The sequence below is a fragment of the Pseudomonas sp. UBA6315 genome (assembly GCF_002438125.1).
Lineage (GTDB): Bacteria > Pseudomonadota > Gammaproteobacteria > Pseudomonadales > Pseudomonadaceae > Aquipseudomonas > Aquipseudomonas faucium.
This window is the reverse complement of record NZ_DJTF01000166.1, coordinates 1-115,343: the sequence shown is the minus strand read 5'-3', so window position 1 is coordinate 115,343 and position 115,343 is coordinate 1. Positions and strand designations below refer to the sequence as shown.

88 protein-coding genes (1 of these 88 running past the window's edge) are annotated in these 115,343 nt (G+C 64.9%); 36 read left to right on the top strand and 52 right to left on the bottom strand.

Annotated elements, in window-relative coordinates; genetic code table 11:
• A protein-coding gene (locus tag B3E94_RS19660; protein ID WP_286914810.1) for a tRNA (adenine(22)-N(1))-methyltransferase crosses the window boundary here: on the top strand, window positions 1-164 show its 3' portion. It extends 535 nt beyond the left edge of the window; 164 of the gene's 699 nt are visible here — the last part of the coding sequence; its start codon lies beyond the left edge, outside the window; the stop codon is at window positions 162-164.
• Between the two features lies 1 nt (window position 165).
• Here the strand turns inward: B3E94_RS19660 and B3E94_RS19655 are convergent, their stop codons facing one another.
• Window positions 166-438, bottom strand: a complete 273-nt coding sequence (locus tag B3E94_RS19655) for a DUF2790 domain-containing protein (RefSeq protein ID WP_286914809.1) — start codon at window positions 436-438, stop codon at window positions 166-168.
• Window positions 439-561: 123 nt separating this feature from the next.
• Here B3E94_RS19655 and B3E94_RS19650 point away from each other — a divergent pair, with 123 nt between their 5' ends.
• Window positions 562-1,494, top strand: coding sequence for a LysR family transcriptional regulator (locus B3E94_RS19650; protein WP_286914808.1), 933 nt, complete (start codon window positions 562-564; stop codon window positions 1,492-1,494).
• A 44-nt stretch (window positions 1,495-1,538) separates the two neighbouring features.
• Here the strand turns inward: B3E94_RS19650 and B3E94_RS19645 are convergent, their stop codons facing one another.
• Together B3E94_RS19645 and B3E94_RS19640 are read right to left on the bottom strand one after the other, a co-directional pair.
• Window positions 1,539-1,856 carry a hypothetical protein gene (locus B3E94_RS19645; RefSeq protein WP_176510955.1) on the bottom strand — a complete coding sequence of 106 codons (318 nt, stop codon included), beginning with the start codon at window positions 1,854-1,856 and terminating at the stop codon, window positions 1,539-1,541.
• Window positions 1,857-2,045: 189 nt separating this feature from the next.
• Window positions 2,046-3,323: an MFS transporter gene (locus B3E94_RS19640; protein ID WP_176514135.1), complete on the bottom strand. Its 1,278-nt coding sequence runs from the start codon at window positions 3,321-3,323 to the stop codon at window positions 2,046-2,048.
• A gap of 155 nt (window positions 3,324-3,478) precedes the next feature.
• Here B3E94_RS19640 and B3E94_RS19635 point away from each other — a divergent pair, with 155 nt between their 5' ends.
• The gene (locus tag B3E94_RS19635; RefSeq protein ID WP_176514133.1) at window positions 3,479-4,354 is read left to right on the top strand and encodes an AEC family transporter; all 876 of its coding nucleotides are present in this window, start codon (window positions 3,479-3,481) and stop codon (window positions 4,352-4,354) included.
• 68 nt (window positions 4,355-4,422) lie between these two features.
• Here B3E94_RS19635 and B3E94_RS19630 read toward each other — a convergent pair whose 3' ends face one another.
• The 28 genes from B3E94_RS19630 to B3E94_RS19495 form a co-directional block, all read right to left on the bottom strand.
• Window positions 4,423-5,055 carry a hypothetical protein gene (locus tag B3E94_RS19630; RefSeq protein ID WP_236236330.1) on the bottom strand — a complete coding sequence of 211 codons (633 nt, stop codon included), beginning with the start codon at window positions 5,053-5,055 and terminating at the stop codon, window positions 4,423-4,425.
• Window positions 5,056-5,237: 182 nt separating this feature from the next.
• Entirely contained in the window at window positions 5,238-7,661 is a 2,424-nt protein-coding gene (locus tag B3E94_RS19625) for a TonB-dependent receptor (RefSeq protein WP_286914806.1), read from the bottom strand.
• Window positions 7,662-7,748: 87 nt separating this feature from the next.
• Window positions 7,749-8,702, bottom strand: coding sequence for a FecR domain-containing protein (locus tag B3E94_RS19620; protein WP_286914805.1), 954 nt, complete (start codon window positions 8,700-8,702; stop codon window positions 7,749-7,751).
• Window positions 8,699-9,208 carry a sigma-70 family RNA polymerase sigma factor gene (locus tag B3E94_RS19615; RefSeq protein ID WP_286914804.1) on the bottom strand — a complete coding sequence of 170 codons (510 nt, stop codon included), beginning with the start codon at window positions 9,206-9,208 and terminating at the stop codon, window positions 8,699-8,701. The genes B3E94_RS19620 and B3E94_RS19615 overlap by 4 nt, the downstream gene beginning before the upstream one ends.
• 94 nt (window positions 9,209-9,302) lie before the next feature.
• The gene (locus B3E94_RS19610; RefSeq protein WP_286914803.1) at window positions 9,303-11,057 is read right to left on the bottom strand and encodes an L-lactate permease; all 1,755 of its coding nucleotides are present in this window, start codon (window positions 11,055-11,057) and stop codon (window positions 9,303-9,305) included.
• 207 nt (window positions 11,058-11,264) lie between these two features.
• Window positions 11,265-13,781 (bottom strand): excinuclease ABC subunit UvrA, encoded by a 2,517-nt coding sequence (gene uvrA / locus B3E94_RS19605; protein ID WP_286914801.1) that lies wholly within the window; start codon window positions 13,779-13,781, stop codon window positions 11,265-11,267.
• Between the two features lie 231 nt (window positions 13,782-14,012).
• Window positions 14,013-15,104: a T6SS immunity protein Tli4 family protein gene (locus tag B3E94_RS19600; protein ID WP_286914799.1), complete on the bottom strand. Its 1,092-nt coding sequence runs from the start codon at window positions 15,102-15,104 to the stop codon at window positions 14,013-14,015.
• 294 nt (window positions 15,105-15,398) lie between these two features.
• Complete coding sequence (locus B3E94_RS19595; RefSeq protein ID WP_286914798.1) at window positions 15,399-16,379, bottom strand: T6SS immunity protein Tli4 family protein; 981 nt, start codon at window positions 16,377-16,379, stop codon at window positions 15,399-15,401.
• Between the two features lie 27 nt (window positions 16,380-16,406).
• Window positions 16,407-18,071 (bottom strand): esterase/lipase family protein, encoded by a 1,665-nt coding sequence (locus B3E94_RS19590; RefSeq protein WP_286914797.1) that lies wholly within the window; start codon window positions 18,069-18,071, stop codon window positions 16,407-16,409.
• A 90-nt stretch (window positions 18,072-18,161) separates the two neighbouring features.
• Window positions 18,162-20,858, bottom strand: coding sequence for a type VI secretion system Vgr family protein (locus B3E94_RS19585; RefSeq protein ID WP_286914796.1), 2,697 nt, complete (start codon window positions 20,856-20,858; stop codon window positions 18,162-18,164).
• A gap of 36 nt (window positions 20,859-20,894) precedes the next feature.
• Window positions 20,895-21,755 (bottom strand): hypothetical protein, encoded by an 861-nt coding sequence (locus B3E94_RS19580; protein WP_286914795.1) that lies wholly within the window; start codon window positions 21,753-21,755, stop codon window positions 20,895-20,897.
• Window positions 21,755-22,876, bottom strand: coding sequence for a hypothetical protein (locus B3E94_RS19575; RefSeq protein ID WP_286914793.1), 1,122 nt, complete (start codon window positions 22,874-22,876; stop codon window positions 21,755-21,757). The genes B3E94_RS19580 and B3E94_RS19575 overlap by 1 nt, the downstream gene beginning before the upstream one ends.
• A gap of 11 nt (window positions 22,877-22,887) precedes the next feature.
• Complete coding sequence (locus tag B3E94_RS19570) at window positions 22,888-23,142, bottom strand: PAAR domain-containing protein (RefSeq protein ID WP_176517291.1); 255 nt, start codon at window positions 23,140-23,142, stop codon at window positions 22,888-22,890.
• Between the two features lie 35 nt (window positions 23,143-23,177).
• On the bottom strand, window positions 23,178-24,263 hold the full coding sequence (gene tssA, locus B3E94_RS19565; protein WP_286914791.1) for a type VI secretion system protein TssA: 1,086 nt from the start codon (window positions 24,261-24,263) through the stop codon (window positions 23,178-23,180).
• A gap of 99 nt (window positions 24,264-24,362) precedes the next feature.
• Complete coding sequence (locus B3E94_RS19560) at window positions 24,363-24,881, bottom strand: Hcp family type VI secretion system effector (protein ID WP_176517289.1); 519 nt, start codon at window positions 24,879-24,881, stop codon at window positions 24,363-24,365.
• Window positions 24,882-24,988: 107 nt separating this feature from the next.
• Window positions 24,989-27,481, bottom strand: a complete 2,493-nt coding sequence (gene tssM / locus B3E94_RS19555; RefSeq protein WP_286914790.1) for a type VI secretion system membrane subunit TssM — start codon at window positions 27,479-27,481, stop codon at window positions 24,989-24,991.
• The gene (gene tagF / locus B3E94_RS19550; protein WP_286914789.1) at window positions 27,478-28,401 is read right to left on the bottom strand and encodes a type VI secretion system-associated protein TagF; all 924 of its coding nucleotides are present in this window, start codon (window positions 28,399-28,401) and stop codon (window positions 27,478-27,480) included. Before tagF ends, tssM begins: the two co-directional genes overlap by 4 nt.
• A 34-nt stretch (window positions 28,402-28,435) precedes the next feature.
• Complete coding sequence (locus tag B3E94_RS19545; RefSeq protein WP_286914788.1) at window positions 28,436-32,317, bottom strand: type VI secretion protein IcmF/TssM N-terminal domain-containing protein; 3,882 nt, start codon at window positions 32,315-32,317, stop codon at window positions 28,436-28,438.
• A 21-nt stretch (window positions 32,318-32,338) separates the two neighbouring features.
• Window positions 32,339-33,052, bottom strand: coding sequence for a type IVB secretion system protein IcmH/DotU (gene icmH, locus B3E94_RS19540; RefSeq protein ID WP_176517285.1), 714 nt, complete (start codon window positions 33,050-33,052; stop codon window positions 32,339-32,341).
• Window positions 33,049-34,392 (bottom strand): type VI secretion system baseplate subunit TssK, encoded by a 1,344-nt coding sequence (tssK, locus tag B3E94_RS19535; protein WP_286914786.1) that lies wholly within the window; start codon window positions 34,390-34,392, stop codon window positions 33,049-33,051. Before tssK ends, icmH begins: the two co-directional genes overlap by 4 nt.
• On the bottom strand, window positions 34,385-35,101 hold the full coding sequence (gene tssJ / locus B3E94_RS19530) for a type VI secretion system lipoprotein TssJ (protein ID WP_286914785.1): 717 nt from the start codon (window positions 35,099-35,101) through the stop codon (window positions 34,385-34,387). The genes tssK and tssJ overlap by 8 nt, the downstream gene beginning before the upstream one ends.
• Window positions 35,102-35,173: 72 nt before the next feature.
• Complete coding sequence (gene tssH, locus B3E94_RS19525) at window positions 35,174-37,774, bottom strand: type VI secretion system ATPase TssH (RefSeq protein ID WP_286914784.1); 2,601 nt, start codon at window positions 37,772-37,774, stop codon at window positions 35,174-35,176.
• Entirely contained in the window at window positions 37,771-38,841 is a 1,071-nt protein-coding gene (tssG, locus tag B3E94_RS19520; RefSeq protein WP_286914783.1) for a type VI secretion system baseplate subunit TssG, read from the bottom strand. The genes tssH and tssG overlap by 4 nt, the downstream gene beginning before the upstream one ends.
• Complete coding sequence (gene tssF, locus B3E94_RS19515; protein ID WP_286914781.1) at window positions 38,805-40,637, bottom strand: type VI secretion system baseplate subunit TssF; 1,833 nt, start codon at window positions 40,635-40,637, stop codon at window positions 38,805-38,807. Before tssF ends, tssG begins: the two co-directional genes overlap by 37 nt.
• Entirely contained in the window at window positions 40,637-41,119 is a 483-nt protein-coding gene (gene tssE, locus B3E94_RS19510) for a type VI secretion system baseplate subunit TssE (protein ID WP_176517279.1), read from the bottom strand. Before tssE ends, tssF begins: the two co-directional genes overlap by 1 nt.
• A gap of 32 nt (window positions 41,120-41,151) precedes the next feature.
• Window positions 41,152-42,654, bottom strand: a complete 1,503-nt coding sequence (tssC, locus tag B3E94_RS19505) for a type VI secretion system contractile sheath large subunit (protein ID WP_176517278.1) — start codon at window positions 42,652-42,654, stop codon at window positions 41,152-41,154.
• A 14-nt stretch (window positions 42,655-42,668) separates the two neighbouring features.
• Window positions 42,669-43,202, bottom strand: a complete 534-nt coding sequence (gene tssB, locus B3E94_RS19500; RefSeq protein ID WP_176517277.1) for a type VI secretion system contractile sheath small subunit — start codon at window positions 43,200-43,202, stop codon at window positions 42,669-42,671.
• A gap of 62 nt (window positions 43,203-43,264) precedes the next feature.
• The gene (locus B3E94_RS19495; protein ID WP_176517276.1) at window positions 43,265-44,014 is read right to left on the bottom strand and encodes a hypothetical protein; all 750 of its coding nucleotides are present in this window, start codon (window positions 44,012-44,014) and stop codon (window positions 43,265-43,267) included.
• A gap of 658 nt (window positions 44,015-44,672) precedes the next feature.
• Between B3E94_RS19495 and B3E94_RS19490 the strand changes: the two genes are divergently transcribed.
• From B3E94_RS19490 to B3E94_RS19460, 7 genes are all read left to right on the top strand, one after another.
• Window positions 44,673-45,848: a M20 aminoacylase family protein gene (locus tag B3E94_RS19490; protein WP_286914779.1), complete on the top strand. Its 1,176-nt coding sequence runs from the start codon at window positions 44,673-44,675 to the stop codon at window positions 45,846-45,848.
• 95 nt (window positions 45,849-45,943) lie between these two features.
• Complete coding sequence (locus B3E94_RS19485) at window positions 45,944-47,254, top strand: citrate-proton symporter (protein WP_176517274.1); 1,311 nt, start codon at window positions 45,944-45,946, stop codon at window positions 47,252-47,254.
• On the top strand, window positions 47,251-48,708 hold the full coding sequence (locus tag B3E94_RS19480) for an amidase (protein ID WP_286914777.1): 1,458 nt from the start codon (window positions 47,251-47,253) through the stop codon (window positions 48,706-48,708). Before B3E94_RS19485 ends, B3E94_RS19480 begins: the two co-directional genes overlap by 4 nt.
• A gap of 69 nt (window positions 48,709-48,777) precedes the next feature.
• Window positions 48,778-49,563, top strand: coding sequence for an IclR family transcriptional regulator (locus B3E94_RS19475; RefSeq protein ID WP_409521153.1), 786 nt, complete (start codon window positions 48,778-48,780; stop codon window positions 49,561-49,563).
• 181 nt (window positions 49,564-49,744) lie between these two features.
• Window positions 49,745-50,404 (top strand): ABC transporter ATP-binding protein, encoded by a 660-nt coding sequence (locus B3E94_RS19470; RefSeq protein ID WP_286914776.1) that lies wholly within the window; start codon window positions 49,745-49,747, stop codon window positions 50,402-50,404.
• Entirely contained in the window at window positions 50,401-52,854 is a 2,454-nt protein-coding gene (locus tag B3E94_RS19465) for an FtsX-like permease family protein (RefSeq protein WP_286914775.1), read from the top strand. Before B3E94_RS19470 ends, B3E94_RS19465 begins: the two co-directional genes overlap by 4 nt.
• Entirely contained in the window at window positions 52,844-53,908 is a 1,065-nt protein-coding gene (locus tag B3E94_RS19460; RefSeq protein WP_286914774.1) for a lipocalin-like domain-containing protein, read from the top strand. The genes B3E94_RS19465 and B3E94_RS19460 overlap by 11 nt, the downstream gene beginning before the upstream one ends.
• 171 nt (window positions 53,909-54,079) lie before the next feature.
• Here the strand turns inward: B3E94_RS19460 and B3E94_RS19455 are convergent, their stop codons facing one another.
• Window positions 54,080-55,267, bottom strand: a complete 1,188-nt coding sequence (locus tag B3E94_RS19455) for an MFS transporter (RefSeq protein WP_286914767.1) — start codon at window positions 55,265-55,267, stop codon at window positions 54,080-54,082.
• Between the two features lie 137 nt (window positions 55,268-55,404).
• Between B3E94_RS19455 and B3E94_RS19450 the strand changes: the two genes are divergently transcribed.
• Window positions 55,405-56,310: a LysR family transcriptional regulator gene (locus tag B3E94_RS19450; protein WP_286914766.1), complete on the top strand. Its 906-nt coding sequence runs from the start codon at window positions 55,405-55,407 to the stop codon at window positions 56,308-56,310.
• On the opposite strand, the gene B3E94_RS19445 is transcribed toward B3E94_RS19450, so the two are convergent.
• From B3E94_RS19445 to B3E94_RS19430, 4 genes are all read right to left on the bottom strand, one after another.
• Window positions 56,300-57,070: a substrate-binding domain-containing protein gene (locus B3E94_RS19445; RefSeq protein WP_286914765.1), complete on the bottom strand. Its 771-nt coding sequence runs from the start codon at window positions 57,068-57,070 to the stop codon at window positions 56,300-56,302. The two genes, B3E94_RS19450 and B3E94_RS19445, sit on opposite strands and share 11 nt — an antisense overlap.
• 12 nt (window positions 57,071-57,082) lie before the next feature.
• Entirely contained in the window at window positions 57,083-58,375 is a 1,293-nt protein-coding gene (locus B3E94_RS19440) for an MFS transporter (RefSeq protein WP_236235827.1), read from the bottom strand.
• 132 nt (window positions 58,376-58,507) lie between these two features.
• Window positions 58,508-59,887, bottom strand: a complete 1,380-nt coding sequence (locus B3E94_RS19435; RefSeq protein WP_286914764.1) for an APC family permease — start codon at window positions 59,885-59,887, stop codon at window positions 58,508-58,510.
• A gap of 207 nt (window positions 59,888-60,094) precedes the next feature.
• Complete coding sequence (locus tag B3E94_RS19430; RefSeq protein WP_286914763.1) at window positions 60,095-62,632, bottom strand: HWE histidine kinase domain-containing protein; 2,538 nt, start codon at window positions 62,630-62,632, stop codon at window positions 60,095-60,097.
• 583 nt (window positions 62,633-63,215) lie between these two features.
• Here B3E94_RS19430 and B3E94_RS19425 point away from each other — a divergent pair.
• Window positions 63,216-63,713 carry a peroxiredoxin gene (locus tag B3E94_RS19425; RefSeq protein WP_176515540.1) on the top strand — a complete coding sequence of 166 codons (498 nt, stop codon included), beginning with the start codon at window positions 63,216-63,218 and terminating at the stop codon, window positions 63,711-63,713.
• Window positions 63,714-63,788: 75 nt separating this feature from the next.
• On the opposite strand, the gene B3E94_RS19420 is transcribed toward B3E94_RS19425, so the two are convergent.
• On the bottom strand, window positions 63,789-64,169 hold the full coding sequence (locus tag B3E94_RS19420) for a Rho termination factor N-terminal domain-containing protein (protein ID WP_286914761.1): 381 nt from the start codon (window positions 64,167-64,169) through the stop codon (window positions 63,789-63,791).
• A 188-nt stretch (window positions 64,170-64,357) separates the two neighbouring features.
• Here B3E94_RS19420 and potE point away from each other — a divergent pair, with 188 nt between their 5' ends.
• Window positions 64,358-65,722 (top strand): putrescine-ornithine antiporter, encoded by a 1,365-nt coding sequence (gene potE / locus B3E94_RS19415; RefSeq protein WP_236235833.1) that lies wholly within the window; start codon window positions 64,358-64,360, stop codon window positions 65,720-65,722.
• Here the strand turns inward: potE and B3E94_RS19410 are convergent.
• A complete protein-coding gene (locus B3E94_RS19410; RefSeq protein WP_286914760.1) occupies window positions 65,620-66,138 on the bottom strand; it encodes a DoxX family protein in 519 nt (172 codons plus the stop codon). The genes potE and B3E94_RS19410 overlap by 103 nt on opposite strands.
• A 211-nt stretch (window positions 66,139-66,349) precedes the next feature.
• Between B3E94_RS19410 and B3E94_RS19405 the strand changes: the two genes are divergently transcribed.
• Window positions 66,350-66,616 (top strand): hypothetical protein, encoded by a 267-nt coding sequence (locus tag B3E94_RS19405; protein WP_236235835.1) that lies wholly within the window; start codon window positions 66,350-66,352, stop codon window positions 66,614-66,616.
• A gap of 13 nt (window positions 66,617-66,629) precedes the next feature.
• Here the strand turns inward: B3E94_RS19405 and B3E94_RS19400 are convergent, their stop codons facing one another.
• Entirely contained in the window at window positions 66,630-67,361 is a 732-nt protein-coding gene (locus B3E94_RS19400) for a Crp/Fnr family transcriptional regulator (protein ID WP_286914759.1), read from the bottom strand.
• Window positions 67,362-67,398: 37 nt separating this feature from the next.
• Window positions 67,399-75,993: a GH36-type glycosyl hydrolase domain-containing protein gene (locus tag B3E94_RS19395; protein ID WP_286914757.1), complete on the bottom strand. Its 8,595-nt coding sequence runs from the start codon at window positions 75,991-75,993 to the stop codon at window positions 67,399-67,401.
• A 176-nt stretch (window positions 75,994-76,169) separates the two neighbouring features.
• Between B3E94_RS19395 and B3E94_RS19390 the strand changes: the two genes are divergently transcribed.
• A complete protein-coding gene (locus B3E94_RS19390) occupies window positions 76,170-76,796 on the top strand; it encodes a LysE family translocator (RefSeq protein WP_176515527.1) in 627 nt (208 codons plus the stop codon).
• A gap of 36 nt (window positions 76,797-76,832) precedes the next feature.
• On the opposite strand, the gene B3E94_RS19385 is transcribed toward B3E94_RS19390, so the two are convergent.
• Window positions 76,833-77,954, bottom strand: a complete 1,122-nt coding sequence (locus B3E94_RS19385; protein WP_286914756.1) for an alkene reductase — start codon at window positions 77,952-77,954, stop codon at window positions 76,833-76,835.
• Window positions 77,955-78,091: 137 nt separating this feature from the next.
• Between B3E94_RS19385 and B3E94_RS19380 the strand changes: the two genes are divergently transcribed.
• Window positions 78,092-79,021, top strand: a complete 930-nt coding sequence (locus B3E94_RS19380) for a LysR family transcriptional regulator (RefSeq protein ID WP_286914755.1) — start codon at window positions 78,092-78,094, stop codon at window positions 79,019-79,021.
• Window positions 79,022-79,073: 52 nt separating this feature from the next.
• On the opposite strand, the gene B3E94_RS19375 is transcribed toward B3E94_RS19380, so the two are convergent.
• Window positions 79,074-79,868, bottom strand: a complete 795-nt coding sequence (locus B3E94_RS19375) for an SDR family NAD(P)-dependent oxidoreductase (RefSeq protein WP_286914754.1) — start codon at window positions 79,866-79,868, stop codon at window positions 79,074-79,076.
• Window positions 79,869-79,974: 106 nt separating this feature from the next.
• On the opposite strand from B3E94_RS19375, the gene B3E94_RS19370 reads away from it, so the two are divergent.
• On the top strand, window positions 79,975-80,931 hold the full coding sequence (locus tag B3E94_RS19370) for a GlxA family transcriptional regulator (protein ID WP_286914752.1): 957 nt from the start codon (window positions 79,975-79,977) through the stop codon (window positions 80,929-80,931).
• On the opposite strand, the gene B3E94_RS19365 is transcribed toward B3E94_RS19370, so the two are convergent.
• The 3 genes from B3E94_RS19365 to B3E94_RS19355 all read right to left on the bottom strand — a co-directional run bounded on the left by B3E94_RS19365 (window position 80,928) and on the right by B3E94_RS19355 (window position 82,723).
• Window positions 80,928-81,233, bottom strand: a complete 306-nt coding sequence (locus B3E94_RS19365) for a DUF7693 family protein (protein WP_286914751.1) — start codon at window positions 81,231-81,233, stop codon at window positions 80,928-80,930. The two genes, B3E94_RS19370 and B3E94_RS19365, sit on opposite strands and share 4 nt — an antisense overlap.
• 46 nt (window positions 81,234-81,279) lie before the next feature.
• Window positions 81,280-81,702 carry a nuclear transport factor 2 family protein gene (locus B3E94_RS19360; RefSeq protein WP_286914750.1) on the bottom strand — a complete coding sequence of 141 codons (423 nt, stop codon included), beginning with the start codon at window positions 81,700-81,702 and terminating at the stop codon, window positions 81,280-81,282.
• A 121-nt stretch (window positions 81,703-81,823) separates the two neighbouring features.
• Window positions 81,824-82,723 carry a LysR family transcriptional regulator gene (locus B3E94_RS19355; protein ID WP_286914749.1) on the bottom strand — a complete coding sequence of 300 codons (900 nt, stop codon included), beginning with the start codon at window positions 82,721-82,723 and terminating at the stop codon, window positions 81,824-81,826.
• Window positions 82,724-82,876: 153 nt separating this feature from the next.
• Between B3E94_RS19355 and B3E94_RS19350 the strand changes: the two genes are divergently transcribed.
• Window positions 82,877-83,323: a DoxX family protein gene (locus B3E94_RS19350; protein WP_286914747.1), complete on the top strand. Its 447-nt coding sequence runs from the start codon at window positions 82,877-82,879 to the stop codon at window positions 83,321-83,323.
• Here B3E94_RS19350 and B3E94_RS19345 read toward each other — a convergent pair.
• Entirely contained in the window at window positions 83,292-84,731 is a 1,440-nt protein-coding gene (locus B3E94_RS19345) for an aldehyde dehydrogenase family protein (RefSeq protein ID WP_286914746.1), read from the bottom strand. The two genes, B3E94_RS19350 and B3E94_RS19345, sit on opposite strands and share 32 nt — an antisense overlap.
• A 135-nt stretch (window positions 84,732-84,866) precedes the next feature.
• Between B3E94_RS19345 and B3E94_RS19340 the strand changes: the two genes are divergently transcribed.
• The 4 genes from B3E94_RS19340 to B3E94_RS19325 all read left to right on the top strand — a co-directional run bounded on the left by B3E94_RS19340 (window position 84,867) and on the right by B3E94_RS19325 (window position 88,423).
• Window positions 84,867-85,787, top strand: coding sequence for a LysR family transcriptional regulator (locus tag B3E94_RS19340; RefSeq protein ID WP_286914744.1), 921 nt, complete (start codon window positions 84,867-84,869; stop codon window positions 85,785-85,787).
• Between the two features lie 89 nt (window positions 85,788-85,876).
• Window positions 85,877-86,545 carry an isochorismatase family protein gene (locus B3E94_RS19335; protein WP_176515511.1) on the top strand — a complete coding sequence of 223 codons (669 nt, stop codon included), beginning with the start codon at window positions 85,877-85,879 and terminating at the stop codon, window positions 86,543-86,545.
• 52 nt (window positions 86,546-86,597) lie between these two features.
• Window positions 86,598-87,206 carry a dTMP kinase gene (locus B3E94_RS19330; RefSeq protein WP_176515509.1) on the top strand — a complete coding sequence of 203 codons (609 nt, stop codon included), beginning with the start codon at window positions 86,598-86,600 and terminating at the stop codon, window positions 87,204-87,206.
• Window positions 87,207-87,280: 74 nt separating this feature from the next.
• Complete coding sequence (locus tag B3E94_RS19325; protein ID WP_286914743.1) at window positions 87,281-88,423, top strand: MFS transporter; 1,143 nt, start codon at window positions 87,281-87,283, stop codon at window positions 88,421-88,423.
• Between the two features lie 57 nt (window positions 88,424-88,480).
• Here the strand turns inward: B3E94_RS19325 and B3E94_RS19320 are convergent, their stop codons facing one another.
• The 3 genes from B3E94_RS19320 to B3E94_RS19310 form a co-directional block, all read right to left on the bottom strand.
• A complete protein-coding gene (locus tag B3E94_RS19320) occupies window positions 88,481-90,676 on the bottom strand; it encodes a TonB-dependent receptor (protein WP_286914742.1) in 2,196 nt (731 codons plus the stop codon).
• 163 nt (window positions 90,677-90,839) lie between these two features.
• A complete protein-coding gene (locus tag B3E94_RS19315) occupies window positions 90,840-91,826 on the bottom strand; it encodes an alcohol dehydrogenase catalytic domain-containing protein (RefSeq protein WP_286914741.1) in 987 nt (328 codons plus the stop codon).
• A gap of 23 nt (window positions 91,827-91,849) precedes the next feature.
• Window positions 91,850-93,061, bottom strand: coding sequence for an MFS transporter (locus B3E94_RS19310; RefSeq protein WP_286914740.1), 1,212 nt, complete (start codon window positions 93,059-93,061; stop codon window positions 91,850-91,852).
• A 104-nt stretch (window positions 93,062-93,165) separates the two neighbouring features.
• Here B3E94_RS19310 and B3E94_RS19305 point away from each other — a divergent pair, with 104 nt between their 5' ends.
• The 6 genes from B3E94_RS19305 to B3E94_RS19280 all read left to right on the top strand — a co-directional run bounded on the left by B3E94_RS19305 (window position 93,166) and on the right by B3E94_RS19280 (window position 104,172).
• Window positions 93,166-94,083, top strand: coding sequence for a LysR family transcriptional regulator (locus B3E94_RS19305; protein WP_286914812.1), 918 nt, complete (start codon window positions 93,166-93,168; stop codon window positions 94,081-94,083).
• Window positions 94,084-94,402: 319 nt separating this feature from the next.
• Complete coding sequence (gene arfB / locus B3E94_RS19300; protein ID WP_286914739.1) at window positions 94,403-94,816, top strand: alternative ribosome rescue aminoacyl-tRNA hydrolase ArfB; 414 nt, start codon at window positions 94,403-94,405, stop codon at window positions 94,814-94,816.
• Between the two features lie 591 nt (window positions 94,817-95,407).
• On the top strand, window positions 95,408-95,623 hold the full coding sequence (locus B3E94_RS19295) for a hypothetical protein (protein ID WP_286914738.1): 216 nt from the start codon (window positions 95,408-95,410) through the stop codon (window positions 95,621-95,623).
• 319 nt (window positions 95,624-95,942) lie between these two features.
• The gene (locus tag B3E94_RS19290) at window positions 95,943-102,569 is read left to right on the top strand and encodes a DUF3320 domain-containing protein (protein ID WP_286914736.1); all 6,627 of its coding nucleotides are present in this window, start codon (window positions 95,943-95,945) and stop codon (window positions 102,567-102,569) included.
• Window positions 102,570-103,164: 595 nt separating this feature from the next.
• The gene (locus B3E94_RS19285) at window positions 103,165-103,371 is read left to right on the top strand and encodes a hypothetical protein (RefSeq protein WP_286914735.1); all 207 of its coding nucleotides are present in this window, start codon (window positions 103,165-103,167) and stop codon (window positions 103,369-103,371) included.
• 189 nt (window positions 103,372-103,560) lie between these two features.
• Entirely contained in the window at window positions 103,561-104,172 is a 612-nt protein-coding gene (locus B3E94_RS19280; RefSeq protein ID WP_286914733.1) for a class I SAM-dependent DNA methyltransferase, read from the top strand.
• A 98-nt stretch (window positions 104,173-104,270) separates the two neighbouring features.
• Here B3E94_RS19280 and B3E94_RS19275 read toward each other — a convergent pair whose 3' ends face one another.
• Window positions 104,271-105,287, bottom strand: coding sequence for a transporter (locus B3E94_RS19275; RefSeq protein ID WP_236235949.1), 1,017 nt, complete (start codon window positions 105,285-105,287; stop codon window positions 104,271-104,273).
• A 172-nt stretch (window positions 105,288-105,459) separates the two neighbouring features.
• On the opposite strand from B3E94_RS19275, the gene rfaD reads away from it, so the two are divergent.
• A complete protein-coding gene (gene rfaD, locus B3E94_RS19270) occupies window positions 105,460-106,491 on the top strand; it encodes an ADP-glyceromanno-heptose 6-epimerase (protein WP_286914732.1) in 1,032 nt (343 codons plus the stop codon).
• A gap of 7 nt (window positions 106,492-106,498) precedes the next feature.
• On the opposite strand, the gene paaX is transcribed toward rfaD, so the two are convergent.
• Window positions 106,499-107,422 (bottom strand): phenylacetic acid degradation operon negative regulatory protein PaaX, encoded by a 924-nt coding sequence (paaX, locus tag B3E94_RS19265; protein ID WP_236235864.1) that lies wholly within the window; start codon window positions 107,420-107,422, stop codon window positions 106,499-106,501.
• A gap of 74 nt (window positions 107,423-107,496) precedes the next feature.
• A complete protein-coding gene (gene paaY, locus B3E94_RS19260; protein ID WP_176511165.1) occupies window positions 107,497-108,096 on the bottom strand; it encodes a phenylacetic acid degradation protein PaaY in 600 nt (199 codons plus the stop codon).
• 281 nt (window positions 108,097-108,377) lie between these two features.
• Between paaY and paaF the strand changes: the two genes are divergently transcribed.
• The 7 genes from paaF to paaA form a co-directional block, all read left to right on the top strand.
• Window positions 108,378-109,151 (top strand): 2,3-dehydroadipyl-CoA hydratase PaaF, encoded by a 774-nt coding sequence (gene paaF, locus B3E94_RS19255; RefSeq protein WP_286914730.1) that lies wholly within the window; start codon window positions 108,378-108,380, stop codon window positions 109,149-109,151.
• A gap of 36 nt (window positions 109,152-109,187) precedes the next feature.
• Complete coding sequence (paaG, locus tag B3E94_RS19250) at window positions 109,188-109,979, top strand: 2-(1,2-epoxy-1,2-dihydrophenyl)acetyl-CoA isomerase PaaG (protein ID WP_286914729.1); 792 nt, start codon at window positions 109,188-109,190, stop codon at window positions 109,977-109,979.
• A gap of 2 nt (window positions 109,980-109,981) precedes the next feature.
• Window positions 109,982-111,499: a 3-hydroxyacyl-CoA dehydrogenase PaaH gene (gene paaH, locus B3E94_RS19245; protein ID WP_286914728.1), complete on the top strand. Its 1,518-nt coding sequence runs from the start codon at window positions 109,982-109,984 to the stop codon at window positions 111,497-111,499.
• A complete protein-coding gene (paaI, locus tag B3E94_RS19240; protein WP_286914727.1) occupies window positions 111,492-111,947 on the top strand; it encodes a hydroxyphenylacetyl-CoA thioesterase PaaI in 456 nt (151 codons plus the stop codon). Before paaH ends, paaI begins: the two co-directional genes overlap by 8 nt.
• Complete coding sequence (pcaF, locus tag B3E94_RS19235) at window positions 111,940-113,160, top strand: 3-oxoadipyl-CoA thiolase (protein ID WP_286914726.1); 1,221 nt, start codon at window positions 111,940-111,942, stop codon at window positions 113,158-113,160. Before paaI ends, pcaF begins: the two co-directional genes overlap by 8 nt.
• 112 nt (window positions 113,161-113,272) lie before the next feature.
• The gene (gene paaK / locus B3E94_RS19230; RefSeq protein ID WP_236235950.1) at window positions 113,273-114,592 is read left to right on the top strand and encodes a phenylacetate--CoA ligase PaaK; all 1,320 of its coding nucleotides are present in this window, start codon (window positions 113,273-113,275) and stop codon (window positions 114,590-114,592) included.
• Between the two features lie 249 nt (window positions 114,593-114,841).
• Window positions 114,842-115,343 (top strand): 1,2-phenylacetyl-CoA epoxidase subunit PaaA (gene paaA / locus B3E94_RS19225; protein WP_286914725.1); only part of this gene is annotated, 502 nt, incomplete at its 3' end.

The window sequence follows — 115,343 nt, the reverse complement described above, 5'->3', positions numbered from 1 at the left end:
TGATGCGCGAGAAGAGCCCGGCATTCCTCACCAAGTGGCAGCGCATGCTGCGCCAGAAACAACAGACCCTGGCCAACTTCGAGCGTGCGCGTGACGCCGTCCCGCAGGCAAAACGCGACGACTTCGCCCGGCAGATCGGCTGGATCAATCAGGTGCTGGCTTGAGTTACAGCTGCGAGCAGTTGCCCATCTGGCGGTAGTCGACTTCGCGGGTCTGGCCCTGGTGGTCGACATAGACCATGTGCGCGGTGCCAACCTGGCAGTCGGCGGCGTTGCTGGCCGGGGTGATGGAAATGACCTTGGCCACGTCCAGCGGCATGCCGTATTCGTAGGTATCGCTGCTGGCCACCGGCTGGTTGCCAGCCGTGTCGGCCAGGGCGCCGAACGAGGCGAGCAGGGTAGTCAGGGCAAGCACGGCAATCGAGCGGGGGGTGTTCATGGGGGCTCCTTTTTCGATGTTTTACTCATGATGTATTCATTGGTGATCCTCAATAAATGGGCTAACTCGTGATAGATTCCTGCCCGGAACGCACGAATAAGAAATGCACAAGGAGCCAAGCCCATGGACATGCTGCACGCCATGCGAACCTTTGCCCGGGTAGTGGAGTGCGGCAGTTTCGCCGCGGCCGCCAATGCCCTGGATATATCCGCCGCGCAGGTATCACGCATCGTTGCGGAGCTGGAGAACCAGCTGCAGACCCGCCTGCTGCACCGCACCACCCGGCGCCTGCGCATGAGCGAGGCGGGGGAGCGGTTTCTCGAGCGCTCGCGGCAGATCATGCTGCTGACCGAAGAAGCGATGGACGAGGCCCGCGGTGCCCACCTCACCCCGCGCGGGCGCCTGCGCCTGCATTGCCCGCATGGCCTGGGCATGCTGCTGATGCCGCTGGTGGCCGGCTACAACGCGGTGTGCCCGGACGTGGTGATCGAGCTGACCCTGTCGCAGCGCAACCCCGACCCCTTGGCCGAGGGCCACGACGTGGTCATCACCGTGGACGAAGCCTTGCCGGATTCGCAGCTGATCGCCGTGCCGCTGGGTACCATCTTCAGCATCCCCTGCGCGGCGCCCAGCTACCTGCAAGCCCACGGCGTGCCTGAGCGCCCCGAAGACCTGCACGAACACCGCTGCCTGCGCATGGCGTACCCGATGTACGAGGGCGACTGGGTGTTCCCCCAGGGCGTGGACCACTGCGTGATCGCCCCGCGAGACAGCTTCTTGACCAACGTCGCCGATGCCATGCTCAAGGCCAGCGAACTGGGCATGGGTATCGGCCTGCTGCCGTTCTACACCGCCAGCCAGGCCATCGAGCAAGGCCGCCTGCGGCGCCTGCTGGCGCCGTATCGGCTGAGGGAAAGTGCGCTGTATGCGATCTACCCGTCGCGCCATTACCTGGACGCCAAGGTGCGCACCTGGATCGACTACATGAAGGAGCAACTGCCGGAGCTGTTTGCCGGGCACGAACGCATTGTCGATGACGCGCAGTACTGGCGCTGACGCCTGGCACCCCCTCGGGCGAGGTGCCAAGGGGGTGTCGGCGGTCAGCGGCTGTCCTGGTCTTCGGCGGTGCCGCCGGTGTGGCCGGCGCCGCTGCCGGTAGCCTCGCCAGTGCTGTTGGAGCCGCCTGCGGCACCATCGGCGGCATCGGAATTGCTGCCGCTGTCGCTGCTGTCATTGGCTTTGCCGCTGCCAGGGCTGTTGACGCTGCTGTCGTCGCCGGCGGTCTTGCCGCCTTGCTGGTCGGCTTTGGGGTAGGCGTCGGTGTTGGTGTCGGAGGGGGTGGATGCAGCGAAGCTGCTGGCGCTGCCAAGGCCCAGGGCCAGGGCGAGGCAAAGGGTGAGCGGGCGAATGCGGATCATGGCGTAGCTCCTGTGCGGATGATCTGTCATTCGTTTGGCTGGCGGGGGATGGCAGGGTGCCCGTGGTGCGACGGGCGGTCATGCTGGGGTGTCTGTGAGGGCCCTATCGCCGGCAAGCCGGCTCCCACAGGTACCGTGGTTTTCCTGTGGGAGCCGGCTTGCCGGCGATAGGCTGTGCAACAGCCCGGCTCAATGAGCGGGCGTGTCCACCGGCTCCAGTGGCGGATGCTCCTGCGCCGCATGCATCAGGTCCTCGGTTACCCGCAGCTCCGCCCCGGTCGGCGAGAAGGTGGTCGAGGCGGTGAACGGCGCCGGGTGTTCGGCCGCCGGGCGCTTGCCGCGGCGCCACAAGAAGAAGCACACCATGCCTAGGTTGACCACTGCAAAGGCCCAGAACAGCCCTGGCTCGCCAAACTCGGTCATCACCGGCGAAATCGCCAGCGGCGCCATCGCCGAACCCAGCGAGTTGATCAACAGCAGGCCCTGGATCATCGGCACCAGCGCATCCGACGGCGCCCGGTCGGCCGCATGGCTGACCGCCACCGGGTACAAGGCGAACACCCCGCCGCCGAGCAAGAACAGCATCGCCGGCAGCAGCGCCGAGTGCGAAGGCAGGAACACCGTGACCAGCGACAGCACCACGCACAGCGCGGCCAGGGCGATCAGCACATCCTGGCGGTCCTTGCGGTCGGACCAGCGGCCCACCGGGTACTGCAGCAGCATCGCGCCGAGGATCACCCAGGCCATCATGCTGCCCACTTCACCCACGTCCAGGCCGATGCGCTGCAGGTACAGCGGCAGCAGGGCATAGATGCCGGCGATCGCCACCCCCGAGCCGAAGCAGCCGACCAGCCCCGACGGCGCCACGCCGAGCAGTTGGCGCGGCTTGAGCGGCTCCACCTGCTCCAGCAGCGGCGATACCCGCGGCAGGATCACGATCGGCAGCACCGACAACGCGGCCAGCATGCCGGCCAGCATGAACGGCGCGCTGTCGTTGAGGTTGGCGATCACGCCAAGGCCGGCCTGGGCGATCACCCCGGCACCGTAGAAGGCGATCATGTACAGCGCCAGCAGGCGCCCGCGGATCTTCGCGTCGCCCGCCAGCAGCAGCCAGCTCTCGATCACCAGGAACACGCCCACCGCCGCCCAGCCATTGATCAGGCGCAGGATCGACCACCAGGTGGTGTCGTAGAACAGCCCCTGCAGCAGGATGGTGGCGGCGATCAGCGCGGCGAAGCTGGTGTAGGCGCGGATGTGGCCGATGCGCAGGATCAGTCGGTCGTTGAACACCGCGCCCAGGGTCAGGCCGATGAAGTAGCTCGACGACACGATGCCGATGGTGGTCGCCGATTCGCCGGCAGCGCCCAGGCGCAGGGTGGTCAACGAAGACATGAAGCCGTTGCCCAGGGCAATGATGAACAGCCCGAGCAGGGGTGCCAGCGCCATGGCCAGCAAACGCGGAGACATAAAAACCTCAAAAAGGGGAGTTGCGCAGTGGCCGGCGGCGCGGCACAGGGGAAAAGGAGGCGCGATTCTAAGGCCAGGCAAGCTTTTCCCCAAGGGGCAAGGCCCTGCGGCATAATGACGCTTTTGCGCAACTGACCCAGGGAAGGCAAAGGTTTATGTTCGCTTCGCTGTTCGCGGTGCTGGCACCGGTGTTCATCGTCGCCGGTATCGGCTATGGATGGGCCCGCACGGCGCAGGATTACCCCACCCAGTTCATCGCCCGCATGGTCATGACCGTCGGCACCCCGGCCCTGGTGCTGGCGACCCTGAACCGTACCCAGCTCGACCCCGCCGCCTTCACCAGCATGGCCCTGGCCTGCCTGCTGTGCACCTTGGGCATGGCCGTGGCGGGGTTGCTGGTTTGCCGGCTCAGCCGCCAGGACTGGCGGGTGCTGCTGCCCGGCTTCATGTTCCCCAACACCGGCAACATGGGCTTGCCGATCAGCCTGTACGCCTTTGGCGAGCACGGGCTGGCGCTGGCCATGGCGTTTTTCCTCGGCCTGTCGATCGTGCAGTTCACCGTCGGCATGGCCATTGCCGGCACGGCGTCCTCGTTCAAGGCACTGCTACGCAATCCCATCGTCATCAGCCTGGCCCTGGCCTTGCCGATGATCTTCTTCGACATCCACTTGCCCCGCTGGCTGGCCAACACGGCAGACCTGCTCGGCGGCATGTGCATCCCCTTGATGCTGCTGACCCTGGGCGTGTCGCTGGCCAGCATTCGCCCGCAACACATCGCCAGCGGCCTGTTGCTGGGCGGCGTGCGGATCGTGCTGGGGGCAGGGGTGGGCTGGGCGGTGGGCGTGGCCCTGGACCTGGAACAGCTGCAGCGGGCGGTGCTGATGGTGCAGTCGGCGATGCCGGTGGCGGTGTTCAACTACCTGATGGCGGTGAGGGCCAACCGTGCGCCGGAGCAGGTGGCGAACCTGGTGATGTGTTCGACGCTGCTGTCGTTTGCCTGGTTGCCGCTGGTGCTGGCCTGGTGGATGTGACCCCGTACCGGCCCCCACAAGGCCTGTGGGAGCCGGCTTGCCGGCGATGGGGCCAGTGAAGGCCTAGCTCATTTGGCGAACAAGCGCTCGTGCACCCACCCCTGGTTGGTCAGCACCATCACCCGCTTTTCCCTGGCCGGCGTGTCGTTGGTGGCAACGGCCTTGCCCAGGTCGCGAATATTGGCCTTGACCTCTTCATTGCCCGCCCAGTCCGGCAGCCCGGTGATCTTGTAGGCATAGGTCACGTCGGAAATGGTCCGGCCCATCATCTCGCCCGGCTCGCTGAACTGCTCGATCGCCGTCACCTGGGCCTTGCCGAAGCACAGCCCGCCGCGGGTGCTGCCGTTGAGCATCTTCTGCGCGTCGGCCTTGTAGAGCTTGCGGCCTTCGTCGGTGAGGTCATAGGCGTAGTAGATGTCGGTGCGCGCCGGTTGCCACAGGCGTTCGGGGATTTCCACGCGGGAGATTTCCCGTTCGCTGACGATGCCGACCTTGGCCAGGGCATGCAGGGCCTTGTTGGTGCCGGTGACGTCGAAATCCTGGGTCTTGGTGGGGAAGTTGCTGACCACGAAGCAGTGGGGGTACTGGGTATCGAGGTAGGCCTGGGCGGCTTTGTGGAAATTGGCCTCGCTGGCGTCCTTGGTGTCCGAGCAGCCGGCCAGGGTGGCCAGCAGTGCCAGCGGTACGATCTTCCTGTGCATGATCAAGCGTCCTTGGATTGCGCGGTGGGCGGCATTAGAACCCACGGGCTAGAGCGGCGCAATCGTGGCAGGACGGCATCTCGACCGGGTTCACAAAAGATCTGCCCGGGCCTCATCGCCGGCAAGCCGGCTCCCACAGCCTGTCGGAACCGGCTTGCCGGCGATAAGGCCGGAACAGGCCATCAGAAATCTACACTGGCCGACACCCGCAACACCCGCGGTGTGCCCTGGGTCAGGTAATTGTTCGAGGTCGACGCCGAAGCCCAGTACGCCTTGTTGGCCACGTTCTCGACATTGGCGCGCAGGGTCACCTGCTTGTCATCCACCTTGAAGCTGTACCGCCCGCCCAGGTCGACCCGCGTCCAGGCCGGGATGCTCAGGCTGTTGTCGGTATTGACGTACTGCCCACCGGTACGCAGCACCCGGGCACTGAGCGCAGCCCCCGCGATACCCGGCACATCCCAGTCCGCCCCGAGGTTGTACTGGAAGCGCGGCACGCCCGGTGCGCGGTTGCCGTCGTTGCGGCCATTGGCGGTGTTGTCCAGCTCGGTGTGCATGAACACCGCGCCCGTGAGCAGGCGCAGGCCATCGATCGGCTCGCCGAACACATTCAGCTCGACGCCCTTGTTCACCTGCTCGCCATCCATGCTGAAGGTGTCCTTGGTTTCACCCGGCGCACGGAAGGTGGTGCTGTTGGGCTGCTCGATGCGGTACACGCCCAAGGTCGCGCCAAAGCTGTTCCAGTCCAGCTTCACCCCAGCCTCCACCTGCTTGCTGCGCCTGGGCGGGAACACTTCGTTGGCGTTGCTCACGCTGGAAGGCGCGGTCGGGCCCTGGGCCAGGCCCTCGATGCGGTTGGCGTAGAACGACACATGCTCCCAGGGCTTGAGCACCAGGCCATACACCGGCGTGGTCACAGATTCGTCGTAGTTGGCATTGCGCACGCCAGTGGCAGTGGCCCAGCCGTCGACGCCGATCGACTGCCGGCGCACGCCCACGGTCAGCAGGACGCGGTCGTCGAGAAAGCCCAGGGTGTCGGACACCGCCACGCTCTTGATGCGGTTCTTGCCGACGATGCGTGGGTCGTGCAGGTCGCTGCCGGAGTAGGTGTTGGTCGGGCGCGGCACCTTCACCGGGTGATACAGGTTGGAGTCGAAACGGTTGGCCGCGGTGATCGCCTGGTAGGCCGAGCGCTGTTCGCCCCACATCCCCGACAGGCCGAAGTTGACCCGGTGGCTGACCGGCCCGGTGGCGAAGCGGCCGTTGAGGCCGGCCATGGCGCTCTTGTTGTCCTCGTCGTGGGGCGGGTAGAGGTAGCCGCCGCGTGCCGTGCCGTTCTCGTCGCTGACGTACAGCGAAGAATACTCGCCGTTCTCGCGGGTGTGCTTGGCGCCGGCGCCGGCGTACAGCGTCCAGTTGTCGTCCAGGTCGTACTCGGCGTTGACCATGCCATAGGTGTCTTCGAGCTGCGACCAGGTCCAGTCCTGGGAATAGTTGTCGCGTGCCGAGGGCGCATGGGGCACCTTGCTGCCGGTGGGGTAGATCACCGCGCGGCCCTGGTTGATGCGCTCCTTCTGGTAGCCAAGGTCGGTGGACAGGCGCAGGCGTTCGCCGCGGTAGTCCAGGGCCACGGCAACCAGGGTGGAATGCTGCGCTTCGTCGTGCACGCCGGTGCCGCCGTCATGCTGGGCCAGGTTGATGCGCGCGCCGAAGCGGTTGTCTTCGCCAAAGCGCCTGCCCAGGTCGAGGTGGCCGCCGATGTTGGCGCCCGTGGCGTAGTCGAAGGTGACGTGGCGGGGCGGGGGATCCTCCGCGCGCTTGGGCACCAGGTTCACCGCACCGCCGATGCCGCTGCCCTGGGGCGCGACGCCATTGAGGAAGGCATTCGGGCCCTTGAACACCTCGACGCGCTCCAGCGCCTCGGTGGTGACGATCTGCCGCGGCAGCACGCCGTACAGGCCGTTGTAGCTGATGTCGTCGGTGTTCAGCGGCAGGCCGCGAATGGTGAACACCTGGGAGAAGTTGCCAAAGCCCGCCGACTGGCGCACGGCCGCATCGTTCAGCAGCACGTCGCCGAGGGTGCGCGCCTGCTGGTCGGCGATGGTCTTGGCGGTGTAGCTGGTGACGCTGAACGGTACGTCGCTGATCGGCTGGTCACCCAGCACGCCCAGGCGGGCGCTGCGGGCGACCTGGCCGCCTTGCCAGGTGTCGCTGCTGGCTGCCAGGTCGCTGTTGATGGTGGTGGCGCCCAGCTCCAGGGCATCGCCCAGTTCCACTGACGGGGCCAGGGTGTAGCCGCCGCTGTCGGTGGCGATCAGGCTGTAGCCGCTGCCGGCGAGCAGGCGGGCGAAGCCGTCCGCCACGCTGTAGCTGCCCTCCAGGCCCGGGCTTTGCGCGCCCTTGAGCAGCGCCGGGTCGAACGACAGCGCCACCCCGGCGCTGGCGGCGAAGCGCGCCAGCACATCGGCCAGCGGGCCGCCGGCGATGTGGTAGCTGCGCGCGCTGGCGGCAGGTTCGGCGGCCAGCAGCAGGGGCGCCGGGGCGAGGGTGCCGAGGGCCATGGCCAGGCTCAGGGCTTTGAGGCGCAAGTGGGGGCGAGGCGTCATGCGAGGGTCCTGTGGGTGCAGAAAACGTGGGTTCTGCACTCATCACCGGACGACGCAGGAAAAGGTATCAGGCAACGGCAATAAATTTCACACCCTGGGCTCGACGGTCACCCAATAGCGGGTCAGGCCGTGGATCGCCACCGGCAGGGTCTCGCCAAGCAGGCGCAGGCTGGCATCGCTGTCGGTCACGGGGAAGGCGCCCGAGACGCGCAAATCGGCCACCGCCGGGTGGCAGCGCAACAGCCCGGGCCGATAGCGGCCAAGCTCCTGCAGCAGGTCGGCCAGGCGCATGCCGCGGGCCAGCAGCATGCCGTGCTGCCAGGCCAGGGCGTCGCTGTCCAGCGCCATGGCCGGTTGCACCCGGGTGGCATCGAAGGCGCTGCGCTGGCCGGCCTGCAGCAGAAGATGGCCGCTGCCGTGCAGGGGCTGCGCATCCACCGCGCCTTCGAGCACGGCCACGCGGGTCAGCGGGCCGTCCAGGCGCACGCTGAAGCGCGTGCCCAAGGCTTGTGCCTGACCGTGCAGGTTACGCACCCGCAGTGGCCGGGCATCCTTGGCAGTGGTGACGAGGATTTCGCCGGCCAGCAGCTCGATGTGCCGCGCCTGGGCGTTGAAGTCGATATTGATGGCACTGTCGGTGTTCAGCAGCACCTGGCTGCCATCGGCCAGGGTCAGCGGGCGTTGCTCACCGACCGCTGTGCGGGCGTCGGCGCGCCATTGCTGCCAGGGCGTTTCGCGCCAGGCCAGCCACGCCGCCGGCGCCCCCAGCAGCAACAGGCCCAGGCGCTGCATGGCCTGGCGTCGGCTGACGCTGCCTTGCTGGCTCAGGCGGCGCAGGGTTTGCCCGGCAACCGGTGTGGGCAGGCGGCGGAAATCGCCAAGCAGCGCCTCGGCGCGCTGCCAGGCCTGGGCATGCTCGGCGCTGCGCTGGCACCACGCCTGGACGGCGCGGTGGTCATCCTCGGTGGCGCTGCCCGACTGCAATTGCACCAGCCAGTCGGCGGCCTCGCCGAGGATGTGCGGGTCGATGCGCGGGTTCATGCATCCAGGCTCAGGCAGGCCAGGAAGGCCGTGCGCATGTCACGTTTGACGGTCATCAGCGATACGCTCAGCTGCTCGGCGATTTCGCCGTAGGTCAGGCCATCGAGCTGCGACAGCAGGAACACCTGGCGCACCCGTGCGGGCATCTCCCGCAGCATGGCGTCGACGCGGTACAGGGTTTCCAGGATCAGCCAGCGGGTTTCCGCTGATGGCACCTCAGGCTCGGGCAGGTGGGCGATGGTCTCAAGGTAGGCGCGCTCGACGTCCTGGCGCCGCCAGCGGTCGACCAGCAGGCCCTTGGCGATGTGGGTGAGCAAGGCCCGCGGCTCGCTACCGAACCCCGCCGTGGCCTGGCGGCCGAGCAGGCGCACGAAGGTGTCGTGGGCAAGGTCCGCGGCATCGCAGGCATTGCCCAGCTTGCGCCCCAGCCAGCCCTGCAGCCAGCTGTGGTGCTCGGTGTACAGCGTCTTGACCTGCAGGTTCAGGGTGGGGTCGGCGGGCGGCATGGGGAATGAGGTTGTAATTAAGAATTGATCGCATTCTAATCACCTGGCCCCATCGCCGGCAAGACGGCGATGGGGCCAATACCACGTCAGCGCATCAACCACCCACCACCATCGAGGTGAACGGCGCCACATACGCCTGCAAGGTCACCAGGCAACCCACCAGAATCGCCAGGATGATCGAGTGGAAGAACACGTAGCGCAGGATTTCCCCCTCATGCCCATACCAACGGGTAGCCGTGGACGCCACCACGATCGACTGCGCATCGACCATCTTGCCCATCACGCCACCGGAGCTGTTGGCCGCCGCCATCAGCACCGGGCTAAGCCCCAGCTGCTCTGCCGTCACCCGCTGCAGCCCGCCGAACAGCACGTTGGAGGCCGTGTCCGACCCCGTCAGCGCCACCCCCAGCCAGCCGAGCAGGGTGCCGAACATCGGGTAGAAGATGCCGGTGGCGGCGAACGCCAGCCCCATGGTCGCGTCCAGCCCCGAGTAGCGCGTGAGAAAGCCCAGCGCCAGCATGGCGACGATGGTGATCAGCGAATAGCGCACCACCCACAGCGTGCGCAGGTACTGGCGCCCCAGTTCCAGCGGCGAATAGCCCATCAGCAGCCCGCCGAGAATCGCCGCCAGCAGGATGCCGCTGCCGGTGGCGGTGAACCAGGTGAACTTGTACTGGGCGTCTTCTTTCTTCGGCGCCGGTACCACTGGCGGCACCTTCTCGATGTGCTGGTGGATGGTGTCGAAGGTGAATACCGGGGCGAACACCGGGTTGGCCTCGCGCAGCGGCTTGCCCTGTGGGTCGAGCATGGCCGCGCCGCTGGCCGGGTCGATGGCTGCGCGGGTGTCGAACAGGTTCTTGAAGCTCGCCGTGCCCCAGGCGAACACGAACACGGTGAGGATGATCCACGGCATCCACGCCTTGAGCACGCTGCGCTGGTCACGCTGGGCGAAGGCGGCGTTGCTGCCGGGGCGGTCGTCGGCCTCGACCTTGGAGTTGTCCACGCGCCCGGTCAGCGCCGCCGAGGTGTGTACCGTGCGCGGCTTCCACACCCGCAGGAAGGCGGTGAGGCAGGCCATGGAAATCAGCGCGGCGATCACGTCCACCAGCATCGGCCCATGGAAGTTGGACACCACGAACTGTGGAATCGCGAAGCTCACCCCGGCCACCAGGATCGCCGGCCAGATCTCCAGCATCTTGCGCCAGCCGGCGAAGGCCCAGATCAGCCAGAACGGCACGATCACCGAGAAGAACGGCAATTGCCGGCCGACCATGGCCGACAGCTCCATTTCATCCAGCCCGGTGACCTTGGCCAAGGTGATGATCGGCGTGCCCAGGGCACCGAAGGCCACCGGCGCGGTGTTGGCGATCAGCGCCAGGCCCGAGGCCGCCAGCGGCGAGAAGCCCAGGCCGATGAGAATCGCCCCGGTCACCGCCACCGGCGTGCCGAAGCCCGCCGCGCCCTCGAAGAAGGCGCCGAAGCAGAAGGCGATCAGCAGCAGCTGCAGGCGGCGGTCATCGGTGATGCGCGCCAGTGAGTCCTGCAGCACCTTGAACGAGCCGTTCTCGGTGGTGAGCCGGTGCAGGAAGATGATGTTGAGCACGATCCAGCCGATCGGCAGCAAGCCGTTGGCCGCCCCGTACAGCGCGGCGGAGCCGGCCATGCTGGCCGGCATGCCGAAGGCGAAGATCGAGATCAGCAATGCCGAACCCAGGGCGAGCAGGGCGGCGATGTGGGCTTTGATATGAAAGAAGGCCAGTGCGGCCAGCATCACCACCACCGGGATGGCGGCCATGAGGGTGGAGAGCCAGGGGCTTGCGAACGGGTCGTAGATTTGCTGCCAGACCATTTGCCACCTCGATTGTTGTTTTGTGAGGTTTCGCGTTTTTGGGCAGGTTGGCATGCAGGGATGCCAGGGGGAGTATAGGAAGGATTTTGTCCGAGGTTGATGTTCCGGTAATACCGGCCCCTTCGCGGGGCAAGCCCGCTCCCACAGGTACCCCGCCCGATGGCCTCACCGAACCTGTGGGAGCGGGCTTGCCCCGCGAAAGGGCCGCTACAAGGCCCTCTCCAGAAACGCGGCCGTGCGGCTGTCACCCCATCGGGCAACTTCCTCAGGAGGCCCGCTCACAACAACTTTGCCCCCTGCATCCCCAGCCCCCGGCCCGATATCGATCACCCAGTCGCTCTGCGCCACCACGCGCATGTCATGCTCGACCACCACCACACTGTGGCCGCTGTCCACCAGCCGGTTGAGCTGCACCAGCAGCCGGTCGATGTCCTGCGGGTGCAGGCCGTTGGTGGGCTCGTCCAGCACATACAGGGTGGCCCCTCGGGCCATGCGCTGCAGCTCGGTGGCCAGCTTGATGCGCTGCGCCTCGCCGCCGGACAGCTCGGTGGCCGGCTGGCCCAGGCGCAGGTAGCCCAGGCCGATGTCCTGCAGCACCTGCAGGCAACGCCGCGCCGGCGGCTGCTCGGCAAACACCTGCAGCGCTTGGTCGACGGTCAGCTGCAGTACTTGGGCGATGGTCATGCCTGCCCAGGTCACGGCCAGGGTCTCGGGGTTGTAGCGGGCGCCATGGCACGTCGGGCAGGGCGCATAGACGCTGGGCATGAACAGCAGCTCGACGCTGACAAAGCCTTCGCCCTCGCAGTTTTCGCAGCGGCCCTTGGCAACGTTGAACGAGAAGCGCCCGGCATCGAAGCCCTTTGCTTTGGCCTGCTCGGTGGCGGCAAACAGCTTGCGCACGTGGTCGAACAGGCCGGTGTAGGTGGCCAGGTTGGAGCGTGGCGTGCGGCCGATCGGTTTCTGGTCGACCTGCACCAGGCGCTTGATGTGCTCAAGGCCCGCGCTCACGTAGCCGCTGCCGAGCTGCTCGGGTTCATCCTCCAGGCTCTGCTCTTCGGCCTCGGCGCGTTGTTCGGCGTGGCCCAGGTGGGCGCCGACCAGCTCCAGCAAGGCCTGGCTGACCAGGCTCGACTTGCCCGACCCGGAAACCCCGGTGACCGCGGTGAAGCAACCCAGTGGAAACTGCGCGCTGAGCTCGCGCAGGTTGTTGCGGCTGATGCCCTCGAGCTGCAGCCAGGCCTGCGCCTGGCGCGCTGGGCGACGGGCGGGCCGGGCCTCGGCGAACAGGTAGGCGGCGGTACGCGAGGCCGCCACCTGGGCAAGGCCCGCAGGCGGGCCGCTGTACAGCACCTGGCCGCCGTGCTCGCCGGCCGCCGGGCCGACGTCGACCAGCCAGTCGGCGCGGCGCATGGTGTCCAGGTCGTGTTCCACCACATACACCGAGTTGCCCGCCTGCTTGAGCCGCTGCAAGGCCTCGAACAGCGCCTCGCTGTCGGCGGGGTGCAGCCCCGCCGAGGGTTCGTCCAGCACATAGATCACGCCAAACAGCTGCGAGTTGAGCTGGGTGGCCAGGCGCAGGCGCTGCAGCTCGCCGGACGACAAGGTCGGCGTGCTGCGCTCCAGGGCCAGGTAGCCCAGGCCAAGGTCGATCAAGGTGTCGATGCGCTCGAGCAGCTCGACACTGATGCGCTGGGCGGCCAGGCGCTTTTCCAGGGTCAGGTTGTCGTCGTGCTGCTCCAGGTAGCCGTGCGCCGAAACCTTGCGAAACACCTCGGCCAAGGCCTGCAGCGGCAGGCGCGAGAGCTCGCCGATGTCACGCCCGGCGAACGTCACCTGCAGCGCCTCGCGCTTGAGGCGTTTGCCCTGGCACAGCGGGCAGGGGCTGGGGCGCATGAACTGGGCGACGCGGTTGCGCATTTGCGCGCTCTGCGAATGCATGAAGGTGTGCAGTACATAGCGCCGCGCACCACTGAAGGTGCCCTGGTAGCTGGGTTCGAGCTTGCGCTTGAGCGCGGCGCGGGTCTGCGCCGGGGTGAGGCCGGCGTACACCGGCACGGTCGGCGTTTCTTCGGTGTAGAGAATCCAGTCGCGTTGTGCCTGGGGCAAATCGCGCCAAGGGACATCCACGTCATAGCCCAGGGTCACCAGGATGTCGCGCAGGTTCTGCCCCTGCCAGGCCATCGGCCAGGCCGCCACGGCCCGCTCGCGGATGGTCAGCGACGGGTCCGGGACCATGCTCGCCTCGGTCACCTCGTAGACCCGGCCCAGGCCATGGCACTCAGGGCAGGCGCCTTGCGGCGTGTTCGCCGAGAAGTCCTCGGCATACAGCATCGGCTGGCCGGGCGGATAGCTGCCGGCGCGCGAATAGAGCATGCGGATCGAGCTGGACAGGGTGGTGACGCTGCCCACCGAAGAGCGCGCGCTGGGTGTGCCGCGCTGCTGTTGCAGGGCCACGGCCGGGGGCAGGCCTTCGATGGCGTCCACGTCCGGCACCCCGACCTGGTCGATCAGGCGCCGGGCATAGGGCGCGACCGACTCGAAATAGCGGCGCTGGGCTTCGGCGTAGAGGGTGGAGAAGGCCAGCGAGGATTTGCCCGAGCCGGAGACGCCGGTGAACACCACCAGGGCATCGCGCGGGATGTCGACGTCGATGTTCTTGAGGTTGTGCTCGCGGGCGCCACGGACGCGGATGAAGCCGGGTGGGGTGGGGTGGCGGGGCGGCATGGGGGCTGTCCTTGGCAGTGGGGAAGCTAAGTTAGCAGTATTTGAATTGGCATGGGCGACGGGGCTTGGTTTGTGCGGGAATAAGGGCGAATGAGCTTTGCATATGTTATGCGGTGCTACTGGGTTTGGCGCCCTCGTGCGCCGTGGCTGTCGGGCCAGGTTGTCAGCTGCTGCGAGTGGCCGACTTTCCCCATAATGGACTTCATGGGGCGGCTCGGTTGCATCCGCAAATTATCGCGCAGTCAGCGAATCGAGTGCGGCGTCCCAAATTGACATGAATTCGGCTTCTGTCAAGGCGTTGGGTTCCTCCGGGTTCGAGAATCCTGTTCCAGCAGCGGGCTTCTGGTTGGAAGTAAAGCTGTAGTCCAAGTCCAGCCGAAGTTCAGGTTGGTCCTTGATGTTTGGAATACCCGGGAAATACCAGATAGCATTGATTTCGGTCAAATAGCCGCCCGCTGTTTTTTGTGTATTCGCCTCAATGACTTCTTCACCAAGGACGCCATTGACAGTGCGCTTCGTATTTCGATATGCCCGGTGTTCTGCTTTCGATCTCAATTGCCAGACAGCCTGGTCACGGGGCGATGGTTCACTGCCGGCTCTTTCCGCCAACGCGGGTTTGGCTTCTCCGGCATACTGTTTAGAGGTGAATTTTGCTCGAAGCTTGGGGTGCTCGGTGAATGTGAAGTGAACATAAACACCCTCGTCACCGGGCGAGTGGGGCAAGCAGCCATCAACGAAACAAACGCCTGGGTGGCGAGTGTCGCTGTTGCGGTCAAGGTGTTGAAGTATTGATTTGATTTGCTCGTCTTTATTGAGTGTGCTGTCATTCCCCAATTCGAACTTCAGGTTGTTGGCCCATTGATAGGCCACCGTCGAGTAGACAACCTTGTTGACAGGTGATCCATCGAGATCTTCACCCGTAATCCGTGTGTAGTCATATTTGTAGAGGCGGGCACCGTCGGGCAGCGTTTCTTGTATTGCGGGGTTTTCAGCATTGGCCGAATTGCGGCTTTCGATAGCCAGCCAGGCTTTCTGAGCCTCGCGCATTGCCTGGGCTTTGATGTAACCCGGTGTAATGGTCAAGGGAAGACCGTCCAAATCCAGTGAAGCACCGCTCATTACCGCATCGTAAGGCAGATCAAGCGTGTAACGTCCGACCAGGACCGTCTTGGAGATATTTTCAGGGCTTGCCATTATTGGCAATGCTGCAGAAGCGAATGAGGAGGTCAATGCGACGGCGAGCAGGCCGCAGTTAATGGGCAGGCAAATGCTGCGCTTAGCTAAATTGAGGAGCTCCAGCACTGGTCTCTGGCGTTTTGGCAAGTTAGAGGATTCCTTCATGGTTGCTTACGCAGTGGTTCTGTAGCCATCGTCGCAGTGGGCCATTTGATTTTTTAATTAGTTTAAAGCTTCCGAGCAGTCGCTGCGGTATTCGAGCAGGCTGAACCCGGGCGCGAACACCAGCTGCCAGTCGTGCAGGCCGCACAGAGCAGCGCCAGGGTGACAGGGCGGCAATTGAACACTGTTCAACGCTCACGTTAATTCTTCACGCCTATGCTCAGCTAAGTGATTGCACGTTGCCGTTAATTTGCAATCACCCAGCGTGAGCTCATCGCTTTACTCTGGCAGAGGCTTAAAGCTACCTATCAGGCGATCCCAAAATGCCAATGCTTCCTGGTCAGATTTGAAATTACTTCCCACCTCATGTGTGCCAAGCTCGATAGCAATGTAAGGGCGGGTATTGGACTCTATTGTTCCTTCGTACTCAAATTGGAAAGCGTAATAAGTCTTTCCTTCAAGCGTTGTGCTGACCGCAACTTCCTCCCCGCTTATGCCACCCGTACTGCGCTTTCCTTTGCGCAGTGTATGCATTCTGCCTGAGTTGGCCAGTTCGCTTAACGAGCTGTCGTACTGCCTGTCGTCAAAGCGCTCCAGGAGCGTTTGTTCTTTTGTCAGAATGCCCTTTGTGAGCAAGCTGATGTAGGTGCCTGGATGTCCAGCGACTTGGGCGCCCATATAAATTGATTCAAAGAATTTGTCGTCAGGCAATGTGGTGTAGCCCGCTTCAATAGCGAAAGCACCGGGTGGAGGCGCGTTATCGGGGTGGCGGAAATATATAGCGTTGCTAAGCATTCGCATCTTTTCAATGCCGCCAGGTATGCTTTTTTCAGATAGCGTCTTTGCCATCAGGTGGTACAGTGTATTCTTCTGAGTCAGCAAGAAGACATTGAACGTGTAAAAGTCACCTAGCCGTGACAGCAATAAAATACTGTCGTTATCGAGCTGTACTGTTTTTTCGTAACGGCTGCTGGTGCCTCGAGCAATACCTTTTTTCAAATCGTCGACTTGCTTGGCTACAAGTTTCGGCAGATCATTTCGCCCATTTTTACTGATGAGCTCCAGTTTTTCATTGAGCAGTTTATAGTCGGCGGCGATTTCAGAACCTTTGGGTAGAGAAATTTCAAAGCGGCCAAAATAGTTTGCGCTCCAGGTGCTGTCGTTCATTGTGTTGCCTTCAGTAATGTTTGCCGTGGCGACGGAGGTATTGAGTAACCATAGTGTAAAAAATGTTAGTAAATTTCTGGCGGTGTTATGCATGCCTGGTATTCCATTTTCTTGCTGCGCTTAGCCGATTTTTGCCGACAGACGAATAAGGCTGTAAAGCGTTGCATATTGGGTGCGCCCCGCCTTGTCCGTATAAGCATCTTGGTGCCCATAACCGGCGGAGTCATTGAACTTTCCTGTTTTGCAGTAATGGTTGAGCATGCCGCTATTTTGACCATGTGCAAAGGCCCCCTTTACCCCGGGTTTTCCACGCGGAGATGAAGAGGAGAATGCCGGGACCGTGCCGTCGCCTGGGTAGTACCCTGGTCCAATTTGCAGCGTGTATAGCCCGTTGAGTACTACTTGAGCATCAAGGTTGTCATCGCTGAGTTTGGCGTTCTTGGCATCCAGGCCTTTCAGGTTTTTTGCGCTCCATTCAATTGTTCCCCACGTGTATAATTTTGGGGATTTTGACTCGGCGGCATAGTGCACGAACGTCTCCGGGTGGTATTTTTTTTCAATGTCGCTATGAAAAGTTTTTACCCCATCAATCACTTCGCAAAATCGAGACCGGAGAGAAGGAGGTTCATCGCCGACTCCACTCCATTTGGACGTGCTCGCTTCCCGTTCTGTAATGATTCCGGCGGGGTCAAACAACGTGTTGTTGTTCTCGGGGACTAATCCCCACCATTTGTCCGATTTGTAGATTTCTTCGTAAGGGCAGTTTTCGGGCAGTCTCAGGATACGGTCCATGGAAGTTGTATCTTTGGCAAACAACCACGGTTGGCCGTCGTTATAGTCGTGCGAAGGTAATAATTCCAAAGGGCCCGATGCGAAAGCCATCACTGCCACGGCATCGGCAGCATCTCTTCCCAAGATTTTCTTTTCCGCCAGTGCCTCGAAACCCGCACGGACCCTTTTGTAACTGGCAGGTGCTCCTGTGGCTGGCATCGCGCCATGGACAACCCCGTAAAGCTTGCTGAAACCATGGCATGCAACAATTGCTCTGGCCACCAACCCACCCATGGAGTGGGTCACGATGATTACATTATCTGCTTTGCCTCGGTAATGGGGAAGAACAGTGTTATTGATGTAGTCGATGATGTCTTTAGCAGAGTCACGGTTCGATTGAAGCCAGTTGTAACCGGCCGCCCAGACTTCATACTGCGTATCAGCCGCAATCTTCAGCCCACTGGCGTCACCCATCGCGGCGAGGCTGGGGTTGTTCTCCCAATCGCCCCATTCGCCAGGCTCCTGATCGACACGGTCCTTCCATTCGCCCTGTAGCTCGCCGTTGCGCATAATGTCGTTCATCTGTCGCTGCATTTCACCCATGATCGGATGATAAGCGGAGCGCATGATAGAGCCCCACTTTCGCGTGCGCATCTCGTCTTTGGAAAGGCCACTGCCGGCGTCATCCAGTTCGCCGCCGTCATACACACCCACTGCGCCGGGGGTCGAGTCAAGTTCCGCTTGCCGTTGTTTTGCGGACTTGAACCAACTGCCAAACAACAGCCCAAGTGTTTTGACTACCGGGAAGACACCGTCAACGTTTGGGGCGACCCAGACACGTTTCTTGGTCTTCAAATTCATCAAATTGGTGCCCATGATCCCGGGAATAAAAATGACCGGTACCACTTTGCCTGCCTTCCACGCCAGTGACTTCTCTACCGAGTCATTGGACGAAGAAAGTGTTGTGTGCGCCGCCAGCACGCCCTCTTCATCGTACGCTTGGGGCAAGTGCAACGTTGCGTCCTTAGGCGATGACGTTTTAGTTCCCATGACAAGGCCCCTCATTTCCGAATTTGGATAGGTGCTTTTGCGAGGTAGCCTTCATCATGCATCTCCCAATAGTTTAATTTTCAAGAACTCTGCAATCTGGCCCTGTTGCACCGGAATCTTCCCCGCCGCATCAGATACATACTGCATCACGCTGCCATCCGCCCTCGTCACCTCAACCTTTACCCCCGCCGCAGGCTCTCCAGTACTGAGCTTCTTGATCACGTAAGGGTCGGCAAAGTCTGTCTTGGGCATTTCATTGAAGCTATGCGACAGGCTGGTGCCACCGCTAAAGGTCTTCTTCGCCCCCTTGACATCAATGGTCCCCGGCGCGTGAATTTCGATATTGCCGCCCTTGATGCGGATATAGCCGCCGCCACTCGTGAGCAAGATGCCATCCTTGGCCGCAATCTCGATGCCCGCCGCGGTGGAGCTGAGCTTCATGTTCTGCAGCGAGGTCAGCAGCATTTCGTCGTTCTGCGCCTGCAACTCCACCTTGCCTTTGGCCGCAAACAACTTGGCCCCGGCGTTCTGCGCAAACAGACTGATGCTCTGCACCACACTGGCCAGCAGCGACTTGCCGCTGGCGATGCTGACATCCTCACCGGTACTCACGGTCAGGTGCTTGCCACTGTGCAGGTGAGTGTTCTGCGGCGTGGCGGTGGCGATGTCGGCCGGGGAAGAGGCGATCAGCAGCGGCTTCTGGTAACCCGGGGTCTTGCCGCGCCCGCCGTTGCGAATTGCCCAGGCGGTGTCGCCGCCGTTGCGCTGCTGTTCGCTCGGGCCCTGGCTGGGGCTGCTGTTGTCGTTGCCGTAGGTCACATCCGCGTCGGCGTTGAGCTGGGTCAGGCTGTCGAGGCCGGCTTGCAGGGCGTCGGCGTTGTGCTGCTGGGCGGTGTCGGAGAGGGTCTTGAGCCGCTGTTCGCTGTTCTGCAGCTGCTGCTGGGCTTCGCTGATGTCGAGCTGGGCGCCTTCGGCGTTGCTGCGCTTCCAGGTGCTCAGGTACAGGCCTTGCTGGGCGCGCAGGGCGCCGTAGGCGTCGGTGCGCAGCTCGAAGCCGGTGCCGCGCAGGCCGCCGCGGTTGTTGCCGCGCTGGTCGATCAGGTAGCCGAGGTTGAGCTGGGTGTGGCCGTGGCTGCTGTGGATTTGCGTGCGCACCTGGCCGGTGGAGTCGTCCATCACCCACTGGTTGAAACCGCCGCCGCCGACTTCCTTGCTCTTGTAGCCGCTCATCAGGCCGCTGGAGTGCCAGGCGGGTTTGTGGCCGCCGTACACCTGCCCCATGACCAGCGGGCGGTCGATGTCGTTGTCGAGGAAGGTGACCACCACTTCTTCGCCGGCGCGCGGCACGTGCACGCTGCCCCAGTCGGGGCCGCTGCTCGGTTGCAGCATGCGCAGCCAGCACGAACTCAATTCACCGTCCTGGCTCAGGCGGTCCCAGTGGAAGCGCACGCACAGGCGGTTGAGGCTGTCGGTGAACACTTCGTGGCCGCTGGGGGTGACCACCACGGCGGTCTGCGGGCCAGGGCAGGTGGGTTTGGCGTGTTCGAACGGGCTGCGGTAGGGCGCGCTGTGCAGCTGGCCTTCGAAATGGCTGGTGAAGAAACCGTAGGACGCAGCACTTTGCGCCGAGCCAAGCAGTGAATCTTCCGGCGCTGGGCGCACGGTCTTGAAAAGGGCCGCGAGGCTACCGGGCGCGTCACGGCGCTGCTGGGCCATGGGCAGGTTGCTTTCAGCGAAGAACTGCACCTCGATCAGCATGAATTGCCGCGCCTCGGCGGCCTTGCGTGCGTACAGCGGGTGCTGGGTCAGCTCGAACCAGCGCCCGGCCTGCAACTGGCGCACCCCGCCCTGGCCGTGCACGCGGCGGGCCTGGGATTCGCGCTGTTCGATCTGCACGCGGCTCAGCCACTCGCCGCGCTCCTGCTTCTGCCAGTTGTACTGGCCCTGGTATTCGTAGCGCTCCAGGGCGGCAGGCGCGGAGGCGGCCTGCAGCGCCGGCATCACGCTTTCCCGCGGTTGGCTGTGCGCCAGGTAATCGACGCTGCGCCAGTTGAGCTTGCCGCTGAGCAGCTGCGAGCCGGTGCTCCACTGGGTGATGCCGTCCTGTTTTTCGGTCACGCTCTGGGTATGGAACGGCAGGCTTTGCGGGGCGAGGGCGGGCAGGGTGTCGGCGCTGTCGGTGAAGACGATGCAGTGGCTGTCGGCCTGGTGCTCGACGTACCAGAACAGGCCCTCGAGCTCGCACCAGCGCTGCACGAAGTTGGCGTCGGTTTCGTTGAACTGGGTGACGTAGGACAGCGGCGCGTACTCGCGGCGCAGGTCCAGGCGGTAGTTGCCCTTGGCCTGGGGGTACTGGGCGAACACGGCTTCGAGAATGGCTGGCAGGTTCTTGTCCTGCCAGATGCGGCAGTCGCTGCGGTATTCGAGCAGGCTGAACCAGGGCGCGAACACCAGTTGCCAGTCGTGCAGGCCGCCGTCGCTGCCCAGGTAGCGCACGCTCTCGACCAGGCCGTGGCGCGGGGCCTGGGTGCCGTCGTCGCAGAGCAGCGCCAGGGTGACGGGTTGGCCGATGAGTTTCTCCGGGTCGTACTCGGTGTCCTGCACCAGCACATCGAGGGTGTAGCGCGGGGTACGGCCGAGGCGCTCGACGCCGTGGGCGCGCAGGGCCTGGAGCGCGTCGGCACCCAGCGGGGTGGTCAGCTGCAGCAGGCGGCCGCTTTGCGAGAGCGGGGTGCCGAAGGTCAGGTCCATGACAAGGGATCTCCTGAGTGGGGGCTGAAGAGTGGGTTATTCCAGGGTCTTGATGGGCGGGTCCTGGTAGTTTTCATCGATGGCGATGCCCATCTGCTTCAGGCGTGCTTCGGTTTGGGCGCGTTCCTGGGCCATGCGTTTGAGTTCCGCGGGCACAAGCGCCTTCCAGTTTTCACGGTTTTTTTCGCCTTCAACGAAGCCTTTATAAAATTCGCTTTCAGATTCAAAGCTGAGTGTAAACAAATACGATCCCTGCTTTTGGGGCGCTTGAGTATCATTCTCGCGCTGAACGCGAAGCAATAGATACACTCCGTTTCTGTAGAAGTACCAACTGTTTATCGTTGGGAGTGCAAGCCACTCTTCGGTGCTCAACTTTAAAACGGGGTCTTTCCATGGTCCAGTACCGACTGGCTTGCCCAATATTGATCGAGTATTTTCAAATTTGCCGGCCTCTGTTCCGGAGATTCTCGCTTCGTTTTGAAAAATATATCTTTTCCAGCCGGCAGATCGTAATTTTTCCACCTGCTGATAAAAATAAAGCATGGCTTTATCGTGCTCGGAATCCTGCGGCACGCCACCGAGTGTCACTCTGGCATTGTTGATAGTGTTGTTTTCAAAAGTGCCCAGTGTGGTGCTAACAACGTCGTCAAATTTTAAATTTCCATTGTTGGAGTTAATCGACAAATCCGCCCGCAAGGTGTTGGCGAATGATAGGGAGAATTTGTAGAGGCACAGGCCTTGCATGCAGTCCTTTTTAAAGTCGACTGATGACGATGAAAGGGCCTTGTCAATAGGTGTATCAATTTCAAATCGTATAGTGGGCTTTTCGCGATTCATGTCCGCCTCCCCACAGCCGACAAGCCCCAGCAAAAATGCATATCTGGCGAACTTCATCATCAGGTGTGCTCACTCGTTTGCAGGCCAGCAACTGCTACCTGCGAAGGGCCAAGCAACCACCCCTGGGTCTGCGTCGAGCCATGCCGATCGAACACCAGCACCGCGCCCTCCAGGCTGTTGGCCGCCTGCAAGGCGAGCGCCAGCGCGCTCATCTCGCTGATCCCATGCCCGTATTCGCCCGCCAGCAGGGCATGCCCGATAACGTGCTGCTGCAGGTCGCAGTCGGGCAGGCAGGTGTTGAGGAACTGATACAGGTGCTCAAGCCGGTTGTCGTCGTGGTGGCCGTCCGTGACCAGGGCCTTCACTTCGGCGATTGCCATACGGCTGCGTTCGCACAACTGCTCGGCCACCTGCTCGAGGCCGCCCGTGCTCTTGCGCGGCTGCAAGGCGCGCGGGCCATGGGCCTCGGTCACTGGCGGATAAAGCTGCCAGCGCGCATTGCCTTCGGGGTTGGCCAGGTCGACCCGTTGCAGGTTCAGCACGGCAATCGCTTCGCCTGCCATGCGCTCGCCTGCAAGGCCGCCGGCCCTGGCCAGGGTCGCCCACGAGTCGAGGCCGATGCACAGCAGGTTCGGCGCCTGCAGGTCGTTCTGCAGCGCCCAGGGCAGCCAGGTGGCGAAGGTTTGCTCGGGGGCGATGAAACCGTGCCCGGGCAGGTAGTCGAATGGCCACATTTCCAGCGCAGCATCCAGCCACGGGTCGGCCTCTATGTCGGTCGGCGCGAACAGCACGACCTGGGTCTGCTCCCAGTCCAGCTCGGCGGCAAAGTCGTGCCACTGGCCGAGCATGCCTTGTAGCAGTTGCCGCGCCCTTGGCAGGGCATGGACTTCGGCGCGCTCAGTACCTGCACGGATGCGCCGCACATTGCGCCGGTGCCCGGCCGGGCTGACCAGCCGTGGGTCGTGTTCGAAATCGGCGGTCAGCTTGCCCAGCGCCTTGCCGGCCCTGGCCTCGGCCGGGCTCAGGTTGGGCAGCCACAGCCAGGCATCGGCCAGCCCCATGCGCGTGCTGTCGTAGTGCGCCACGGGGCGCGGCGGTGGGGCCAGGCGCTGTTGCTGTTCGCGTCGCTCGCCGATCACATCCCACAGTGAACGGTGGCCCTGGGCAAAGGGTTTCAACATGCGGGCTGTCCTTAGAGTATTCCGGTGTCGCTGTTGGTCGCGATCAGGCTGGAGCCGCAGGCGGTCTTGTCGCCATGGCGGGCCACCGGCATGCCGTCGACCAGGGTGGTGCTGTCGCCGCTGGCGATCACGCAGGCACCGTGCAGGCACATCACCTTGTCGCCCATCCGGGCCACGGCGCGGCCGTTGACCACGGTGGAGGATGAGCCCTGCACGACCATGCCGCCGCGGTCGGTGGGGTCGTTCAAGAGAATGATCGGACGCATGTCGAAACTCCTTTTCTGGCGGCTAGGACCACAAATCAGTCACGAGGTTGCAAGGTGCCGAGCACATCGCGGATGCCATCGACCACGCCGCTGTCCTTGATCACATCGTTGAGCCAGGACTCCAGTGGCATGTTGCCCCACTTGATCGCCCGCTCCACCAGGTACGGCACCGGGCTGTGCGGTTCGGTCTGCTTGAAGAATTGCGCCACGCCCTGGAGCAGGGCAAAGGCTTCCTCGCGGTTCAGCGGGGTGGTGCGCAGGGGCGCATCGCTGCTGCGCTGCGTGGGGGGGCGGGTGGCAACGGCGTCGGCTTCTGGCCTGTGCTCGGGCTCGCTCGGGGCGGGCGCCGTGAGCCGTTCCACACCGCGCTCCTTGAGCAGGCGCTCGACCAGTTGGCGGGCGTCCAGCAGCACGTCATTGAGTGCCAGGAAGCTTGGTACATCCCGCTCGAACGCGGCGTCGGCGGCCGCTTGCAGCTGCTGGCAGGCGTGCAGGCACTGGCTGATCTGGGCGTGGCGCAGGTGCAGGTGTTCGGTGTCGGTGAGCACCACCGAGCGCTGGAACAGTTCGGCGTTGATCTTGCCTTCTTCCAGTGCCTGGTGCATTGCCGAAGGGTTTTGCCGGGCGAGGTTCTCGACCTGCCGCGACTCTTCGTACTTGTGCAGGCTGTAGTGTTGCCCCTGGGTAATTGGCAGGGTGCGCACCACTTGGGTCAGCGTGGTAGTCAGCCACGCCAGGCGGGCCGCGCGTTCCTCCACACCCTCGTCGAGGGCGGGGTACAGCGTGTCCCAGAAATCTTCCAGCAGGGCCTGGGCCACTGCCAGGGAAAAACGGACCCCAACAAAGTGCTTGCGGTGGGCCAGGCCTTCGCTCAGCCACGCCACCAGCATCAGGTCCTTGCTTTGCTCGGTGAGGCCGGCCGCAGCGAGTTGGATCACCTGCTCCCAGTCGGCCTGCTTGAGGTCGGTTTGCCAGTCGCCCTGGGTCAGGTAGTCGGCATCGGCGCGGCGAGCTTCCTTGATCTGATCGAACAGGCTGGAAAAACTCAGGTCCTCGCCGGCACCGCCATCGATCGGGGCGCGCAAGGCAGACAATGAAAGGTCGTCGAGAATGTCGGTCATGGACGGCTCTGCAGCAAAGGTAAAAGGAAGGTCACCGTGCCGAGGCGGCACGGGACCCTCGAGCGAGCTGCCCGTTACCGGCGGCAGCTCAGGTCAGGCTCAGGCATAGACCTTGTTCAGCGAACGGTCCCAGCCGCCGGTGACCTTGCCGCCACCTGCGCCATCGGAACGCTTCTGCTGGGTGTAGGTGGTCTTGATGCGCGAGAAGTTGAACTTGATCTCTTCCATCGGCAGGTCGCTTTCGGCTTTGGCTTCGCCGTCGATCGGCAGGTTGCCAAGGAAGTTGACCGAGGAGATCACCACTTCTTCGAGGGTGATGGTCAGGTAGGTCACCTTGTCACCACCGGCACGGTTCACGTTCAGCACCACTTCCTTGATGTGCTGGCCTTTGCAGCACGCCTCGAAGGCCTTGGCAGAGGCCTTGTCGACGTACTTGCGGATGGTGAAGTCGCTCAGATTGACACGCTCGGACGACGCACCGCCGGAGGAGCTGGCAGTGGCCGAAGTGGCCTGGGTGGCGCCGTACTGGTAGCCCAGCACTTCGATCCAGTCCTTGTGCTTGTCGTCCAGTGCTTCGCCTGGGATGCCGTCAATCTTGAGGTAAGCGTCAAATGCCATTTTTACGTTTCTCCATAGGTGTAAAGGGCTTCCATGATCCATAGCGTGGACCTGCCCTGAGGTTGACCCCGGCGAACGGTTCACCGGGGTCGTATTGAGACCGGGCGTCAATCAAGTGCCCGGACCTCGATCTCTACGCGCCTGTTCGGTTCCAGGCACTGAATCAGTTCGGCGCGCGGCGCTTGCAGGTTGCAGCGCACCAGCGGTTTGTTGCTGCCTTCGCCCACGGCGTCGACCAGTTCTGCCGGCAGGCCCTTGCCCACCAGGTAGGTCTTGATGGTCTGCGCGCGTTGCCGCGAAACCTGCAGGTTGCTCTGCGCATCGCCGATCTGGTCGGCGTGGCCGGTGATGACGATCTTGCCGACGTTGGGGGTGTTCAGCAGTTTGTTGGCGATGCTGCTCAGTTGGCGCTGGCCGGCGGCCTCAAGGCTCTGGAAGTCGGCGCGACCGAAGGCGAACAGCGTGTCGGACTCCAGGGTGATGGTCTCGATGGCACGCAGCGAGCGCGACAGCAGGCTGTTGATGTAGTTGCGCGAGCTGGAAATCAGGAACGCGTTGTTGAGGATGCGCGGCACGTCCGGTTCGCGGACCTGGTCGCTGTAGAAGGCGATTTGGCGCCCGGCGAACTGGTAGTCGTCGGCTTCGCCGGCAGCTTGCGCGGATTGCCCGGCAGTGGGTGGCACCTGCTTGTAGATCGCCGGGTACCAGTAGTCGGGGATGCGCGCCTTGAGCACGGCTGGCTCGGCCTGCTCGCGCTGGGCCTTGGACAGCATCAGGTAGGTGTCCAGGGTGGTCTGGCCGAACGTGGCGACCGATTGGGCACGGTTGTCCACCGGCAGGGCGCGCGGCTCGACACTGTCGATGCCGCTCACCGCTTCCAGGCGCGCGGCATTGCGCTGGTAGATCTTGATGCTGCTGAGCAGGTACAGCGAGCGCGTCAGGTTGTCGGCGGTGGGCTTGAGCATCACTTTTTCCAGCTGGGCGAAATAGCGCTCGCGGATGAAGGGCTCGATGTCGTGGCCGCTGTACAGACCCATGCGCATGGCCAGCGGCACGCCGTCGACGTGGTGGCGGGCATACAGTTCGGCCGCCGCCTGGCGCAGCTGGTCGAGGGTGTGCCAATCGGTGTACTGCTGGCTGGCTGCGGCGTCCTGTTGCTGGGCGGCCTGCAGATTGCCGGCCACGGCCTGGATGGCGGCCTTGTTGTTGCTGTACGACCAGCCCCAGGCCAGGCACAACGCCAACCCCGCAACGCCAGCGGCGGCGACCCAGGCGGCCTTGCGCCGGGCCTCGCGGTGGTTGCTGGTGTACAGCGCCACCAGGTGCTGGTCAGGGATGATCACTTTGCGGAACAGGCTGGCGATGAACAGCGGCGCGGCCTGGTTGTGGCCACCCGCGGTGTGGGCAGGCGCGGCCAGGGCGAAGCGCTCGCGCACCTGGCGGGCATAGGCTCCCTGGGCCGGCTCATCGGCGTCCAGGGCGCTGGTGAAGTAGAAACCACGCAGCAGTTCGGCGCTCTGGTAAGGGTTGGCGCGCAGCAGGTCGGCGACAAAACCATTGAGCAGTGGCTTGAGCGCCGCCAGCTCCAGCGGCAGGCGGTAGGCGGCCGGGTCCTGGCGGGTCAGCTGGATGTCCTGCTCAAGCACTTGCTGGTCGGCCAGTGCCTGCCAGTGCTCGACCAACGCGTCCAGCGCGCTGGCAAAGCGGCTGCCCCAATCGGCCTGTGCGAAGCCTTCGTGGGCGAAGGTCTTGCCCATGACCTCGTCACGGGCGGCGGGGTCGAGCTGACGCAGGAAATGGGTGAAGCCTGGCAGCAGGTCGCACTTGGTGAACACCAGGTAGATCGGCAAGCGCAGCGCCAGCAACTCGTGCGCCTCCTGGATACGCTCGCGCAGGCGCTTGGCCAGGCGCTCGCGGCCTTCGGCGCCGGCATTGAGGATGTCTTCGATGCTGACAGCCACGATCAGGCCGTTGAGCGGGCGGCGCTGGCGGTGCTGGCGCAGCAGGCCGAGGAAGGCGCGCCACTTGCCGGCTTCTTCCTGGTTGTCGATGTAGCGCCCGGCGGTGTCGAGCAGCACGGCTTCGGAGCTGAAGAACCAATCGCAGTTGCGTGTGCCGCCAAGGCCTGCAACCCGTGCGCCTTCGCGGTCGGCGTAGGGGAAGGTGAGGCCGGACTGGTAGAGCATGGTGCTCTTGCCCGAGGCCGGCTGGCCGATCACCAGGTACCAGGGCAGGGCATACAGGGCGTCCTTGTTCGCCCCCGGCTTGGCCGAACCCTGCATGCGCTCCAGGCTCTGCAACAGGCGCTCGCGCAGCAGGCTCACTTCTTCGCGGTCCTGGGGGCTGGCGTTGAGCACCGCCTGGTCGGCGTCATCGCGCAGCAGGGCCTGCAGGTCGTGGTGGTTGGACACGCCTCGGTACATCAGCAGCACGTAGGCGGCCGACAGCAGCATGAACAGCCCGATACCGGCCAGCAGGCTGTAGAGCGAGGCAAAGCCCAGCGCTACGCCAGCCGCCCAAACCAGGAAGATGGCCAGGAAGAACACCACGCCGAGCACATACGGCTGGTATTTGAAGAAGTAGTACTTGAGCCTGTTCATCGATACTGTTCGTCCCGCGCGCTGGCAAAGCGCTCAATGAAATCGTTCAGCGCCAGGTCGTCGGCTGGCAGCGCCAAGGCGCCACCTGCCGCTGGCTGGGGCAAAGGGTCCAGCAGGTTGTAGCGCTCATGGGCGCCGGCCACGCCAGTCAGCACGCGGTACACCTCGTCGCAGCCGCGCGAGGCGAAGCACAGCAGGCCCGGGCGCATGAAATTGTCCACCAGCACGCTGACATCCGGCATGCCGGCGCTGCCGCGCAAGCGTGACAGCAGCGTGCACCAGAGGTCGGCCATCGGCCGCTTGAGCCCGCTCTGCGCAGGCAGGGGCAGGTTGATCGCGGCAGGCTGCCCGTGCTTGAGGGCGGCGCGCAGGCGGTACAGGCTGGCCATGCCGGCCTGGGTGTCGAACTCCGGGTAGCTGTGGCGCAACGGCCGGGCGACGTCGTGCAGGTTGAAATCGCGCAGAAACTTCTCGTGCACCCGGCGGTACAGGTCCAGGTCTTGCGCGGTCCAGCCGCGCATGGCCTTGATCCGGGCGAACAGCTCGGCCATGTCGCTGCCTTGCGCGGCCTGCATCAGCAGCGGCTTGATCTGCCCGGCAAACAGCTCGCTGAGGATGTGTGGGCTGACGAACTGGCCGTCGTGTTCCACGCGGATGCTCTGGAACACCATGAACGGGTAGCGCCGTCCGCTGGTGTCGCGCGAGCTGATGAAGCCGCCGAGCAGCCACTGCCCGCTGCGGCTGCGGTAGCAGAAGAAGCACACCGGCAGGGCGTCGAAACGCTCGCGCCAGTCGGCTTCGGCCTGCATCCGGCCAAGGCCGTTCTGCAGCCACAGGTCGAACTCGCAGACCTCCGGCAGGGCGCCGTTGAGGCTGACGAAGTCGGCGCTGGCCGGGACTTTGCCGAAACACCCGATCATCGTGCACCGGCTCCTTGCATCGTGCTTGCCATCGTCAGTTCACCCGCGCGCTGTCATTGAGCACGCTCAGTGCCTTGACCTGGGCCAGGTCGGTCATCTTCACCCCGCCATAGTTGCGTACCACCAGGCTCACCGGGCCTGCCACCGATTGCCAGGTAAAACGCTGCTGGATGGTGTCCAAGTCGCTGACCCGGGCGCTGTCATTCATCTTCAGCAGGCCCCAGCGGCCGGGGTAGTCGAACACGGTGATGCGCTGGCCTTCCAGGGTCACCACGTCCAGGCGTGCGCCCGGTGTGTTGTTGCTACCTGGCCAGGCGAAACGGTTCCAGCTGGTGCGGCCGTTGCGGTAGTGCTGCTCCTGGCCATCGAGGGTGAAGATGATGTCGGTGTAGCGGGCGGACGGTTCGAGCATGATCTCGAAGCCGTTCTCGCGGTCCGACAGGCTGGCGATCACCTGGCCCACGGAACTGGCCTTGTCGATGCTGTCGACCATCCGCGCGTTGACCAGAGGGCTGGTGTTGTTGCCGCTGCCCATGCCCAGCCCTTCGCCTGCGGCCAGGTTGCCAATTTGGTTGCGCTTGAAGGCCGGCAGCAAGCCGCTGTCGGGGTCGACGAAGCGCTGCAGGTCCTTGACCGAGGCTTCGTTGTCGCTGCTGGCGACGATCGGGTAGCGGTGCGCCATGACTTGCTGCCAGGGGCGAGCGATGTCCTGCGCCCAGGCTTTGGCGATCTGCTGCCCGGCGGGGTCGCGCAGGGTTTCCCAGGTGTACTGCAGCGGCGAATTGAACAGCCGCAGCAGCGACTCGGAGAGGCTGCCGGCGCTGGTGTCGACGCTGGTCTCGATGTAGTTGCGCACCAGGGTCACTTCCGAAGGCTGGCCTTCGAGGGTTTCGCTGATCAGCAGCTTGCTGTTCTTGCCCACGTCCTGGGAGCGCTGGATATTGCTCAGGCGCACCTTGAGCTTGCGCAGGGCAGCCAGGTAGCGGTCCATCACGGTACTGTCGGCGCCCTCGGCGTTTTGCGCGGCGAACAGCCGCGAGACCGGCTCGAAGCGCTTGGCCAGGCTGGCGTCGTCAACCCGTGGCAGCTTGGCGACGATGGCTTCTGCTGCAGCGCCCTGGCTGGCGAACACGCCCTTGATGCTGCTCCAGAAGCTGTCCTCGGCAGCATTGGCCGGGGAGGCGGAGGCCTGCTTGGGCAGGTCCCAGTCAGTGTTGTGGTTGACCGCGGCCAGCAGGCTCTTGACCGGCGAGTTCTGCACGTCGCTGAGCACGGTCAGGCGTTCGCTGGCATTGGCCATGTCGGTGAAGTGGCGCACACCCACGCCTTGCAGCAAGGTGAACCAGGCATCGGCGTAATCGGCCTTGTAGCGGGCCAGCAGCTCACGCATGAAGTTGGCCTTTTGCACCAGGCCATTGCCGCCTTCACCGTCGAGCACCCAGTCGCTGTCGTTGCGCAGCTCGCCCGAGAGCAGCTTGATCAGCTCGGGCTGGACGAACGTTTCCCAACCCTGGCGGGTATAGAAAGCCGGTACCGATTCTGCCGAGAACAGCTGGTTGCGGCTGTTGGCCGGGACCATGTCGGCCAGGGTCAGCGCCGGATACTGGCGGCCGGATTCCAGTTGCAGGCGCAGGTATTCGCGGTCGACCAGGGAGCTTGCGATCATGAACGAGCGCAGGCTCTGGCGCGCATCGGTGACCAGCTGCTCGTTGCGCCGCAGGGCGGGCGCCGTGCCTTGCTGCAGGTAGCGCACGTACATGGCGCTGTTGGCGGCGATCAGCTCGGGGCTGATTGCCTGCCCCTGTGCCTGCGCCGCCTCGGCCCAGGCGCGTGGCAGCTCGGTGGCGACGAAATCGGCATCCGGGTGCGCCTGCGGGTTGGACAGGATCAGGTAGAGCTTGAGCGCGCTGTAGGCTTCGATCACCGAGGCGATCTGCTGCTCGCTGAGGCGTCCGAGGCTGTCTTCGGACAGCGACAGCCCGGCGGTGAGAGCGGTGTCTTCGGAGGAGTCGGCGCTGGATACCGAACGGGCCTTGTCCTGCAGCGCATCGAGCGCGCGGCGCCGGCCTTCCTGGCCCAGTGCCTGGCTGCCGTTGCCGGCGACGGCAGTCAGCCGTTCGGCCACCTGGGGCGCCTTGAATACCTTGACGCCTTGGGCGGGGGCGGCGTTGCTCGCCGCTGCGTTGGCCGGGCGGCGCTTGCCGCTGTCGGCCAACGGGGTGCGGTCGACGGTTTCGGCAAACTGGTTGAGCGCGCGCAGTTGTACTTGCAGCTGCTTGCCGATCGGCTCCAGGGCCTGGGTGCGCAGTTGCTGCAGGTAAGCCTGGCGCAGCGGGCCGAGCAGGTCGGCGCCACTGTACAGGCCAGCGCCCAGCGCCAGCGGAACGCCTTGGGTATCGTAGCCCTCGAACTCGCCCAGGTAGCGGCGCAGCTGCTCCATGGCCTGGCCGGAAGCCAGGCGCTCGGCCTGGTCCGGCGCCTGTTCGAGTTCGCTCAGTTCGCCGCCGATACTGCCCAGCACTTGGCGGTTGTTGTGAAACGACACACCTTCCCAGGCCAGCAGCGCCACGCCGGCAAGGGCTGCGGCACCGGCCAGCGCCGGGGTGAGGGCGCGGGTACGCCCCTGGCGCGAGTAGTACAGGCTCAGGTTGCGGTCGGGGAACACCACCTCGCGGAAGGTGCCGGTAATGAAGTAACTCTTGTCACCGATCTTTTCTGCAGGCCGGCCGGTACCTGCGCGTTCGCTGGCCTGTAGCGCGTAATGGGCGCCCAGCGCATCTTCATACACCGGCGGCAGTTGCTCGTCGGTCTGCAGTGCGCTGGTAAAGTACACGCCGCGCACGATCGGCGGTGTGCGGCCTTCGGCAGTGCGTTCGAACTGCTCCAGAAAGCCGCCCAGCACGCTGGCCAGCTCGGCGAAATAATTGGGGAACTGCAGCAGCTCGACGTCGGCCGTGTTGCCGGCGCCGATCAGCTGGCCGTCGACGTGTTCGCGAACACTGCCCAGCAACTGGCTGAAGCGCGCTTGAGCCACGGCGCGCTCGCCTTTGCTGCGCACCTCGGCGAGCGGGAAGGTCATGCCCAGAGGTTGTTGGCGCTGGCTGTTGTCCAGGCCTTCGAAAGCCTGGTTGAAGCCCGGCAGCAGGTCGGTCTTGCTCAGCATCAGGTACAGGGGCGGGTTGACCCCCAGGCACTCGCTGTACTCGTCGATGCGCCCGACCAGGCGTGCGGCGATGGCCTCGCGTTCGGCAACCGTGGCGCAGATGATCTCCGGCAGGCTTACCACCAGCACCAGGCCGTTGACCGCAGGCTTGCTGCGCTGCTTGCGCAGCAGTTTGAGGAACGCGGCGAACTCGCTGGCCGAGGCATCGTCACGCAGGTAGCGCCCGGCGGTGTCGATCAGCACCGCCTCGGGGCTGAAGTACCAGTCGCAGTGCTGGGTGCCGCTGTCGAAGCCGCTGGCCTGGGCGCCGGCAATCGAGGCATGCAGCCCGGAGCGGGTCAACAGCGAAGTCTTGCCCGAGGCCGACATGCCGATTACCAGGTACCACGGCAGGTCGGACAGCGCCGAGGCGCCGCCACCCCCTGCCGAGCGTGCCGAACGCAGCATGGCGATGGCGTGCTTGAGGCGCTCGCGCAGCACATGCTGATCGCGAAACTCGCCTTCGCTGCCCAGCGAACGGTCGACTTCCAGCTGGACCAGGTGCTCGATGTTCTGCTCGGCGCGGATGCGCCGGTACTGGCGCAGCACCACCAGCAACAGGCACAGCGCGCTGAACAGCGTCATGGCCACGTACACCTGCTCCGGTGCCAGCTGCCAACGCGGCAGGGCGAACCAGCAGATCAACAAGCCGATCACCCAGCCCAGGGCCAGCGCGAACCAGAAATTCTTCAAACAGCGCAGTAGTGCTTTCATGTCTTCCTGACCGTACCCAAGTTAAACGCCGAACAGTTGTCGGACCTGTTCTGCCAATGCCGCGACTTCCTTGCCCAGCAACCAGTCCAGGGTCAGGTACACGGCGCCGCAGACAAGTGCCACCAGCACCAGGTAAAGCCACAGCGGCACTTCGTAGCGCAGCATCTGCGAGACCTGGTCGGGAAGCGCCCATTGCGCGGCGAGTGCCTTGCGTGGCGCACGGTGGCGGGCGATGTCCTGGCCCAGGGTGTTGGCGATGTAGCGCAGCTGGTCCTTCTGCTCCAGGCTGTACTTGCCCTCGAAGCCCAGGGCCAGGCACAGGTGGTACACCTCGAGCACATCGAGGTTGCGCTTGACGTCGCTGCGCAGGCTGTCGAGCTTGTCGAAGAAGCCCTGGCCGGCCAGGTGCACGCCGAAGTACTGGAACTGCAGCGGGTTGATCTCGATCTGGTTGCGGATCTCGCTGGGGCCGGCATTGAGCACGCTCTCGTCGAGAAACGCGCACAGCGCGTACTGGGCGTCCTTGACCTGCTCGACGCTGTAGTTGGCACGCCGCGCATCGCGCTCCAGCGCCGGGAAGAACTCATCGACACTGGCGCGCAGGCGCTTGACGTCGACTACCTTGTTGCCCCGGCGAATCATCAGCGCCATGGTCAGGAAGTCCTTGACCAGATCCTTGAGGGTCGAGGGTTGTTCGACGGCGGTCACGCCGCCTGGCATTACGGCAACAGTCATTTGAGCACCGCCATCAGTTCGAGCTTGAGGTTCTTGAAGGCACTGGGCACGTAGAAGGCGATGGCGTTGGCGCCCATCATGCGTTCATACACGCGGCCATGCGGTTCGATCGCGAAGTACTGGTTGTCCAGGCGCACCGGGATGGCATTGGGCGTGCGCACGCAGTGGTTGAGCGTGGCGCCGGGCATGGCGGTGTTGACCACCACTTCGATGTCTTCCGGCGAGCCGACCTTGAACGCCCGCGGCACCAGTTCCAGCACCTGGGCGCCGGGCATGTCGGCGTGCACCGAGATGTAGAAGTCGGCATCGGCCAGGCGCGGGTCGTTGAGGCGGCCGACGTAGTACGACGGGCGCGTCTGGTCCAGCGCAATCGGGATGTACTGGTTGGGCACCACGCTGTTGAGCAGCTCGCGCACCAGCCGGTCGAGCTTGAGCATCGAGGCGGCCGGATCGTGGTGGTCGTAGGGCGCAATGTCATCCAGGCGGGCGGTGAGCGAGAAGGTCAGCAGGCTGCCGGCCAGTTCGGCGAGGAAGCGGTACAACTGCTCCGGGTGCAGCCGCGGGTGCTGCAGCAAGTGGGCAAGGCCCGGGTAGGCGCGGTTGACGGTGTACAGCAGCCAGAACAGGCTGACGTCGCTGGAGCAGAACTCGGCGATCTGGTCGGCGCGCTCGCGGCGCCGCCCGGACAACGTTTCGCTCTTGCTCTGCAGCAGCGCCAGCAGGCGCTGGGCGATGGTCAGCAAGGTGCCGTGGGCGCCCAGGTGCAAGGCGGGGTGGACGAACTGGCTGTCGACGCTGAAGGCGTTGAGGTTGTTGCGCTGCAGGTGCAGCAGCGGGCAATAGCTGTAGCCGTCCAGGGCATCGCCATCGACCAGCAGCACCACGTTCAGGCGCAGGCTGGTGATCTCGTTCTCCAGGTCGCCTTCGTTGAGGTCGGGCAGGGTATCGAAGGCCTTGCGGTAGCGGCGTGCGCCCTGGCGTTCGGCACCTTCCTCGAGGTAGTTGGCGCTGTAGGGTTCTGCCAGTTTGAGGGCGGCATACACCTTCAGGCCCGAGCCCTGCATCACGTCCTTGAGGTCGCGGGCGGCGGGCAGCGGGTCGTGCTGCGGGGCATCGAACACCGAGCCGTCAGGGAACACCAGGTGCAGGCGCTTGAGCTGCAGGATGCCGCCGCTCAGGGCCTGCTCGTCGACTTCCAGGGCCTGCACGCCCCAATGGAACGGCGAGCTGCGCAGGCTTGCCTGGGCCAGCTGGTGCTGGTGGAACTCGTCCTGGTACTGGAAGTGCTGGGGCAGGAGGAACATGCCCTCCGACCACATCACACGGCTTTTCTTACTCATGGATACCTTCCCGTGCTGAGTCGAACAGGTTGTTCATCGATTTCTTCATGGATTGGTCGGCGGCCTGTTCGGCCGCCTGCTGCGCGGAGTCCAGCGCCTTGGCCTGCAGCTGCTGGGCCACGGTGGGCTGCGGTTGCGCCGGCTGCAAAGTGGCCACGGCCTGCTGGTTGGGCAGCTGCAGCACGTCCTGGCCGCGCTCGGCGGTGATGGCGTTGTGGTCGAGCAGGATGCGGCCGCCACTGGAGGAGAAGAAGATGCCGTCCTTGCGGAAGGCGTCGGCGTTGAAGGCCATCTTCCAGCGGCCACCGCTTTCATCGCGGAAGAAGGCGGCCACGGCCACGTAGCGTGCCTGTTTGTTCAAGGGCCAGCGCTGGATGTCGCCGATGCCGGGCAGCACCACCCGCTCACGGCTGTCGAGCAGGGTATTGCCCAGCGCCTGCTCCGGGTGCTGCTGCAAGGTGTCGGCATCGCTGCTGACGAAGCGCTCCACGCTGGTGAGCTGGTAGATCCGGGTGACCACCGACAGCGGCGTGCCGGCAGCGTCCGGGTTCAGCTGGTTGCCACCGTCGATGGTGAGGATCACCTGCTCGTCGCTGCTGAACAGCATGTCGCCAGCCCACGTGTCGTCGACTCGCTTGCCGACCCGGTCGGTGATGCCGCAGGCGCTCAGCGCCGATGCCACGATCAATACACCCAGTAACCTGCCCATTGCCCTGCTCCTGATGATTCGCTCTGGCAGCACCCGTGCTGCCGATGGTCCCTGCGTCAACGTGTGTATCCCTTACGCCAGGCTGTAGGTGAAACCACCGGCCTCATCCAGGTCGATGCGCAGGCTGTTGATCGGCTGGTCCTCGGCCATGCGCGCCAGTACATGCTCGGCCAGGTCCGGCATGAGGCTGCCCGAGAGGATGTTGTCGATGTTGCGTGCACCGCTGTCGACTTCGGTGCAGCGCGCGGCAATCGCCGGCACCAGCGCCGGGCCAAAGTGCAGCTGGGCCTGGTGGTTGTGCTCGAAGCGTTGGCGGATACGCGCAAGCTTCAGGCCGACGATGCGTTCGAGAATGGCGTCCTGCACTGGGTAGTAGGGGACGATGCTCAGGCGGCCGAGAAATGCCGGCTTGAACACGGCATTGAGCTGCTCGCGCAGGTCCTCGACCAGTTGCGCCGGGGCTGGGGCCTGTACGGCCCCCAGGCAGGTGCGCATGATGTGCTCGGTGCCGACGTTGGAGGTAAGGATGATCACCGTGTTGCGGAAGTTGATCTCGCGCCCTTCGCCGTCGTCCAGCACGCCCTTGTCGAACACTTGGAAGAACAGTTCGAGCACGTCGGGGTGGGCCTTTTCCACCTCGTCGAGCAGCACCACGCTGTAGGGCTTGCGGCGCACCGCCTCGGTCAGCACGCCGCCTTCGCCATAGCCGACGTAGCCGGGTGGCGAACCCTTGAGGCTGGAGACGGTGTGGGCCTCCTGGTACTCGGACATGTTGATGGTGATCACGTTGCGCTCGCCGCCGTAGAGGGTGTCGGCCAGGGCCAGGGCGGTCTCGGTCTTGCCCACGCCGCTGGGGCCGAGCAGCAGGAACACGCCGATCGGCTTGTTCGGGTCTTCCATGCGCGCCCGGGAAATCTTGATGCGCTTGCCGATCTCGTGCAGGGCGTGGTCCTGGCCGAGCACGCGCTCGGCCATCAGCGCGGGCAGGCGCTGCACGGTGTCGATTTCGTCGCGCAGCATCTTGCCCAGCGGGATGCCGGTCCAACCGGCGATCACTTCACCGATGGTGGCGCCATCGACCAGGGCGTGGACCAGCGGCTCCTCGCCCTGGACATCGGCCAACTGGTTGCGCAGTGCGGCCAGTTCGGCGCGGTTGTCGGTGTCACTGGCCTCGCCCAGGGCGTGGATCTGGCGCACCAGTTCCAGCTCGCGCTGCCACTGCAGGTTCAGCCGCTGCTGGCGCTCGCTGGCCTGAGCGAGTTGTTCGTGCAGTTGCTCGAGCCGGCGCTGGTGGTCGCTGCCTTGGCGTTGCTCCTGCTGCAGCAGGGTGATTTCCGCCTGCAGGTGGCCGACCAGGCGCAGGCAGTCTTCAAGACGCCCCGGTTGCGCGCTCTGGCCCAGGGCAACCCTGGCGCAGGCGGTGTCGAGCACGCTGACAGCCTTGTCCGGCAGCTGCCGGCCGGTGATGTAGCGGCTGGACAGGCGCACCGCCTGCACCAGGGCATCGTCCATCACCGCCACGCGGTGGTGCGCCTGCATCTTGTCGAGCAGCCCGCGCAGCATATAGATAGCCTGCTGTTCGTCTGGCTCCTCAACCTTGACCACCTGGAAGCGGCGGGCGAGGGCGGCGTCTTTTTCGAAGTACTTCTTGTATTCGGCCCAGGTGGTGGCGGCGATGGTGCGCAATTCGCCGCGCGCCAAAGCTGGCTTGAGCAGGTTGGCCGCATCGTTCTGCCCGGCCTGGCCACCGGAGCCGATCAGCGTGTGGGCTTCGTCGATGAACAGGATGATCGGGTGGACGCTGCGCTTGGTCTCCTCGATCACCGATTTCAGGCGGTTCTCGAACTCACCCTTGATCCCGGCACCGGCCTGCAGCAGGCCCAGGTCCAGGGTGTGGATGGCGACGCCCTTGAGTGGCGCCGGCACATCGCCCTGGGCGATACGCAGGGCCAGGCCCTCGACCACGGCAGTTTTGCCGACGCCGGCTTCGCCGGTGAGGATCGGGTTGTTCTGCCGGCGGCGGGTGAGGATATCGACCATCTGCCGGACTTCGGCTTCGCGGCCCAGCACCGGGTCGATCCGGCCTTCGCGGGCACTGCGAGTCAGGTCGACGGTGTACTGGTCCAGCGCCGGGGTCTTCCCCGACCCCGCGGCCCGGGCGGGCGCTGCGCTGCCGGCGGCGGCCAGCGCCGTGGCCTGCTGGGCTTCGCCACTGGCGCTGATCAGCTCGGCCAGGTTGGCGCGCAGGTCGTCGACGTTGACCTTTTCCAGTTCGGCCGCGCTGGCCAGCACCAGCCGGCGCAGGTCGGGGTCATTGAGCAGGGCCAGCAGCAGGTAGCCGCTGCGGATCTGTTGGCTGGCGTATTCGATCGAGGCCAGCACCCAGGCGCGTTCGATCAGCTGGGTGATGTGCGGCGACAGGGCGGGGGTGCGGGTGTTGCCAGTCTTGAACCCTTCCAGTGCCTGGGCCAGCTGCGATTGCAGGCGCTCGACCACCACATCGTAATGACGCAGCAGCGGGCGCAGGTCGTTGTCGTCGCCTTCGAGCAGTTGCAACAGCACGTGCTCGATGTCCACTTCGTAGTGACGCTCGGCAAGGCACAGCGCGGCGGCGCTCTCGGTGGCGCTGCGGCAGGTGTCGTTGAGCTTGGCAAACAAGGACTTGAGATTCACAGCGAGACCCCATCAAAAGGAATACTAAAAATGCCGCAGCGCACAGGCTTGGCCTGGCTGCCGGGCCGCTTCAGCCAGCCCATCCAGCCCAGCGCCACGCCACCTTGGCGGCCCAGGCGGGCAACCGGTACGGCTTCGGGCTTGAGTTGCGGTGCCAGTTCGAAATCAAGGCTCGGGCCGAGGTAGAAGCGCACCAGCTCGACCAGCTTGCGGTAGGTATCGGTGCCCGGCAGCAAGCGCTGGTAATCGGCCAGCTCCAGCGGGCCGATCTCGATACGCACGCACGACTGGTAGTCCCAGACGCGGTTGCCGGCGACGCTGCTCTGGCCCAGCTGGGCGTTCTGCCGGCCCAGGCGCGTGCACTGCTCGGGCGCCAGTTGCAGCCAGCGCCCGGCGAACTGAGTTACGGTGAACGTCAGGCCGAAGTAGAAGCACAGCATCGCCTGCAGGTTCTGCGGGTTGCGCGGGCGCTGGGTGAACAACCCGGCGAAATGGCTGAACAGCTCGTGGCGCAACCCCGTGCCGGCTTCGCCGAACTTGCGCTTCTGGCCTTGCTCGCCGAAGCCCACCAGGTTGAGCAGGTAGCGTTCGAAGTCCGAGGCGCCGTTGCGCTCATGCTCGATGTGGAACCGGTACTTCTGCCAGGCCTGGTAGAACAGCGCGACCATGCGGTGGGAGAACAGGTCCAGGAACGCGTGCGCGGCATCGTCGCGGTACTGGATGTGACGGTTCATCAGCAGCTCGGTGTAGGGCCGCGGCAGCACGCCCGACGGGCCCACCAGGCCCATGAAGGTCACCTGCACCTCGGACAGCGGCTGGCCGTTGATGTTGCTGCGCTCGGCGCGCTCGAACTTCAGTTCGCTGACTTCGCTGACTGGGAAGTTCAGCGACAGCTGCGAGCGAAAACGCAGCGGGTCTTCATGCGGCCGGGTTTCCGGGTCGATACGCCCGGCACGGCTGTAGTGCAGGCGCAGCAGCCGTACCAGTTGGAAGAATTCGAACCGGTAGGGCTCCGCGCGTGCCTGGTCGATCAGACCAGGGGTTGATCGCCGGTTCTGGCTGGCCATTGTACGATTCTCTTTTCCCGCTGACGGGTACGCAGGGTGAGTTGGGTGAAGCTGTTGACGGTGCAGTACTGGCTGAAGAAGTGGTCGAGGATCTTGCCGAACAGGAACACGCCGCTGCCGATGTACTGGCTTTCGTCCAGTTCCAGAGTGATGCCCACGCCGCGCACGAAATTCGGCCGCGGGTGGCCGATGCGCGCCACCACCGGTTCGCTCTTGATCGACAGGATGCCGCTGATCTGCTTGCGCACGGCCGATGTGCGCCGGTAGTTGTAGAGGCTGAGCATTTCCTGCAGCACCTCCTTGCCATTGGCCACCAGCGACAGGTGGTTCAGCGACAGGTGCGAGACCAGCCGCCAGATCAGGCCTTCGCCCAGGGGCACGCGGGCCGTGGCGGTGGGTTTGCGCAGCATGCGGATGCTGTCGACCACGCCGTCCTGGTCGAGGCTGAAGTCGCTCTGGTTGCCGCCGTAGCTGAGCAGTTGCGGCAAGTCGCGGTTGCTGCAGGTCAGGGCGATGCTCAGGGTGTCGTTGCTGGTGTCGATCAGGTCCAGCTCGCGGTCGACCACGCGGATCAGCATGTCGGTGCCGCCCTGGCTGCCGCGCCGTGACGGTTGCCGGCGGCCGATCCAGTAGCAGGCATCCGGGCCCAGCTCACCGCGCGGTTCGAAGAATGGGTTGCAGGCGCTGACCGTGTCTTTGCCAGCCAGCTTGCGCACCCGCAGCACGCGGTCGATCGACACCACTTCGGCGTTGCCTTGCAGGCGCACGTCCGGGGTCACCGGATATTCGGGCAGCGCGTGGGTCAGCTTGATCGGCTCGGCCTGATGCTTGAACAGGTTGATGATCGGCGTACAGCCGAGCTTGAAGTTGTTGCGGCCGATGTTCTGCGCCAGGCGTACCAGGCGCTCGCCCAGCTCGAAGTGGGCGAAGTAGAAGTTGATCTCCAGCGTGCGCAGGTCACGCCCGGCCAGGCTGCGCTTGAGCCCGCCGATGTCGAAGAACATGAACTTGTCGGGGAAGGTGAAGTAGTCATGCAGCAGGCGGTAGCCGGCGAACGAGCGCGACGAGTAGTCGACCAGGCCATCGGCGGCTTCGAAACCCACGGCCTGCAGGGCATCGGCGGGCAGGCCGATCTCGCGGCGCTGGCCATTCTCGGTGAAGCTCAGGGTGGCCTTGGCCAGGTTGTTGAACAACAGTTCGTACAGTTGCAGCATCAACGTGCTTTCGCCGTCGAGGAAGAACCGCAGCGAGTGGATGTCCAGCTGGCCGAAGTGCTGGTCAGTGGTCGCCGCCAGGGCGATTTTCAGGTGGGCGACCAGGTCGGCGCTGTGGCCGTTGAACACCGAGCGTTCGAGTTCGACGAACGCGGCATCCTGGACCGCGACGGGCCACAGTTGTACCGGGTAGCAGGTGCGGAACCGGCAGGCGACACCGTCGACAACGCGCGAAGCGATTTCGCTGTGGCGCTCGATGGTATGGCAGCCGGTCAACGCCGCCCGGTTGCCGGCGCAGAACTCGGCGATCGACAACGCCGGGGTAGGGCGCAGGTAATGCGGGTAGAGAACTTCGAGGAAGGCTTCGACGATTTCCGGAAACTCGTCATCGAGCTTTTTATGAATCCGTGCCGAAAGGAACGAAAACGCTTCGATCAGGCGCTCGGTGTGCGGGTCTTCGCAGTTGTCCCCTTCGATCAGCAGGCGCGAGGCGATTTTCGGGTACTCGCGCGCAAATTCCTGCCCGAGGTAGCGCAGGTGCGAGAGTTCCTTTTCGTAGTAGGGCAGCAGATCGTCGAGCATCAGTTGAGGTTCTGCACTTTGTATTCTTGGGTATTGACCTGGAGTACCGCATCGAAGGACACCTGGCGCGTGGCGTCCTGCAGGTGCAGCACCGCATCGACCCGGAAGGTCAGCATGCGGTGGCCCACTTGCTGGTTCATCAATTGCACGCGCACCGCGCGAAAGCGTTTGTCGCCCACGCTGATGGCGCGTTCCAGCTGCGCCTGGATCAACCGCCGGTCCTCGGGGTTGAGCACGCCCTTGCTGGTGAAGTCGGGCATGCCGTACTCAAGGATGCTGCCGGCCAGTTGCGGATGGCTGCCCAGGCGCTCGGCGACCAGGCACTGGCGGGTATTGACCAGCACCTCGAGGTCGCGGATCAGGCTGGCCTTGTAATCGGCCAAAGAGCACAGGCGCCCGGACACCGCCTCGCTTGCCTGATGCGGTACATCATCGAGCAAGCGATCGAGCAGCGTGGGTACCAATTGGTAGTGACGGCTCATGGGTGAACTGCGCCTTCCTGGCCTGGGTTCGATCAGCTACGGGTGGATTGCGGAAGTTCGGCGACCAGACGCAGCGAGGCGGTCAGTTCGTCGAGCTGGTAGTGCGGGCGCAGGAACGCCACAGCCTTGTAGGCACCCGGCTTGCCGGGCACTTCCACGACCTCGACACTGGCTTCGCGCAGCGGGAACTTGGCCTTGGCCTCCTGGCCCGCGGTGTCGTCGAGCAGCACGTAGTCAGCCAGCCATTCGTTGAGGAACGACTCGACGTCCTTGCGCGAGGCAAAGCTGCCGATCTTGTCGCGCATGATCGCCTTCATGTAGTGGGCGATGCGCGAAGTGGCGAAGATGTACTGCAGCTGCGCCGACAGGCGTGCGTTGGCGTTGGCGATGTCGGTGTTGTACTGCTTCTGCTTCTGCGCCGACTGGGTGCCGAAGAACGCGGCGTAGTCGGTGCCCTTGCAGTGCACCAGGGGGATGAAGCCCAGGTCCGACAGCTCTTTTTCGCGGCGGTCGGTGATAGCGATTTCAGTCGGGCACTTGAGCGCGACTTCGCCGTCGTCGGTCTTGAAGGTGTGGGTCGGCAGCCCTTCGACCAGGCCTCCGCCTTCCACGCCACGAATCGCCACGCACCAGCCGTAGCGCGAGAAGGCGTCGGTGACGCGCGTGCCCAGGGCGTAGGCGGCGTTCATCCACAGGTACTTGTTGTGGTCGCGGCCGTCGACGCTTTCGACGAAATTGAATTCGTCCACCGGCACGGTATCCGGGCCGTAGGGCAGGCGGCCAAGCACATGGGGCAAGGTCAGGCCGACGTAGCGCGAGTCTTCCGAGGCGCGGAACGACTTCCACTTGGCGTACTCGACGGTGTCGAAGATCTTCGCCAGGTCGCGCGGGCCGGACATGTCGGTGAACGAGTCCCAGCCGAACAGCTCGGGCGAGGCAGCCGAAATGAACGGTGCGTGGGCAGCGGCGGCGACGTGCGAGATTTCTTCGAGCAGGTACATGTCTTCGGGGCTGCGGGTGAACTCGTAGTCGCCCAGCAGCATGCCGAATGGCGCGCCGCCAAAGGTGCCGTATTCCTCTTCGTAGATTTTCTTGAACAGCGCGCTCTGGTCGAATTCGCTGGCAGCCTTCAGATCGCGCACCAGGTCTTTCTTCGAGGCGTTGAGCAGGTGAATCTTCAGCGTGGTGCTGGTTTCGGTCTGGTCGACCTGGTACTTCAGGCCGCGCCACGAAGCCTCCAGCTGCTGGAACTCGCGGGCGTGCATGATCTCGTTCATCTGCTCGGAGAGCATCGCGTCGATTTCGGCGATGCGTGCATCCAGTACCGCGATCAGGTCCTTGCTCGGCGTCAGTTCGCCTTCCAGTACCTGGCCGACCAGTTCACCGATCAGGTCGCGGGTGCGGCTGCGTTCGGTTTCCGAGCGGGCCACGCGGCTTTCGGAAATGATGCTGTCGAGCAGAGAGGCCTGCGGGGCGAAGTGCTCGACTTCGACCAGGTCGGTGTCCTGCTGCGGCAGTGCTTGTTTGTCGGTCATCGTCTGGCTCCTGCTTACTCGTTGCCGTCGGCGGCGGGGACGGCGGCCTCGCGACCGAATTCCTTGCCCAGGGTTTTCAGCTTCTCGGTGTTCTGCAGCACGTCCATCAGCAGCTCTTCGAGCTTGTCGTTGCCGCCCATCTTGTTGCGCAGGTCAGCCAGCTTGTTGCGCACTTCCAGCAGCTTGCGCAGCGGCTCGACCTGCTTGACCACGTTCTGCGGCTCGAAGTCTTCCATGCTGTTGAAGTTCAGCTCCACGCCCAGTTGGGTGCCGTTCTTGGCCAGGGTGTTGTCGACGCGGTAGGTCAGGCGCGGCTTGATGCCCTTGAGCACGCCGTTGAAGTTGTCGCGGTCGATGAACACGAACTTGCGGTCCTTGAGCTTGGGCAAGGGCTCCAGCGGGTTGCCGGAGAAATCCCCCAGCACGCCGACGACGAAGGGCAGTTCCTTTTTCTCGATCGCATCGCCGATGTCCACGTCGTAGGTGATGTGGACCCGCGGCGCGCGAACGCGGTCGAGTTTGTGCTGGGTACTTTCCTTCTTCGCCATCGTGATCTCCAATGCGAGCAATTCGCTGCGAAACTTGGCGCGGCCCGGTAGCGGGCCGCGCGTTACAGTCCTTCGATCGTCAGCAGCAGGCGCTGACGGATTTCGTCGTTCATTTCCAGGATGTTGTCGCGGCCCACCAGCTCTTCGAAACTGGTGTTGCCGGCAATCTGCGTGCTGCTGCGGATGACCGAATCGTCCGGAAGCTCCGAACGCACCGGCGCGCTGATGACGCAGAACGGCAGGTCGCCCAGGCCCTTGAGGCGCTCGAAGCTCAGGCCGAAGCGCAGGCCTTCGAACAGCCGGCCAAGGCCGGGCGACTTGCTCAGGCAGTAGAACAGCACCAGGTAGTGCACCACGAAGCGGTACAGCTCGGCGCTGCTGCGATTGGGGTCGTTGATGACGCTGCGAAAGCGCGCCAGCTCGAAGCCCTGGAAGCCCACCACCCAGCGCACTGGGCTGGTGATACGGATGACCTGGCCGCTTTCGGCCAGCACCTTGTCGTATTCGAGGGGGAACAATTCGGGGGTGGTGCTGATGAGGTTGAGCGGCACGTCCAGCTCGCTCACCAGCTGGAAAGGGGAGGCTGAGCCGATGCGCTCGTAGAGTTCGATAAGCGACTGGAAGTGGCCCTGGGTTTCGCGCCCGCTGCTGCGTTGCGCGCCCTGCAGGTATTCGCCGAACAGCGTTTGCGGACGGATCAGCGGGGCCACGGTGGCGAGGTAATCCGACGCCTGCGCCTTGAGCGCATCGGAAATAGCCCGCGTCTGGCCACGCAGCCTGATCAGTGCTTCGACATCGAATGTCTGGGTCATTGGTGCATCGTCCATGAAGCTTGCTGTTCGTCCATGTTGCGCCTTGCGCACCGACCTGAAATCGCGGTGCTGGCACATGAATATCGTGTTGCCAGTAATGTCGTGTAGGGCAGCTCGTCGTAGGAGAAGTTCCAGCGACGGCGGCGATTTTTTCCTTGTTTTGTGAACGGGTGCAATGGTGTCGCATTGCTATCGATTGATGGTTGAGGGCGCGGAAAATAGGCGATTGGCCCCGGAGGGAGTGGGTTTTGCGCGGGAAGAGTGAGCGCTGGATTCACCTCAAAATTATTTTTGAAAAAGTGAATCGCGTCGCATTTTTTGCCCGATGAACGGGTGTGTTTTCGGCTGGGCAATTGGCCATTAAATGATGGCAATGCGACGGAATACGGCGCGCCAGAGGCCTTGTAGGAGCGGATTTATCCGCGATGAAAACAACCCCGCACATGAGTAGTGCTTCACCCTGGACCGCGGATCAATCCGCCAGCAAAGACTATGAAACCCTTCCCTCTACAACGCAGTTCCACTACGTGGAACCACATTCCATTGTGCTCCCACCCCCACTCGCGCTTATCTGTCCCCAACCACGACCTGCCTTTTCCCCGTCGTGATCTCAAGCGAACAACAAAAAACGGGACCCACCCGCGCGAGGAGATTCCCCATGTCGCAGCATCAGCACATCCTGGCCTGGCTCAATGACGTGGCCAGCGACCTGCACGCCATCCGCCACGATATCCACGCCCACCCCGAACTCGGTTTCGAAGAAAGCCGCACCTCAGCCCTGGTCGCGTCCTTGCTGCAGCAGTGGGGCTATGAAGTGCACACCGGCATCGGCAAGACCGGTGTGGTCGGTGTGCTGCGCAATGGCAGCAGCCCACGCAAGCTGGGCCTGCGCGCCGACATGGACGCGCTGCCGATCATCGAGGCCACCGGCGCCGCATACAGCAGCCGCCACCAGGGCTGCATGCACGCCTGCGGCCACGACGGGCACACCACCATGCTGCTGGGCGCGGCGCGCTACCTGGCGGCGACGCGGCAGTTCGATGGCACGCTGACGCTGATCTTCCAGCCGGCCGAGGAGGGCCAGGGCGGGGCAGAGGCGATGCTGGCCGATGGCTTGCTGGAGCGCTTCCCCTGCGATGCGCTGTTCGGCATGCACAACATGCCGGGGCTGCCGGCGGGGCACCTGGGCTTTCGCGAGGGGCCGATGATGGCGTCGCAGGACTTGCTCACGGTGACCATCGACGGCGTCGGCGGGCATGGCTCGATGCCGCACCTGACGGTCGACCCGCTGGTGGCGGCGGCCAGTGTGGTGATGGCGCTGCAGACGGTGGTGGCGCGCAATATCGATGCCCAGGAGGCGGCGGTGGTGACGGTCGGGGCGCTGCAGGCGGGGGAGGCGGCCAACGTCATTCCGCAACAGGCGCTGCTGCGCCTGAGCCTGCGTGCGCTGGATGCGAAAGTGCGGGCGCAGACGCTGGAGCGGGTGCGGGCAATCATCACCCAGCAGGCCGAGAGCTTTGGCTGCACCAGCACCATCGAGCACCGCCCGGCCTACCCGGTGCTGGTCAACCATGCTGCGGAAAACGCCTTTGCCACCCAGGTCGGGGTCGAACTGCTCGGCGCCGAGGCGGTGGATGGCAACACCCGCAAGCTGATGGGCAGCGAGGACTTCGCCTGGATGCTGCAGCGCTGCCCGGGCGCTTACCTGTTCATCGGCAACGGTGAAAAACGGCCGATGGTGCACAACCCTGCCTACGACTTCAACGACGACATCCTGCTGACCGGCGCGGCCTACTGGGGCGCGTTGGCGGAACGCTGGCTCGCGCCGGCCTGACCTTCCTGTATTGACCACTGCCGCTGGAACCTGGGCGCGACCGCGCCTGGGCGATCACTTGAACGTTGCTGGCCAACCGAAATGGAGTGTTCCGCATGCAGATTTCCAATACAGGCGCGTCGCGTACCCGGCAAGTGGTCGCGGCCGTCATCGGCAATGCCCTGGAGTGGTACGACTTCATCGTGTACGGCTTCCTGGCGAGCATCATCGCCCGCCAGTTCTTCCCCTCCGACGACGAATACGCTTCGCTGCTGATGGCCCTGGCCACCTTCGGCGTGGGCTTTTTCATGCGCCCGGTGGGCGGCGTGCTGCTGGGCGTGTATGCCGACCGCAAGGGGCGCAAGGCGGCGATGCAGCTGATCATTCGGCTGATGACCGTGTCCATCGCGATGATCGCCTTCGCCCCCAGCTACCTGGCCATCGGCATGGGCGCGCCGCTGCTGATCGTGGTGGCGCGCATGCTGCAGGGCTTTGCCACCGGCGGCGAGTACGCCAGCGCCACGGCGTTTCTGGTGGAGAGTGCGCCGGCCCATCGCAAGGGGCTGTATGGCTCGTGGCAGCTGGTGGGGCAATGCCTGGCGGTGTTCTCGGGGGCGGCGATGGTCGCGCTGGTGACCCACCTGTGCACGCCCGAGGCTTTGGACAGCTGGGGCTGGCGGATTCCGTTCGTGCTCGGCTTGCTGATCGGGCCGGTGGGGCTGTGGATTCGCAAGCACATGGAAGAGCCCGAGGAGTTTCTCGAAGCGCGCAAGCAGGCCAAGGGCGAGGCGCCCGGGCTGCTGCAGGTGCTGCGTGAACATCGGCGCAGCCTGCTGGTGTCAATGGGCCTGGCCTGTGGCGCGACGGTGTCGTTCTACGTGGTGCTGGTGAACATGCCGACCTTCGCCCACAAGAACCTCGGCCTGCCGCTGGACCAGGTGCTGCTGGTGCAGATGCTCGCCGTGGGCCTGATGACCGTGGTCATCCCGCTGGCTGGCGCGCTGTCGGACCGGCTCGGCCGGCGGCCGGTGCTGATGGCCTTTACCCTGGCGTTTTTCGTGATGGTCTACCCGCTGTACGTGTGGGTGGCGGCGGCGCCGTCGATCGAGCGCCTGCTGGTGATGCAGCTGCTGCTGTGCACGGCCATCGGCGGCTTCTTCGGCCCGGCGCCGACCGCGCTGGCCGAGCAGTTTCCGGTGGCGGTGCGCTCCACCGGCGTGTCGGTGGCCTACAACGTGGCGGTGATGGTGTTCGGCGGTTTTGCGCCGCTGATCGTCACCTGGCTGAGCAAGGTGCTGGGCACGCCGGTGGCGCCGTCGTTCTACGTGCTGTTCGCCTGCCTGCTGACCCTACTGGGCACCTACTGCCTGAAAGAGGCGCCGCGCGCCGCCAAACCCGTTGCCTACAACCTTGGAGTGAAACCGTGAACGCGTTAGCCATCGACCCGATCGTCAGCCTCGACGCCGAGGCGCTGTCCCAGGCGATCAATGCCCGCCAGTATTCCTGCCGCGAAGTGATGCAGGCGTACCTGGCGCAGATCGAGCGGTTTAACCCCAAGGTCAATGCGCTGGTGTCGTTGCGTGATGCCGAGGCGGTGCTGGCCGAGGCCGACGAGCGCGACCGCGAACTGGCGCGCGGCCAGTCACGCGGCTGGATGCACGGCATGCCCCAGGCGATCAAGGACCTGGCCGCCACCGCCGGGCTGCGCACCACCCTGGGCTCGCCCCTGTTCGCCGAGCAGGTGCCGAGCGAGGATGCGATCAGCGTGGCGCGGATGCGTGCGAGCGGGGCGATCATCGTCGGCAAGAGCAACGTGCCGGAGTTCGGCCTGGGCTCGCAGAGCTACAACACGCTGTTCGGTACCACCACCAACGCCTATGACCACAGCCGCGTGGCCGGCGGCAGCAGCGGCGGGGCGGCGGCGGCGCTGGCCATGCGCCTGCTGCCGGTGGCCGACGGCAGCGACATGATGGGCTCGCTGCGCAACCCGGCGGCGTTCAACAACGTCTACGGCCTGCGCCCCTCGCAAGGCCGAGTGCCGTTCGGGCCGACGCCGGAGCTGTTCGTGCAGCAGTTGGCCACTGAAGGCCCGATGGGGCGCAGCGTGCAGGATGTGGCGCGGTTGCTGACCGTGCAGGCCGGGCACGACCCGCGTGTGCCGTTGTCGATCAACGCCGGCCCCATCGATTTCGCGGCGCAGTTGTCGCGCAGCTTCAAGGGCGCGCGGCTGGGCTGGCTGGGCGACTATGACGGCTACCTGGCGATGGACGACGGGGTCATGGCGCTGTGCGAAGCGGCGCTGGCGGATTTTGCCGAGCTGGGCTGCGAGGTCGAGGCCTGCCAGCCCGCCTTCGAGCCGGCGCGCTTGTGGCGCTGCTGGCTCACCCACCGCCACTTCCTGGTGCACGGCAACCTGGGCGCCGCCTATGCCGACCCGGCCAGGCGCGCCTTGCTCAAGCCCGAGGCGCAATGGGAAGTGGAAGGCGGCCTGAGGCTGGGCGCGCAGGACCTGTACCAGGCGTCAGTCGACCGCAGTGCCTGGTACCAGGCATTGGCCAGCTTGTTCGAGCGTTACGATTTTTTGCTGTTGCCAGCGGCCCAGGTGTTTCCTTTCGACGCAGCCGTGCCGTGGCCGCAGGTGGTTGGCGGGCGGGCGATGGACACCTACCACCGCTGGATGGAGGTGGTGATCGGCGCCACCCTGGCCGGCTTGCCGAGCATGAGCGTGCCGGTGGGCTTCAACGCCGCCGGCCTGCCCATGGGCCTGCAGATCATCGGCCCGGCCCAGGCCGACCAGGCCGTGCTGCAGCTGGCCTATGCCCATGAACAGCTGACCCGCTGGGTCGAGCGTTGCCCGCCGAGCGGCCTGCAAGCGCGCTGAAGGCCCTGGCCAGGCCCGTATCTTGCTGGGCATGATGACCATCCACGCACAGACACGGAGGTCAACTTCATGGGCACTCACATCGGTACAGCCTCCGACGGCGGTGGCGTGCGCTCGGTGGAGCGGGCGCTGGCCATCGTCGAGCTGCTGGGCGAGCACCAGGCGCTGGGGCTCGAAGAGCTGCACTACCTGACCACGCTGCCCAAGGCCACGGTGTCGCGCATGCTCGCCACCTTGCAGGAGCAGGGCTGGGTCTACCGTGGCCTGAGCGACCGGCGCTACCGCCTGTGCGCGCGGCGCCTGTTCGGCGACCGCCAGCAGCGTTTCAAGCGCCACCTGGTGGAAAGCGCAGCGCCGCTGTTGCTGGAGTTGAGCGAGCGCACGGGGTTGGTGGCGGACCTTTCGTGCTTTGACGGCGAGCGCCTGGAGGTGATGGAAAGCGCCATTCCCCAAGTGTTGCGCAAGCGCTACCCGAACAACTGCCAGATCGTCGGGCACCACGCCAGCCTGTTTCACTCGGCCATGGGCCGGGCGTGCCTGAAGGAGCTGGCGGTGGATGAGGTGCAGCGGCTGGCGGCCCATGAGCGGGTAGGGGATGAGGGGCTCTTGCGGGATATCGAGGCCGATGCGCACAAGGGTTTCGGGCAGCGCACCGAGGGGTTCTGGGAGTATCCGGTGCGCTTGCCGTTCCTGATCCGGGCGATTGCCCTGCCGGTGCGGGTGGAGGGGCGTCTGGCGGGGAGTATCGCATTGCATTGGCCGCTGGACCAGGCACCGGTGGAGCGGGTGCTCAGCCTGCACCTGAACAGCCTGGCGCAGGCGGTGGGGGATGTGCAGCGGGCGGTGGTGAACTAGCCCCTAAAGCCCAATCGATCCCTGTGGGAGCCGGCTTGCCGGCGATGAGGCCAAAGCAGGCAGACTTGGCTTGCCGGCAATGGCCTCATCGCCGGCAAGCCGGCTCCCACAAGGGAAGGGGGGGAAACTGCAGCCTATGCGGCCATACTGCAATGACCGTCCTGGCAAAAGGCCCCACCCCATGCTGGTCGTCGAACACCTGCAAAAGTCCTTCACCACCGCCCAAGGCACCCTGCCTGTGCTGCGCGGCGTCGACCTGTCCCTGGCCCGCGGCAGCAGCCTGGCGCTGATGGGCGAGTCCGGCAGCGGCAAGAGCACCTTGCTGCACCTGGTCGCCGGCCTCGACCGCGCCGATGGCGGGCGCATCCTGATCGACGGCCAAGCCCTCGACCCGCGCGATGAATCCGCCCTGGCCCGCTGGCGGCGCGAGGGCATCGGCCTGGTGTTCCAGCAATACAACCTCATCAGCAGCCTCGACGTGGCCGCCAACCTGGCCTTCCAGGCCCGCCTGGCCGGGCGCCACGACCCGGCCTGGGCCGCGCACCTGGCGCAGCGGCTGGGGCTGGCCGAGCTGCTGCAGCGCTACCCCGAGCAGTTGTCCGGCGGCCAGCAGCAGCGCCTGGCCATCGGCCGTGCACTGGCCGGAAGGCCCGCGCTGCTGCTCGCCGACGAGCCCACCGGCAGCCTCGATGAGCACAACGGCGACGAGGTGCTGGCGCTGTTGCTGCAACTGGTCGAGGAAGCCGCCAGCACCCTGTTGATGGTCACCCACAGCCAGCGCCTGGCCGCACGCCTGCAGCAGCGCTGCGTGTTGCACCAGGGCCGGGTGCAGGCGGCATGAACAGCCTCGGCCTGGCCCTGCAGGCGCTGTGCAGCCATTGGTGGCGCCACCGCCTGCAGGGCATCAGCATCTTTACCGGGTTGTGCCTGGCCACGGCGCTGTGGGCCGGGGTGCAGGCGCTCAACAGCCAGGCCCGCAACGATTACGCCCAGGCCCGCGCGCTGCTGGCCGGGCCGGCCTACCCGCAACTGCTGGCGCGCAGCGGGCAGCGCTTCGACCAGGCGCTGTACGTGCAGCTGCGCAGGCAAGGCTGGCAGGTGACGCCCGTGCTCGAAGGGCGCTTGCAGGTCGATGCCGGGCATTCGCTCAGGGTGCTGGGCATCGAGCCGCTCAGCCTGCTGCCGGGCATGGCCGTGGCCGGTGCGCAAGCCCAAGCGTTCGACCTGCAAGCCTTCATCGGCCCGCCCGGGCAAACCCTGGTCGGCCCGGATACCTTGCGCCAACTGGGGCGCACCGTGGGCGAGCACGTGCGCACGGCAGAGGGGCAGTTGCTGCCACCCCTGGCGCTGAGTGCAAACCTTGCGCCGGGTGTGCTGGTGGTGGACATCGGCCAGGCCCAGGCGCTGCTCAAGGCGCCGGGCCAACTGTCGCGGCTCGTCACTGAGCGCGAGCAGCCTTTGCCTGCGCAGCTTGCGGCCAGCCTGAAGCTGCAGCCGGCCAGCGACGATGCCGACCTGCAGCGCCTGACCGACAGCTTTCACCTCAACCTCACGGCGCTGGGCCTGCTGGCCTTTGTGGTCGGCCTGTTCATCGCCCATGCGGCCATCGGCCTGGCCCTGGAGCAACGGCGCGGGCTGATGCGTACCCTGCGGGCCTGTGGCGTCAGCCTGCGCACGCTGCTCACGGCCCTGGCCGTGGAACTGGGGTTGTTCGCGCTGCTAGGGGGCTTGGTGGGTGTGTTCGCCGGCTACCTGATCGCCGCCTCGCTGCTGCCCGACTTCGCCTCCAGCCTGCGGGGGCTGTACGGCGCCGAGGTGGCGGGGCAACTGCATCTGCCCTGGCACTGGTGGCTGGCGGGCATGGCCGTGAGCCTGCTGGGGGCGCTGCTGGCCGGCTTCGACAGCCTGCTGCGCGCGGCGCGCCTGCCGCTGTTGGGGCTGGCCCAGCCGCAGGCCTGGCGCCTGGCACAACTGCCGTGGCTGCGGCGCCAGGCCCTGGCGGCCGGCGTGTTGCTGCTTGCAGCCCTGGGCTGCGGCTATTTCGGCAACAGCTTGCCCTACGCGTTCGCCTTGCTTGCCACCTTGCTGCTGGGGGCGGCGCTGTTGTTGCCCGGGCTGCTGGCACTGCTGCTCGCTGGCGCTGCGCGTTTGGCGCGGGCGCCCCTGGCCCAGTGGTTCGTGGCCGACAGCCGGCAACAGCTGCCGGCCCTGAGCCTGGCGTTGATGGCGTTGTTGCTGGCATTGGCAGCCAGCGTCGGGGTGGGCGGGATGACCGAGGGCTTTCGCCGCACCTTCATCGGCTGGCTCGACCAGCGCCTGGCGGCGGATTTGTATGTCACGCCACGGGACAGCGAGCAGGCGCAACGGCTCTACGCCCAGTTGCGCGACGACCCCGCCGTCAGCGCCGTGCTGCCGAGCTGGCGGGTGGAGTGGCGGCTGCAGCACTGGCCGGTGCAGGTGCAAGGGGTGGTCGACCATCCGTTCTACGCACGCCACTGGCCGTTGCTGGCCAGCACGCCGGATGCCTGGGCGCAGCTCGCCTCGGGCCAGGGCGCCATGCTCAGCGAGCAACTGGTGCGGCGCCTGGGCCTTGCCCTGGGCGAGCGCGTGACGTTGCCCGGCGAGCCGCCGCAGGCCATGACGCTGGTGGGCATCTACGCCGACTACGGCAACCCCAAGGGCCATGTACTGGTCAACGCCGACTGGCTGCGTGCCCATGCCCCGGCCGCCAGCCTGGCCGGCCTGAGCGTGCTGGCGCAGCCGGGGCGGGTGGCCGCGCTGGAGCAGCAGCTGCAGCAACGCTTTGCCCTGGAGGACAACCAAATCGTCGAGCAGGCCCAGCTCAAGGCCTGGTCGACGGCGATCTTCAGCCGCACCTTCGCCGTCACCGCCGCCCTGAACAGCCTGACCCTCGGCGTGGCAGCGGTGGCGCTGTTCATCAGCCAGCTCACCCTCGGCCAGCGCCGCCTCGGGCAACTGGCGCCCTTGTGGGCGCTGGGTGTGCCGCGCCGCTGGCTGGGCTGGCTGTGCCTGGGCCAGGCGCTGCTGCTCAGCGCCTTCACCGTGCTCCTGGCGCTGCCCTTGGGCCTGCTGCTGGCCTGGTGCCTGGTGGCGGTGGTGAACGTGCAGGCGTTTGGCTGGCGCTTGCCGTGGCAGGTGTTCCCCGGGCAACTGCTGCAACTGGCGGCGCTGGGCATGCTCACCAGCCTGCTCGCCAGTGCCTGGCCGTTGTGGCAACTGGCGCGATGCCAGCCCCGGCAATTGCTCCGGCAGTTCTCCGATGAAGCGTGAAGCCTGGCTGCTGCTGGCCTGCCTGCTGCTGGCCGGGTGCGACGCGCCTGCGCCGGCGGCCAAGGGCTATGCCGGCCTTGGCAGCGAGGCGGGGGCATTCAGCCAGGTAACGCCCGGCGTGCCGCTGGTGTTCCCCCGCGACCACGGCGCCCATGATGGCTATCGCATCGAATGGTGGTACGTCACCGCCAACCTCGAAGACGCCCAGGGCCGAGCCTGGGGCGCGCAATGGACGCTGTTCCGCTCGGCCCTGCGCCCGGGGCCGGAAACCCACGACTGGCACAGCCCGAACCTGTGGATGGGCCATGCGGCGCTGACCGGGCCAGGCGGCCATCAGGTCGCCGAAACCCTGGCCCGGGGCGGGGTGGGCCAGGCGGGGGTGACGGCCGCGCCGTTTCAGGCCTGGATAGATGACTGGTCACTGCAAGGGGCGCCAGGCGTCGAGCGTTTGCGCATGCGTGCGCGTGGGCAGGGCTTTGCCTACGATCTGCAGTTGGCCAGCGACAAACCGCTGGTGCTGCATGGCCTGCAGGGTTACAGCGAAAAATCCGGCAAGGGCCAGGCGTCGTACTACTACAGCCAGCCGTTCTACCAGGTGACTGGCGAGGTTGAGCGCGCAGGCCAGCGCATTGCCGTCACAGGCCAGGCCTGGCTCGACCGCGAGTGGAGCAGCCAGCCCTTGGCGGCCGGGCAGCGGGGCTGGGACTGGTTCTCCTTGCATCTGCAGGGCGGCGCCAAGCTGATGCTGTTCCAGGTGCGTGAGGACAAGGGCCAAGCCTATCGCGCCGGGACCTGGGTCGATGCCCAGGGGCAGTCGCAGGCGTTGCAGGGTGCGCAGATCGAGCTCACGCCGCTGGCCTGGGCGCGTCAGGCCAATGGCAAGCAGGTGCCCACGCGCTGGCGGGTGCAGGTGCCGTCGCAGCGGGTGGATGTCGAGGTCGAGGCGCTTGAGCCCAAGGCCTGGATGAACACGCGGTTCGCGTACTGGGAAGGGCCGGTGCGGGTGAAGGGGAGTGAGGCGGGGCGGGGGTATCTGGAGATGACGGGGTATTGAGCGTTTGGAGTACAAATGTTCTCTTGGGGTGTTCGAAGGATTGCGAGGCCACCCTAAGCCCTAGTGGGAGCGGGCTTGCCCCGCGAACACCGGCAAAGCCGGTGCCATCCACCGCGCCGCCTGTTTCGCGGGGCAAGCCCGCTCCCACAAGAGTGGATATTGACCTTTGGATCAATGCCCGCCTTTCATCCGCCGCGCCACCAGATAGATACCCAAGCCCACCAGCGCCGCCACCGCGCCAATGTACCCGGTGCTGGTCCACCCCAGCCCGGCACTGATGGCCATGCCTCCAAACCACGGCCCCAGCGCATTGGCCAGGTTGAACGCGGCATGGTTGGACGCCGCCGCCAGGCTCGGCGCCTCATGGGCAATGTCCATCAAACGGATCTGCAACGGCGCCGCCAGCGCAATCATGGTGCCGACCAGCCCGATCCCCAGCAACAGGCTCCACAGCGCCTGGGCCGCGAAGGTGAAGAACAGCAGCACCGCCATCGACCACACCAGCACCATGCCCACCGCGCGGAACTGGTAACGGTCGAACAGCTTGCCCCCGGCAATGTTGCCGATGATGCCGCCCACGCCGAACGCCGCCAGGCCGAACGGGATCCACTGCGGCGCCACCTGGGTCACCTGCAGCATGGTCGGCGCCAGGTAGCTGAACACGCAGAACATGCCGGCAAAGCCGATGGACGCAATGCCCAGCGCCATCCACACCTGGGGCAGGCGGAAGGCCTGCAGCTCCTTGCGCGGGTCGCTGCGGGGTTCATCGTGGGGTTGCGGGACATAGCGCCACACCAGGGCAATGGTGCACAGGGCGATCGCCCCCACCAGCACGAACGCCGAGCGCCAGCCGAAGAACTGCCCGAGGAAGGTGGCGATCGGGTTGCCCAGCAGCATCGCCAGGGTCAGCCCCATCATCACCCGCGCCACGGCGCCCGCGCGCTGGTTGCTCGGCACCATGCTCGAGGCCACCACCGCGGCAATGCCGAAGTACGCCCCGTGGGGCAGGCCGCTGATGAAGCGAAAGGCCACCAGCCCGGCAAAGGACGGCGCAAAGGCCGTGGCCAGGTTGCCGATGGCGTACAGCGCCATCAGCAGCAACAGCAGGTGCTTGCGCAGCAGCTTGGCGCCGAGGATCGCCAGCGCGGGCGCGCCCACCACCACGCCCAGTGCATAGGCGCTGATGGCATGGCCCACCTGCGGCTCGCTCAACTGCAGGTTGCCGGCGATATCGGGCATCAGGCCCATGATCGCGAACTCGCCGGTGCCAATGGCAAAGCTGCCCAAGGCCATGGCCGCTTCCATCTTGCCCACTGCGCCTTTGCTGGCGGCGAGCGGGGGTAATTGCTGAACAGACATCGGGATCCTTACTGAAACTGGCTGAAACGTTCAACGCGCGATGATAGACGACATGCCTGCGCGCTGTAACATTTTGCATTAATTGCCGGCGCTCATAAAATGGCTGCATCAATCCGCCGGTTTCCGAGTGCGCGCCCATGGCCATCAACTTCGACCTCAACGACCTGCAGGCCTTCCGTGCAGTGGTCGAGCAAGGCAGCTTTCGCAAGGCCGCCGAGGCGGTGCGCATCTCGCAGCCGGCGCTGAGCCGGCGCATCGACAAGCTCGAAGACGCCCTGGGCGTGCGCTTGTTCGAGCGCACCACGCGCAAGGTCAGCCTGACCCAGGCCGGGCGCGGCTTCATGCCCAGCGTCGAGCGCTTGCTCGACGACCTGGACAACGCCCTCCTGGGCATCAGCGAAGTGGCCTCGACGCGGCTCGGCCAGGTCACGGTGGCCTGCGTGCCGTCGGCGGCGTACTACTTCATGCCGCGGGTCATCGCCCACTACCACCAGCAGTTTCCACGGATCAAGGTCAAGGTGCTCGATGCCAGCGCCCACGAGGTGCTGAGCGCGGTGGTCGATGGCGAGGCGGATTTCGGCCTGAGCTTCATGGGCACCCAGGAGGCCGATGTCGACTTCGAGCCCCTGGTGCAGGAGCACTATGTGCTGGCGTGCCGGCGCGATCACCCGCTGGCCGTGCGCAGCAGCGTCAGCTGGCAGGAGTTCTACCAGCAGGCCTACATTTCCCTGGGCAAGACTTCCGGCAACCGCTTCCTGCTCGACCAGGCGCTGGGCGGCATCGTGCCCCAGCGCCAGAGCATCTGCGAAACCCGCCACGTCACCACCATGATCGGCCTGGTCGAGGCCGGGCTGGGCGTGGCGGCGGTGCCGGCAATGGCGATGCCGGCGGCCGATCACCCGATCCTCACCTCGGTGGCCCTGGTTGAGCCCCAGGTGCTGCGCAGTGTCGGCCTGATCAAGCGCCGGGGCCGTACCCTGACCCCGGCGGCATTGGCGCTGGAGCGCCTGGTGGTGGACATGAAGGTCGAGGTCAGCGGCTGACCGAGTCCAGCCCGGTGGCCTGCACGGCCTGTTGGGCCGCAGGCGCGGCCAGGTAGGCAAGCAGTGCCCTGGCCTGTTGCGGATGGTCGGCATTGACCGGGATGCCTGCGGCAAAGCGCGTGACCGATTGCACGGCCTCCGGCAGCTTGCCGACGAAGCTCACCCCCGGCACCGGCAACAGCTCGCTGACCTGCTGCAAGCCAACCTGGTAACTGCCCTTGGCCACCTCCATGGCCACCGGGGTCTTCACCACCCTGCTGGCCTTGGGCGCGAGCTGTTGCTCGATGCCCAGCCGCTTGAACAGCTGGTTCTGCACGTACAGGCCGCTGGCGCTGTCCGAGTAGGCCACCGACTGGGCGGCCAGCAGGGTGTTCTTCAAGGCCTCCACGCTGGCGATATCCGGCTTGGCTGCGCCAGCGCGCACCACCATGCCGATGCGCGAATCGGCCAGCTCCACCCGTGAGGCCGGGTCGACCTTGCCCTGGCGGATCAGCTCATCGAGCGCATAGCCGACCATGATCACCACGTCGGCCTTCTCGCCACGGGCCAGCCGATTGGGGATTGCCTCCGGCGCCTGGCCCATCGACGGGCCCAGGGCGGTGTCGAGGGTGTTGCCGGTGGCGGCCGCGAACTTCGGGCCCAGTGCCTGGTAGGCCGCGGTGAACCCGCCGGAGGTCATCACCCGCAGCTGCTCGGCGTGGGCGGTGCCGGCGAGGCTTGCGCAGGCGAGCAGGGCAAGGCTGTGCAGTAGAGTGCGCATGCTCATGCTCCTTCAGGCCACTGCCGGTTGCAGTTGGCCGCGCGACTTGCGGTAGAGGAACAGCGTCGCAGCCAGCGCGCAGAGCGCGGCAAAGCTCATCCAGTAGCCGGGGGCGGCCTTGTCGGCGGTGTACTGGATCAGGAAGGTCGAAATCGCCGGGGTGAAGCCGCCGAACACCGCCGTGGCCAGGCTGTAGGCCAGGGAGAAGCCCGCCACCCGCACCTCGACCGGCATGATTTCGGTGAGCGCAGGGATCATCGCGCCGTTGTACAGGCCATAGATGAACGACAGCCACAGCAGCACCAGCAGCATGTGCATGAAGCTTGGCGCATTGACCAGGAACGTCAGCGCAGGGTAGGCGCTGGCCAAGGTCAGCAGGGTCATGGCGATCAGCACCGGCCGGCGCCCGATGCGGTCGGACAGCGCGCCGCCCAGCGGCAGCCAGATGAAGTTCGACACCCCCACCAGCAAGGTCACCAGCAGCGCATCGGCGGTGCTCAGGTGCAGCACCGTCTTGCCGAAGGTGGGTGCATACACGGTGATCAGGTAGAACGCGGTGGTGGTCAGCGCCACCATCAGCATGCCGGCCAGCACCGTCGCCCAGTGCTGCAGCAGGGTGCGCAGCACCTCGGCCATGGCCGGGCGGTGCTTGCGCGCGGCGTATTCCTCGGACTCCTGCAGGTTGCGCCGCAGCAGGAAGATGAACGGCACGATCAGGCAGCCGACGAAGAACGGAATGCGCCAGCCCCAGTCGGCGATCATCGCCGCTGGCATCCACTGGTTCAGGGCGTAGCCCAGGGCCGCGGCGACGATGATTGCCACCTGCTGGCTACCCGACTGCCAGCTGGTGAAGAAGCCCTTGTTGCCGGGCGTGGCGATTTCCGCCAGGTACACCGACACACCGCCCAGCTCCGCACCGGCCGAAAAGCCCTGCAGCAGCCGCCCGAGCAGCACCAGGGCCGGGGCGAGCAGGCCGATGGATTCGTAGCCGGGCACCAGCACGATGAGGATCGTGCCGCTGGCCATGATCGACAGGGTCACGATCAGGCCTTTGCGCCGGCCCACCTCGTCGATGTAGGCACCCAGCACCACGGCGCCCAGCGGGCGCATCAAGAAGCCTGCGCCGAACACGGCGAAGGTCATCATCAGGGACGCGAATTCACTGCTGGCAGGGAAGAACACCGCCGCAATCTGCGTGGCGTAGAAACCGAAGAGGAAGAAGTCGAACTGCTCGAGGAAGTTGCCCGACGTGACCCGGAAGATCGCGCCGGCGCGGGAGCGCCCGGAGGCGGTTGCTGCTGTCATTGCCTGTACTCCATACCGCTTTTGTGACGTGCGCCGCTGGGACGGCGCACGGTTCTTATAGGCGGACGAGGGTGCTACAGGGCCATTGATTAGAGAATTGCATTGTTCGCATCGATTGATGCCCAGCGCGGATCAATCTGCCATCTGCAACTCCGGCAGGCTCACGCGAAACGCCTTGGTCAGCCCCAGCAGGCAGATGAAGCCCACGCCCAGCCAGCACAGGCCGATGGTGAACGACATGCTCGACAAGCTGGTCCACAGCCACAGCGTGCTGAGGAACCCCAGGGCCGGGATGGCGCCGTACAGCAGGTAGTTGCGCGCACCGCGCAGCTTCTGGTTGAGCAGGTAGTGCTTGACCACTGCCAGGTTGACCGCCGAGAACGCGAACAGCGCACCAAAGCTGATCATGTTGGCGACCGTGTCCAGGGTGATGAACAAGGCGACCAGCGACAGCGTGCTGACCAGCATGATCGCCGTGGCCGGCACGCGCTTTTTCGTCACCAGGCGGCCGAACACCCGTGGCAGCGCACCGTCACGCCCCATGGCGAACAGCACCCGCGAAACGCTGGCCTGGGACACCATCGCCGAGGCGAAGCAACCGGCCACATAAGTGGCGGTAAAGCCGGTCACCAGCAGCTCGCCGCCAACCCGGCGCATCACGTCCACCGAGGCCGAGTCCGGGTCGGCGAAGCTGGCCCACTCGGGGAACACCTGCTGGGCGAAGTACGACACCAGCAGGAACAACAGCCCGCCGATCACCGACACCGCCATGATCGCCTGGGGGATGCGCTTGGTCGGGTTGCTGGTTTCCTCGGCCATGGTCGACACCGCATCAAAACCCAGGAACGACAGGCACAGCACCGCGGCACCGGCCATCACCAGCGGCACGCTGAAGCCCTCGTGGTGGAACGGTGCCAGCAGCGACACCGGCGCCGCCTGCTCGCTCAGGTTGCGCACCGACAAGGCGACGAACACCACGATGAACACCAGCTGCGCCACCACCAGCAGCCAGTTGACCCGGGTGATCGACTCGATGCCGATCAGGTTGAGGAAGGTGACCAGGGCAATCGAGCCCAGCACCCACACCCAGGCATGCACGGCGGGGAAGTATTCGGACATGTAGATGCCGATCAGCAGGTAGCTGAGCAGCGGCAGGAAGATGTAGTCGAGCAGCAGGGTCCAGCCGGCGATGAAGCCGAAGTGGCTGCCAAAGGCCTTGCGCGTGTAGGTGTAGACGGAGCCGGAGTAGGGGTGGGCCTGGACCATGCGCCCGTAGCTGTAGGCGGTCAGCAGCATGGCGGCGAGGGTCAGCATGTAGGCGGTGGGCAGGTGGCCCTTGGTCATCTGGGTGACCAGCCCGTAAGTGGTGAAGACTGCCAGGGGCACCATGTACGCCAGGCCGAACAGCACCAGCGCGGTCATGCTCATGGACTTTCTGAAGCGGCCTGAAGCGGCCGGTTGCGACGCAGGGTGATGGGCAGGGGCAGAGTCTGTATTTGTTGTTGTATGCATTGCTAACTCCTGAAATGGAATGCAGGACGCCGCAGTAGGCGAGCGGGCTCGCTACTGGTCTTGGGAGTTCGATCAGGGACGGGTCAGGGGTGGGGCGGGAGAATGCTCCCACACTCCGGGGGTGGCAGAAATCACCCTTTGGGGGGAGCAAATGCCTTGAAGAAGACAGTTGCTCCCACAGGTAGATGTGAGCTGCTTGCCGATTCGCTAGCCCAGCAGGCTCTCCAGGTTGGACAGGATCGAGGCTGCGTCGTAAGGCTTGCGCACCACCGGCACATGCTTGAGGTGCGCAGGAATGCTGACGCTGTCGCCATACCCGGTGGCGAACAGGAACGGTATGCCCAGGCGGGTCAGTGCGTCGGCCACGGCGATGGAGGTGCCGGTGCCCAGGTTGATGTCCAGGATCGCCACATCCGGCTCATGGCTGGTCAACAGCTTCAGCGCCTCGGCTTCGGAGCTGGCGGTGATGACGTCGTCGATCTGCGCATCGGCCAGAATCTGCTCCAGGCCCACGGCGATCACCAGCTGGTCTTCGAGAATCAGCACGCAGGCATCCACCAGCGCTGCGCAGTCGGGCAGCGCGGCGGGGACGGCGACGGTCGGGTTGTCGTGGCTGAAGTCCTCGACCAGGGTCAGGTGCCTGGCCGGGATCTTGAACACGCCATACAGGCCCTCCGGCCGGTACTCCACGGTGCTGCTGCCGCCCAGGTCGAAGGGGATGCTGCGCTCGATCAGCACCGAGCCAAAGCCGCTGCGGCTTGGCGGGCGCACGCTGGGGCCGCCGCGTTCGCACCAGATGATTTCGCAGGCGCCGCCGGCATCCACCGCCCAGGTCACCGACAGCCTGCCGCCGGCACGCGACAGCGCGCCGTACTTGGCGGCGTTGGTGGCCAGCTCGTGCAGCACCAGGGCCAGCACCGAGTAGGCCCGAGCATCGACGAGCAAGGCCGGGCCGTGCAGCTCCAGGACCTCGGCCGAGGTGCGATAGGGTGACAGTTCAGCTTCGAGCAAGGTGGCGAAGCGCCCGCCGCCGTCACCGCGCACGACCTGGTCGTGGGCCAGCGACAACGCCTGGATGCGGCCCTTTAGGGTGGCCACGTAGTTGTTCAGGCTCTGGTTCTCCGAGGCCGGGTGGGCCACCAGCGCGCCGATCAGCGAGAGGATGTTCTTGACCCGGTGGTTGAGCTCCTCGTTGAGCATGCGCTGGCGCACGTCGGCCTTGGAGCGCTCGTCGGCCAGCAGCTCGCTGTTGTGCAGGACCACTTCGACGATCGCGGCGCGGATCGCTTCGCCAAACTGGCGGTCCTGTTCGCTCCAGGGCAAGGCGTGCAGGTGCACGGTCTGCTTCCACACGGCAAAGCTCTTGCGCGGCGTCAGGCGTTCGCCCAGCGGGCCGCTTTCGTAGGTCTTGTTGGGGTCGCCCGCCCAGTCCAGGGTTTCCACCAGCTCCTTGCGAAACAGCATGAGGTAGTCCCTGGGGTGCTGGGACATCGGCACGATCAGCACGCCCGACACCTCGACGGCGTAGCCTTGGGCCGCGGGGTGGGCCATCGACAGGCTGTTGGAAGCCCAGGTACGCCCCTCGGCGACACTTTCGGCAAAACTCAGCAGGCCGGGTATCGCCGCCTTGGGCGGGGTCAGGCCGTCGGCCGACCAGCGCCCCTGCAGCGCCATGCCGATGCCATCGCAAGGGATCAGCGCCTTGAAGTCGGCCAGGCGCGAGCGCAGCAGCGCTTCGATGTCGTCGGTGCGGTGGGCGTCGCGCAGCAGGTTGTCGAGCACCTGGCGTGCATGCGCGGCGGCTTGCAGGGTGTGCCTGGCGCGCAGGGTCTGCAGGTGCAGGGAGAAGAATTCGCCGAACATTTCCGCTGCCACCCGTTGGCCCATGGCCAGGCTGCGCGGTGCGTAATGGTGGCAGGCAATCAGGCCCCACAGGGCACCGTCGACGATCACCGAAATGGACATCGAAGCGCCCACACCCATGTTGCTCAGGTACTCGCAGTGGATCGGCGAGACGCTGCGCAGGTGCGCGTAGGAGAGGTCCAGCGGCTCGCCGGAGAGGTCCAGCACCGGCACGATGGGCACGGTCTTGAAGCGCGCATCGGAAATGATCCGTACCGGGTTGCGCAGGTACAGCGCACGGGCCTGCTGGGGGATGTCCGAGGCCGGGAAGTACTGCCCCAGGAAGCTTTCCAGGCCGCTGCGCCTGGCCTCGGCCACCACTTTGCCGGCGCCGTCGGCGCCCAGCTGGTAGATCATCACCCGGTCGTAGCCGAGCAGGGCGCGCACGCGCCGGGCCGTGTCCTGGATCAGCTTGTCCGAGCGCTCGATATCGCGCAGCTGGGCGATCACCGTGCGCACCAGCTCCACAGGCTCGGCGATGCTCGCGCCGGAGGGCTCGAACTCGAGGATGACCGTGCCTTTGTAGATGTGCGCCGACACGTCGAACGCCTGGCCCGAGGCGACCACCACGCCGAACGACAGCGCCGGGCGCGAGGCCTCCTTGACCCGTGCCAGCGAGTTGCGCAGGGTGTGCGCGGCTTCGCTGCCGATCACCGCTTCCAGGCGCTGGCCATTGAGCTCGCTGGCGACGCCGAGCATGGCCTGGCTGTTGGCCGAATGGCGCAGGACGATGCTGGCCGAGGCGTTGCAGGCCAAGAGGCAGCCGTGCGGCTGGATGCTGCCAGGAATCTGGATGGGTTCGCGGTCACAGTTGGTCAAGTTGACCTGAGGTAGCACAGTCATAGGTTCCTGCCGGTTTCCCAAAGACCGGCTGCCTGAGTGACTGCCGAACATTTTCAGGTAAACGAAGTAGTTACATTCATGTTCAGTCTCGGAGTCTAGCTGGCGTGCCTGCCTTCGTCACCGCCAAGGCACTGCGCACCACTGCCAGAAGCTGTGGGAGCGGGCTTGCCCCGCGAACACCGGCGCAGCCGGTGCCACCCATCGCCTGCCTGCTTCGCGGGACAAGCCCGCTCCCACAAAGGCCTGCGCTACCCTGAAACTGTTACAAATGATATGCGGCATACCCTAAGACGCTGGTGCGCAACGTAACGCCCGTAACGTCCGCGCCGGTGTACCCCTCTCTCCTGTGGGAGCCGGCTTGCCGGCGATAGGGCCGGAACAGGCGGCAGATTCGGTTTTGTCTGCACCGGCCTCATCGCCGGCAAGCCGGCTCCCACAGGGGAGTGGGGTGGCATAGACCAGTGAATGTTACGAATGGTATGGGGAATACCATCAGACGCTGGTGCGCAACGCAACACCCGTAACACCCTCGCCGGTGTACCATCCCGCCACCGTAAACACAGCCCCGCAATCAGGAGACGCAATGATCAAGATCGGCGATGCACTGCCCGATGTGACCCTCTACCAGTACAGCGATGGCCAAGGCAGCTGCCCGCTGGGCCCGCAGGCGTTTTCCCTGCGTGAGCGCTGTGCCGGCAAAAAGGTGCTGATCTTCGGCCTGCCCGGCGCCTTCACCCCGACCTGCTCGGAGCGCCATGTCCCCGGCTACCTGGCCATGGCGCAGGCGCTGGCGGCTGCAGGCGTCGACGAAATCATCTGTGTGGCGGTGAACGATGCCTTCGTCATGCACGCCTGGGGCAAGACCTTCGCCGAACAAGGCCCGGTCAGCATGATCTCCGATGGCAATGCCGAGCTCACTGACGCCTTGGGCCTGGCCCAGGACGCCTCGGCCCGGGGCATGGGGCGACGCTCCCAGCGTTATGCCTTGCTGGCCGATGACCTGGTGGTGAAACACCTTGCCGTGGATGCGCCAGGCAAGCTTGAAGTGAGCGATGCGCAGAGCATGCTGGCGGTCGTCTAGCGTTTGCCTGTTCTGGCCCCATCGCCGGCAAGCCGGCTCCCACAGGGTTTTGGGTGGGAGCTGGTTTGCCGGCGGTCACGCTGCCGCCTTGTTTACGGCCTCGATCAACTGCGCCTTGCGCATGCGTGAACGGCCCGCGATGTTCAGGCTGCGCGCCCGCTCCAGCAACTGTTGCTTGGTCATGTCCTGCAAGCTGTGCCCAGGCCGCGGCACGCCGTGCTTGGTCGCCACCGCGCGGCGCGCAGACGATTCGCGCGCCTTGGCCTTGGCGGCGGGGCTCTTGGCCTGGCCCGAGCCGCCCTTACGCTCGCCGCCGCCCGATTGCTTGTTGACCGTCGCCCAGGCCCGCGCCTCGGCTTCGTCCTTGCTCACGCCCTTGGCCTCGTAGCCTTGCTCGATGTGCTCGGCCTTGCGTTTCTGCTTGTCGGTGTACTTGCCTTTGTCTCCACGGGGCATGGTGAACCTCCTGCGCGTCGGTGGGTTGCCGTTCTATCAGCTCTGACTGCGGCGCAGCGCCGAAAGCACCGTTCACGGCATCGATAAGCCGACAAAATGATCTATACCCAATACGGCAGTCGCTCCTGACCCGTTGCAGCACACCGCCAGGCGCAATTCCAGAACCCTGTGAACACAAGGAGTTTGTGATGGCGGATGCAAGCAAGAAAATGAGCCTGGTCGGGCTCACCACGCTGGTGACGGTGAACATGATGGGCTCGGGGATCATCCTGCTGCCCACCAACATGGCGCAGCTGGGCGCCGTTTCGCTGCTGTCTTGGGTGTTCACCGCCATCGGCTCGATGGCCATCGCCTACTGCCTGGCCCAGTGCGGGGTGTTCTGCACCCGCTCGGGCGGCTTGTCGGCCTACACCGAGGAGGCCCATGCGAAGTCGGGCTTCTTCCTCTGCTCCTACCTGTACTTTCTCTCCCTGGCCATCGCCAACGTGGCCGTGGCCATTTCCGCGGTGGGCTACATGACCGCCTTCGTGCCCTGGCTGGGCAGCGGGGCGATACCGCTGTGCGTGGGCACCATCGGGTTGATCTGGCTGACCACCATCGCCAATTTCGGCGGGCCGAAAATCACCGGCAAGATCGGCGCGTTCACCGTGTGGGGGGTGATCATTCCGGTGGCGGGGCTGAGTATCTTCGGCTGGTACTGGTTCAAGCCCGAGGTGCTCATGGCCGCCTGGAACCCCAACCAGCTGCCGATCTCCGAGGCCATCAGCAAGGCCATCCCGCTGACCCTGTGGGCGTTTCTGGGCATGGAGTCGGCGGCCCAGGCCACCGATGCCGTGGAAAACCCCCGGCGCAACGTGCCGCTGGCCTGCCTGTTCGGCACGCTGGGGGCTGCGGTGGTGTACGTGCTGTCGACCACGGTGATCCAGGGCATCATCCCCAACGCCGAGCTGGCCAAGTCCTCGGCGCCGTTCGCGCTGGTCTATGGCAGCCTGTTCGGCCCGGGGGTGGGCAGCGTGGTCATGGCCCTGGCGGTGATGGCCTGTGTCGGCTCGCTGCTGGGCTGGCAGTTCACCCTGGCGCAAACCGCCAAGATGACCGCCGACCAGGACCTGTTCCTCAAGCTGTTCGGCAAGGTCAATGCGATGAACGCTCCGGTGATCGGCATGACCGTGTGCGCCTTGCTGCAAACGGTGATGGCGCTGTCGACCATTTCCCCCGATGCCGCCGCCCAGTTCGGCAGGCTGGTCAGCCTGGCGGCGGTGACCAACCTCATCCCCTACATCACCGCGCTGACCGGCTTGCTGGTGATCATGCACAAGGCCGGGGTCAGCCCCGCGGTCTACACCCGCAACATGGTGGTGCTGCTGGTGGCCGTGGGCTACTCGCTGTACGCCTTGCACGCCTGCGGCCTGGAGGCGGTGATGGGCGGCACCCTGGTGCTGGCCATCGGTTACCTGCTGTACGGCTTCTTGGGCCAGAAGTTCACCGACAGCGCATCCACGCTCAAGCCGCCTGCGCCCTTGAGCAACAACGGCAGCAATGCCACCAGGTAGATCAGCGGCAGCTTGTAGTTGCCAAAGCCGTGGTCGCTGATCGAGTAGCCCTGGGCCAGTTGCGCCAGCGTCGACCACTGCGCGGGCCAGTGCACGGCGGCGATGGCGACCAGGGTCACGACGATCAACGCAGCGCTCGCCAGCCGGGTACCCAGGCCCAGCAGCAGGAGCAGCGGGGCGATCAGCTCGGCCCACATCGACACCTGCCAGTCGAACCCTGCGGAAAAGTGGTTGAAGGGGAAGGGGAAGTTGGCGTGGATCTGTTCGAACCAGTTCTCGCCACGCCACTTCTCCAGGCCCGATTCGAAGAACTCCCAGGCCAGGAACAGCCGCAAGGGGATGTCCCAGCCCCAGGCGGCGGCGCGGTCGAGTTGTTCGAAGCTGAGCTTGAGCGGGTTCACGGGGAATGCGGACATGGGTACCTCGGCGCTATCAATGGATGGGCCGCCAGGGTGGCAGCCGCAGTTATCCGGGATATGTCCGCTACAGGTGCTGCGTGTATCGGCGTGTAGCGCCGTGGCCATTGGCATAAATCAATGAGCCCCGGCGGTCCGATATAAACCTTCTCTGGGCAGGCAAGGCGCACACTCGAAGAAGCTCAGGCCTTCTGAGCATCGAGAGGTGCGTATGACCATTGGCAAAAGCTTCAGCGATATCGACCTTCCCGGCCCTGCAGCCGCCGATGACGACGACGATTGGCCAAGCGGGCAGGACGATGACGAAAGCGAGGAGGAGGGCGAGCAGGACCAAGGCGCCAAACCGCTCGACCCGGATGACTACGTCGACCAGTCAGTACTCAAGGAAAGCGAACGCGGCTCCGGCCACCCCGACCCGTCCAGGGCATCGGAAGCCGAGCGCTACAGTTATCAACCGTGGCAAAAGATGAAGCCATGAACAGGCCTGCGGCTCAATCTTCGGAGCTTGTGACCGGCAAGTACGGCAGCAGCCGCTCGGTTTCCTTCTTCACCACCGCATAGCATTCGCAACTGAGCTGCTCCAGCCGGGCACGGTCGAGTACCCTGATGTTGCCCCGGCTGTACTCGATCACGCCCAGGCGCTGCAGCTTGCCGGCGGCGTCGGTCACCCCTTCGCGGCGCACCCCCAGCATGTTGGCGATCAGCTCCTGGGTCATGCACAGCCGATCGCCCGGCAAGCGGTCCAGCGACAGCAGCAACCAGCGGCACAGCTGCTGGTCGATCGAATGGTGCCGGTTGCACACCGCCGTCTGCGCCATCTGGGTAATCAACGCCTGGGTGTAGCGCAGCATCAGCATCATCAACTCGCCATGGCGATTGAACTCGTCCTTGAGCCGCTGCCCCGGCAGGCGGTAGGCGTGCCCGGCGCTCTGCACGATGGCCCGGCTTGGCGTGCTCTCGCCCCCCATGAACACCGCAATGCCCACCAGCCCTTCGTTGCCGACGACCGAGATCTCGGCAGAGGCGCCGTTTTCCATCACGTACAGCAGCGAGACGATGGCATCGAGCGGGAAAAACACATGGTGCAGGGTATCGCCCGATTCGTAGATGGCCTTGCCCAGCGGCAGGGTCACCCGCTGCAGGTGCGGCTGCAGGCGGCTGAACGTCTCGCTGGACAGGGCAGCCAGCAGGTGGTTCTGCTGGGGAGTGTACGGCGCGGGCATGGGCGGACCATCGAAGGCGGCGGCTGACGCAACAAGGTTAGCCCAGCAGCGAAGGGCTGCGCTGGCATTGGGCGAGCACCTGGTGCAGCTTGCCGTCGTCCTTGAGCTGCAGCGTGGCCTGTTCGAGCAACTGGCCGTCCAGGCTCAGGGTCTGGCCGGGGTGGGCGCTGTTGCGCACCTCGATGCGGTAGTGGGTGTCGCCGTAGCGGTAGTGCAGCACGCAGCCCGGCCAGCCCTCGGGCAACAGCGGGTTCAGGCGCAGGGTGTCGCTGCGGCGCTCCAGGCCCAGCAGGCTCTCGACGATCAGGCGGTACATCCAGCCGGCGGACCCGGTGTACCAGCTCCAGCCGCCGCGCCCGGCGTGGGGGGCGATGGCGTAGACGTCGGCGGCCATGACGTAGGGCTCGACCTTGTAGGTGTCGATCAGCCCGCTGTAGCCCTGGCGCACCGGGTTGATCATGCGCAGCAGTTCCCAGGCCCGCTCGCCATCGCCCAGGCGGGCATAGGCCATGCACGCCCAGATCGCCGCGTGGGTGTACTGCCCGCCGTTTTCCCGCACCCCTGGCAGGTAGCCCTTGATGTAGCCCGGGTCCAGCGTGCCCTGGTCGAAGGGCGGGTCGAGCAGTTTGACGATGCCGGTGGTGCGCCGCACCAGGTGCTGGTCCAGCGCTGCCATGGCGGTGCGCGCACGCTCGCCGCCAGCGACCCCCGACAGCACCGCCCAGCTTTGCGCCAGGGAGTCGATGCGGCACTCCTGGTTGCTTGCCGAGCCCAGCACCTGGCCATCGTCGAACCACGCGCGGCGGTACCAGCCGCCGTCCCAGGCATGGCGTTCGAGCTGCTGCGCAAGGGCGGCGGCCTGGGTTGTGCAGCGCAGCGCGAAGGCGCTGTCGCCGTGGCCCAGGGCCAGGCCGGCGAAGGCCCGCAGCACTTCATGGCCGAAGAAGCCCAGCCACACGCTTTCGCCGCGGCCTTGTTCGCCGACGCGGTTCATGCCGTCGTTCCAGTCGCCGCTGCCGATCAGCGGCAGGCCGTGCACCCCGCACTGCAAGGCGTGGCCAAGGGCCCGCTGGCAATGCTGGTAGAGGCTTTCGACCTGCGGCGAATGGCCGGGCAGGTCGTAATAGGACTCTTCGCCGGCATTCAGCGCGCGGCCTTGCAGGTAGCCGACCGGTTCATCCAGCACCGTGGTGTCGCCGGTCAGCTCCACGTAGCGGCTGGCCGCCAGCGGCAGCCACAGCAGGTCGTCGGAGCAGCGTGTGCGCACCCCGCGCTGCAGCGGCGGGTGCCACCAGTGCTGCACATCGCCTTCGATATATTGATGCGCGGCGCAGGTCAGCAGGTGCTGGCGCGCCACTTCCGGGGTGGCGTGGAGCATGGCCATGCTGTCCTGCAACTGGTCACGAAAACCGATCGCGCCACCGGATTGGTAGAAGCCGCTGCGTGCCCAGAACCGGCAGGCGATCACCTGGTACAGCAACCAGCCGTTGGCCAGCACATCCAGCGAGGGTTCGGGGGTTTCGATGCGCACGCTGCCCAGGGTGCGCTGCCAGTAGGCCTGAACCTGTTCGAACGCATCCATGGCCGCCTGCAGGCCACGGTGGGCGAGCACGCACTGGCTGGCGGCCTGGCCGTCCGCCGCCGCACCCAGGCGGAACACCACCTCCTGGCTGGCACCGGGCTCCAGCAGCAGGCTGACCTGCAGCGCCGCGCAAGGGTCCAGGCCGGCGCCGGTGCGCCCCGACAGCCGCGCCTGGCGCAGGCCGGCGGGTGCCTGGCTGTCGCCGATGCGGCCGATGAACTCGCTGCGGTCACAGGTGTGGCCGGTGGGGGGCGGGTCGCAATCGACAAAGGCCACGTGCCGGGAGAATTCGACGGCATAGCGGTTACGGGCGAACAGCGCGCCGCTTACCGGGTCCACCTCGCTGACCACATGCTGGGCGGTCTTGCTGCGCAGGTCGCCCAGTACCCATTCGGCAAAGCAGGTCACGCTCAAGCGCCGAATTCGTGCCGAGCGGTTGTGCAGCTTGAGCCGGCAGAATTTGACCGGGGCCTCCAGCGCCACGTGCACCCACAGCTCGCTGTGCAGGTCATGGTCGGCGTACTCGAACACGCTGTAGCCAAAGCCATGCCGGGTGCGGTACTGGCCGGGGCCTGGGCAGGGCTGCGCGGTGGCCGACCAGTACTGGCCGCTGTCCTCGTCGCGAAGGTACAAGGCCTCGCCGCTGGGGTCGCAGACCGGGTCGTTGTGCCAGGGCGTCAGGCGGTACTCGTGGGCGTTCTGGTACCAGCTGTAGGCACTGCCGGCCTCCGACACCACGCTGCCGAATTGCGCATTGGCCAGCACGTTGACCCACGGCGCCGGTGGCGGTTTGCCCGCGACCAGGGGCATGACGTACTCGCGCCCGTCGGCGCTGAAGCCGCCGTAGGCATTGGCCAGCAGCAGCGGCGCCGGGGGCGCCGGCGCCTGGCGCACGGGCGCGGGGCCGGCAGGCACCGGGGTGGCCTCGAAGGGCGCAGGTGTTGGGGGCGCGCGGTGCTGGCGCAACTGCTCGGTGAGGGTGCCGCGGCTGTCGTTGAGCACCAGCCGGGCGACCGACAGGGTGAGGATGCGGTCTTCTTCGGACAGCTGCTGCGCAGGCCGCACGAAGATGCCACCGGGGCGGTCGAGCAGCGGCGCTTCGCTGCCCGAGGCGACGATGCCCATGATCAGCTCCTGCAGCTGCTGGCGGTAGCCGGCCTGGTCTTCGTTCCAGATCACCAGGTCCAGCGCCAGGCCTTTCTGGCGCCAGTAGGCGTGGGCCAGCACCAGTTGCCGGACCAGCTGGATGTTGGCCGCATCGCCGATCTGCACCAGCACGATCGGCAAGTCGCCCGACAACCCCTGGCCCCACAGCCCGGACTGGTTGCGCCGGTTGCGTGCCAGCAGCCCAGGGTCGGCGCGCAGTGACGCATTGGGGTAGATCACCGAGGCGGCCATCTGCTCGAACAGCCGGGCATCGGACAACGAGCCGTTGAGCTGGCGCAACAGCACCTGGCTGTGCGGCCAGGCCAGGTCGAACACCCGGTCGGCCAGGTGGCGGTCGCGGTACTTGGCGATCAGCAGCAGGCAGGCATCGCGGCTGTCGGCGACCCCGGTGACCAGGTCGACGGTGGCGGCCTGGCCGGGTGCCAGGGTAATGCGGCAACGGATCGCCACGATCGGGTCGAGCACCGCGCCGGCACTGCCGGACAGCGCTTCACAGTCCCGTGCCAGCGCCGCCGGCGCCGCCAGCGTGCGGCCACGGCCGATGAACCGGGCGCGGTCGGTTTCATAGGACAGCGCGTCGATATCGGCGCCATGCACCGCCAGCACATGGCACAGCCAGGGCGTGGCCTCCTGCAGCGAGCGCGGCCGGCGGGTGCAGAGAATCGCCTGCAGCGGGCGCAGCAGCTCGGTCTGCACGAACAGTTTGCTGAAGGCCGGGTGCAGCGCATCGCTCATGGCCTGGGCCAGCACCACTTCGGCGTAGCTGGTCAGCTCCAGGGTACGGGGCTGGTCACCGTGGTTGGTCAGGTGCAGGCGGCGCAGCTCGATGTCGTCTTCCGGGGACACGGCAATTTCGGTGTGGCAGTCGAAATTGCGCTCGCGGATGCGGAATTCGGCCTTGCCGTCGCTGAAGATCGCCTCCTGGTGCGCAGCCCGGTGCCGGGTCGGCTGAAAGCTGGTGGACCAGTAGGCGCCGCTGGTGACGTCGCGCAGGTAGCAGAAGTTGCCGAGCTCGTCGTGGCTGGCATCTTCGCGCCAGCGGGTGACTGCCATGTCGCCGCGCTGGCTGTAGCCGCTGCCCAGGTGGTTGAGCATGACGTGGTAGCGGCCGTTGGAAAGCAGCTGCACGGCCGGGTGGCGCCGGTGCGCTTCGCTGAACACCCGCAGCCGGGTTTCGCTGGCGCGCTGCCCGGCCTCCGGCGCCGGGGCCTGCAGCGTGTGCAGGTAGGGCGCGGCGGTTTTCGGCACGCGTTCCTGCAACAGCAACATGCTGGCCTGGAACGGCGGCGCCGAGGCAAAGCGCCGCTGCATGGGCCGGTTCAGCAGCAAGGCGGTGAGGGCAAGAAAACTCATGCCCTGGTGGTGGGCCATGAACGAGCGGATGACCACGCTGGCTTGCCCCGGCGGCAGCCGCGCCTCGCTGTAGTCCACGGCTTCGTACAGCCCGTAGCGGCCGGCCAGGTCGAGGCTGGCCAGGCGCTGCAGGTTACGGCAGGCGGCGGCGGGCGCCACCATCAAGGCCAGGGCGCTGGCGTAGGGCGCGACCACGCGCTCCTCGCCCAGGCCACGCTTGAGCCCCAGGCCCGGCACGCCAAAGGCCCGGTACTGGTAGTTGAAGTGCGCATCGAGCACGTTGTAGGCCGACTCCGAGACGCCCCAGGGCAGGCCCAGCAGGTTGCCATGTTCGATCTGCCGGCTGACCGCAGCCTGGCAGGTCTGGTCGAGCAGGGTGCCCTCGTAGCTGGGCATCACCAGCAGCGGCATCAGGTACTCGAACATCGAGCCGGACCAGGACAGCAGCACCGGCACCCCGGCATTGCTGGTGAGCAGCCGGCCCAGGGCGAACCAGCTGTCCTGCGGCACCTGGCCCTGGGCGATGACGACGAAGTTGGTCAGGCGCATTTCCGAGGCCAGCAGGTCGTAGAAGGCCGCGTCCAGGCGGTGTTCGTCGGCGTTGTAGCCGATGGCGAAGAGGTCGCGGTGGGGGTCGTAGAGAAAGCGGAAATCCATGGCGGCCAGGGCCGTGATGCGCTTGGCCAGCGCCTGGGCCTGGGCGATGCGCTGGCGGGCGAGTGCGCGCACATTGCTTGCGGCCAGGCGCTCGGCAGCGGGCCACTGATCGGTCTGCAGTTGGGCCAGCTGTTGCCAGGTCTGGCCGGTTGCCGGCACCGGGTCGTTGCCGGGCGGCAGCTGCAAGCCCTGCAGTTCGGTGCTGAGGTCCAGGCACTGGGCCTGCAGGGCTTGCAGCCAAAACGTGCAGTCATCGCCAGCATCAGGCGAGGGGGGCAGGCCCTGTAGCTGTTCACCCAGTTGCAGCAGGGTGGCGGGCAGGTCCTGCGGTTGCCCGTGGGCCTGTTGCAGCTGATCGCGCAGGGCGCTCAGCGCGCCGGGGTCGCGTTCGGCACTGGCGAATGCCTCGAGCAAGGTGTCCAGTGTATCCAGCAGGCCTTGGGTCACGCGTGAGTCCAGCAGCGGCGTTTCGGCCATCTCCAGAAGGCCTGGGCGCAAGGTCAGCAGCAGCGCGCAGAGGTTGCCGCTGTCCACCGCCGAGATGTACAGCGGCGCCAGGGGCTTGAGCGTCTGGGTGTCGTACCAGTTGTAGAAGTGGCCCTTGTAGCGCTCCAGGCTGGCCATGCTGTCGAGCATCTGCGCCAGGCGCTCGAACAGGCGGCCGGCGCTGAGGTAGCCGAAGTCGTGGGCGGCCAGGTGCGAGAGCAGCGCCATGCCAAGGTTGGTCGGCGAGGTGCGGTGGGCGATGCTGGCGAAGGGCGGCTCTTGCAGGTTGTCGGGCACCAGCCAGTGGTCCGCCGGGCCGACCTGGCTGTCGAAGAACGCCCAGTTGCTGCGGGCCAGGCGGTGCAGGAAGCGCAGGTCTGCCGTGGACGGAGCGAACGCTGCGCGCCCGTGTGGCCGGCTGAGCCACCAGGCCAGCGCCGGGCCCAGCAGCCACAGGGTGAGAATCGGCGAGGCCAGCAACAGCACGGCGGGCTTGGCCAGCAAGGCCGCGGCCAGCAGCAGGGCCAAAGCCGGCTGCAGCCACTGCTGGCGGTACACCGCCGGCAGGCTGTCGGCGCTGCAGCGTTCATCTTCGCGCGAGGGGTTCCATTGCAGCAGGCGGCGCTTGCTCACCAGCAGCCGCCACAGCGTGCGCAGGATGGCGTCCAGGCTGTTGCCGGCCTCGAACGGCAGCCACGCCAGCGACAGCCCGGCCCGCACGAAGAAGGTGCCCGAGGTGCGCAGGGCCGCGCGCAGGTGTTGGCCAAACGGCACATCGGTGGTCTTGCCGAGCAATTCGAGCAGGCTGTCCAGCAGCGGGCGCGTCAGCAGCAAGCCCAGCAGCGCCACTGTCCAGGCCAGCGGCGTGGCGCTGGCCAGCCAGCCCCACAGCAGCATCGCCAGCAGCGCTGCCGGCTCCAGGCTGCGGCGCAGGTTGTCGAAGATCTTCCAGCGCGACAGGGCGCTGAGCGCCCCGTGTGCCTGGCCGTTGCCGGGCAGCAGCCACGGCAGCAATTGCCAGTCGCCGCGGACCCAGCGGTGGCGGCGCTTGATATCGGCGCTGTAGCGCGCCGGGTAAGCTTCGAACAACTGCACGTCGCTGAGCAGGCCGGCATGGGCGTAGCAGCCTTCGATCAGGTCGTGGCTGAGCACGCGATTGTCGGCGAAGCGCCCGTCCAGGGCGCGCTCGAAGGCGTCCACTGCATAGATGCCCTTGCCGATGAAAGAGCCGCTGAGAAACAGGTCCTGGTAAACGTCGGAAACGGCCTGGGTATAGGGGTCGACCCCGGCATCGCTGCCGTAAAGGCGGGCGTAGGTCGAGCGCGCCACGCTCGGCAGGCTGATGCCTACCCGCGGCTGCAGGATCGCGTAGCCTGCGCAGATTCGCCCTGTGTGCGGGTCGAAACGTGCACGGTTCAACGGGTGCTGCAGGGCGCCGACCAGTTTCTGCGCCACCCCGTGCGGCAGCTGGGTGTCGGTGTCCAGGGTGATCACATAGCGCACCTGCCCGAGCGCCTGCAGGTCGCCGACGATGCGCATGAAGCAATCGCCGCCGCGCCCACGCAGCAGGGCATTGAGTGCGGCGAGCTTGCCGCGCTTGCGCTCCAGGCCCATCCACACGCCTTCGCTGGCGTTCCACAGCCGAGGCCGGTGCAGCAGCAGGAAGCGGCCGCCATACTTGAGGTTCAGGGCGCGGATGCCTTCGCTGGCCTGGTCGAGCAGCGCCAGGTCGCCGGGGCAGGTTTGCTCTTGGGCATCCATGAAGTCGCTGAGCAGGGCGAAATGCAGGTGCGCGTCGCGATTGGCCAGAAAGCGCACCTCCAGGCCTTCGACCAGTTCCTCGACATCCTCGGCGGTCGCCAGCAGGGTCGGCACCACCACCAGCGTGCAGGCCTCGGCCGGGATGCCGGCGGTGTAGTCCAGGCGCGGCAGGAAGGCCGGCTTCACGGTCAGGGTCACCAGCCAGTTCACCAGGCCGATGGCCAGGCGGCTGGTGCACAGCAGCAGCGGTACGGCCATGGCCACAGTCATCCACAGCGGCCAGCCGGCGAGGTCGATGGCCCGCACGAACCCCCAGGCCAGCAGGCACGACAGCAGCACCACCGGCACCAAATAGAACGCCAGCGGCGCGCGGTGCAGCAGGCGCTGCCAACGCTCGCCAAGGCCGACCCGCGCCTGCAGCCGGCGCTCCAGCGCGGGCAGGCCGGCGCCGGCCAGGTAGTAGCCGACGTGCTCGGCCGCCTCGCCAGCCTGTGCAGCCGCTGCCTGCGCGAGCTCGATGGCGACCTGCGCCACGGCCTCTTCGCTGAAGGCGCTGTAGCGTGCCAGGCGCTCGACGATGTGCCGGTAATGGTCGCGGCTGGCAAAATCCATGGCCGGGTAGACTGCGGCCGGGTCGCGGCAAAGGGCCTGCTCCACGTGGCTCAGGTGCTCGACGAACAGCCGCCAGTCGATGGTCGAGAGCAGCCGCAAGCTGCCGATGCTGTTGCTGATCGACACCTGGTCGATGGCCTGTTGCTGGGCATCGAGCTGCACATAGCGCTCGATGCTCAGCGCCGATTCGGCAAGCACCTGCTCGACCCAGGCCAGCGGCTGGGTCAGGGTGGCGCTGTGGCCTTGCAGGCGCCTGGCCAGTTCGGCGACGAAGGCGGCGGTCATCGGTGGGTCCGAGCGGGCCATGTCGGCCACCACCAGCACCACGCTCTTGGCATCGCGCTCGGCGGTTTCGCCCAGGCGGTCGGCCCAGGTATTGGCCTGGTCGCGGTCGGCCCAATTGGCCATGACCCGCGCCGCCACCCGCCGCAGGTTTTCGATCAGCGCCAGGCGCAGCATGATCGGGATCGCCCACAGCTCGCCGAGGGTCAGCGTGGCGGTTTGCTGATAGGCCTCGACGAACCGGCTGAGGCTCTCGGCATCGAAGCGGCCATCGCCGTGGGAGATGGTTTCCAGGGCGATGTCATAGACCCGCGGCAGGCCGGTCGAGGGGCCGCTGTCCAGGCGCGGCAGTTGCAGGCTGTAGTCGCTGGGCAGGTGGCGCTTGGCGATGCGGATATGGGTTTCGACCAGGTAGAAGTTGTCCAGCAGCCACTGCGCCGCAGGCAGCGCCGGGCGTGAGCCGGGCAGGGCGGCGGCGAGGGCGGCGCAGCTGCTGGCCAGCATGCGTTCGTTGTCGGCCAGGCGCCCGAGCAGCGCATCGTCGGCGGGGAGCTGGCTCAGGCGGTGCTGGCTGGCCAGCAAGGTGCCGTGCTCGGCCATCTGCCGGGCGTTGTACAACCCCGAGCGCAGCAGGCTTTCGTAGCTGAACCGGTGGCGCGGCGAGCGCCAGCGGCGGGCAAGCCCTGGGAGGCGTTTGACGAAGGCGAGTGCGCGAAGCCAAGGGTTGTTCATCAGGAGCCTGGGGTACCGAGGAGTAGCCGGTCAGCGTCCAGTCTGACGTGGGCCGCCTTGGCGGTCTGTTCGGTAGCGAACAGACCCTCGGCGCTGGCTTGTCGGGAGGCCGAATTACCCTCTATCGTGTGGGCTCCCAAGGGTTGGATACCCCCTGACAGCAAGGAGCAACGCTGATGTTCCCACTCGATACCTGGCTTGCGTACACCCTGGCCTGCCTGCTGCTGGTCATGTCCCCAGGGCCGGACAACCTGCTCGCCATCGGCCGTGGCCTGAGCCAGGGCAAGGCTGCGGCGATTGCCTCGGGGCTGTCCTCGGGCGTCGGCATTCTCTTTCATGTGACTGCAGCTGCGCTTGGCCTGACCTTGCTGATGCAGACCTCGGCGGTGGCGTTCTGGGTGGTCAAGCTGATTGGCGCGGGCTACCTGCTGTGGCTGGGCATCAAGGTGCTGCGCAGCCGCAACCTGTTCAATTTCGAGCCGGTGGCGCGCCAGTCGCTGCCGAGCATCTTCCTGACCGGCTTTCTGTCGGCGGCGCTCAACCCCAAGCCAGGCCTTTTCGTGCTTGCGTTCATCCCGCAGTTCGTCGACCCGCAACGCGGCTCGGTAACCGTGCAGATGCTGGTGTACGGGCTGTGGTTCGCGGTGCTGACCGCCGTTGGCTTTGCCCTGATGGGGGTGTTTGCCACCGCGCTTACCCGCTCGTTGCGTGAGCGCCCAAGGTTGGTGAAGGGGCTGAATGTGGGCGCGGGCGCGACCTTCGTGGCCTCGGGCGTGTCGATCGTGGCGCTCGGGCAGAAGTGAAAAAGCCGCCCGGTTCACGGGCGGCTTCTGCTTGGCTTAAGCGGTGTACGGCGGGTAGTCGAGGTAACCTTCGATACCGCCGCCATAGTAGGTATCGCGGTTGGGCTGGGTGAGCGGCCAGCCGTTCTTGAAGCGCGCGACCAGGTCGGGGTTGGCGATGAACGGCTGGCCGAACGCCGGCAGGTCGATCAGGCCGCTTGCCACCAGGGCTTGGGCACGCTCGACGGTCAGGTCGCCGGCCAGGATCAAGGTGGTCGAGCCCAGTGCCTGGCGGCAATTGCGCAGCAGCGCGTTCAACGCCTGTTCACGGGCTTGGGCGGTTTCCGAACGCAGGAAGAAATGCGTCTGGTCCATCACGTGCACGTAGGCAATGCCGCGCTGGCCCAGGCCTGCGCAAAGCGCGCCGTAGGTCTCGTCGATCTGCGGGTACAGCGGCATGTCCATCAGCTGGCCGTAGGGCGAGATGCGAATGCCCACCCGCGCCTTGCCAATGCGCGCACTCACCGCATCGACCACCTCGAACACGAAGCGCAGGCGGTTTTCCAGGCTTTGCGGGCCGTAGTGGTCGGTGCGGTCGTTGACCTGCGGGTTGAGGAACTGCTCGATCAGGTAGCCATTGGCGCCGTGGATCTCGACGCCGTCGAAACCGGCTTCGATGGCATTGGCCGCTGCCTGGGCAAAGTCGCGGACCACCCGCGCCACCTCGTTGGTGGCGAGCTGGCGTGGCACCGAGGTCTGTAGGAAGCCTGCCGCGCCTTGTTCGTCGTAGCCGAAGGCGAAAGCGCCCGCGGCCACCTTGCTGCTGGCGCTGACCGGCGCTGCGCCGCCTGCCTGGATCGAGGTGTGCGAGACGCGGCCGACGTGCCACAGCTGCGCGAAGATCTTGCCGCCGACGCTGTGCACCGAGTCGGTGACCAAACGCCAGCCGGCGATCTGCTCGGGGGTGTAGATGCCTGGGTTGAACAGGTAACCCTGGCCTTCACGGGAGATCGGCGTGCCTTCCGAAACGATCAGGCCAGCCGTCGCCCGCTGGGCGTAGTAGAGCGCCGTCTCGACGGTGGGAATGTCTTGCGGTGAACGCGAGCGCGTCATCGGCGCCATGACGAAACGGTTGCCGAGGGTTTGATCGCCAAGTGTGTAGGGGTCGAACAGGCTCATTGAGCGCCTCCGTAAGGTGTGAATCGCAGGCTGTGCTGCGCCGAACATTTCCCCTAGGATATTTGAGAAATTACCGGTGATTTACGGAGATTATTACCAAGTGAACGGAACAGAATTCACGAATGAGACGGCGCGCCATGTATTCCTCTGAGCGCCTGAAGGGCATCGACGTGTTCGTCACGGTGGCGGATGTGGGCAGCTTCACGGCCGCTGCCGAGCGCCTGGGCCTGACCAGCTCGGCGGTGAGCAAGGGCATTGCCCGGCTGGAAAAACGCATCGGTGCGCGGCTGTTTCGGCGCACCACCCGCCAGCTGGCGCTGACCGAAGCCGGCACCACGTTCTACCGCACCTGCACGGCGGTGCTCGCCGACCTTGAAGAAGTGGAGCTGGCCATCGTCAACGAAAGCCACGAGCCCCACGGCCGGGTACGTATCGACCTGCCCGCATCCTTCGGGCGCCAGCATGTGCTGCCGCTGATCTGGGCGTTCGTCCATCAGCACCCGCTGCTGCAGCCGCACATTTCCTTTTCCGATCGCTTCATCGACCCGGTCCACGACGGCGTCGACATCGTCGTGCGCATTGGTGGCAACGATGCCTGGCCGGCCACGCTGGGGCACCGCTATTTCGGCGCGCAGCGCCTGATCTTCTGTGCCTCCCCGGGCTACCTGCAGGCACATGGCGAGCCTGTGGCCGAGCGAGACCTGGAACACCACCACTGCATCGGTTACCTGGATGCAGCCGGCCTGGTGAGCCCCTGGTATTTCAAGGGCCGCCAGCCCGGTGAGATGGAGCGGCGGGTGATGCCGTCACGCATCGCGGTTGGCGATGGCGAAGGGGAGGTTTCGGCGATCCTGGCCGGCCACGGCATCGGGCAACTGCCTACCTGGCTGGTGCAGCCGTACCTGGAACGCGGCGAGCTCGTCGAGGTACTGCCCGCGCTGGCCACCGATGGCCTGCCCATGAACCTGGTCTGGCTCAAGAGCCGCGAAGGGTTGCCCAAGGTGAAGGCGCTGCTCGACTACCTGGCCGAACGGCTTGGCCCGCATGGGGCCCGGCGGGCGCAATAATGGCCGGATTAGCGAGCGGAGTACATTTGTACTCCATTCGATTTCTGCGCGGTCAGTGGCTGTAGCGCGACGCCAGCTGGTTGCTGGAAAGCTGCCCGAGCAAGGCCTTGCGGCTGGCTTCGTACTGCTCGAATGCCTGCAGGTCGTGCAGCGACGGGATGGAGATCAGCACGCCGTTTTCGAAGTCCTGCAGGGCGCCGTCGACCAGGTCCTGGGCCGACATCACGATGCCAGGGTCGAGGTTGCTGACCGGCAGGCCGCCGATCGCCCAGAAGTCGGTGGCGGTGGCACCCGGGAGCACGGCCTGGACCTGGATGCCCTGGCCGGCGAACTCCTTGTGCAGCGAGTGGGTGAAGGCGGTGACGTAGGCCTTGCTGCCGCCGTACACGCCATTGAGCAGCTCCGGCGCGAGGCTGACCACCGACGAGATGTTGATCACCGCGCCTTGCCCGCGGGCGACGAAGCCTGGCATGGCGGCGTAGGTGAGGCGGGTGAGGGCGGTGATGTTGAGGCTGATCATCTCGGCCATGCGCTCGACGTCGCTGTCCAGCAGTGGGGTGTGGGTGCCGACACCGGCGTTGTTGACCAGCAAGGTGATGCTGGCATCCTCGCGCAGTTTGCGCTCGACCCGGGCCAGGTCGGCGGCGTTGGCAAGGTCGGCCGGCAACACCTCGACGTTCTGCCGGGTTTGCTCGGTCAGTCGGCTGGCCAGCGCGTTCAAACGCTCGCGGTTGCGCGCCACCAGCACCAGGTCATAGCCCCGGCGGGCCAGGCCCTCGGCATACAGCGAACCGATGCCGGTGGATGCGCCGGTGATCAGCGCGGTGCCTTTGAATGCGTGAGTCATGGTCCTGCTCCGTTGCGGTGGGGTGTGCAGCCATGATGCAGAAAACGCGCTATGGCTTGAATGACGCATAAGGTAGTATTTCGAGACATCCTATGAGGAGCATCCCATGCACCGCGTCGGCTACCTGATTACCGAAGGCTTCCAGGTCATGTCCCTGGCGACCCAGTCCGTTTTCGAGTTCGCCAATATCGTGGCCGGCGAAGCGGTCTACAGCATCCACAACTTCTCCGTCGGCGGCGGCCTGGTGCGCTCGTCGCTGGGCATGCACATGGACACCCTGGCGCTGGGGGCGCCAGGGCTGGCTGACACCTGGATGATCACCGGCACCTTGACCCCGCTGACGCCGCCCGGCGAAGCGGTGCTGGCTGGTGTGCGCAGTTTCGTGGCCGGCGCGCGTCGCACCGCGGGCCTGTGCACCGGCACCTTCGTGCTGGCCCAGGCCGGTGTCCTCGACGGGCGCCGGGCGACCACCCACTGGGCCTATGCCAAGGCGTTCGCCGACCTGCACCCGCAGGTCGAAGTGGAGCCAGACCGGATCTTCATCGTCGATGGGCCGGTGTGGACCTCCGCCGGCATGACCGCCGCATTGGACATGGCACTGGGCATGGTGGAAAAGGACCTGGGCGCGGAAATGGCGCGCGCGGTGGCGCACCGGCTGGTCATGCACCAGCGCCGTTCCGGCGGGCAGTCCCAGCATTCCGAACTGCTTACGCTGGCGCCGAAGTCGGACCGCATCCAAACCGCTCTGGACTACGCCCGCAAGCACCTGGGCCGCCCGCTCAGTGTCGAGGAGCTTGCCGAGGTGGTGCACCTGAGCCCCCGGCAATTCACCCGGGTGTTCACCGCCGAAACCGGCCAATCACCGGCCAAGGCCGTGGAAAGCCTGCGCCTGGAGGCGGCGCGGGTGATGATCGAGCAGAGCCGCCACAGCCTGGATGTGGTGGCCAGGGAAACCGGGTTCCGCGACCGCCGGCACATGCGTGAGGTGTTCATGCGCGGCTTCGGCGTGCCGCCCCAGGCGGTAAGGCGGGATGCGCGGCGGGTAGAGGCGGCCGAGGCCTAGAGGGCTGCGAGCATCGTTTGCACCTGCTTGAGCTCCCAGGTGCTCATCAATTCGACCGGGTGGGTGCCGAACCTTTGCCCGGAGCCCAAGACATAGGCCCTGCCATCCGGTGCCTGGCAGCTGGCGCAATGGTCCAGCGCGCCACCAGCGCTGCACAGGGTGAGCAGCCAACCCTCGACCTCCACCGTGATCTGGCCTGAATCCCAGGGTTGCTCGCTGACGCGGCGCATGCTGCGGATGCCCAGGGCGATGTCGCGCAGTACCTGATAGGCCTCGCGGGGGGTCAAGGGGTTGGGGGACAAGGGCGATTTCCGCAGCGATTGAAGGGTGCGGGGCAAGGGTACATGACTACCCTTGCGACGGCCACGCCAGCGGCTCGTCCAGTGAATAGGCGGCATGAACCGGGTCGAAGTACTCGCGCAGGTGCGCGATCCTGCCGTGTTCGACGCGGCAGAACAGCACGTATTGCTGGCGATAGACTCTGCCGGTCGCGCGGATCAGCCCTTCAGCCTTGACCTCGGCGACGGCCATGCTGGGGTCGGCGAAGGCATGGATGCGCAAGTCGTGGAAGCGGAAGTTCTCCACTGCCTGGATGAACCAGCCGACGTGGTTCAGCACCTGCTCCCGGCCGACCAGCCGCTCGGGGTGGCCCAGGCTGGGTGCGTAGGGAAGCTCCCAGACCAGGTCGTCGGCAATCAGTGCCTTCCATCGCGCAGGGTGATCGACGAATGTTTCGAAGTGTTGGTGAAGTAGATCCGCAGCGTTGTTCATAGCCGTTTACTCGATGCCAGAGGCGGGTAATGGGGTGTGATCAACTCTGGCACAGGCCCAGGTATCGCAATAGCCGAATAAAATCGAGGCTGATGTTCGAAAATTTGCAACAGTGGAGGGGCTACACGGCGCCCTCGCGCAAATGGTCGATCAGCCACTGCGCAGCGGGGCCGGGCGGGGTGTCGGTGCGGTAGATGGCATCGAAGGGGTAGGTGCCGATTTCGCAGTCCGGCAGTGCCAGGCGCACCAGCCGGCCTGTCTCCAGGTCATCGCGCACCATCGGCAACGGCATGTTGCCCCAACCCACCCCTTCCTTGAGCAGCATGTGCTTGGCGCCCAGGTCGGCCAGGCGCCACGTGCGCGTGCCGATGACGGCGAAGTCCTTGCCTTCGGTGAGCGGCGAACGGTCCGACAGCACCAGTTGAACATGCTCGCGCCCGGCGCCCGGTGGGTTCGACCCGGCTTGGGCCAATGGGTGATTGGGCGCCGCCACGGGTATCAGCTCGACGCTACCGACGGCGATGCGCTCGATGCCATCCATGGGGCCTTCCAAAGGGCCGCTGACGCCAATGCTGGCGCCGCGATTGAGCACCAGCTGGGTCACGGCACCCAGGGCTTCCATGTGCAGGTGCAGGGAAACCGTGGGGAAGTGCGCCTGGAACGATTTCAGGGCATCGACCACGCGCTCGGCGGGGAGCATGACATCGAGCACCACATGAAGCTCTGCTTCAAGACCCTGAAGCAATCCCTTAACTTTCGCACGTAAGCCATTGATACCATTGGCGATGGCACGGGCTTCAGCCAGCACCGTTCGCCCGGCTTCGGTCAACTGCGGCTTGCGCGTGGTCTGCCGGTCGAACAACTGGACACCCAGCTGCATTTCAAGGTTGGCGATCGAGTAGCTGACCACCGAGGTGGCGCGGCTCAACTTGCGCGCAGCCGCAGCAAAGCTGCCCACCTCGACCACGGTGAGAAACACCCGCAATTGGTCGAGCGTCGGGGTGCCTGGGTCAGAAATCATGCGAAGGTCCTGGGTGGGGGGCTAGGCAAACATTTCTAGATTCTAGAACGTAATCGTCGAAATTAGTCGGCTATTCAGATGTTAGGCCCGGTGTCAGACTTTTTTCCATCGCGGCGCTCCACAGTGGATGCGCCCAACCCTGGAAAATGCCTCATGTCCCAGTCTGCAATCACGCCTGCTCAAACCACCGCTAAACTGACCCGCACCGCCGTTGGCAGCGACACTGCCGCGCTGGTCGGCCGTGCGCTGATGAGTGCGATCTTCATACTGTCCGGCCTGTCCAAGCTCGCAGCGCCGGCGATGATGGTCGGCTACATCGGCTCGGCAGGCTTGCCATTCCCGGCGCTGGCGCTGGTGGTGGCCATCGTCGTCGAAGTCGTCGGCGGCCTCGCCTTGCTCGCCGGCTACCGTACCCGCAGCGTGGCGTGGGTACTGGCCGCCTTCAGTGTGGCCACCGCACTGGCGTTCCATCACCAACTGGGCGACCAGAACCAGTTCATCCACTTCTTCAAGAACCTCGCCATGGCCGGCGGCCTGCTGCAGGTCGCCGCGTTCGGTGCCGGCCGCTTCAGCCTCGATGCCCGTCGTCGCCGTGCATGAGCAGCGTCTTGGGCTCGAGATAGGCACTGATGCCCCACTTGCCCATCTCGCGGCCCAGCCCGGAATGCTTGAACCCGCCAAACGGCGCGCTTGGCTCGTGGGCCAGGGTGTTGATCAACACCCGTCCGGAGTCGATCTGGCGGGCGATGCGCAGGCAGCGCTCGGTTGAGCTGCCCAGCACCAGGGCGCTCAGGCCATACAGGGTGTCGTTGGCGATCTGCAGGGCATCGGCTTCATCTTCGTAGGGAATGATGGTCAGCACCGGGCCGAAAATTTCCTCGCGGGCGATGCGCATCTGGTTGTTGGCCTGGGTGAACAAGGTCGGCTTCACGAACCAGCCGGCCTCCAGGCCTTCAGGGCGGCCCTCGCCACCTGCCAGCAAGGTCGCACCTTCTTCCTGGCCCAGGCGAATGTAGTGCTGCACCCGTTCCCACTGCTTCTGGCTGACCATGGGGCCGATGTCGGTGTCGGCGCTGCGAGGGTCGCCGCTACGGATATGGCCAAGCGCCTGCTTGGCAACCTGCTCGAACTCGCTCAGCCGGGCACGCGGTACCAGGATGCGGGTGCCGGCAATGCAGGCTTGGCCGCTGTTGAGAAAGCCCGCTTGCAGCACCAGCGGCATGATGGCCTGGAAGTCGGCATCGTCGAGCACCACGGTGGGCGACTTGCCGCCAAGCTCGAGGGTGACGCGCTTCATGGTTTCGGCGCCGGCTGCGATCAGGTGCCGGCCGACGGCCGAAGAGCCGGTGAAGGAAATCTTGGCGATGTCGGGATGCCGGGCGATGGCTTCGCCAACCACGTCGCCGCGGCCGTTGACGATATTGAACACGCCTGGGGGCAGGCCCGCCTCGTGCAATGCAGTGGCGATGATCTGCGTCTGCATTGCGCTCATCTCGCTGGGTTTGATGACGGCGGTGCAGCCTGCCGCCAGCGCGGTCGCCAGCTTGTTGCAGATAAAGCCTGCGTTGCTGTTCCAGGGGGTGATCAGGCCGGCGACACCCACCGGCGTGTGGATGACCCGGGCGATGCCGGCTTGTTCTTCGAAGGTGAAGGCCTGCAGTGCGTCGATCGCCTGGGCAATCACATCGGCAGGGTAAGTGGCCATCCAGCGCCCGCGTACCAAGGGCGCGCCATATTCCAGGGTGATCGCTTCCATCAGCTCTTCTTCACGGGCTGCCACGGCCTGGTGCATGCGGCGCAAGGCGGCGATGCGCTGTTCGCGGGTGGTGCGTGACCAGGCAGGGAAGGCCGCCTTCGCCGCGGCGATGGCGCGCTGGGCGTCCTGCTCATCGCCCAGGCGAACCTGGCCGATGACCGCCTCGGTGCTCGGGTTGTGCAGGTTGAACCATTCCTCGCCGTGCGGGGTGACGAACTGGCCGTTGATGTAGAGGTGTTCGATGCGCTGCATAGTGGCTTCTCTTTGCAATGGGCTCGGCGGCTGCGAGCGGGTAGGAGAGAAGTCTAGGAATGGTTTATTGTTCCGATAAGCCACCCTTTAGGGTATGACTCATCCGGATTTTCGGGACAATTCCCAAGGCAACCCATGCACAGAACAGGCATCACCGAGCTCGAGGCCGTGCTCGCGGTCGCCCGCCGCAGCAGCTTTCGCGGCGCCGCCCAGGAGCTGGGCATGTCCACCACGGCGGTCAGCAGCGCGGTTGCCGGCCTTGAGGCGCGTTTGAAAGTGCGCTTGTTCAACCGCTCCACGCGCAGCGTCGCCCTCACCGATGCCGGCCAGCGCTACGTGGAGCGCATTGCACCGGCGCTGGCGGAAATCACCCGTGCAGGGGAGGAGGCCGGTGCCAGCCCCGACGAGCCGCGCGGCACCCTGCGCATCAATGCGCCCCAGGCCGCGGCCTATCTGCTGCTGGAGCCGCTGTTCGGCGAGTACGCCCGGCGCTACCCGCAAGTGCGCATCGACATCGTCAGCGAGCCACGCCTGATCGACGTGGTGGCCGAAGGTTACGACGCCGGTATCCGCCTGGCCGAGTCGGTGCCCCAGGACATGATCGCCGTGCCGCTGTCGGCCGACATCCGCATGCTGGTGGTGGCCTCCCCGGCGTACCTCGCCCAGCACGGCACGCCCAGCCAACCGCAAGACCTGCTCGGGCACCAGAGCATCGGCATGCGCATGTCCCATGGTGGCATCTACCACTGGGAGCTGGAGCGCGACGGCCAGAAGCTGCAGATGGAGTTGCCGGTGCGTTTTGCCTTCAACGAGCTGCTGGCGATCAAGCAGGCCGTGCTGATGGGGCTGGGGGTGGGCTTCATTTCCGAGTGGTTCATCCAGCAGGAGCTGCAAAGCGGCGCGCTGGTGCCGCTGCTCCAGCCCTGGTGCCCGGCGTTTGCCGGGCTGAGGCTGTATTACTCGGGGCATCGCTTCGTGCCGGCCCGCTTGCGTGCCTTGATCGAGCTGGTGCATGAGCTGCGGCCCGGCAACCTGACGGGCGGGGCAAAGCCCTGAGCCTTGAGTGAACCTGTGGTCTACCCTTGATGAGCCTCAGGACAGCAGCGGGGCATGCAGCGTCACTCACAGACCTATGAGGAAACACCATGGCTACCCTCAATGGCATGCTGGACCCAAACGATGCGGTCATTCTTCTCATCGACCACCAGAGCGGCTTGTTCAACACCGTTCGTGATCTGCCTATCCCTGACCTTCGCAACTACGTGATCGCGATCGCCAAGACCGCGACGCTCTTGAACATCCCGGTGATCACCACCGCCTCCGTGCCCGATGGCCCCAACGGGCCGTTGATACCCGAGATTCATCAATACGCCCCTCACGCGGTGTATGTACCGCGCACGGGGCAGATCAATACCTGGGACAACCCGCTGTTCGTACAGGAGGTTGAAAAGACCGGGCGCAAGACGCTGATCATCGCCGGCACGCTGACCAGCGTGTGCATGGCCTTCCCGGCGGTCAGTGCGGTACAGGCGGGCTACAAGGCCTACTGCGTGGTGGACGCTTCGGGTAACTGGAGCAAGCTTGCCACCGACACCACCATCGCGCGCGTGGTGCAAGCTGGCGCGATTCCTACAGACACCTTCGCCATCGTCGCCGAATTGATGCAGACTTGGAACCGGCCGGAGGGCTCGCGCTTCGCTGAAATCCTGGCTGACCATGTGTGCCCTGAATACAAATGCCTGATGGAAAGCTTCGGCAAGGCGCAAGCGGTGGCCAAAGACGGCCCGGAAACCCACCTGGACAAATATCGCTGACAACCGCCATGGGCGCCTCGGCGCCCATGCACCCCCACGCGTTGCCTGAACCATGACCCGTTCGCTGTTCGTTTCTTTCGATGGCCCCAAAGGGGCCGGCAAGACCACGCTGCTGGAAGCCGTTACCCAAGCGCTGAGGGCCCATGGCCGCAAAGTGATCCGCTTGAGCGAGAGCAAGAGCGACCCGTTCAGGGGGCAGACCATGGCGCTGGTCAACGCCCTGGTGCGCAACCCCTCCCGCGAGCTGGAGCTGCAGGTGTGCGAGCGCTTCGCCCAGAGCCGCCAGTGGATTTCCCAGCACGTGCTGCCCAAGCAGCCCGCCGGTAGCATCATCCTCATCGACCGCTGGTACCCCTCCGAAGCCGCCTTTCGCCGCATCGTGCCGTTTGCCGAGATCCTGCAGCTGAACCTGGCGCACCACGTGCAGGTGCCCGACCTGCATGTCGGCGTGGTGACCGCCCCCGAAATCTCCTGGGCCAGGGCCGCGGCCCGGCGGCGGGGCTTGAGCAGTACGGTGATGTTCAGGCTCGAAGAGCAGGTGGCCGCGACCGAGGCGTTCGAGCGGGCGGTTGCCGAGCATGGCTGGGTGCTGTGCCGCAATGAAGGGACCCTCGAAGCGGCGACGAGGCAGGTGGTTGGCGAAATCCTTGGCCTGCCTTGATGCGCCGCTGAGCGTGTTTCCAGGGCCCGATCCTGGGTTATGCTGCGACCCCCTTTCGTCTTGCCGAGGCCGCCATGTCGTGCGCTGCCGTGCCGGTGCAAACGCACCGCGTCGACCGAGATTCGCGCAACGCGGGCCTGGCCCTGAGCCTGTGCCTGCCCAGTGATGTGCTGCTGTACCTGCTGTTGCCGATGTATGCGGCCGACTTTGGCGTGAGCCTGGCCCAGGCCGGTGTGCTGCTGGCGGCCAACCGGCTGGTGCGGATCGTCGGTTACGGTTGGGTGGTGCGCCGCTACGCCCGCCATGGCGATCGCGCGATGTGCAGCCTCGCGGCTGCGGCTGCGGCCATCTGCGCGCTGGGCTACGCGACCTTGAGTGGGTTTGCCGCGCTGCTGGTGCTGCGCCTGGTCTGGGGCCTGTGCTTCGCCACCTTCAACCTCAGCACGCAAACCCTCGCCACCGCCGATGCCCAGGGCGCTGCGCGGCGCGCCGGGCGTTCCCGGGCAATCATTTCGATCGGGCCGATGCTGGCCTTGCCGCTGGGCGCGGTGATGGCCCAGAGCTTCGGGCCGCGCAGCATCTTCCTGGTGCTGTGCCTCAGCTGCCTGTGCGGGGTGTGGGCTGCCCGCGCCTTGCCGGCCAAGGGGCACGAAATGGCCGGGGCCAAGGGCCGCCGCCTGCGCCTGCCGGACAGCATCGCCACCTGGTCGTTCGTCGAGGGGGTGGCGCTCGATGGGCTGTTCATCTTCGGCCTGTCGCTCTATGCGCAGACGCAGCTGGGCAGTAGCGGGGTGCTGGTGGCGGGTGTGCTGATGGCGGTGCGCTACCTCAGCGAGATGCTGTTCAGCCCGTTCGGTGGGCGCCTGGCCGACCGTTTCGGCGCGCTGCGCATGCTGGTGGTGCTGTCGCTGGCCACTTCGCTGGCGTTGCTGATGTTCGGCAGCGACTGGCTGATCGTTGGCGCGGCGCTGGTGCTGGTGCTGCGCGCGCTGCAACTGCCGCTGGTGGTCACCCTGGTGGCGCGGCGCAACCCCGAGGGGCGGATCCAGGCGCTGGCGGGCAATGCGGTGTGGCGCGACATCGGCGCCGGGCTTGGCCCGGTGCTCGCCGGCCTGCTGCTTGCCCGTGCCCCTGCGCTCTGGGTGTATGCCGCCGCCGCGCTGGCGCTGGCCTTGGCGGCGATGGGCTGCCTCTGGTCGCAACGCCGGTCACACTGAGCCTGGCGCTACAACCCCATTCCCAGGCATGAGCCGGCCTGGGAATGGCTGCCACCCTCAATAGTGGAAGTTGAACGTCACCTGCGCCGAGCGGCCTTCGGCCCAGGTCGCGTAGATGGGGTAGGCCGAGGCGAAGTACTGGCGGTCGAACAGGTTCTTCAGGTTCAGCTGCACGTCCAGCGACTTGGAGACCTTGTAGGAGGCCATGGCATCGACTTCGGCGTAGCCCGGGGTCCACTTGCGCGTGGTGTCGCTGACCGACGCATAGATCAGGCTGGAGGCCTTCACCCCGGTGCCGACCGTCCACTTCGGGGTCACGTCGTAGTAGGTCCAGAGGGTCAGGTTGTGCTTGGGCACCATGACCATCGGCAGGCCCGAGGCCGATTCATTGGCATCGCCGGCATCGGTGGTCACTGCGTTGAGGTAGGAGTAGCCGCCGAACACGCGCCATTGCGGGGTCAGCTCGCCCGCTACGCCCAGCTCCACCCCGCGCACACGTTGGGAACCGGCGTTCTCGATGCCGCCCAGGCCATCGCTGACACGGGCGTTGGTCTTGTCGGTCTGGAAGATTGCCGAGGTCAGCGACAGGCGCCCGTCCAGCACGTCCCACTTGGCGCCCACTTCGATGTTGCGGCTGCGCTCGGGCGAGAGGTCGTCGTTGTTCGCGGTCAGTTGGTCGTTGCCGCCGCCCGTACCACCGTTGGCGCCCGGCGGGTTGGCCGAGGTGCCGTAGGAGGTGTACAGGCTCAGGTTGTCGATGGGCTTGTACACCAGGCCCACCTGGTAGCTGAACAGGTTGGCGATGTTCTGCAGGTTCTGCGCGCCGCTCTGGTCCACCCGGGTGTTGTAGTAGTCCAGGCGCACACCGGTGTTGAGCAGCCACTTTTCCGACAGTGCCAGGCTGTCGAAGGCGTAGGCCGAGGCCATGTTGGTGGTGGTGTAGATCGGCTTGCCGGGGAAGCTGTCGCCATTGAGCGTGGCACTGCCGGTCCAGTCCATGTCCGGGTCCCAGCCACCGATGGTGGTGCAGTTGCCGGCCACGGCGCATGAGCCGCCACCGCGGATGTTACTGCCGGTGCTGTCGGTGACCAGGTAACCCTCGTACAAGCTCTTCTCGTGGCTCAGCTCGATGCCGGTGGTGAGCTTGCTGTCCAGGCCGAACAAGGTGTGCGAGCCGGTCAGTTCGGTCTGGTTGGCCAGGGTGTTGGTGGCGTACTTGCCGCTTTTCGCCTGCAGCTGGATGACGTCGTTGGAACCCTTGAGGAACTGCGGGTTGGTGGCGATGTAGTCGAGGGTCGAGCGCCCGTAGCTGGTGGTGTTGCGCACCTTCCAGTCGTCATCGAGTTCGTGCTCGATGCGCACCTGGCCGCTGTCGGTCTGGCCACGGCGGTAATCGCGGTCGTTCAGGCCGTAGAAGTCCTTGCGCTTGAATTCCGAGGCAGGGGTGCCGCCGGTGGAGCGAAACGGCACGCTGAAGTCCGGCATGTCGTGGCTGGACAGGTGGTAGTAGCCCAGGGTGACGGTGGTCGGGCCGCCCAGGCCGAAGCTGATCGACGGCGCCACGCCCCAGCGCTTGCTGAACACGTCGGTGCGGCCTGGCTGGTCGGCGTAGTGCCCCATGACGTTGAGGCGGAATGCGGTGCTCTGGTCGATCACCCGGTTGACGTCCAGCGTGGTGCGCTTGTAGGCGTCGGTGCCCATGCCGACGCTGGCGTCGAGGAAGTCCTGCGCCTTGGGCGCCTTGGTTTCGATGTCGACGCTGCCGCCGACCGCGCCGCGGCCGGCATACACCGAGTCGGGGCCCTTGATGATGCTGATGCGCTCGACATCGAAGGTTTCGCGGTTCTGCACACCGGTGTCGCGCATGCCGTCGACGAAGATCGAGTTGCGCGATTCGAAGCCGCGAATCACCGGGCGATCGGCCGAGGGGTTGGCGGCAGCGTCACCGCCGAGGAAAGTGATGCCCGGTACCGTGCGCAAGGCATCGGTGAAGGTCGTCGCGCCGCTGGACTTGATGACTTCCTGCGGGATCACGGTGATCGAGCGGGGGGTGTCGATCAACGGTGCGGTGAGCTTGTAGGAGGGCAGTTCCTGCGTCTGCAACTGCGCTTCGCGGTCTGCTTCCACGGTCGTGGAAGGCAGTGCCAGCACCGGGGCTGCGGGTACTGGCTCGGCAGCTTGGGCGGTGGCGACCAGCGAGGTGGTGAGCAGGCAAGAGGTCAATAGCGAGCGGGAAGGGGTGGCGCAAGGCATTGAGAAGCGTCTACGGCGGGATGGGGAGGCAGATCCTATATAAATTGTAACAATTTATAAAGAGAAGCTTTATCATTCGTACTACTACCAATGTTGAATGGTTTGGCTTGCGGGCCCTATCGCCGGCAGGCCGGCTCCTACAGGGGCCGGCGATGGGGGCAGGTTAGGCCAGCCGCGTTACCCACTTGCCTGGCGTGCTGGCTTCCTTCAGTTGGCGCAACGCCTGTGGCAGCGCTTCGAACGCGAACTCCAGGCGCGCCGGGGTCAGCAGCTGGCCATCGGCGACCTGCTGCAGCAACCGCTGCGCCTCGGCTCGCAATGCCCGGTGATCGAGCGGGCGGCCATGGGCGTGAATGCTGTTCAGGGCGACTTCATGCAGCGAAATCGCGCTGCTGAAGGCGGGCAATGGCGCTGATTCCTGGCGGTCCTGGATGCACACCAGATGGCCGTTGTAGCCGAGCAGGTGGGCAAGGCTGGCGGCATGGGCGCCGCTGACCGTGTCGAACAAGGCGTGCAGGGGGCGCTCGCCCAATGCGCTTTGCAACTGGGTTTGCCACTGGGCGTCGTGGTAGTCGAACACCTCGATCACGCCCAGCGCCTTGAGCCCGGCACGGTGCCGGGCGCCGGCGGTGGCCCAGACCCGCAAACCGCGCTGCACGGCCAGCTGCGCCAGGTAAAACCCCACCGCGCCACCGGCGCCAATTACCAGCACATCGCTCGAAGCCCCCTGGGGCACCTTGGCCAGCGCCTGCCAGGCGGTGATGGCCGGGCAGGGCACGGCGGCCGCGACACCCTCGTCGATCGTGGCCGGCAACTGCATCAACAGGTAGGCATCCACCAGGCAGTACTCGGCGAAGCTGCCATCGCGCGACAGCGACTGGTGGTAAGCGACGCGAGTGCCCAGCGGGATCTGCACCCCAGCGCCGACCGCCGCGACGACGCCGACACCGTCCACGCCAGGCACCGTGCCTGCATGCCAGTCGGGGTGGCCCCATTCGCAGATCTTCCAGTCCACCGGGTTGAGGGCGATGGCGCGGTTGGCCACCAGCACTTCGCCGGGGCCGGGTTGCGCCAGGGGTTTGCGCAGCAGTTGCAGGCCATCGAGGCCGGCGCCTGGGGTCCAGCCCCAGGCTTGGTAGGTGTTAGACATGTAGCGCTCCTTGTAGGAAGGGTTCACAGCGTGTGCAAAGGCGGGCAGGCAATCGCCGAGCGTTTGCCGCGCCAGGCCAACCAGGCCAGCGGCAGGTGCACCAGCACCGCCGCAACCACACCCGCCCACGGGGTGAGGGCCAGTTGGCCGTGGGTCACCAGGTAGCTGCCGGCGGACTCACCCAAGGTGATGCCCAGGTTGAAGGCCGAGATGTTCAGCCCCGAGGCAAAGTCCACCGCCTTGGGGGTGTAGCGCCCGGCGGTGTCGAGCATGCCGGCCTGGAAGCCTGGGGTCATGCCAAAGGCCAACACGCCCCAGACGAACAGCAGCACCACCATCGCAACCGGCGACGACAGCGAGAAGCCCAGCAACACCAGCACCGCCGCCAGCAACACGAACAGCACCCGCAGCGCACGTTGCCAGCCAAGGCGGTCGGCCAGGCGGCCACCGGCGAGGTTGCCGATCAGCGTGGCGATGCCGAACACCACCAGCAGGCTGCTGGCCGTGGCCGAGGAGAAGCCGGTGATATCGGTGAGAATCGGCGTGATGAAGGTGAACGCCGCAAAGCTTGCGCCAAAGCCGAGGATGGTCACCAGCATCATCGACCAGATCGCCGGGTGGCCGAGCGCCGCGAGCTGGGTGCGGATGCTGCCGGCCTCGGCGGTTTTCAGCGCCGGCAGCCAGGCGAGCGTGGCCAGCAAGGCCAGCGCGCTGAGCGCCGCCACCGCGTAGAACGGCAGGCGCCAGCCCATGGCGTTGCCCAGGAAGCTGCCCAGTGGCACGCCGATGACCATGGCCAGGGTGAGCCCGGCGAACATGATGGCGATCGCTTTGCTGGCCTGGCCCTTGGGTGCCAGGCTGGCCGCGACCGTCGCGCCAATGGCGAAGAAGCTGCCATGGGCGACGGCGGTGATCAGCCGGCCGATCAACAGCGTGGTGTAGTCACTGGACAGCGCCGAGAGCAGGTTGCCGGCGAGAAAGATCGCCACCAGGCCCGCCAGCACCGGCTTGCGCGGCAGGCGCCCGAGCAGCAGCACGATGAACGGGGTGAACACTGCCAATGCCAAGGCGTACAGGCCAACCAGGCCGCCCGCAGTGGCCAGGGTCACGCCCAGGTCGCTGGAGATGGCCGGGAGAATGCCGACCACGATGAACTCGGCCACGCCAATGGCGAAGGCGGTCAGGGCCAGCACGTACACCCCGGGGTGAATGCGTGTGGAGGAGGGGGTAGTCATGAACGAATGCTCGCAAGGTGAATGATGCAGCACACGATACGAGCCGTTTGGTTTGTGATGTAGACTCGTGCAATTCCAACCAGCTGTGAATTCAAGTCATGCAAATACGCGCTAAAGACATCAACCGCTCCGGCGAGATGGAGGTGTTCGCCGAAGTGGTCGCTTGCGGCACTTTCTCGGAAGCTGCGCGGCGCCTGGACATGACGCCATCGGCAGTGAGCAAGTTGATCGCACGCCTGGAGCAGCGCCTGGGCGCGCGCCTGCTGCTGCGCTCGACCCGCCGCCTGGAACTGACCGCCGAGGGCGAGCGCTTCCATGTCGAAAGCCTGCGCATTCTCGAGCAGATCGACAACGCCGAACGCGACGTGGCCAATGCCGCTTGCCCCAGCGGCATCATCCACATCAACAGCAACCTGCCGTTCGGCCTGCACTGCCTGGTGCCCCTGGTGCCGGCGTTTCTCGAGGCCTACCCGCAGATCACCTTGAACATCGAGCTGACCGACACGGTGGTCGACCTGCTTGAGCGGCGCGCCGACGTCGCGATCCGCTCCGGCCCGCTGAAAGCCTCGCGGCTGGTGCAGCGGCACCTGGGCCGCAGCCGGCTGTTGACGGTGGCATCACCCGAGTATCTGGCGCGCAAGGGCACACCGCGCACCCCCCAGGAGCTGCTTGGGCACAATCGATTGGCCTTTGGTTTTCACCGGCACTCGCAGGCGTGGGTGTATCGCGGGGCTGATGGTGAGCGCATCGAGGTGGAGCCCCAGGGCAATTTGCTGCTGCAGGACGGGGAGAGCATGCGCCAGTTGGCCCTGGGCGGCGCCGGGGTGGCGCGCCTGGCCAATTTCCATGTGGGGGCGGATATCGAGGCGGGGCGGTTGGTGCCGTTGCTGGAGGGGTATGAAAGTGGCGAGGAGGATATTTTGCATGCGGTGTTCATTGGGCCCGGGCGGCAGTTGCCGCAGCGGGTGAGGGTGTTTATCGACTTTCTGGTTGAGCGGATGGAGGGGCGGTATTTCGGTTAAGTCGCTCGCGACCTCAGGTGACGCGTCACCACCACCTGGACAACGATTGCTATCAAGCAAAGCAATCCGAATTTTACATTGCCTTCGACGCCCAGATGCTCGAAAACCTTGCCTACGAACATGACGCTGATGAAGATGGCAGCAGGCACTATAAGTCGGTTCATCACGGTTCCTTCGAGCCAGCAAAAAAAAAGTAGCCGGGCATGATAGCTCAGCGCGTACCGAGGCTTGCGTTGTCTGTATTTCCGCAAGTTTCCGAGATTCAGGTGCACGGGTGGGCTGAGGCTGTGATAATCGGGGCAATGACAAGGGCCGTGCCATGCTGACTATCTCCAACAACGTGCATCTGCCGGATGCTGAAATCGAACTGACCTACATTCGTGCCCAAGGCGCGGGTGGGCAGAATGTCAACAAGGTGTCCAGCGCCGTGCATTTGCGCTTTGACATTCCGGCTTCATCGTTGCCCGAGTTTTACAAGGAGCGGCTGCTGGCGTTGCGTGACAGTCGCATCACCAGTGATGGTGTGTTGATTATCAAGGGGCAGCAGTATCGGACTCAGGAGCAGAACCGTGCTAATGCGTTGGCGCGGCTTGCTGAGTTGATCATCAATGCTGGCAAGACCGAGAAGAAACGCCGGCCTACCAAGCCGACACTTGGTTCGAAGACTCGGCGGCTTGAAGGGAAAGCCAGGCGCAGTACGGTTAAGGCGGGGCGGGGGAAGGTGGAGTTCTAGGGATGGCGTCTATATAGATGGCGTCTGTGAATGCGCGATTTAACAAGTGGGCGATGTCAAATGTTCATAAGCCACTCACGGGCCAGAGATTACTGACTCAAAGTCCTCGAAACGAATGCGGCCGTTCATCGATTGATGTTTATAAACTAGCTTTATGGGCCTCAGTGCAAGACAAAGAGGTGCCTACGAAGCTCAGGGCGATTCAGAACCTGTTCCGCAAGTATCTCGGTATCGCCGATTGATGCATTCAAATTGAAGGACGAGTCCTTGATCAGCAACCTGGCTGATCGGGGAGAATTTTTCAACAGCACGATTTAACCAAGCCGCAGAGTGTGACTATAAATCGCTACTGAGCCTGATCGAACAGTGCCGCGGTGGCCTTGAGCACTAACGCTGTTGAGGCGATGAAGCGGTACTACGAAGCGTAGGTCTTCCACAGGAGGTCATCTTTATGCTAATGATAGCACTGCGCCACTGTTTGATGTGCAAGCTGCGCCTCAAAATGTCTATTTGCAGCCAAGCTAGGCCAGCCTCCAACCACTTTGCGCAGAACTTACCAGACCGTTTCCTCTGCTTTGAAAAGGAGTTTTTATGAGTACTGAAAATATTGAGACGCTTCTGGAGCGGCTTGTCGCTATCAATGAAGAGATTTCACAAAAGCTAGATGATATAAAATATGATTTATCAGAAATAACAAATGAGCTGAACTGGGTTGGTGAACATTCCTATGCAAAAGTTGTGTATGACGGCTTGAACAACATTGAGATGAGATTGATAGGTATTGAATCCAATACATCTAGCTTATAGTTCGCTGGAATGTTTTAGGTGGCTTTCCTTGAGCTAGTCAGTCTTGATGTAGATTTTTGCAGTTTTGTGCCACTTTTGAAAAACCTTTGATACTAATTTTTTACCCCCGATAGAGCTGATAGGTCTGTGGCAAGTCAGGATGCATCTGCGCTTTGCTGCAGATCGCTGCTTAGCTGAACAGATTAAGCATCAGCGAACGACCAAAGGATCATTACGCCTGAAGCAGGAAGCGCTATCATCCCGCCATCAGCTCAAGAGGATCCCTTCGCAGCCGGTCAGTCCGGCACTCCCTTGAGCATCACAACAAGGAATGTTGCGCATGGACGACATCGTTCACCCCCCCGCTGCTCAAGAAGAAATCCCACCCAAAGAAGTCAAGATCCTTGCCACCCTTGTGGCGAAGCTGAACCTTGCCGACTTCCAGAACGCCATTCCCGTAATTCGCGAACTTCGTATAGCGAACGAGACCGAAGACCGTTTCGTTAATGCGACCATGACATTGACCTCAGAACCTGAGGTGTTCAAGGCCAAGGTGTGGCGGATCGACGAGATTGGGGCAGATAGTTTCCGGATCATTCCTGGTCTTGATTTGGTCTTGGACGGCCCGTTGCTTAGTCGTCTGACCGAAGCTGAGCTGTCGACATTCACCTTCGTGCTTGAGGCGGACGACAAGGAAGCCGAGAGCGGCAGAAAGGAGGTCTCCCGTTTTGAGCAAGTCGTAGACCTTCTGCCCCGAAATCAGTGGGGTGGGTTGCGGCATATTCCTGACATGACGGCTGCCTTCGTGCAGCCGAATGATCCGGCAGTTGAACGACTCTTGAAGCAGACGGCTGAGTTGCTTCGCCAAAGTGAACTGTCCTCATCGCTGGATGGTTACGAGGGTGGCGCGAAGCGAGCTTGGCAGCTGGCGTCTGCGGTCTGGAGCGCCGTCGCACGGATGAAGCTCGACTATGCATTGCCGCCGGCAAGTTTTGAACAGTCAGGTCAAAAGGTGCGAAGCCCAAGCCAGATTGCCGATACTGGTTTGGCAACCTGCATGGATCTTACCCTGCTATTCTGCGCTGCCCTGGAGCAAATCGGGCTGAACCCAGTCATCGTGTTCACCCGCGGTCACGCTTTCGCGGGGTTGTGGATGAAGCCCGAGGAGTTCACTACTGCCCTTGTCGATGATGTGACGGCGGTACGCAAGCGGGTCAAGCTGCGGGAACTGGTTCTATTTGAAACGACGCTCAGTACGCAGAATCCTGTCCCAACCTTCTCTTACGCAGTCGAGAGAGGTGAGAAGCAGATTACCGAAGACGCGGACAGCGAATTTGAAATGCTGCTCGACATTCGCCGGGCTCGACTGCAACGGATCAAGCCGCTCGCAAGTGCTGAGGCTCAGATCGCACGGATTGCTGATGAGGTTCCGGTGGATTCTCCGACGCTCCTGGTTGAGGACGGGGCTGGAATCTCTGATGAGATCCACGAGGTAGTGGTCGAAGACCTTTCCAAGCTCGACCCAGCAGACCGGCTTGGCCGGTGGCAGCGTAAACTCCTGGATCTCTCGCTTCGAAACAACCTCTTGAACTTCAAGACGGGCAAGCGGGCGCTGAAGCTGGAGTCCCCAGATCCAGGAGCCCTTGAGGACGTATTGGCCAGTGGTCAGTCGTTGAAGCTGCTCACCCGGCCAGACCTCATGGATGGTGCTGACCCGCGGGAGCGCGCTCTGTATGAGCAACGTGAGCGTGAGGATGTTCGTCGCCGCCATGCCGAGGATGCCCTTAAGCGCAGAGAGGTGTTCGTTGCGCTGACATCTAACGAGATGGATGTTCGACTCACCGAACTTTACCGAGGTGCTCGCACAGCCCTTCAGGAAGGCGGCTCCAATACGCTCTTCCTGGCCATTGGCTTCTTGAGTTGGACACGTGAGGACAGGGCAGGGCAGAAGTACAAAGCTCCCCTCGTGCTGGTTCCGGTCACGCTTGAGCGTAAGAGCGCTCGCTCCGGTTTCACCATGGTGCTCCACGATGACGAGCCGCGCTTCAACCCAACCCTGATCGAGATGCTTCGGCAGGATTTCGAGTTGGGCTTGGGCTCATTGGAGCATGAGCTTCCTCGAGACGATTCTGGTCTAGATATCGCCGGCATTTGGAACAAGGTCGGCCATGCCATTAAAGACATCCCTGGTTGGGAGTTGAGCGAAGACGTCGTGCTGTCGATGTTCTCGTTTGCCAAGTACCTCATGTGGAAGGATCTGGCCGAGAATGCTGAGCACCTGCGGCAGAGCCCTGTCGTTCAGCACCTACTGGATACCCCACGCGATTCGTTCGTTTCGGATACACCGTTCCCAGAGGCGCAATCGCTGGATCGCGACTACGGCCCGACAGACGTTTTCTGCCCGCTGCCGTCTGACTCATCTCAGTTGGCTGCAGTGATGGCCGCAGCCAAGGGCAAAGACTTCGTTCTCATCGGCCCACCCGGTACCGGCAAGAGCCAGACGATTTCCAACATGATCGCCCAGTCTATTGCCCAAGGTCGTCGCGTGCTGTTCGTTTCGGAGAAGATCGCCGCGCTGGATGTCGTGTACCGTCGCTTGCGTGAGATTGGCTTGGGTGAGTTCTGCCTCGAGTTGCACTCAAGCAAGGCTCGGAAAACTGATGTGCTGGCCCAGCTGCAGTCCGCTTGGGAGGCCAAAGGGCAGGTCGATTCCGCTGCATGGGAGATTGAGGCTCAGCGTCTCGCAACGCTGCGCGACAGCTTGAACATTTACGTCGAGCGACTGCACCGGCGCCATCGCAACGGTTACACCATCTATGATGCGATTGGCACGGTCACTTCGGGTGGCGATGAAGCTGTTGCGCCTGTTGGCTGGGCTTCACCTGACACGCATGACCAGAAAGCAATGCTTGAGCTTCGTGAATTGGGCGATCGCCTCGAAGTGAATGCTCAAGCTGTGGGCTATAGCCAGCTTGCTGGTAATGCGTTGTCCGCAGTTGGCCAAGCGGAATGGTCACCTCATTGGCAACAACAGTTTGTGCAGGCGGCTCGTGATGTGTTGCCTGCCGTCGTAGATGCGCAGCGTGCGGCTGATAGGTTCGTTGAGTTGGCTGGGCTACCAGCTTCGGAATACACCCCGGGTGCACTGGAGGGGCTGTCAGTTCTTTCCCAGGCACTACCCGCGGCCGCAGGACAGGATTGGCGCTTCGCGTTGCGGCCTGATGCCCGCTCCATTTCTCAACGGCTGAGCGATGGCTGTGCGTGGGTTGAACAACATCGAGAGCTAAACGCTAAGCTTTCGCCGCTCTGGACTTTTCGCGTTGTGGCGGATGCGAAGCAGGCTATTGAACTGCTGCAGCAACGTCGCACCGTATTCGGTGAGCTCAGCCCGGCCTGGCCGGAAAGTGTCACCGGTGTGCTTGCTCAGGCGATGGCACTGCTTGGCCAAATAGTAGAGCTCAAGCAGCAGCTCGGTGCGACCTATGGCGATACGATCGAATCGCTCGACATCGATCTGTTGCTGCGTGAGTGGAAGGAGGCTGAGGAATCGTTCTGGCCAAGATCCTGGTTCGGAAAGCGTCGTATTGCGGGTTTGCTAGCCCCGACTCAAACCTCTGCGGGCGAGGCCGATCACGGTAAAGATTTGGCCACCTGGGCAGAAATCCGCGCCGTGCGCCGCGCTATTGATGAGCTTGAGCCCGGGCATGAGTGCGTTGCCGTTTGGCAAGGTTCAAAGTCTGTGGCTGAGCAGCTTTCGACGTCGATCAAGCTTCAAGAGGCCATTCGGCTCCAGCAAGCAGACTCGGATTGGATTGATGATGGGCTCCAGTTGGTCGAGCAAGGCCAGCTGGGTGATGCATTGAAGGAAGAGCTGCGACGGCTTCGTACGCTGACTCGCATTGATAGCGATATGGCTGCCTTGTCCGACCTTGGTTCGAGCACTCAGCAGCTTTGGTGCGGCAAGGACACCAACATTGAACTCCTTACTGCAGCGCTGCGCTTCCAGGCTGAGCGTCGGGATATCGAAGAGCGCGGTCGTCTTGTTGATGATCACCCAGAAGTGCAGGAGGGCCGCTGTGGAGCGTTGCTGAAAGGTGACTTCGACCTGTTGAAGCAGCGGGCAGCGGTTGAGCGTGATCTGTCCGACCTGGCTGACCTGCGAGAGCTGGTACCAGTCTGGAGTGACCTGAAAACCAGGCTTGAGATTGCACGTCAGGCTGTGGTGTTCCAAGGGCAGGTAGCGACTGCTATTGCGAAGCTCGCGCTGAACCCGGAGCAGATAGCAGCTTACAAGGCTCCCCTTCAAACGCTCTTGGGCGATGGAAACGCTCTGCTAGAGCCTGAAGGTGCGATAGCTCTCGCAGGCGTTGGCCTGCGTGAAAAGCTTGCGTTGTTGCAGGAGCGTTCATCGCAACTAACTTCGATCGGTCACTTCACCGAGGCCGGTGTAGATGAGACCGCACATCTTTCCTTGAATGACCTCAAGAAAAATTGCGAGACCGTGGTTTCTTCCGAGGCGCGACTAAAAGCATGGTGTGCCTGGAGGAAGGTACGAGATGAGGCCTTCGCCGTTGGTCTCGCCCCCATTGTCCAGGCCATGGAAAGCGGAGCGATCACCTCCGGAAAAGTCCGCCGCGTCTTCGAGGTGAATTACGCTCGCTGGTGGCTGAATACCACCGTAGACAACGAGGAGGTCATCCGGACATTCGTGAGCGTAGAGCACGAACAGCGTATTCGCGATTTCCGAGCGCTGGATGACAAGTTCACCGAGCTGACGAAGGACTGGCTCCGTGCTCGGCTGTGTGCTGACCTGCCGAGTCAGGACAGCGTGAGCCGCTCTTCAGAGTGGGGCTTGCTGCGTCATGAGATGGGCAAGAAGACCAAGCATATTCCATTGCGTGAGTTGATGACTCGGGCACCAGAGGCGCTCACGAAACTCACGCCGTGCTTGCTGATGAGCCCGCTTTCGATCGCTCAGTACCTGCCGCCGGCTTCGACCCCGTTTGACCTCGTCATTTTCGACGAGGCCTCTCAGATCCCGGTCTGGGATGCGGTTGGTGCGATGGCGCGAGGGAAGCAGGTTGTTATGGTGGGCGACCCGAAACAGCTCCCGCCGACCTCGTTCTTCGATCGGGCTGAGTCCACGGCCGATGACGAAGATGTTGAGGCGGATCTCGAAAGCATCCTGGATGAATGCATCAGCGCGAACCTGCCGATGCGCAATCTGAACTGGCACTACCGTAGTCGCCACGAGAGCCTGATCGCGTTCTCCAACCAGCGTTACTACGGCTCGAAGCTGGTGACGTTCCCTTCGCCATTCACGGCTGATAAGGCTGTGAGGCTGTGTCCAGTTGCTGGTGTCTACGACAAGGGCGGCTCACGTACCAACCTGATCGAAGCAAGAGCCCTAGTTGCTGACCTTGTTGCTCGCCTTCAGTCGCCGGCCTTCCGTGAGAGCCGTCGTACTGTGGGAGTGGTCACGTTCAACGGTGAGCAGCAGAAGCTCATCATGGACATGCTCGATGAGGCATGCCGGAGGGATCCGTCGCTCGACTCGTACTTCGCTGAGTCTGAGCTCGAGCCAGTGTTCGTGAAGAACCTGGAAAGTGTCCAGGGCGACGAGCGGGACATAATCTATTTCTCGACCACCTACGGAAAAGACGCTGCCGGCGTGATGTCTATGAACTTCGGCCCGATGAACCGTCCGGGTGGCGAGCGCCGACTGAACGTTGCAATTACGCGTGCTCGCCAAGAACTGGTGCTGTTCTCGACCCTCCGCCCAGAGCACATTGACCTTGCTCGGACGCAAGCCGTCGGGGTGCGTGACCTGAAGCATTTCCTCGAATTTGCTGAACGTGGGCCGCAGGCCTTGGCTGAAGCTAATTTCGGTAGTGTGGGTGGATTCGATAGCCCATTTGAAGAGGCAGTCGCTGCTGCCTTGGCCAAGAAGGGTTGGCAGATCCATACCCAGATTGGTGTCTCTTCCTTCCGAGTAGACTTGGGGGTTGTGCACCCTGATGCTCCAGGGCGCTTCCTAGCCGGTGTCGAGTGCGATGGGGCTACCTATCACCGCAGTGCGACTGCGCGTGATCGCGACAAGCTGCGTGAGTTTGTGCTGCGTGGACTTGGCTGGGAGATCGTTAGGATCTGGTCGACCGACTGGTGGGTTGATGCCGTGGGAACCGCAGAAAAGGTGCATCAACGTCTCACCGAATTGCTTGCCGAATCGAGGGCCAAGCAGGCGGTCATCGATGCTGCCCATGAGGCTGAGCGCCTAAAAGTCGATGCTGCCATGGCTGAAGTCATTGAGGTTGTGGATCAGATTGCTGTTGTAGCTTCGACTTCAGCTGCCGGAGCCAATGATCCGTCTGGCGCAATGCCAGAGTTGAAATACGCCAGAGCTGCCGCGGCTCAAGCAGCAGAAGATACCGTGACTCCTTATGTGCCAGGAGAGCACCTGGTTTACAAGGAAGCAGACCCTGCCGAGGCTGTGAAGGCGGTTGATCCAGACAGATTCTTCGAAGCGAGCTACACGACTACCTTGGAACAGATGATTGCCCATGTGGTGGCAGAGGAGGGGCCTGTGCTCGATATGGCGCTTGCACGGCGTATCGCGCGTGCTCATGGCTGGGTCAGAACGGGCTCGCGCATTCGTGATCGCGTCGATCAAATAGCACGGGCACGATTCCGATCTCATGAAGAGGAGCAGGCAGGAACATTCTTCTGGCCGACTCATCTCGAGCCGGATATGAACGTTGTCTTTCGTAGGCCGGGTGATGACGATGCCATTCGCCCACTTGCTGAAATCTGCTTGCCCGAACTAGGTGCCTTAGTAGATGAGATGACCAAGCATGGTCACGTAGGAGAGGGGCTGGTTTACGCAGTAGCCAAGGAAGCCGGGGTCGGTAAGCTTGCCCACGCGGGCCGTCAGCGTATCGAAAAAGCGATAAAGCGGATCACAGAGTGATACTCGATAGGGCGCATTACCAGCGCCCCTTATCGATTCAGGGTGTAGCACTGTTGCTTCGAATTGTGCCGCGCCTGTGTACACACGAAGGCTAATTTGCAGTGGCAGAACAGGTCAGCAGCGAGATCGTATGCTGCTGACCTGTAAACCGTCATTTGCCGCGCGGTTTGCCAGCATCGCTCCGTTTATCGCGGACTTGACCGTCCTTGTTGCGAGATCGTGGTTGTTCACCACCACCAGGCTTTGGAACGTTCACGTTGGGGTTGAGAGGGCGACGATCTGTCATACGGAATCTCCTTCATCCAGCAATGTGAGATACAAGAGGTTTTCAGTAAATCGCGAGCCGCGCAGAAAGGTTTTCACACATCATATGGTGGTTTTCCTTGCTGCAAGACACAACATAATGCGCTCCGCTGGTGTTCGCAAGTGTTTTGGATCCCTTTAAAAGCCAGACGAGCTGAGCGCAACGCTCATCGTCGGCAGCGTGAATTCGAGAAGCGGCAAAAAGAGTTCGACAAGATGGTGGCTCTAGGGGCGGGAGCTGCTGGCCATCCTTCCGGACGAGCTGGTAATCGTTACTGCCATGGATAATGTGTTGAACAGCTCAACCGGACACATGGAGGATCAACCGATTCTCAGCGTTGCGTTCTCTCGGGCCACAGTCGACGGCCTGAACCTTGAGGCGATTGACCCATCAGATGCGATGAAGAACTTTGTACACAACATGAGTTTTAAGAAAAGTGGAGGATTTTCGGCAGTGCAAGCTCTAAACGCACAGCGCTTTGCTGGTGTCGAGGCATGAACTTGTCGTCCAAACCGAATTCGTCGAATCAGAGAGTTACGTGGCTTATGAACATATCGGACATAGCACCACATTTAACATAATATGCATTATACGCACCTTCACATATTCCACACAGGCCACACCCAAGCTACATTGCAGCACACACGATCCCTCTAGAATGGTTTTTCCCGATTCAAGGACGTCAGCATGCCGCATCACCCATCCGCCGATCAGATCATCGATCTCTACGACCGCAACGCGTCCACCTGGAATGACCTGCGCGGCAATCGCCTCATCGAACGCAAATGGTTCGAACGCTTCCACGCATTGCTGCAGCCGACGGCTACTGTCCTGGATCTAGGCTGTGGCTCTGGCCAGCCCGTGGCGCGTTTTCTGATCGAATCTGGCCTGTCGGTCGTTGGCGTGGATTCCTCAACGCAGATGATCGCGCTGTGCACCGCACAATTTCCCAATCAGCACTGGCTACAGGCCGACATGCGCACGCTGGACCTGGCGCGCCAGTTTGCCGGCATCCTGGCCTGGAACAGTTTTTTCCACCTCAAGCCGGATGACCAGCGCCAGATGTTCGCGGTTTTCCAACGCCATGCAGCGCCAGGTGCGTTGCTGATGTTCACCAGCGGCCCATCACATGGCGAGGCCTTGGGTGAGTTCCAGGGAGAAACGCTGTACCACGCCAGCCTGGACCCGCAGGAATACCGGGCCAGGCTGCATGAGCACGGGTTCGAGGTGCTGGATCACATCGCGGAAGACCCGGATTCTGGCGGCCTGACGGTGTGGCTGGCACGGCGCCTCCCCTGACTCATATATAAGTCAAAATTATAACTACACTAAATATTCATTTAGTGTAGTTATAACAAGCGCCTTCCCAACTATCCCCCAACTGCCCTCGCCTGGCTTCAATAATCATCCCGCTTGCGAAACGCCCAGCGCCCAACCAGCACCGTAAAGGTCGCCACCAACGCCACCAGCACCCAGAACCCGTGCGGGTCGTCGGCCAAGGGAATGCCGCCCACGTTCATGCCAAAGAAGCCGGCGATGATGTTGATCGGCAATGCCAGCACCGTCACTACCGTAAGCGTGAACAAGGTGCGGTTGTTCTGCTCGGTGAGCTTGGCCGCGATCTCCTCCTGCAGCAGCTTTATACGCTCCACCAGCGACGTCAGGTCGCTGATGATCACCGCAAACTCTTCAGTGGCCGCTCGCAATTGCCGCAGGTCCTGCTCGCGCAACCAGTCCGGCGGGCGGTTGAGCAAGCGCAGCAAGGACCCCGGCTCCAACGCCAGCAGCCGCTGCAGGCGCACCAGCACGCGGCGCAGGCTGCTCAATTCGGCGCGGTTGTCGCTCAGGCGCAGCGACAGCAACTGGTCTTCGATGCCGTCCACTTTCATCGTGGTTTCCCGCACCACCTGGGTCAGCAGGTCGCCTTGGTCACCCAGCAGGTGCGCGAGCAGCTCGACCGTGGAGCCGAAGCATTCGCCCTGCTTCACCGAAAGCCGCAGCTTGTCCACCGAGTGCAGCGGCTGCAGCCGCACGCTGACCAGCAGCCGGCGGCGTGCGCAGGCCCACAGGGTCGAGACGTCCGACGACACCAGGCCGAAGTTGAAGACGATGTCGTTGACCACGGCCAGCAAGGCGCCGTCGGTATGTTCGATGCGGGTGGAGCGAGAACCTTCGCGCAGGGTCTCGAAAAAGCTCTCGGGCAGGTCCAGGTGGCTCCTCATCCAGCGCTCGCAGGCGGCATGGGCAAGGTTCAGGTGCAGCCACATGAACTCATCGTTGTCTGCCGGCTCCAGCAGGCGCTGCAAGGCCTCGGCCGAGTCGATTTCCCGCGCGGCCTGACCCGGGCAGAAGGCGAAACCATACAGCAGTCCATAGAGATCCGCTTCCGAATGCCCATGGACCGGGCCCAGCATCATGCGGTCTGCCATGTGGGTAGAAACCGAGTGTTAAGAAATTGAAATCATAAATTTCAATACATGACAGTGGGATGACGACACGCCCGGCGCGAACATTGATCCAGATTAATACCGCTGCACCCCTCCTCCCCCAGACTGACCACTTCGCACCCTCACTGGGGGACTAGGCATGACCATTATCGTGACCGGCGCCGCCGGTTTCATCGGCAGCAATCTGGTCAAGGCGCTCAACCAGCGCCACGAAACCCGGATCATCGCCGTCGATGACCTCACCGATGGCGACAAATTTCGCAACCTCGCCGACTGCGACATCGCCGACTACCTGGACAAGCACGACTTCATCGAGCGCCTGCGCCAAGGCCAGTTCGGCAAGGTACGCGCCGTGCTGCACCAGGGCGCCTGCTCCAGCACCGTCGAAGGTGACGGCCGCTTCATGATGGAAAACAACTACCGCTACAGCTGTGACCTGTTCAGCGCCGCCCAAGCCCAACAGGTGCCCATGCTGTACGCCTCCTCGGCAGCCGTGTACGGCGCAGGCCAGGTGTTTCGCGAGCAGCGCGAACATGAGCAGCCGCTGAACGTCTACGGCTACTCCAAATTCCTCTTCGATCAATATGTGCGCCGGCACCTGCCCGCGGCCCGCAGCCAGGTCGTCGGGTTGCGCTACTTCAACGTCTACGGGCCACGCGAGCAGCACAAGGGCGCCATGGCCTCGGTCGCGCTGCACTGCTTCAACCAGTACCAGGCCCATGGCAAGGTCAGCCTGTTCGGCCAGTATGGCGACTACCCGAGCGGCGGCCACCTGCGCGACTTCGTCTCAGTGGACGATGTGGTCAAGGTCAACCTGTTCTTCCTCGACCACCCGCAACTGAGCGGCATCTTCAACGTCGGCAGCGGCCGCGCCCAGCCTTTCAATGACGTTGCCCTGGCGGTCATCAACCGCCTGCGCGGGCAAGAAGGCCTGCCGCCGTTGACGCTGCAGGCGGCCTTGCGCGAAGGCGTGCTGGAATATTCGGCGTTTCCCGAGCACTTGCGCGGCAAGTACCAGTGCTACACCTGCGCCGACCTGCAGCGCCTGCGCAGCGTGGGCTTCGCGGCTGGCATGGCGGCCGTCGAGCAAGGCGTTGCGCGCTATTGCGACTGGTTGCTGGGTGAGCAACGCCCGTTGCAGATGCCGTTCAGCCAGGCGGGCGTTGCTTGAAGGTGGCTCAGGCCAGGCCGCCAAAGCGCTTGTAGAAACTCTCGTTCACATCCGGCAGCGGGCCGTCCGCGGTTTCCAGCGCGGTGTTCAGCCAGTCTTCGGCCTTGGCGAAGATCAGCCGATACAGGTTGCGGCACAGCTGGCGTGCGGCCCTGCCTTCCCAGTCGCCCGGCAACAACTCGTCGGGCAACTGCGGGTCGCGCAGCAGCAACCGGCGGTATTCATGGATGAGCAAGGTGCGCGCCAGGAAGCAGTCCTGGGCATCGAGCTCGGGCTGCTCCTTCAGGCTCTGCCACAGCGGCCGGAACAGCTGGATGAACTCGCTGTACTGCTGCCCCAGTTCATCGATACGCCAACTTTCCCGCACCTGCGCACGCAGGGCCTTGGAGGCCAGCACTTCCTGGGTGTGGGTTTCGAAGACGATGCTGTCGTCGCTCGCCTCCAGCTCGCGCAAGGTTGCCGCCAGGTCGCTGCGGTCAGCCCGCGGGCAGCCCAGCACGTTGGGCGCCATCACGCCGAAACCCTGCCATTCCAACTCTTCGCGCACGGCCTTGCGCTTGCCGGCTTCGAGCTGCGACAGCAGCACCAGGGTCCAGGCGCCATCCCAGGCCGGCTGGCTTGGGCTGTAGACCCGCTTGAAGGCTTTTTCGAAGCGCCGCCGGCCAGTGCCGGTGAGGCTGTAGTAGCTGCGCCGGCCGACTTTTTCGGCGGTCAGCCAGCCTTCCTTGGTCAGGCGGAAGATCGAGGTGCGGATCAGCCGTTCATTGATGCCGATCGGCTCCAGCAGGTTGATCAGGCTACCCAGCCAGACCGTGCCGCCATGGGGTTCGATGGCATCCCCGTAGAGGGTGATGATCAGCGAACTGGCGCGAATCGGGGTCTGCTCCTGGAAGCGGGTGATCAAGGTATTCAGCGGGGCGAGGTTGCTCATGGAGGAACTGTGCGCGGAGAAAGCACCGACTATACCTGTGCGGCGGCCTGCCTGGCCATGGCGCGCGGGCAGGTTCATGCGCCCGCCTCGCCTTTGGGGCGCAAACCATCGTCGCCCATGCGCGGGCGCTGGGCCTCGGCCTCGGTCAGCGGCGGGCACTCGACCAGGCTGGCCATGCAGCGCTGGGTCAGCCGCTGATACTCGGCGGTGCCGCGCTGTTTCCAGGCCAGTTCCTCGTCGCTCAGCGGGCGCTTGACCTGGGCCGGCGCGCCCATCACCAGGCTCTGTTCGGCGCAGCTGAAGCCGGCCTTGACGAATGCCGTGGCAGCGACGATGCAGCGCGGCGCGACATGGGCGCCGTCCATTACCACGGCGTTCATCCCGATCAGCGCGTCCTCGCCTACCCGGCAGCCGTGCAGCACTGCGCCATGGCCGACGTGGCCGTTGCGCTCGATCACGGTGTCGCCACCGGGGAAGCCATGCATCACGCAGGTGTCCTGCAGGTTGGCGCCCTCTTCCAGCACGATCCGGCCGAAATCACCCCGCAACGAGGCCAGCGGCCCCACGTAGCAGTGCGGGCCGACGATCACGTCGCCGATCAGCACGGCGCTGGGGTGGACATAGGCAGTGGGGTCGACCACTGGGGTCAGGCCATCGAGGCGGTAGCAAGGCATGGCGTTTATCCTGAAATGATTCGCAACGTTTTCTGATCTTGTATCGTAAATGTGTTTTTCGTCAAACCCTATCGAGCCTGCCAAATGCGGGGTATGCAGAGAAGGCGCACCTATCAGGCAATCGCTTATAAGATACACGAACTCTGTGTTGCTATTGCATTCATGTATCACATGGTGCTTATACTGGCTCCACCTGGGCACGGCCCCCCGTCGCCCCTGCAGACAATTCCAATAAACGCCGGCCACGCGATGCGCCGTGCGAGCAGCCCGAGGACCCCCACATGCCGCGTTATCTCCACGTGCAAGCGCCTGAACACGGCGTGCGCCTGGTCACCCTGCAACGGCCCGAAGCGCTCAATGCCTTGTGCACCGAACTGCTGGCAGAACTGGCCAGCGAACTGGAGGCCGCCGACCGCGACGAGCAGACCCGCGCCGTGGTGATCACCGGCAGCCGCAAGGCCTTTGCCGCCGGCGCCGACATCGGCGAGATGGCCGAACGCGACCTGGTCGGCATTCTCAACGACCCCCGCGTCGGCCACTGGCACCGCATCGCAGGCTTCAGCAAACCCCTGGTCGCCGCCGTCAACGGCTACGCCCTGGGCGGTGGCTGCGAGCTGGTGATGTGCGCCGACATCGTCATCGCCGGCGTCGACGCCCGTTTCGGCCAGCCGGAAATCAACCTGGGCATCATCCCCGGTGCCGGCGGCACCCAGCGCCTGCTGCGCGCCGTGGGCAAGCCGCTGGCCATGCAGATGGTGCTGACCGGCGAAGCCATTACCGCCGGGCATGCCCTGCAGGCCGGCCTGGTCAGCGAACTCACCCAGCCCGAACTGACCGTGGAGCGCGCCGTGCAAGTGGCCCGCAGCATCGCCGCCAAGGCGCCGCTGGCGGTACGCCTGGCCAAGGAAGCGCTGCTCAAGGCCGGCGACACCGACCTTGCCAGCGGCCTGCGCTTCGAGCGCCATGCCTTCACCCTGCTGGCCGGCACCGCCGACCGCAACGAGGGCATCCGCGCCTTCCAGGAAAAACGCCCGGCCCAGTTCGAAGGCCGTTGACCTGCCCTTTCCCTTGCCTGACGGAGCGAGTCCGAGATGACTTTCCAGCACATTCTGTTTTCCATCGAGGATGGCGTTGCCCTCCTCTCGCTGAACCGGCCCGAGCAGCTGAACAGCTTCAACACCGCGATGCACCTGGAGGTGCGCGAAGCCTTGAAGCAAGTGCGCCAGAGCGACCAGGCCCGGGTGCTGCTGCTGACCGGCGAAGGCCGCGGCTTCTGCGCAGGCCAGGACCTGTCCGACCGCAATGTGGCACCAGGGGCCGAAATGCCTGACCTGGGCGAGTCCATCGAGCGCTTCTACAACCCCCTGGTGCGCACCCTGCGCGAGCTGCCGCTGCCGGTCATCTGCGCCGTCAACGGCGTGGCCGCAGGCGCCGGGGCCAACCTGCCGCTGGCCTGCGACCTGGTGCTGGCAGCACGTTCGGCCAGCTTCATCCAGGCGTTCTGCAAGATCGGCCTGGTGCCGGACTCTGGCGGCACCTGGCTGCTGCCCCGCCTGGTGGGCATGGCCCGGGCCAAGGCGCTGGCCATGCTCGGCGAGCGCCTGAGCGCCGAGCAGGCCGAGCGTTGGGGGCTGATCCACCGCGTGGTCGACGATGCCGCCCTGCGCGACGAGGCCATGACCCTGGCGCGCCACCTGGCCAGCCAGCCGACCTACGGCCTGGCGCTGATCAAGCGCAGCCTCAATGCCAGCTTCGACAACAGCTTCGACCAGCAGCTGGAGCTGGAGCGCGACCTGCAGCGCCTGGCCGGGCGCAGCGAGGACTACCGTGAAGGCGTCAGCGCCTTCACGACCAAGCGCACACCGGCATTCAAGGGGCGTTGAGCATGCACGCACTGCACACTGACGCCCTGGTGGCGGTCATCGGCGCCGGTGCCATGGGCGCCGGCATCGCCCAGGTCGCGGCCCAGGCCGGGCACCCGGTCAAGCTCTACGACAACCGCCCCGGCGCGGCTGCCCAGGCCGTGGCAGGCATCGACCAGCAACTCGGGCGCCTGGTGGAAAAAGGCAAGCTGCAGGCCGAGGCCCGCCACGCCATCGTGGCCCGCCTGCAGCCGGTGGAGGCGATCGAGGCCCTGGCCGATGCGCGCCTGGTGATCGAAGCCATCGTCGAGAACCTGCAGGTCAAGCAAGGGCTGCTGCGTCAGCTCGAAGAGCTGTGCGCGCCGGACTGCATCCTCGCCAGCAACACCTCGTCGCTGTCCATCACCAGCCTCGCCGCTGGCCTGCAGCGGCCTGGGCAAGTGATTGGCATGCACTTCTTCAACCCGGCGCCGCTGATGGCCTTGGTGGAAGTGGTCTGCGGCCTGGCCACCGAGCCCGCGATTGCCGCCACCTTGTATGAAACCGCCAAGGCCTGGGGTAAGCAGCCGGTGTACACCCGCTCCACCCCCGGTTTCATCGTCAACCGCGTGGCCCGCCCGTTCTACGCTGAAAGCCTGCGCCTGCTGCAGGAAGGCGCGGCGGACTGCGCCACCCTGGATGCGCTGCTGCGCGATGCCGGCGGTTTTCGCATGGGCGCGTTCGAGCTGACCGACCTGATCGGCCATGACGTCAACTACGCCGTTACCTGCTCGGTGTTCGATGCCTTTTATGGCGACTTCCGCTTCCAGCCCTCGCTGGTGCAAAAAGAGCTGGTCGACGCCGGCCGCCTCGGGCGCAAGAGTGGCCAGGGCTTCTACCGCTACGCCGAGGGCGCGCAGCGGCCGCAGCCGGCAGTGCTGCACAGCGCGCTGACTGTCGAGCACTGCGTGGTCGAAGGCGACCTGGGCGTCATGCAGCCGCTCATCGAGCGCTTGCGCGACAGTGGGCTTGGCGTCAGCCAGCGTGATGGCCATGGCCTGATCCAGGTCGGCGAAGCGACCCTGGCGCTGTCCGATGGCCGCCTGGCCAGCCAGCGCGCCCGTGAAGACGGCCTGCGCAACCTGGTGCTGGTCGACCTGGCCCTGGATTACCGCAGCGCCACGCGCATCGCCATCAGCTGGTCTGCCGATACCTGCGAGCAGGCCCGCGATCAGGCGGTGGCCTTGCTGCAACGCGCCGGCCTGCAGGTATCGGCGCTGGCCGACCTGCCTGGCCTGGTGGTGCTGCGCACCGTGGCCATGCTCGCCAACGAAGCGGCCGACGCCGTGCTGCAAGGCGTCGGCAGCGCCGCCGACATCGACCTGGCCATGCGCACCGGGGTCAATTACCCGCGCGGCCCGCTGGCCTGGGCCGAGCAGATCGGCCTGGGCTACACCCTGCGCGTGCTCGACAACCTGCAACGCAGCTACGGCGAAAGCCGCTACCGCCCTTCCCTGCTGCTGCGCCGCCAAGCGGCCCAAGGAGCTCGCCTGCATGACTGACCCGCACCGCACCCCCGACCAACTGGCCCAGGCCTGCGCCGACGCCATGTTCTCCCGCGACCAGGCTTCCCAGGCGCTGGGCATCAGCCTCATCGATGCCGGCGCCGGCCGCGCGTGCCTGCGCATGCCGGTGCGCGCCGACATGATCCAGGGCCACGGCACCTGCCACGGCGGCTTTTTGTTCGCCCTGGCCGACTCGGCCTTCGCGTTTGCCTGCAACAGCTACGACGAAGCCACCGTCGCCCTGGGCTGCAGCATCGACTACGTCGCCCCGGCACTGCGCGGCGACCTGCTGACGGCCACGGCCAGCGAGCAGGCGCGCAAGGGGCGTACCGGGCTGTATGACGTGCGCATCGAAAACCAGCGCGGCGAACTGGTCGCCCTGTTCCATGGCAAATCCTACAAAGTGCGCGGCACGGTGCTTGCGCAGGAGACCCAAGATGAGTGAACACACCCTGTCCGAGGCGCTGATCATCGACGCCGTGCGCACGCCCATCGGCCGCTACGGCGGCGCCCTGAGCCAGGTGCGCGCCGACGACCTGGCCGCGGTACCGATCAAGGCGTTGGTCGAGCGCCACCCGGAGCTGGACTGGCAAGCCATCGACGATGTGATCCTCGGCTGCGCCAACCAGGCCGGTGAAGACAACCGCAACGTCGCGCGCATGGCCGCGCTGCTGGCCGGGCTGCCGATCAGCGTGCCGGGCACCACGCTCAACCGCCTGTGCGGCTCGGGCATGGACGCCATCGGCAATGCCGCCCGCGCCCTGCGCTGTGGCGAGGCCGGCCTGATGCTGGCGGGCGGCGTCGAGTCGATGTCGCGGGCGCCGTTCGTCATGGGCAAGTCGGAACAGGCTTTCGGGCGCAGCGCCGAGCTGTTCGACACCACCATCGGCTGGCGTTTCGTCAACCCCTTGACGCAGGCCGGGCATGGCATCGACTCGATGCCGGAAACGGCAGAAAACGTCGCCGCCCAGTTCGGCATTTCCCGCGCCGACCAGGATGCCTTCGCCCTGCGCAGCCAGCACAAGGCCGCCGCCGCCCAGGCGCGTGGCCGCCTGGCGCGGGAAATCGTGCCGGTGACGATTGCCCAGCGCAAAGGCCCGGCCTTGCAGGTGGCGCAGGATGAACACCCGCGCGCCGACACTACCCTTGAGCAACTGGCCAAGCTCGGCACGCCGTTCCGCCAGGGCGGCAGCGTCACCGCCGGCAATGCCTCGGGCGTCAACGACGGCGCCTGCGCCCTGCTGCTGGCCAGCAGCGAGGCCGCCCGCCGCCATGGCCTCAAGCCGCGTGGGCGGATCGTCGGCATGGCGGTGGCCGGGGTCGAGCCGCGCATCATGGGCATCGGCCCGGTGCCGGCGACCCGCAAGGTGCTGGCCCTGACCGGCCTGTCGCTGGCCGACATGGATGTGATCGAGCTCAACGAGGCTTTTGCCGCCCAGGGCCTGGCGGTGCTGCGCGAGCTGGGGCTGCAGGACGACGACCCACGGGTCAACCCCAACGGCGGCGCCATCGCCCTCGGCCACCCGCTGGGCATGAGCGGCGCGCGGCTGGTCACCACCGCCCTGCACGAGCTGGAAGAAACCGCCGGACGCTACGCCCTGTGCACCATGTGCATCGGCGTGGGCCAAGGCATCGCCATGGTCATCGAGCGTCTCTGACCAATGGCTTGTTACTGAACGCGACGCCGCCGGTTATGCTGCGTCCATGACACTCACGGCCCTGCTGCTTGCACGCCAGGCGCCGGTCTACAAGAACAATTCGAGTGATGCCATGAACATGTACCACGAAGCCGATCGTGCCCTGCTGGACCCGATGGAAACCGCCAGCGTGGACGCGCTGCGCCAGCACCAGCTGGAGCGCCTGCGCTGGAGCCTTGCGCACGCCTACGACAAGGTGCCGCTGTACCGCAAGCGTTTCGACGAATGCGGCGCCCACCCCGATGACCTGAAAACCCTCGACGACCTGGCGAAGTTCCCCTTCACCGGCAAGAACGATTTGCGCGACAACTACCCCTACGGCATGTTCGCCGTGCCCCAGCAGGAGGTGGTGCGCCTGCACGCCTCCAGCGGCACCACCGGCAAGCCGACCGTGGTCGGCTACACGCAGAACGACATCGACACCTGGGCCAATGTGGTCGCCCGCTCGATCCGCGCCGCCGGCGGGCGCAAGGGCGACAAGGTGCACGTGTCCTACGGCTACGGCCTGTTCACGGGCGGTCTGGGCGCCCACTACGGCGCCGAGCGCCTGGGTTGCACGGTGATCCCCATGTCGGGCGGCCAGACCGAAAAGCAGGTGCAGCTGATTCGCGACTTCCAGCCCGACATCATCATGGTCACCCCCTCGTACATGCTCAACCTGGCCGACGAGATCGAACGCCAGGGCATCGACCCCAACGACCTCAAGCTGCGCCTGGGCATCTTCGGCGCCGAGCCGTGGACCGACGAATTGCGCCGCTCCATCGAACAGCGCCTGGGCATCAACGCCCTGGACATCTACGGCCTGTCGGAAATCATGGGCCCGGGCGTGGCCATGGAGTGCATCGAGACCAAGGACGGCCCGACCATCTGGGAAGACCACTTCTACCCCGAGATCATCGACCCGGTCAGCGGCGCGGTGCTGCCCGACGGCCAGCTCGGCGAGCTGGTATTCACCTCGCTGAGCAAGGAGGCGCTGCCGATGGTGCGCTACCGCACTCGCGACCTGACCCGCCTGTTGCCGGGCACGGCGCGGCCGATGCGGCGCATCGGCAAGATCACCGGGCGCAGCGACGACATGCTGATCATTCGCGGGGTCAACGTGTTCCCCACGCAGATCGAAGAGCAGGTGCTGAAAATAAAACAGCTTTCCGAGCTTTATGAGATTCATCTGTATCGCAATGGCAATCTCGACAGCGTTGAGGTGCACGTGGAGTTGCGCGGCGAATGCCAAAGCCTGGATGAGGCGCAGCGCAAGCTCATTGCCGGTGAATTGACCAAGCAGATCAAGACCTACATCGGCATCAGCACCCAGGTGCGGCTGCAGCCCTGCGGGACGCTCAAGCGCTCCGAGGGCAAGGCCTGCCATGTGTTCGACAAACGGTTGGCCAGCTGATTCATCAGCTGCCTTTTGTGGCCCCGGCTTAGTCCGGGGCTTTTTTTTGGGTTGAATCTGAGGGCCTCTTCGCGGGGCAAGCCCGCTCCCACAGAGCTTGTGGAGAGCCCCAGATCCCTTGTGGGAGCGGGCTTGCCCCGCGAAAGGGCCGGCATGTGATACACAAATCTTATTTGATACACATAAAACTGTTTGACGTTATGTTTTGTATCGCTTACAAATGACTCATGCCTTAGCAGGAGTCGGAACATGTACGCACAGCTAGTGGAAACCGGAGTCAAGCGCGTCAAGTCGCTGGAAGAGATGTCGCCCGAAGAGCGCCACTTCCAGGAAAAGATCGACGCCGAAATCAAGATCGAAGCCAAGAACTGGATGCCCGAGGCCTACCGCCAGACCCTGATCCGGCAGATCTCCCAGCACGCCCACTCGGAAATCGTCGGCATGCTCCCGGAAGGCAACTGGGTCACCCGCGCCCCCAGCCTCAAGCGCAAGCTGCAGCTGATGGCCAAGATTCAGGACGAAGCCGGCCACGGCCTGTACCTGTACAGCGCCATGGAAACCCTCGGCGCCGACCGCGACGAAGAGATCGCCAAGCTGCACAGCGGCAAGGCCAAGTACTCGAGCATCTTCAACTACCCGACCCTGAGCTGGGCCGACATGGGCGCGGTGGGCTGGCTGGTCGATGGCGCCGCCATCGTCAACCAGGTGGTGCTCCAGCGCACCTCCTACGGCCCCTACTCCCGCGCCATGA

What these genes read in the sequence shown, in the direction of transcription:
- B3E94_RS19655 (WP_286914809.1), bottom strand. Translation starts at nt 438, where the DNA reads ATGAACACCCCCCGCTCGATTGCCGTGCTTGCCCTGACTACCCTGCTC.
- B3E94_RS19650 (WP_286914808.1), top strand. Translation starts at nt 562, where the DNA reads ATGGACATGCTGCACGCCATGCGAACCTTTGCCCGGGTAGTGGAGTGC.
- B3E94_RS19645 (WP_176510955.1), bottom strand. Translation starts at nt 1,856, where the DNA reads ATGATCCGCATTCGCCCGCTCACCCTTTGCCTCGCCCTGGCCCTGGGC.
- B3E94_RS19640 (WP_176514135.1), bottom strand. Translation starts at nt 3,323, where the DNA reads ATGTCTCCGCGTTTGCTGGCCATGGCGCTGGCACCCCTGCTCGGGCTG.
- B3E94_RS19635 (WP_176514133.1), top strand. Translation starts at nt 3,479, where the DNA reads ATGTTCGCTTCGCTGTTCGCGGTGCTGGCACCGGTGTTCATCGTCGCC.
- B3E94_RS19630 (WP_236236330.1), bottom strand. Translation starts at nt 5,055, where the DNA reads ATGCACAGGAAGATCGTACCGCTGGCACTGCTGGCCACCCTGGCCGGC.
- B3E94_RS19625 (WP_286914806.1), bottom strand. Translation starts at nt 7,661, where the DNA reads ATGACGCCTCGCCCCCACTTGCGCCTCAAAGCCCTGAGCCTGGCCATG.
- B3E94_RS19620 (WP_286914805.1), bottom strand. Translation starts at nt 8,702, where the DNA reads ATGAACCCGCGCATCGACCCGCACATCCTCGGCGAGGCCGCCGACTGG.
- B3E94_RS19615 (WP_286914804.1), bottom strand. Translation starts at nt 9,208, where the DNA reads ATGCCGCCCGCCGACCCCACCCTGAACCTGCAGGTCAAGACGCTGTAC.
- B3E94_RS19610 (WP_286914803.1), bottom strand. Translation starts at nt 11,057, where the DNA reads ATGGTCTGGCAGCAAATCTACGACCCGTTCGCAAGCCCCTGGCTCTCC.
- uvrA (WP_286914801.1), bottom strand. Translation starts at nt 13,781, where the DNA reads ATGCCGCCCCGCCACCCCACCCCACCCGGCTTCATCCGCGTCCGTGGC.
- B3E94_RS19595 (WP_286914798.1), bottom strand. Translation starts at nt 16,379, where the DNA reads ATGCATAACACCGCCAGAAATTTACTAACATTTTTTACACTATGGTTA.
- B3E94_RS19585 (WP_286914796.1), bottom strand. Translation starts at nt 20,858, where the DNA reads ATGGACCTGACCTTCGGCACCCCGCTCTCGCAAAGCGGCCGCCTGCTG.
- B3E94_RS19580 (WP_286914795.1), bottom strand. Translation starts at nt 21,755, where the DNA reads ATGATGAAGTTCGCCAGATATGCATTTTTGCTGGGGCTTGTCGGCTGT.
- B3E94_RS19575 (WP_286914793.1), bottom strand. Translation starts at nt 22,876, where the DNA reads ATGTTGAAACCCTTTGCCCAGGGCCACCGTTCACTGTGGGATGTGATC.
- B3E94_RS19570 (WP_176517291.1), bottom strand. Translation starts at nt 23,142, where the DNA reads ATGCGTCCGATCATTCTCTTGAACGACCCCACCGACCGCGGCGGCATG.
- tssA (WP_286914791.1), bottom strand. Translation starts at nt 24,263, where the DNA reads ATGACCGACATTCTCGACGACCTTTCATTGTCTGCCTTGCGCGCCCCG.
- B3E94_RS19560 (WP_176517289.1), bottom strand. Translation starts at nt 24,881, where the DNA reads ATGGCATTTGACGCTTACCTCAAGATTGACGGCATCCCAGGCGAAGCA.
- tssM (WP_286914790.1), bottom strand. Translation starts at nt 27,481, where the DNA reads ATGAACAGGCTCAAGTACTACTTCTTCAAATACCAGCCGTATGTGCTC.
- tagF (WP_286914789.1), bottom strand. Translation starts at nt 28,401, where the DNA reads ATGATCGGGTGTTTCGGCAAAGTCCCGGCCAGCGCCGACTTCGTCAGC.
- B3E94_RS19545 (WP_286914788.1), bottom strand. Translation starts at nt 32,317, where the DNA reads ATGAAAGCACTACTGCGCTGTTTGAAGAATTTCTGGTTCGCGCTGGCC.
- icmH (WP_176517285.1), bottom strand. Translation starts at nt 33,052, where the DNA reads ATGACTGTTGCCGTAATGCCAGGCGGCGTGACCGCCGTCGAACAACCC.
- tssK (WP_286914786.1), bottom strand. Translation starts at nt 34,392, where the DNA reads ATGAGTAAGAAAAGCCGTGTGATGTGGTCGGAGGGCATGTTCCTCCTG.
- tssJ (WP_286914785.1), bottom strand. Translation starts at nt 35,101, where the DNA reads ATGGGCAGGTTACTGGGTGTATTGATCGTGGCATCGGCGCTGAGCGCC.
- tssG (WP_286914783.1), bottom strand. Translation starts at nt 38,841, where the DNA reads ATGGCCAGCCAGAACCGGCGATCAACCCCTGGTCTGATCGACCAGGCA.
- tssF (WP_286914781.1), bottom strand. Translation starts at nt 40,637, where the DNA reads ATGCTCGACGATCTGCTGCCCTACTACGAAAAGGAACTCTCGCACCTG.
- tssE (WP_176517279.1), bottom strand. Translation starts at nt 41,119, where the DNA reads ATGAGCCGTCACTACCAATTGGTACCCACGCTGCTCGATCGCTTGCTC.
- tssC (WP_176517278.1), bottom strand. Translation starts at nt 42,654, where the DNA reads ATGACCGACAAACAAGCACTGCCGCAGCAGGACACCGACCTGGTCGAA.
- tssB (WP_176517277.1), bottom strand. Translation starts at nt 43,202, where the DNA reads ATGGCGAAGAAGGAAAGTACCCAGCACAAACTCGACCGCGTTCGCGCG.
- B3E94_RS19495 (WP_176517276.1), bottom strand. Translation starts at nt 44,014, where the DNA reads ATGACCCAGACATTCGATGTCGAAGCACTGATCAGGCTGCGTGGCCAG.
- B3E94_RS19490 (WP_286914779.1), top strand. Translation starts at nt 44,673, where the DNA reads ATGTCGCAGCATCAGCACATCCTGGCCTGGCTCAATGACGTGGCCAGC.
- B3E94_RS19485 (WP_176517274.1), top strand. Translation starts at nt 45,944, where the DNA reads ATGCAGATTTCCAATACAGGCGCGTCGCGTACCCGGCAAGTGGTCGCG.
- B3E94_RS19475 (WP_409521153.1), top strand. Translation starts at nt 48,778, where the DNA reads ATGGGCACTCACATCGGTACAGCCTCCGACGGCGGTGGCGTGCGCTCG.
- B3E94_RS19470 (WP_286914776.1), top strand. Translation starts at nt 49,745, where the DNA reads ATGCTGGTCGTCGAACACCTGCAAAAGTCCTTCACCACCGCCCAAGGC.
- B3E94_RS19465 (WP_286914775.1), top strand. Translation starts at nt 50,401, where the DNA reads ATGAACAGCCTCGGCCTGGCCCTGCAGGCGCTGTGCAGCCATTGGTGG.
- B3E94_RS19460 (WP_286914774.1), top strand. Translation starts at nt 52,844, where the DNA reads ATGAAGCGTGAAGCCTGGCTGCTGCTGGCCTGCCTGCTGCTGGCCGGG.
- B3E94_RS19455 (WP_286914767.1), bottom strand. Translation starts at nt 55,267, where the DNA reads ATGTCTGTTCAGCAATTACCCCCGCTCGCCGCCAGCAAAGGCGCAGTG.
- B3E94_RS19450 (WP_286914766.1), top strand. Translation starts at nt 55,405, where the DNA reads ATGGCCATCAACTTCGACCTCAACGACCTGCAGGCCTTCCGTGCAGTG.
- B3E94_RS19445 (WP_286914765.1), bottom strand. Translation starts at nt 57,070, where the DNA reads ATGCGCACTCTACTGCACAGCCTTGCCCTGCTCGCCTGCGCAAGCCTC.
- B3E94_RS19440 (WP_236235827.1), bottom strand. Translation starts at nt 58,375, where the DNA reads ATGACAGCAGCAACCGCCTCCGGGCGCTCCCGCGCCGGCGCGATCTTC.
- B3E94_RS19435 (WP_286914764.1), bottom strand. Translation starts at nt 59,887, where the DNA reads ATGCATACAACAACAAATACAGACTCTGCCCCTGCCCATCACCCTGCG.
- B3E94_RS19430 (WP_286914763.1), bottom strand. Translation starts at nt 62,632, where the DNA reads ATGACTGTGCTACCTCAGGTCAACTTGACCAACTGTGACCGCGAACCC.
- B3E94_RS19425 (WP_176515540.1), top strand. Translation starts at nt 63,216, where the DNA reads ATGATCAAGATCGGCGATGCACTGCCCGATGTGACCCTCTACCAGTAC.
- B3E94_RS19420 (WP_286914761.1), bottom strand. Translation starts at nt 64,169, where the DNA reads ATGCCCCGTGGAGACAAAGGCAAGTACACCGACAAGCAGAAACGCAAG.
- potE (WP_236235833.1), top strand. Translation starts at nt 64,358, where the DNA reads ATGGCGGATGCAAGCAAGAAAATGAGCCTGGTCGGGCTCACCACGCTG.
- B3E94_RS19410 (WP_286914760.1), bottom strand. Translation starts at nt 66,138, where the DNA reads ATGTCCGCATTCCCCGTGAACCCGCTCAAGCTCAGCTTCGAACAACTC.
- B3E94_RS19405 (WP_236235835.1), top strand. Translation starts at nt 66,350, where the DNA reads ATGACCATTGGCAAAAGCTTCAGCGATATCGACCTTCCCGGCCCTGCA.
- B3E94_RS19400 (WP_286914759.1), bottom strand. Translation starts at nt 67,361, where the DNA reads ATGCCCGCGCCGTACACTCCCCAGCAGAACCACCTGCTGGCTGCCCTG.
- B3E94_RS19395 (WP_286914757.1), bottom strand. Translation starts at nt 75,993, where the DNA reads ATGAACAACCCTTGGCTTCGCGCACTCGCCTTCGTCAAACGCCTCCCA.
- B3E94_RS19390 (WP_176515527.1), top strand. Translation starts at nt 76,170, where the DNA reads ATGTTCCCACTCGATACCTGGCTTGCGTACACCCTGGCCTGCCTGCTG.
- B3E94_RS19385 (WP_286914756.1), bottom strand. Translation starts at nt 77,954, where the DNA reads ATGAGCCTGTTCGACCCCTACACACTTGGCGATCAAACCCTCGGCAAC.
- B3E94_RS19380 (WP_286914755.1), top strand. Translation starts at nt 78,092, where the DNA reads ATGTATTCCTCTGAGCGCCTGAAGGGCATCGACGTGTTCGTCACGGTG.
- B3E94_RS19375 (WP_286914754.1), bottom strand. Translation starts at nt 79,868, where the DNA reads ATGACTCACGCATTCAAAGGCACCGCGCTGATCACCGGCGCATCCACC.
- B3E94_RS19370 (WP_286914752.1), top strand. Translation starts at nt 79,975, where the DNA reads ATGCACCGCGTCGGCTACCTGATTACCGAAGGCTTCCAGGTCATGTCC.
- B3E94_RS19360 (WP_286914750.1), bottom strand. Translation starts at nt 81,702, where the DNA reads ATGAACAACGCTGCGGATCTACTTCACCAACACTTCGAAACATTCGTC.
- B3E94_RS19355 (WP_286914749.1), bottom strand. Translation starts at nt 82,723, where the DNA reads ATGATTTCTGACCCAGGCACCCCGACGCTCGACCAATTGCGGGTGTTT.
- B3E94_RS19350 (WP_286914747.1), top strand. Translation starts at nt 82,877, where the DNA reads ATGTCCCAGTCTGCAATCACGCCTGCTCAAACCACCGCTAAACTGACC.
- B3E94_RS19345 (WP_286914746.1), bottom strand. Translation starts at nt 84,731, where the DNA reads ATGCAGCGCATCGAACACCTCTACATCAACGGCCAGTTCGTCACCCCG.
- B3E94_RS19340 (WP_286914744.1), top strand. Translation starts at nt 84,867, where the DNA reads ATGCACAGAACAGGCATCACCGAGCTCGAGGCCGTGCTCGCGGTCGCC.
- B3E94_RS19335 (WP_176515511.1), top strand. Translation starts at nt 85,877, where the DNA reads ATGGCTACCCTCAATGGCATGCTGGACCCAAACGATGCGGTCATTCTT.
- B3E94_RS19330 (WP_176515509.1), top strand. Translation starts at nt 86,598, where the DNA reads ATGACCCGTTCGCTGTTCGTTTCTTTCGATGGCCCCAAAGGGGCCGGC.
- B3E94_RS19325 (WP_286914743.1), top strand. Translation starts at nt 87,281, where the DNA reads ATGTCGTGCGCTGCCGTGCCGGTGCAAACGCACCGCGTCGACCGAGAT.
- B3E94_RS19320 (WP_286914742.1), bottom strand. Translation starts at nt 90,676, where the DNA reads ATGCCTTGCGCCACCCCTTCCCGCTCGCTATTGACCTCTTGCCTGCTC.
- B3E94_RS19315 (WP_286914741.1), bottom strand. Translation starts at nt 91,826, where the DNA reads ATGTCTAACACCTACCAAGCCTGGGGCTGGACCCCAGGCGCCGGCCTC.
- B3E94_RS19310 (WP_286914740.1), bottom strand. Translation starts at nt 93,061, where the DNA reads ATGACTACCCCCTCCTCCACACGCATTCACCCCGGGGTGTACGTGCTG.
- arfB (WP_286914739.1), top strand. Translation starts at nt 94,403, where the DNA reads ATGCTGACTATCTCCAACAACGTGCATCTGCCGGATGCTGAAATCGAA.
- B3E94_RS19295 (WP_286914738.1), top strand. Translation starts at nt 95,408, where the DNA reads ATGAGTACTGAAAATATTGAGACGCTTCTGGAGCGGCTTGTCGCTATC.
- B3E94_RS19290 (WP_286914736.1), top strand. Translation starts at nt 95,943, where the DNA reads ATGGACGACATCGTTCACCCCCCCGCTGCTCAAGAAGAAATCCCACCC.
- B3E94_RS19280 (WP_286914733.1), top strand. Translation starts at nt 103,561, where the DNA reads ATGCCGCATCACCCATCCGCCGATCAGATCATCGATCTCTACGACCGC.
- B3E94_RS19275 (WP_236235949.1), bottom strand. Translation starts at nt 105,287, where the DNA reads ATGCTGGGCCCGGTCCATGGGCATTCGGAAGCGGATCTCTATGGACTG.
- rfaD (WP_286914732.1), top strand. Translation starts at nt 105,460, where the DNA reads ATGACCATTATCGTGACCGGCGCCGCCGGTTTCATCGGCAGCAATCTG.
- paaX (WP_236235864.1), bottom strand. Translation starts at nt 107,422, where the DNA reads ATGAGCAACCTCGCCCCGCTGAATACCTTGATCACCCGCTTCCAGGAG.
- paaY (WP_176511165.1), bottom strand. Translation starts at nt 108,096, where the DNA reads ATGCCTTGCTACCGCCTCGATGGCCTGACCCCAGTGGTCGACCCCACT.
- paaF (WP_286914730.1), top strand. Translation starts at nt 108,378, where the DNA reads ATGCCGCGTTATCTCCACGTGCAAGCGCCTGAACACGGCGTGCGCCTG.
- paaG (WP_286914729.1), top strand. Translation starts at nt 109,188, where the DNA reads ATGACTTTCCAGCACATTCTGTTTTCCATCGAGGATGGCGTTGCCCTC.
- paaH (WP_286914728.1), top strand. Translation starts at nt 109,982, where the DNA reads ATGCACGCACTGCACACTGACGCCCTGGTGGCGGTCATCGGCGCCGGT.
- paaI (WP_286914727.1), top strand. Translation starts at nt 111,492, where the DNA reads ATGACTGACCCGCACCGCACCCCCGACCAACTGGCCCAGGCCTGCGCC.
- pcaF (WP_286914726.1), top strand. Translation starts at nt 111,940, where the DNA reads ATGAGTGAACACACCCTGTCCGAGGCGCTGATCATCGACGCCGTGCGC.
- paaK (WP_236235950.1), top strand. Translation starts at nt 113,273, where the DNA reads ATGAACATGTACCACGAAGCCGATCGTGCCCTGCTGGACCCGATGGAA.